Origin of the sequence: Enhygromyxa salina (assembly GCF_000737335.2) — a bacterium.
In the GTDB taxonomy this organism is placed as follows: Bacteria; Myxococcota_A; Polyangia; order Nannocystales; family Nannocystaceae; genus Plesiocystis; species Plesiocystis salina_C.
In genome coordinates, this window is sequence record NZ_JMCC02000040.1 from 1 (window position 1) to 111,070 (window position 111,070).

Annotated in this window: 93 protein-coding genes; 60 read left to right on the forward strand and 33 right to left on the reverse strand. The window is 67.6% G+C overall.

Features of this window, described 5'->3' with window-relative positions; all coding sequences use genetic code 11:
* A partial coding sequence (locus DB30_RS16285) for a ribonuclease H-like domain-containing protein (protein WP_205633000.1) occupies positions 1–966 on the reverse strand: 966 nt, incomplete at its 3' end.
* Between the two features lie 218 nt (positions 967–1,184).
* Complete coding sequence (locus DB30_RS16290) at positions 1,185–3,869, reverse strand: DEAD/DEAH box helicase (RefSeq protein WP_052549891.1); 2,685 nt, start codon at positions 3,867–3,869, stop codon at positions 1,185–1,187.
* 680 nt (positions 3,870–4,549) lie between these two features.
* Between DB30_RS16290 and DB30_RS16295 the strand changes: the two genes are divergently transcribed.
* Entirely contained in the window at positions 4,550–4,891 is a 342-nt protein-coding gene (locus tag DB30_RS16295) for a PilZ domain-containing protein (RefSeq protein ID WP_052549893.1), read from the forward strand.
* A 19-nt stretch (positions 4,892–4,910) separates the two neighbouring features.
* Here DB30_RS16295 and DB30_RS16300 read toward each other — a convergent pair whose 3' ends face one another.
* Both DB30_RS16300 and DB30_RS16305 read right to left on the reverse strand, forming a co-directional pair.
* Positions 4,911–6,776, reverse strand: a complete 1,866-nt coding sequence (locus tag DB30_RS16300; protein ID WP_052549895.1) for a hypothetical protein — start codon at positions 6,774–6,776, stop codon at positions 4,911–4,913.
* Between the two features lie 10 nt (positions 6,777–6,786).
* The gene (locus tag DB30_RS16305; protein WP_052549897.1) at positions 6,787–7,518 is read right to left on the reverse strand and encodes a lysophospholipid acyltransferase family protein; all 732 of its coding nucleotides are present in this window, start codon (positions 7,516–7,518) and stop codon (positions 6,787–6,789) included.
* Between the two features lie 137 nt (positions 7,519–7,655).
* On the opposite strand from DB30_RS16305, the gene DB30_RS16310 reads away from it, so the two are divergent.
* Positions 7,656–8,294: a DNA-3-methyladenine glycosylase I gene (locus DB30_RS16310; RefSeq protein ID WP_052549899.1), complete on the forward strand. Its 639-nt coding sequence runs from the start codon at positions 7,656–7,658 to the stop codon at positions 8,292–8,294.
* Positions 8,295–8,300: 6 nt separating this feature from the next.
* Here DB30_RS16310 and DB30_RS41480 read toward each other — a convergent pair whose 3' ends face one another.
* A complete protein-coding gene (locus DB30_RS41480; protein WP_205633001.1) occupies positions 8,301–8,864 on the reverse strand; it encodes a hypothetical protein in 564 nt (187 codons plus the stop codon).
* Between the two features lie 73 nt (positions 8,865–8,937).
* Between DB30_RS41480 and DB30_RS16325 the strand changes: the two genes are divergently transcribed.
* The 3 genes from DB30_RS16325 (at position 8,938) to DB30_RS16335 (ending at position 12,173) form a co-directional block, all read left to right on the forward strand.
* Complete coding sequence (locus DB30_RS16325) at positions 8,938–9,795, forward strand: hypothetical protein (protein ID WP_052549903.1); 858 nt, start codon at positions 8,938–8,940, stop codon at positions 9,793–9,795.
* 82 nt (positions 9,796–9,877) lie between these two features.
* The gene (locus tag DB30_RS16330) at positions 9,878–10,831 is read left to right on the forward strand and encodes a PLP-dependent cysteine synthase family protein (protein ID WP_052549905.1); all 954 of its coding nucleotides are present in this window, start codon (positions 9,878–9,880) and stop codon (positions 10,829–10,831) included.
* Between the two features lie 37 nt (positions 10,832–10,868).
* Positions 10,869–12,173, forward strand: a complete 1,305-nt coding sequence (locus tag DB30_RS16335) for a M23 family metallopeptidase (protein WP_146659197.1) — start codon at positions 10,869–10,871, stop codon at positions 12,171–12,173.
* Positions 12,174–12,282: 109 nt separating this feature from the next.
* On the opposite strand, the gene DB30_RS16340 is transcribed toward DB30_RS16335, so the two are convergent.
* Complete coding sequence (locus tag DB30_RS16340) at positions 12,283–13,170, reverse strand: universal stress protein (protein ID WP_165703800.1); 888 nt, start codon at positions 13,168–13,170, stop codon at positions 12,283–12,285.
* Positions 13,171–13,333: 163 nt separating this feature from the next.
* On the opposite strand from DB30_RS16340, the gene DB30_RS16345 reads away from it, so the two are divergent.
* Entirely contained in the window at positions 13,334–13,825 is a 492-nt protein-coding gene (locus DB30_RS16345; RefSeq protein ID WP_146659199.1) for a hypothetical protein, read from the forward strand.
* Between the two features lie 104 nt (positions 13,826–13,929).
* A complete protein-coding gene (locus DB30_RS16350; protein WP_052549912.1) occupies positions 13,930–14,373 on the forward strand; it encodes a hypothetical protein in 444 nt (147 codons plus the stop codon).
* Positions 14,374–14,412: 39 nt separating this feature from the next.
* Here the strand turns inward: DB30_RS16350 and DB30_RS16355 are convergent, their stop codons facing one another.
* From DB30_RS16355 to DB30_RS16370, 4 genes are all read right to left on the reverse strand, one after another.
* Positions 14,413–15,918, reverse strand: coding sequence for a trypsin-like serine protease (locus DB30_RS16355; protein ID WP_052549914.1), 1,506 nt, complete (start codon positions 15,916–15,918; stop codon positions 14,413–14,415).
* Positions 15,919–16,039: 121 nt separating this feature from the next.
* Positions 16,040–16,714, reverse strand: a complete 675-nt coding sequence (locus DB30_RS16360; protein ID WP_052549916.1) for a hypothetical protein — start codon at positions 16,712–16,714, stop codon at positions 16,040–16,042.
* 2 nt (positions 16,715–16,716) lie between these two features.
* Positions 16,717–17,550 (reverse strand): ABC transporter permease, encoded by an 834-nt coding sequence (locus DB30_RS16365; RefSeq protein WP_052549918.1) that lies wholly within the window; start codon positions 17,548–17,550, stop codon positions 16,717–16,719.
* Positions 17,547–18,536 (reverse strand): ABC transporter ATP-binding protein, encoded by a 990-nt coding sequence (locus DB30_RS16370; protein ID WP_052549920.1) that lies wholly within the window; start codon positions 18,534–18,536, stop codon positions 17,547–17,549. Before DB30_RS16370 ends, DB30_RS16365 begins: the two co-directional genes overlap by 4 nt.
* Before the next feature lie 86 nt (positions 18,537–18,622).
* Between DB30_RS16370 and DB30_RS16375 the strand changes: the two genes are divergently transcribed.
* From DB30_RS16375 to DB30_RS16395, 5 genes are all read left to right on the forward strand, one after another.
* On the forward strand, positions 18,623–19,039 hold the full coding sequence (locus DB30_RS16375) for a hypothetical protein (protein WP_052549922.1): 417 nt from the start codon (positions 18,623–18,625) through the stop codon (positions 19,037–19,039).
* On the forward strand, positions 19,026–19,532 hold the full coding sequence (locus DB30_RS16380) for a hypothetical protein (protein ID WP_052549924.1): 507 nt from the start codon (positions 19,026–19,028) through the stop codon (positions 19,530–19,532). The genes DB30_RS16375 and DB30_RS16380 overlap by 14 nt, the downstream gene beginning before the upstream one ends.
* A gap of 199 nt (positions 19,533–19,731) precedes the next feature.
* The gene (gene rpoZ, locus DB30_RS41485) at positions 19,732–20,289 is read left to right on the forward strand and encodes a DNA-directed RNA polymerase subunit omega (RefSeq protein WP_205633002.1); all 558 of its coding nucleotides are present in this window, start codon (positions 19,732–19,734) and stop codon (positions 20,287–20,289) included.
* 423 nt (positions 20,290–20,712) lie between these two features.
* Positions 20,713–22,641: a hybrid sensor histidine kinase/response regulator gene (locus DB30_RS16390; protein WP_052549927.1), complete on the forward strand. Its 1,929-nt coding sequence runs from the start codon at positions 20,713–20,715 to the stop codon at positions 22,639–22,641.
* Between the two features lie 190 nt (positions 22,642–22,831).
* Positions 22,832–23,482: an RNA polymerase sigma factor gene (locus tag DB30_RS16395; RefSeq protein ID WP_052549929.1), complete on the forward strand. Its 651-nt coding sequence runs from the start codon at positions 22,832–22,834 to the stop codon at positions 23,480–23,482.
* 22 nt (positions 23,483–23,504) lie between these two features.
* Here DB30_RS16395 and DB30_RS16400 read toward each other — a convergent pair whose 3' ends face one another.
* On the reverse strand, positions 23,505–23,840 hold the full coding sequence (locus DB30_RS16400) for a hypothetical protein (protein WP_052549931.1): 336 nt from the start codon (positions 23,838–23,840) through the stop codon (positions 23,505–23,507).
* A gap of 43 nt (positions 23,841–23,883) precedes the next feature.
* Positions 23,884–26,949: a serine/threonine-protein kinase gene (locus tag DB30_RS16405; RefSeq protein WP_052549933.1), complete on the reverse strand. Its 3,066-nt coding sequence runs from the start codon at positions 26,947–26,949 to the stop codon at positions 23,884–23,886.
* Positions 26,950–27,141: 192 nt separating this feature from the next.
* Between DB30_RS16405 and DB30_RS16410 the strand changes: the two genes are divergently transcribed.
* The 4 genes from DB30_RS16410 (at position 27,142) to DB30_RS16425 (ending at position 32,705) form a co-directional block, all read left to right on the forward strand.
* Positions 27,142–28,014, forward strand: a complete 873-nt coding sequence (locus DB30_RS16410) for a radical SAM protein (RefSeq protein ID WP_052549935.1) — start codon at positions 27,142–27,144, stop codon at positions 28,012–28,014.
* Between the two features lie 4 nt (positions 28,015–28,018).
* On the forward strand, positions 28,019–30,520 hold the full coding sequence (locus DB30_RS16415) for a DUF5916 domain-containing protein (protein WP_052549938.1): 2,502 nt from the start codon (positions 28,019–28,021) through the stop codon (positions 30,518–30,520).
* A 152-nt stretch (positions 30,521–30,672) separates the two neighbouring features.
* Positions 30,673–30,846: a hypothetical protein gene (locus DB30_RS16420; protein ID WP_153258339.1), complete on the forward strand. Its 174-nt coding sequence runs from the start codon at positions 30,673–30,675 to the stop codon at positions 30,844–30,846.
* 104 nt (positions 30,847–30,950) lie between these two features.
* The gene (locus tag DB30_RS16425) at positions 30,951–32,705 is read left to right on the forward strand and encodes a DUF2330 domain-containing protein (RefSeq protein WP_146659201.1); all 1,755 of its coding nucleotides are present in this window, start codon (positions 30,951–30,953) and stop codon (positions 32,703–32,705) included.
* 15 nt (positions 32,706–32,720) lie between these two features.
* Here the strand turns inward: DB30_RS16425 and DB30_RS16430 are convergent, their stop codons facing one another.
* Positions 32,721–33,056, reverse strand: a complete 336-nt coding sequence (locus tag DB30_RS16430) for a hypothetical protein (RefSeq protein ID WP_146659203.1) — start codon at positions 33,054–33,056, stop codon at positions 32,721–32,723.
* Positions 33,057–33,166: 110 nt separating this feature from the next.
* Between DB30_RS16430 and DB30_RS16435 the strand changes: the two genes are divergently transcribed.
* Genes DB30_RS16435 through DB30_RS16465 form a run of 7 tightly spaced genes read left to right on the forward strand, consistent with a single transcriptional unit; the run spans position 33,167 to position 38,741 of the window.
* A complete protein-coding gene (locus DB30_RS16435; RefSeq protein ID WP_052549944.1) occupies positions 33,167–34,123 on the forward strand; it encodes an oxidoreductase in 957 nt (318 codons plus the stop codon).
* Between the two features lie 45 nt (positions 34,124–34,168).
* On the forward strand, positions 34,169–34,345 hold the full coding sequence (locus tag DB30_RS16440; protein WP_146659205.1) for a zinc ribbon domain-containing protein: 177 nt from the start codon (positions 34,169–34,171) through the stop codon (positions 34,343–34,345).
* Positions 34,346–34,361: 16 nt separating this feature from the next.
* The gene (gene nth / locus DB30_RS16445) at positions 34,362–35,201 is read left to right on the forward strand and encodes an endonuclease III (protein WP_146659206.1); all 840 of its coding nucleotides are present in this window, start codon (positions 34,362–34,364) and stop codon (positions 35,199–35,201) included.
* A gap of 22 nt (positions 35,202–35,223) precedes the next feature.
* Positions 35,224–36,264: a hypothetical protein gene (locus tag DB30_RS16450; protein WP_052549946.1), complete on the forward strand. Its 1,041-nt coding sequence runs from the start codon at positions 35,224–35,226 to the stop codon at positions 36,262–36,264.
* A gap of 41 nt (positions 36,265–36,305) precedes the next feature.
* Positions 36,306–36,878, forward strand: coding sequence for an RNA polymerase sigma factor (locus tag DB30_RS16455; protein ID WP_146659208.1), 573 nt, complete (start codon positions 36,306–36,308; stop codon positions 36,876–36,878).
* On the forward strand, positions 36,875–37,675 hold the full coding sequence (locus DB30_RS16460) for a hypothetical protein (protein ID WP_052549950.1): 801 nt from the start codon (positions 36,875–36,877) through the stop codon (positions 37,673–37,675). The genes DB30_RS16455 and DB30_RS16460 overlap by 4 nt, the downstream gene beginning before the upstream one ends.
* Positions 37,676–37,691: 16 nt before the next feature.
* Positions 37,692–38,741, forward strand: a complete 1,050-nt coding sequence (locus DB30_RS16465; protein ID WP_146659210.1) for a choice-of-anchor L domain-containing protein — start codon at positions 37,692–37,694, stop codon at positions 38,739–38,741.
* 100 nt (positions 38,742–38,841) lie between these two features.
* Here DB30_RS16465 and DB30_RS16470 read toward each other — a convergent pair whose 3' ends face one another.
* Positions 38,842–39,123 (reverse strand): hypothetical protein, encoded by a 282-nt coding sequence (locus DB30_RS16470; RefSeq protein WP_146659212.1) that lies wholly within the window; start codon positions 39,121–39,123, stop codon positions 38,842–38,844.
* Between the two features lie 310 nt (positions 39,124–39,433).
* On the opposite strand from DB30_RS16470, the gene dusA reads away from it, so the two are divergent.
* Positions 39,434–40,495, forward strand: a complete 1,062-nt coding sequence (dusA, locus tag DB30_RS16475) for a tRNA dihydrouridine(20/20a) synthase DusA (protein WP_146659214.1) — start codon at positions 39,434–39,436, stop codon at positions 40,493–40,495.
* 301 nt (positions 40,496–40,796) lie between these two features.
* Here the strand turns inward: dusA and DB30_RS16480 are convergent, their stop codons facing one another.
* The gene (locus DB30_RS16480; protein WP_146659216.1) at positions 40,797–41,375 is read right to left on the reverse strand and encodes a hypothetical protein; all 579 of its coding nucleotides are present in this window, start codon (positions 41,373–41,375) and stop codon (positions 40,797–40,799) included.
* Positions 41,376–41,722: 347 nt separating this feature from the next.
* On the opposite strand from DB30_RS16480, the gene DB30_RS16485 reads away from it, so the two are divergent.
* From DB30_RS16485 to DB30_RS16505, 5 genes are all read left to right on the forward strand, one after another.
* A complete protein-coding gene (locus DB30_RS16485; RefSeq protein WP_052549958.1) occupies positions 41,723–42,913 on the forward strand; it encodes a thiolase family protein in 1,191 nt (396 codons plus the stop codon).
* A 293-nt stretch (positions 42,914–43,206) separates the two neighbouring features.
* Positions 43,207–44,748 carry a DUF4215 domain-containing protein gene (locus tag DB30_RS16490; RefSeq protein ID WP_165703801.1) on the forward strand — a complete coding sequence of 514 codons (1,542 nt, stop codon included), beginning with the start codon at positions 43,207–43,209 and terminating at the stop codon, positions 44,746–44,748.
* Positions 44,749–44,813: 65 nt separating this feature from the next.
* Positions 44,814–46,718, forward strand: coding sequence for a RecQ family ATP-dependent DNA helicase (locus DB30_RS16495; protein ID WP_165703802.1), 1,905 nt, complete (start codon positions 44,814–44,816; stop codon positions 46,716–46,718).
* Positions 46,719–46,765: 47 nt separating this feature from the next.
* Positions 46,766–47,752 carry a hypothetical protein gene (locus DB30_RS16500; RefSeq protein WP_052549963.1) on the forward strand — a complete coding sequence of 329 codons (987 nt, stop codon included), beginning with the start codon at positions 46,766–46,768 and terminating at the stop codon, positions 47,750–47,752.
* Positions 47,753–47,896: 144 nt separating this feature from the next.
* Positions 47,897–48,817 carry a M90 family metallopeptidase gene (locus DB30_RS16505; RefSeq protein ID WP_052549965.1) on the forward strand — a complete coding sequence of 307 codons (921 nt, stop codon included), beginning with the start codon at positions 47,897–47,899 and terminating at the stop codon, positions 48,815–48,817.
* A gap of 4 nt (positions 48,818–48,821) precedes the next feature.
* Here DB30_RS16505 and DB30_RS16510 read toward each other — a convergent pair whose 3' ends face one another.
* Both DB30_RS16510 and DB30_RS16515 read right to left on the reverse strand, forming a co-directional pair.
* On the reverse strand, positions 48,822–49,457 hold the full coding sequence (locus DB30_RS16510; protein WP_052549967.1) for a hypothetical protein: 636 nt from the start codon (positions 49,455–49,457) through the stop codon (positions 48,822–48,824).
* A gap of 64 nt (positions 49,458–49,521) precedes the next feature.
* Positions 49,522–50,700 carry a glycosyltransferase family protein gene (locus DB30_RS16515; RefSeq protein ID WP_146659220.1) on the reverse strand — a complete coding sequence of 393 codons (1,179 nt, stop codon included), beginning with the start codon at positions 50,698–50,700 and terminating at the stop codon, positions 49,522–49,524.
* Between the two features lie 679 nt (positions 50,701–51,379).
* Between DB30_RS16515 and DB30_RS16520 the strand changes: the two genes are divergently transcribed.
* Together DB30_RS16520 and DB30_RS16525 are read left to right on the forward strand one after the other, a co-directional pair.
* Positions 51,380–52,114, forward strand: a complete 735-nt coding sequence (locus DB30_RS16520; protein ID WP_146659222.1) for a hypothetical protein — start codon at positions 51,380–51,382, stop codon at positions 52,112–52,114.
* A gap of 14 nt (positions 52,115–52,128) precedes the next feature.
* Positions 52,129–52,758 (forward strand): hypothetical protein, encoded by a 630-nt coding sequence (locus DB30_RS16525; RefSeq protein WP_146659224.1) that lies wholly within the window; start codon positions 52,129–52,131, stop codon positions 52,756–52,758.
* A 164-nt stretch (positions 52,759–52,922) separates the two neighbouring features.
* On the opposite strand, the gene DB30_RS16530 is transcribed toward DB30_RS16525, so the two are convergent.
* The 3 genes from DB30_RS16530 to DB30_RS16540 are packed head-to-tail and all read right to left on the reverse strand — an operon-like array spanning position 52,923 to position 56,476.
* Positions 52,923–54,377 carry an SPFH domain-containing protein gene (locus tag DB30_RS16530; protein WP_146659226.1) on the reverse strand — a complete coding sequence of 485 codons (1,455 nt, stop codon included), beginning with the start codon at positions 54,375–54,377 and terminating at the stop codon, positions 52,923–52,925.
* A 13-nt stretch (positions 54,378–54,390) separates the two neighbouring features.
* Positions 54,391–55,470, reverse strand: a complete 1,080-nt coding sequence (locus DB30_RS16535) for an SPFH domain-containing protein (protein WP_052549975.1) — start codon at positions 55,468–55,470, stop codon at positions 54,391–54,393.
* 55 nt (positions 55,471–55,525) lie between these two features.
* Complete coding sequence (locus tag DB30_RS16540) at positions 55,526–56,476, reverse strand: prepilin peptidase (protein ID WP_052549977.1); 951 nt, start codon at positions 56,474–56,476, stop codon at positions 55,526–55,528.
* Positions 56,477–56,564: 88 nt separating this feature from the next.
* Here DB30_RS16540 and DB30_RS16545 point away from each other — a divergent pair, with 88 nt between their 5' ends.
* From DB30_RS16545 to DB30_RS16555, 3 genes are read left to right on the forward strand one after another with little or no spacing between them, the layout of a single operon-like run.
* The gene (locus DB30_RS16545) at positions 56,565–57,530 is read left to right on the forward strand and encodes a hypothetical protein (RefSeq protein ID WP_052549979.1); all 966 of its coding nucleotides are present in this window, start codon (positions 56,565–56,567) and stop codon (positions 57,528–57,530) included.
* Positions 57,531–57,552: 22 nt separating this feature from the next.
* Entirely contained in the window at positions 57,553–58,176 is a 624-nt protein-coding gene (rsfS, locus tag DB30_RS16550) for a ribosome silencing factor (RefSeq protein ID WP_165703803.1), read from the forward strand.
* A gap of 10 nt (positions 58,177–58,186) precedes the next feature.
* Positions 58,187–58,615, forward strand: coding sequence for a 23S rRNA (pseudouridine(1915)-N(3))-methyltransferase RlmH (locus DB30_RS16555; RefSeq protein WP_052549983.1), 429 nt, complete (start codon positions 58,187–58,189; stop codon positions 58,613–58,615).
* A gap of 209 nt (positions 58,616–58,824) precedes the next feature.
* Here DB30_RS16555 and DB30_RS16560 read toward each other — a convergent pair whose 3' ends face one another.
* Positions 58,825–59,487, reverse strand: a complete 663-nt coding sequence (locus tag DB30_RS16560) for a hypothetical protein (protein WP_146659234.1) — start codon at positions 59,485–59,487, stop codon at positions 58,825–58,827.
* Positions 59,488–59,570: 83 nt separating this feature from the next.
* Between DB30_RS16560 and DB30_RS16565 the strand changes: the two genes are divergently transcribed.
* Entirely contained in the window at positions 59,571–60,209 is a 639-nt protein-coding gene (locus DB30_RS16565; protein ID WP_165703804.1) for a ComF family protein, read from the forward strand.
* A gap of 48 nt (positions 60,210–60,257) precedes the next feature.
* Positions 60,258–61,004, forward strand: a complete 747-nt coding sequence (locus DB30_RS16570; protein WP_052549992.1) for a response regulator transcription factor — start codon at positions 60,258–60,260, stop codon at positions 61,002–61,004.
* On the opposite strand, the gene DB30_RS16575 is transcribed toward DB30_RS16570, so the two are convergent.
* Complete coding sequence (locus DB30_RS16575; protein ID WP_052549994.1) at positions 60,993–63,041, reverse strand: PAS domain-containing sensor histidine kinase; 2,049 nt, start codon at positions 63,039–63,041, stop codon at positions 60,993–60,995. The two genes, DB30_RS16570 and DB30_RS16575, sit on opposite strands and share 12 nt — an antisense overlap.
* Before the next feature lie 92 nt (positions 63,042–63,133).
* Between DB30_RS16575 and DB30_RS16580 the strand changes: the two genes are divergently transcribed.
* The 7 genes from DB30_RS16580 to DB30_RS16610 all read left to right on the forward strand — a co-directional run bounded on the left by DB30_RS16580 (position 63,134) and on the right by DB30_RS16610 (position 78,063).
* Positions 63,134–65,191, forward strand: coding sequence for a response regulator (locus tag DB30_RS16580; RefSeq protein WP_052549996.1), 2,058 nt, complete (start codon positions 63,134–63,136; stop codon positions 65,189–65,191).
* A gap of 316 nt (positions 65,192–65,507) precedes the next feature.
* Positions 65,508–71,387 carry a protein kinase domain-containing protein gene (locus DB30_RS16585; RefSeq protein ID WP_146659238.1) on the forward strand — a complete coding sequence of 1,960 codons (5,880 nt, stop codon included), beginning with the start codon at positions 65,508–65,510 and terminating at the stop codon, positions 71,385–71,387.
* 59 nt (positions 71,388–71,446) lie between these two features.
* A complete protein-coding gene (locus DB30_RS16590; protein ID WP_146659241.1) occupies positions 71,447–72,115 on the forward strand; it encodes a TetR/AcrR family transcriptional regulator in 669 nt (222 codons plus the stop codon).
* Positions 72,116–72,129: 14 nt separating this feature from the next.
* On the forward strand, positions 72,130–74,061 hold the full coding sequence (locus DB30_RS16595; RefSeq protein WP_052550002.1) for an acyl-CoA dehydrogenase family protein: 1,932 nt from the start codon (positions 72,130–72,132) through the stop codon (positions 74,059–74,061).
* 37 nt (positions 74,062–74,098) lie between these two features.
* Positions 74,099–75,055 carry a MaoC family dehydratase gene (locus DB30_RS16600; RefSeq protein WP_165703805.1) on the forward strand — a complete coding sequence of 319 codons (957 nt, stop codon included), beginning with the start codon at positions 74,099–74,101 and terminating at the stop codon, positions 75,053–75,055.
* Between the two features lie 156 nt (positions 75,056–75,211).
* Positions 75,212–76,678 (forward strand): 3-oxoacyl-ACP reductase, encoded by a 1,467-nt coding sequence (locus DB30_RS16605; RefSeq protein WP_052550006.1) that lies wholly within the window; start codon positions 75,212–75,214, stop codon positions 76,676–76,678.
* A 62-nt stretch (positions 76,679–76,740) separates the two neighbouring features.
* On the forward strand, positions 76,741–78,063 hold the full coding sequence (locus tag DB30_RS16610) for an acetyl-CoA C-acyltransferase (RefSeq protein ID WP_052550008.1): 1,323 nt from the start codon (positions 76,741–76,743) through the stop codon (positions 78,061–78,063).
* A gap of 185 nt (positions 78,064–78,248) precedes the next feature.
* Here the strand turns inward: DB30_RS16610 and DB30_RS16615 are convergent, their stop codons facing one another.
* Both DB30_RS16615 and deoC read right to left on the reverse strand, forming a co-directional pair.
* Positions 78,249–78,602: a hypothetical protein gene (locus DB30_RS16615; protein WP_146659245.1), complete on the reverse strand. Its 354-nt coding sequence runs from the start codon at positions 78,600–78,602 to the stop codon at positions 78,249–78,251.
* Between the two features lie 44 nt (positions 78,603–78,646).
* Positions 78,647–79,336, reverse strand: a complete 690-nt coding sequence (gene deoC, locus DB30_RS16620) for a deoxyribose-phosphate aldolase (RefSeq protein WP_052550012.1) — start codon at positions 79,334–79,336, stop codon at positions 78,647–78,649.
* A 319-nt stretch (positions 79,337–79,655) separates the two neighbouring features.
* Here deoC and DB30_RS16625 point away from each other — a divergent pair, with 319 nt between their 5' ends.
* Positions 79,656–80,402, forward strand: coding sequence for a hypothetical protein (locus tag DB30_RS16625; protein ID WP_052550015.1), 747 nt, complete (start codon positions 79,656–79,658; stop codon positions 80,400–80,402).
* Positions 80,403–80,492: 90 nt separating this feature from the next.
* Here the strand turns inward: DB30_RS16625 and DB30_RS16630 are convergent, their stop codons facing one another.
* Positions 80,493–82,622: a hypothetical protein gene (locus DB30_RS16630; protein ID WP_052550017.1), complete on the reverse strand. Its 2,130-nt coding sequence runs from the start codon at positions 82,620–82,622 to the stop codon at positions 80,493–80,495.
* A 115-nt stretch (positions 82,623–82,737) separates the two neighbouring features.
* Here DB30_RS16630 and DB30_RS16635 point away from each other — a divergent pair, with 115 nt between their 5' ends.
* Complete coding sequence (locus DB30_RS16635; protein WP_146659247.1) at positions 82,738–82,986, forward strand: PspC domain-containing protein; 249 nt, start codon at positions 82,738–82,740, stop codon at positions 82,984–82,986.
* Between the two features lie 164 nt (positions 82,987–83,150).
* Positions 83,151–83,753 (forward strand): hypothetical protein, encoded by a 603-nt coding sequence (locus tag DB30_RS16640; protein WP_146659249.1) that lies wholly within the window; start codon positions 83,151–83,153, stop codon positions 83,751–83,753.
* 20 nt (positions 83,754–83,773) lie between these two features.
* On the opposite strand, the gene DB30_RS16645 is transcribed toward DB30_RS16640, so the two are convergent.
* Positions 83,774–84,376, reverse strand: a complete 603-nt coding sequence (locus tag DB30_RS16645; RefSeq protein ID WP_146659251.1) for a hypothetical protein — start codon at positions 84,374–84,376, stop codon at positions 83,774–83,776.
* Positions 84,377–84,392: 16 nt separating this feature from the next.
* Positions 84,393–85,130, reverse strand: a complete 738-nt coding sequence (locus tag DB30_RS16650) for a molybdopterin-dependent oxidoreductase (protein ID WP_052550024.1) — start codon at positions 85,128–85,130, stop codon at positions 84,393–84,395.
* Positions 85,131–85,332: 202 nt separating this feature from the next.
* Between DB30_RS16650 and DB30_RS16655 the strand changes: the two genes are divergently transcribed.
* The 5 genes from DB30_RS16655 (at position 85,333) to DB30_RS16675 (ending at position 89,349) form a co-directional block, all read left to right on the forward strand.
* The gene (locus DB30_RS16655) at positions 85,333–86,355 is read left to right on the forward strand and encodes a class I fructose-bisphosphate aldolase (RefSeq protein WP_052550025.1); all 1,023 of its coding nucleotides are present in this window, start codon (positions 85,333–85,335) and stop codon (positions 86,353–86,355) included.
* Positions 86,356–86,769: 414 nt separating this feature from the next.
* A complete protein-coding gene (locus tag DB30_RS16660; protein ID WP_165703806.1) occupies positions 86,770–87,627 on the forward strand; it encodes a hypothetical protein in 858 nt (285 codons plus the stop codon).
* Positions 87,628–87,638: 11 nt separating this feature from the next.
* Positions 87,639–88,001: a hypothetical protein gene (locus DB30_RS16665; RefSeq protein ID WP_052550029.1), complete on the forward strand. Its 363-nt coding sequence runs from the start codon at positions 87,639–87,641 to the stop codon at positions 87,999–88,001.
* A 242-nt stretch (positions 88,002–88,243) separates the two neighbouring features.
* Positions 88,244–88,723: an SsrA-binding protein SmpB gene (gene smpB / locus DB30_RS16670; RefSeq protein WP_052550031.1), complete on the forward strand. Its 480-nt coding sequence runs from the start codon at positions 88,244–88,246 to the stop codon at positions 88,721–88,723.
* The gene (locus tag DB30_RS16675) at positions 88,720–89,349 is read left to right on the forward strand and encodes a hypothetical protein (RefSeq protein WP_146659254.1); all 630 of its coding nucleotides are present in this window, start codon (positions 88,720–88,722) and stop codon (positions 89,347–89,349) included. Before smpB ends, DB30_RS16675 begins: the two co-directional genes overlap by 4 nt.
* A 19-nt stretch (positions 89,350–89,368) precedes the next feature.
* Here DB30_RS16675 and rlmD read toward each other — a convergent pair whose 3' ends face one another.
* Together rlmD and DB30_RS16685 are read right to left on the reverse strand one after the other, a co-directional pair.
* Positions 89,369–90,727 (reverse strand): 23S rRNA (uracil(1939)-C(5))-methyltransferase RlmD, encoded by a 1,359-nt coding sequence (rlmD, locus tag DB30_RS16680; RefSeq protein WP_052550035.1) that lies wholly within the window; start codon positions 90,725–90,727, stop codon positions 89,369–89,371.
* Positions 90,728–90,841: 114 nt separating this feature from the next.
* Positions 90,842–91,444, reverse strand: coding sequence for a hypothetical protein (locus DB30_RS16685; RefSeq protein ID WP_205633003.1), 603 nt, complete (start codon positions 91,442–91,444; stop codon positions 90,842–90,844).
* A gap of 234 nt (positions 91,445–91,678) precedes the next feature.
* Here DB30_RS16685 and DB30_RS16690 point away from each other — a divergent pair, with 234 nt between their 5' ends.
* The 3 genes from DB30_RS16690 to DB30_RS16700 all read left to right on the forward strand — a co-directional run bounded on the left by DB30_RS16690 (position 91,679) and on the right by DB30_RS16700 (position 94,992).
* A complete protein-coding gene (locus tag DB30_RS16690; RefSeq protein WP_052550039.1) occupies positions 91,679–91,924 on the forward strand; it encodes a hypothetical protein in 246 nt (81 codons plus the stop codon).
* 239 nt (positions 91,925–92,163) lie between these two features.
* Complete coding sequence (locus DB30_RS16695) at positions 92,164–93,330, forward strand: pyridoxal phosphate-dependent aminotransferase (RefSeq protein WP_165703807.1); 1,167 nt, start codon at positions 92,164–92,166, stop codon at positions 93,328–93,330.
* A 15-nt stretch (positions 93,331–93,345) separates the two neighbouring features.
* Positions 93,346–94,992, forward strand: a complete 1,647-nt coding sequence (locus DB30_RS16700; RefSeq protein WP_052550042.1) for a glycerol-3-phosphate dehydrogenase/oxidase — start codon at positions 93,346–93,348, stop codon at positions 94,990–94,992.
* On the opposite strand, the gene DB30_RS16705 is transcribed toward DB30_RS16700, so the two are convergent.
* On the reverse strand, positions 94,957–95,604 hold the full coding sequence (locus DB30_RS16705; protein WP_165703798.1) for a hypothetical protein: 648 nt from the start codon (positions 95,602–95,604) through the stop codon (positions 94,957–94,959). The two genes, DB30_RS16700 and DB30_RS16705, sit on opposite strands and share 36 nt — an antisense overlap.
* A gap of 197 nt (positions 95,605–95,801) precedes the next feature.
* Here DB30_RS16705 and DB30_RS16710 point away from each other — a divergent pair, with 197 nt between their 5' ends.
* The 3 genes from DB30_RS16710 to DB30_RS16720 all read left to right on the forward strand — a co-directional run bounded on the left by DB30_RS16710 (position 95,802) and on the right by DB30_RS16720 (position 102,062).
* Positions 95,802–98,015: an RCC1 domain-containing protein gene (locus tag DB30_RS16710; RefSeq protein WP_052550046.1), complete on the forward strand. Its 2,214-nt coding sequence runs from the start codon at positions 95,802–95,804 to the stop codon at positions 98,013–98,015.
* Between the two features lie 65 nt (positions 98,016–98,080).
* Positions 98,081–100,198 carry a vWA domain-containing protein gene (locus tag DB30_RS16715; protein ID WP_052550048.1) on the forward strand — a complete coding sequence of 706 codons (2,118 nt, stop codon included), beginning with the start codon at positions 98,081–98,083 and terminating at the stop codon, positions 100,196–100,198.
* 52 nt (positions 100,199–100,250) lie between these two features.
* Positions 100,251–102,062, forward strand: a complete 1,812-nt coding sequence (locus DB30_RS16720; protein WP_240480254.1) for a DUF2330 domain-containing protein — start codon at positions 100,251–100,253, stop codon at positions 102,060–102,062.
* Here DB30_RS16720 and DB30_RS16725 read toward each other — a convergent pair.
* The 3 genes from DB30_RS16725 to DB30_RS16735 form a co-directional block, all read right to left on the reverse strand.
* Positions 102,055–103,719 (reverse strand): FG-GAP repeat domain-containing protein, encoded by a 1,665-nt coding sequence (locus tag DB30_RS16725; RefSeq protein WP_052550051.1) that lies wholly within the window; start codon positions 103,717–103,719, stop codon positions 102,055–102,057. The genes DB30_RS16720 and DB30_RS16725 overlap by 8 nt on opposite strands.
* 31 nt (positions 103,720–103,750) lie before the next feature.
* On the reverse strand, positions 103,751–104,200 hold the full coding sequence (locus DB30_RS16730) for an SRPBCC family protein (RefSeq protein WP_052550053.1): 450 nt from the start codon (positions 104,198–104,200) through the stop codon (positions 103,751–103,753).
* 81 nt (positions 104,201–104,281) lie between these two features.
* A complete protein-coding gene (locus tag DB30_RS16735; RefSeq protein ID WP_146659257.1) occupies positions 104,282–104,518 on the reverse strand; it encodes a hypothetical protein in 237 nt (78 codons plus the stop codon).
* 8 nt (positions 104,519–104,526) lie between these two features.
* On the opposite strand from DB30_RS16735, the gene hsdR reads away from it, so the two are divergent.
* From hsdR to DB30_RS16750, 3 genes are all read left to right on the forward strand, one after another.
* Positions 104,527–107,901, forward strand: a complete 3,375-nt coding sequence (gene hsdR, locus DB30_RS16740) for a type I restriction-modification system endonuclease (RefSeq protein WP_146659259.1) — start codon at positions 104,527–104,529, stop codon at positions 107,899–107,901.
* A 26-nt stretch (positions 107,902–107,927) separates the two neighbouring features.
* Positions 107,928–109,385, forward strand: a complete 1,458-nt coding sequence (locus tag DB30_RS16745; RefSeq protein ID WP_052550058.1) for a class I SAM-dependent DNA methyltransferase — start codon at positions 107,928–107,930, stop codon at positions 109,383–109,385.
* Positions 109,382–111,070, forward strand: a 1,689-nt coding sequence (locus tag DB30_RS16750; RefSeq protein ID WP_146659261.1) for a restriction endonuclease subunit S, incomplete at its 3' end; no start/stop codon positions are given. The genes DB30_RS16745 and DB30_RS16750, both read left to right, overlap by 4 nt.

Genomic DNA, 111,070 nt, shown 5'->3' on the forward strand with positions numbered 1-111,070 from the left:
CGAGCCGATCCGGCGCTCGAGATCCGCGAGCTCGAGCGCCGCCTCGCGCCAGCTGCTTGCCAGCGCCTGGCCTTGCTGCGCCCGCGTCAGGCCAGGCTCGACCCAGCGCGCGAGCGAGCGCCGGGCCTGTTCGTGGGCGCCGAGCTTGGCGAAGTGCCGGGCCGCGCGTCGGGCCCGCTCGAGGTCGTTGGGCTCGCGGATCATGCCCGCGAGCCAAGCCCCGAGCGCGGGCAAGCTGGCGAGATCGACCACGTTGTGATCGCGGACGGCCTGCAGCTGGCGCAGCGCGTGTGGATCACCGGGCGCCTGCAGCCACCGCCAGAACACCTCGGGGATCTCCGCCGAGTCGATGTCCCCGCGCCGCCGCACGCCCAAGAGATCACGCTCGAGGGTCCCGAGCCGACAGTCTGGGCCAAACCCGCCGTGGATCCGCCGGGCGGGATGCAAGAGATCGACGTGATCGACATGCGCGGCCGCGAGGACCCGATCACACAGGCCGTAGCGCCGGGCACGGAGCCGCAGCAACGGCAGATCAAAGCTCGCGCCGTTGAAGCTCACCAGCGGATCCGGGGACAAGTTGCGCAGCGTGGCCAGCACGTCGGCGAGCAGCGCTGACTCGCCGCCCAGGCGCGAGAGCGTCCACTGCGTGACGGTGAGGTTGCCCTCGCCATACCAAGCGATGCCGACCATGAACGGCAGCGCGACCCCGCCGAGCCCCGTGGTCTCCGTGTCGATGAACACGGGCCGGACGCCGCGGGTCGCCCCAAGACAGACCAGATCGCGCGCCAACGCGGACCCCGTGGGGAGCTCGAGCCGATCCAGGCAGCCGCCAAGCAGCGCGGGCCGACCCGTCGCCAGGCGCTGCGCAAACCCCCGCGGCACCACCCGGGTGGGCGCCGCGACGGGCAGCAGCACGTCGCGCCGCTCGAAGGGCGCGCCCGCGTCCATGGCCACGGGCTCGTTCACAGACCCTGAAACCGCGGGCGCCGTCACAGACCCTGAAACCGCGGGCGCCGTCACTGACCCTGAAACCGCGGGCGCCGTCACAGACCCTGAAACCGCGGGCGCCGTCACAGACCCTGAAACCGCGGGTGCGGCCCGCCCACTCGACGCGGACGAGGCCGTCGCGCGCGGATCGAGCCGCTCGAGCGCCCGGGCATGGGCGAGCCGCGTGAGCAGGTCCATCAGAGCCCGTCGATCATCGCTTCGATCGTGGCGATCAGATCTGCCCGCGCGTGCCTGCGCGCGACAGCTTCCGGGTGTTCGAGGTTGACGCGCTCGGCCTCGGTTGGGGTGGGGCCAAAGCTCCCCCCAGCATCGAGCGCGACCTCCGTGCCGATGCAGGTGGGACAGCCGTTCGCGCAGCCACACCCGCGCACCGCCGCGAGCACGCGCTCGAAGAAGGGCCGGCCCAGCGCGTGCGCCTGCGTCGAGAGGCCCGCGCCGCCTGGCAGATCATCGTAGAGATAGATTGTGGGGCGCCCACTCGCGAGCATCGAGGCCTCGGCCGGCGGCCGGCCAAACCCCACGGGCGCCCACGCGGTCACGCCGTCGGGACCGGGCAGGCCCGACGTGACGGCGTGGCACAGATCCTGGACCTCGCACATCAGGACCATCGCCGCGACGTGGCGAATCGCGTGCGCGGCAGCCAACGCCGCGTTGCTGCGCCGGTGGGGATCGCCCAGCCACGCGAGCAGCTGATCCGGGAAGCCCCAGTACGCCGCGATCGTGTGCAGCTCGAGATCGGGCAGCTTGACCGGCCCAAACCCAACGTTCTCGTGGGTTCGAAACCGCAGCTTCTTGAACCCGGGCACCGCGCGCACCACGTGGGCGTAGCCGGTGCCCGACGGGACCCGCCGCGGATCGCCCTGGCTCGCGCCGGACCCTTCGTCGCTGCGATCACCCTCGAGCATGCGCACCCGCAGGTTGCAGACCGCCTCTGTGTAGTAGGTGACCGCGGCCTCGTGCACGTAGGCCTTGCGCTCGTCCCAGTCGAGCCGGCGGACCTCGTAGGTCTTGCCCTCGAGCGGATAGATTGCGCCTGGGTGCAGGTACAGCGGGCCGTCTTCGAAGTCGACCTCTGCCAAAATCCGACCGTGCTCGGCCCGACCCGGGACGTCTTCGACGACCGTGAAATTTTCTTCGAGCGAGCCACGCAGATCGACCGCGTCGGCCGGGAACGCCGAGCCGATCGCGTAAAAGCGCAGCCCACCGTCGGCCTCTTGCTCGCGCAGCAGCGCCCCCCGCTCGCCCAGGTAGTCGAGCGCGCCTGCGAGCTCTTCGGTCGTGAGCCCGCCCCAGCTCGACCACCATGGCTGCTCGACCTCGCTCACCGAGCCGGGCGCCTGAAATCCAAACGGCAGCTCGTAGGCGGCGCAGCGCAGGTGCGGCACCAAGATCTCGGGGTTGAGCGCGTCGAGCCGGGCGTGCTCGGGTGGCTCGCCAAACAAGAACTCTGGCGCCGCACAGACGAACTGATCTAGCGGCCGCGACGAGAGCACCATGATCGTCAGTGATGGATCCTGGCGCCGACCGGCCCGCCCCGATCGCTGCCACGTCGCCGCGCGCGTGCCCGGGTAGCCCGCCAGCACCACCGCGTCGAGCCCACCAATGTCCATGCCGAGCTCGAGCGCGTTGGTGGAAGTGACGACCTTGGCCTCACCTTCGCGCAGGGCAGCCTCGATCTCGCGGCGATGCTCGGGCAAGTAGCCGCCGCGGTAGCCACGGATGGTTCGGCGCGCGCGAGCGACAGCGCCAGGATCGACGGGGCCCGCGTGCTCCGGCGGACGACGAAACTGGCTCGCCGGCTGGTTTTGCAACCGCGCCCACGGACCGATCGCCGTCTTTCCTTGGGGCCTGAACCCACCCGGACCCAGCGGTTGCTGGTTGACGCCGTTCGTGGGCTGCATGGGTGAGCGATCGCGCTCGTGCACGCCGCACTCGTCCTCGCGCAGGTAGCGAGTCAGCAGCTCGACCGCCTTGCGCGTGCGGCAAAACGCCAACGTCGTTAGATCGGCCGCACGCAGCCGGCCAAGCACCGCGCGCGTGCATTTGAGGTAGTCACGCCGGACCCCGGTGAGCGGATCGACGACCGCGGGGTTGACCACGACGAAGGTCCGCGGACCAACCGGCGCCGAGCTCTGATCAATGACCTCGAAGTCTTCGCGGGCGCACAGTGACGCCGCGAGCTCGCGCGGGTTGGCGATCGTCGCCGAGCAGGTGATCAGCTGCGGCCGCGACCCATGAAACGCACACACCCGCCACAGCCGCCGCAGCACGTTGGCAACGTGGCTGCCAAACACGCCGCGGTAAGTGTGCAGCTCGTCGATGACGACGTAGCGCAGCCCCGACAAGAACGCCGACCAGCGATCGTGATGGGGCAGCACGGCGCGATGCAGCATGTCGGGGTTGGTAGCGATCACGTGAGCGCGCGCACGGGCTGCACGCCGTTGATCGGGCGGCGTGTCGCCGTCGTAGGTGCCCGCACCCACGCACCCTTGCAGCGGCGTGTTGGGGCCGACCAGCTTGCGAAACGCTTCTACTTGGTCGCGCGCGAGCGCCTTGGTTGGAAACAAGAACAGCGCGCGCGCGGCTGGATCTGCGAGCGCAGCCTGTAAAACCGGAGCTTGGTAGCAGAGCGACTTGCCCGACGCGGTCGCGGTTGCGAGCACGAGATCCCGACCTGCATGGAGTGCATCGAGGCCGCGCTGTTGATGTGCGTAGGGTCGATCGACACCGATCGTCGCAAAGCACTGGCGCACGCGCGCGTCGATCCACGCTGGCCACTCGCCAGACACACCCGCGCGCGGCGGAGTGCGGCGCACCGTGACGAGATCGATGTCCTCGAGATCCGTGATCGACGCGACCACGTGATCGAGTCGAGCGCTGGCATGACCAACAGGAACGCGACCCAAAAGGTGAGCGGTCGACCTGTCGCCAGTGTTGGCGAAGGTCGACCGCTCGGGTACATCAGGCTTCCCCGCGCCGGCAGAAACACCCGAAATTGAAGGAGGATCCGGTGTTTCTGGAAGGAGGGTCCGTACGCGGGGAAAGCCTGATGGGTGCTCTAGCATCGAACGGAAAATCTCGCCTGCACTGAACGGGTGAGTTGACCTAACACTCGTTCAGTCATGCCGTCAAGCGCCCACGAACACGCTTTGATCAGCATTCGCCGATCGCTCGATCTGTCTCGGACCCATGCGCATACAACGCGCACGCGGGTCCGTGCCGAGCGCACTCGCCTGATCCAGACCGGCGTGCTGGCCGCGGCATCCTCCTAAGGTGTTGTGATCGCCTCGCTTTTCGATGGGGTGCCGATCTCGCTGAGGAGATCTCTCGACAGCTTGTCGACAAGTTTTCCACTGCGCTCGCGCTCGATCATCTCCGATCGCGACCCGATCGCGCGGCGAGATCTGTCATCGACCGAGCAAGGATTTCTCGAGCGCGCCCGAAGTGCAGAGTTGATCACGGGCTTCGCTGCCAAAGCTGACGACAGCCTCGAAAATTCCGAAAACTGTGGACGCTCGCGTGCGCCGCGTAGAGTAACGGCGTGGCTGATCTACGTGCGCAGCTGCGAGTGGCCGTGCACTATCGGCTGAGCTTGCGGCGAGCTGGTGTCGAGGGTCGAGGGACGACCGAGAACCTCAGTGAGCGTGGCGCGATGGTGTCGTTGGACATCGATCCGCCGCTCGCAGCCGGCGAGGAGATCGCGCTCGAGATCGAGCTACCAGGCTACGGGAGCTTGGTCGTGCCCTCGAAGGTGCGATGGGCGTCGACGGTGCTGCCGGGCATGACGGGCGTGGAGTTCACGCTGCCGGTCCCGCCCGTGCTGCTGGCACACATTGCCGAGCTGGTGAATTCGCGCCTCGACGAGGCCGAGGGCGTCGCCTAGAGAGGCGAACCTCGCCTCTCTAGCGCCCCCAAACCGGCTGCGCGCTCCAGTCTTCGGGCCACGCTTCACCGCGGTTGCCCGGGATATCGAGGCCCGCGCCGTCGCGGACAAAATTGTCGACGTCCGCGAACGCGCGCTCGCGGCTGTGTTTGCCAGCTCGCGCGCGCATCGGTTGGATCTGCCCGGCGTCGGCGATCGCCACGATCTCGTGGGGCGCCGCGCGCAGATCGACCAGCGCACCCTTGCGCGAGGCGTTGAGCAGCTGCTCTTCGTTGCCGATCGGGTCCGCGACGGTCTTGGCCTTGAAGGTCCACACCAGCAGCGCGGTTGGATCACGGCTCGCAAAGCCCGAGTTGTCGGCGAGCAGATCCGGCATCCCAAAGTGGGTCTTGCCGATGTCGTCTTGGTTGACGGGCCCGGCCATCATGCAGATCCCGGCGAGCAGGTCGCAGTCGTCGGGCAGATCGACCACCCCCATCAGCTCGGCGTACAGCGCACCGCGACAGGCCGAGGCGCCGACGGCCCGGATCGCCAGCTCCCAGTCCAGCCCCGCCGCCTCGACCTCGCGCCGCGACAGCCCAGCGATGTAGATGCGCTGCCCGGCCAGCGCGAACGCCTTGCGACCGCGCTCGGCGTTGCGCGACAGCGCCTTGGCCAGCGGAAAGTCCGCCCACTTGGGGATCTGCGCGACCACGCGGTCCGTGATCGTCTCGAGCTTCTGCTGGATCTTGCGCAGGCGCTGCTTGCCGCCCGGCGTGAGCACGTCGACCCGATCGAGCAGCAGCAGCTCCTTGGCGCCCTCGCGCTCGAACCCGGTCCAGCGCGCGAACGCGTTGTAGCCGGCGCGCCCAGCTTGGACGGTGAACGCCTCGGGCACGTCCATGTCCTGGCGCGCGCGATACTGCGGCGGGGCCTTGTCCTCGTAGTTGACCCCCGGCTGGATCCGCTCGCTGCGAAACGCGAGCAGGTTGGCGCCGAGCTTGCGCCACAGCCGCTTGGCCTGATCTTCAGGAAGCTCGTCGTCGAACCGGACTTGCTCGTGCTCGAGCGCGACACCGACTTGCACGACCATCGCGACTTGCCAGCCTTGCCGCCGATCCTCGCTGCCAAGCTTGCACATCCGCTCGAGCCGAGCGATCGCGCCGGCGTTTCGCTCGCGGTTGCGCCCGCAAAACGGGGCCTGGAAGATCTGCGCGCGGCGCCGACCCTGCGAGGCGATCACCACCGCGCGCTCGAGGGTGTCGGCCAAGATCCCCACGTGCAGCTGCTGGAGGTAGCCGATCGTGGGGATGTCGCTCTCGTGAAACAGCTGCTTGCGGATCGCCCGGATCGGCACGCTCAGCAGGCTGCGGACCGGCTTGTGACCGACGAAGGTCAGCAGCAGCGTGAACGGGGTCCGATACGGACGCGAGAGCACCACGTGGGTGTAGCAAGCGCCATCGAGCACCTTGCCCTCACCCGCGCCGTCGACACCCGTCATGCTGCGCAGGATCCCGGCGATCGTGTCGCTGTCGTCGGGCCCAAAGCTGACCTGTCGCTGGCCCCGGTAGTTGGTCGACTGCCGCGAGCTGAGCACACCCAGCGCCGACTCTTCGAACAGCTCTTGCTCGGGGACCCGCTCGACGGGACCGAACCCGGTGGGGGCCTGCAAGCACAGCAGCTTCAGGGCCCCGCGACCTTCGGCCTGGCTCATGCCCACGCGGCTGCGGTAGCCAACCGGCGAACCCGACTCGAGCGCGGTCGGCAGCGAGTAGCGCGTGCGCTTCTCCCCGGGCAGCGCGAAGCGAGCGTCCCGACGGGCGCGCTGCTCGGGCGGCGGCGGCTCGACCGTCACGAGCTCGAGGGGCTTGGGTTGCGTATCGGGTGCCGGCTCGGCCTCGGACATGCGGGGGAGACTACGACTTTCGCTCGAACTCGGCTCGGCGCGCGTCGTACGTCTCGTTGATCACCCGCTCGAGCTCATCGCAGGCCGCTGCGGCGCCGATCTGCTTGGGATCGATCGGCGGCAGGATGATCATGTGCAGCCGTTGCCCCTTGCGGATGCAGCGGGCCTCGCGGCTCAGGCCCTCGTAGGTGCCCAGCAACACGATCGGGAGCAGCTTGAGGCCCTGGTCGGTCAAGATCCGGATGCCGGCCCGGCGAAACGGCTGCAGGTTGCCGTCGGGGCTGCGCGTGCCCTCGGGGAAGATCAGCAGCGGCCACGGGCTGGACACCGCGGCGTCGCGGATCACCGAGCGCGCCGTCTGGCCCTTGCGACGATCGATCAGCACGCCACGGTTGCGCAGGTACGAGCCAAACACCGGCATCAAGGTCACCGCACGCTTGGCGATGAAGCTGACCGAGTTGGGAAACTCAGCCAGGATCAGCACCCAGTCGAGGTAGCTCAGGTGGTTGCTGGCGACCGCGTAGTTCTCGATGAACTTGGCGTGCTCTTGGCCCTCGACGGTGACGTGCATGTCGAGCACCGCGAGGATCCGCCGGCTCATCAGCCGCGCGATCCGTTGCTCGATCACGCCGCCGCGCCGGTCGATCATGTTCCCGGCGATCTTGAACCCGTGGAACCAGCTAATCAGAGCGAACAGGCGCACGCCTTGCCACAGGCGGCGGAATTCGTCGGCGATGCGCATCGTCGGTCGCTAGTGTTTCCCGCAAGCGCCGGGCGGTTGCAAGATCAGCCGAAGATGAGCGGTCCACGCAGGCCAAGTCCTCAGCTACACCCAGTTTTAGCCTGTTCGGCGGGGTCGTGGCCAGGCATGCTCGGATCGTGACCAAGCTCAGCCCGGGGTTGATCCAAGATGCGGACCAGCGTCGGTGCTGGTGGTGCGGCGAACACCCGGACTATCAGCACTACCACGACCACGAGTGGGGGTTCCCCGTCGACGACGATCACCGCCTGTTCGAGAAGCTGTGTCTCGAGGGCTTTCAGTCCGGGCTCAGCTGGCTGACGATCCTGCGCAAGCGCGAGAATTTTCGGCGCGCGTTCGCGGGCTTCGACTACGAGGCGATCGCACGCTGGCGCGCGAGCAGCCGCGTCGATCGCCTGCTCGAGGACGCCGGGATCGTTCGTCACAGGGGCAAGATCGAGGCCACGCTCAACAACGCCAAACAAGCCGTCGCGCTCGCTGACGAGTTTGGCTCGCTCGCCGCCTACTTTTGGCGGTGGGAGCCAGACGCCAAGGCCCGGCCCAAGCGGATGACCAAGGCTGCGCTCACCAAGTTGGGCCCGGCACCCGAGGCGGCCGCCATGGCCAAGGACCTCAAGCGCCGCGGCTTCGCGTTCTTTGGCCCGACCACCGCCTACGCGTTCATGCAGGCGATGGGGCTCGTCAACGATCACATCGAAGGCTGCACGACGCGCGATCGCGTTTTTCAGGCCCGCGAGCAATTCACCCGACCCGCCTGAGCGCGGTCAGGGCATGCCGCCTGCGCCGGGGCACTCCATCATGCAGCTCTGGTTGGTGCAGATGCGCAGCTGCCCAAGCGCGGGGATCTGCATGGGGTTGTCCACGCCGCACTCCATCGAGCACTCCATCCCGTTCATGCCCATGCCAAGGCAGCCCGAGAAGCAGCTGCAGGTTTCATCGGCTGCGCAGGCTTGGAGCTCGTCGCAACAATTCTCCGCCGTGCACTCTGCGCAGGGTGTGTCGCCGGCCGGCTCGCAGCTCATGTCGCCGTCGCCGTCGCCATCGCCGTCGCCCGTATCGCCGTCCCCGTCGCCGTCGCCCGTGTCGCCATCCCCGTCCCCGGTGTCGCCGTCGCCGTCGCCGTCGCCGTCGCCCGTGTCGCCGTCGCCGTCGCCTGGATCCCCGTCGCCGTCGCCCATGGCCTCAGACGCCTCGGAGCCCGTGTCTCCGGTCGTATCCGTGCCGCTGTCGCCGTCGTCGTTGGCCTCGCTGCCGCCACTATCACCGCAGGCGAACATCGCTGGAGTCAGCCCGATCGCCACCGCAAGAATCAAGTTCGTGTATCGCACCGAACGAGTCTCCCATATCCGCGCCGCCATCGGAAAATCCCAGCGTTGTCGACCCACGTAGTAAATTGCCCGAGTGGCACCCCTCAAACCGGCCGGATCGGGTCTGCGGCGGGCCCTGCCAACCCTGCTCGGCGTTGGGATCGCGCTGGGCGTGGTCCTGGCCTACGAGCTCGACCTCATCGAGCGAGAGCCGTCCACGAGCGAATGCCCCAGCGAGTGTCCGCCTGACGACCAACCTGACGCCTCGCGCCCCCGCAGTCCGTTGTTCGCGGGCGCCCGCCCCCACCCGAGCAGCCGCAAGGCCCAGCTCCACGCGCTCGCGGTCGAGGACCAGCTCGCGCTGCTCGAGGCCCAAAACCAAGTGCTGGCCGAGCGCGTCGTGACGGGCGAGCTCTCCTACTACAACCACAGCCAGGCGGAGCTCGAGGCCATGGCCCGCCACTGTGACGTGCGCATGGACTACCCCAAACGCCTCGAGCCGCAGGAGATCGAGGACCTCGCGCTCGAGCCCGAAGAGCAGCAAGCGTGGGAGCGCGCGCTGCAGGCCTTCGTTGAACAAGAGCGGGCCTACTACCTCGAGATCCTGCGCGAGCTCGAACCAGACACCCCGGGGATCGACGAGCTCCCGCTCGCGCAGATCCGTCGGCAGCTGACCAAGGTCGCCGGCCGGGCCCGCAGCGAAGCGGACGACTCGCTGCAGCGCCACGTCGCGCAAGAGCGCGCGGGTCTGCGCGAGGCCCCGGCCAACCCCGATCAACTCTCGGCCTGGAACCGCTACAATCGGCTGCGCTTCAACGCGGGCGATCGCTTCGCTGCGCTGCTGGGCGACGAGCTTGGCGACGCCCGCGTGCACGAGCTACGCAGCGTGTTCGAGGGCTGGCCCGGCGCCCACACCCGGCAGATGGGTTGCCCTGGCGAGCAGGCGCAATAGCAGAGGTTTTTCAGATTGGGCGAGGGCGTCTCGCCCGCTCGCGGACGCCTTCGTAGACTGGTTCACCGAGGGCAGCCAACTCATGCAGACGATTCTCGACACGATCGGTGACACCCCGCTCCTTCCGTTGCGCCACCTCGGCCGCGGACTCCCCCGCCCGATCCTGGTCAAGTGCGAACACCTCAACCCCGGCGGCAGCATTAAAGATCGACTGGCCAAGGCGATCGTCGACGACGCCGAGGCCCGCGGTGTCCTGCGCCCCGGCATGACCTTGATCGAGGCCACGGCCGGCAACACGGGCGTGGGTCTGGCCCTGGTCGCGGCAACGCGCGGCTACCAGCTCGTGTGCGTGATGCCGGAGAAGATGAGCGTCGACAAGCGGCGGGTGCTGAGCTCGCTCGGGGCCACAGTGATCATCGCCGCGAACGCGCCTCCGACCAGCCCGGACAACTTTCAGAACGTGGCCAAGGCGTTGGCCGCGGAGCACGGTTGGTTCTCGACCGACCAATTCCAAAACCCGGTCAATGTGCAGGTCCACGCGCGCACGACCGGGGCCGAGATCCTGCGGCAAGTTGGCGGCCCGATCGGGGCGTTTGTCGCCGGGGCCGGAACCGGGGGCACGATCAGCGGCGTGGGTCGGGCGCTCGCGCAGGCGTGGCCGGCAGTCCGCGTGGTGCTGGCCGATCCAATCGGCTCGGGGCTCGCGAGCTGGGTCGAGACCGGCGAGGTCGGCCCTGATGGGTCCTACGCGGTCGAGGGCATTGGATCGAGCCAGCCGCCCGCCAACCTGCACCGCGAGGTCATCCACGCGGCCGAGCGGATCAGCGATGAAGACAGCTTCGAGACCGCGCGGCGGCTGGTCGCCGAAGAGGGGCTGCTGGTCGGTGGCTCGGCCGGCACCAACGTCGCGGCCGCCTTGCGAGTCGCAGCGCGCGACGACATCGATGGCCCGGTGGTCACGGTGCTGCCCGACAGTTGGGATCGCTACTTCAGCACGGCATGGATGCAGGCTTGGGGTCGGCGATTACACGAATAATTCGAGCTATTTCTCGCGCCCGCGCACACTGATCCGCGTGGCGACTTGGCGTTTGTTGTGGATGCTCGTGCTTGGCTTGGCTTGTCTCGGGTGCGTCGAGCCCGGGTTCGAACCGTCGCTGGACGGCGCCAGCACCCAAGCAGAGCATGACTGGACCTCGGAGTCGGACTCCGACGACGGCGCGGACTCGGAGACTGGCGACGGCGAGCCCACCGAGCCCACCGAGCCAGCGCCGCTGCCCGATCCGCCCAGCTCACCCGATCCAGATCCCGAACAACCCAACCCCCAACCGTCGGGCTGCAAGTTCGACTTGGTCTGGCCAACCACGGGGACCGACGTCGCACAGACGATCGTTCACGACGCCTACGGTCCGCGCCTGCTCGACGGCAGCTACGACTGGCACGGCGGCATCGATCTGCCCGGCCACAGCGACGATGGTGGGTTTTTCGATCCAGTCCACGCCGTCGCCGACGGCAGCATCCACGCGATCGGAAACCGCCCAAGCCCGAATCAAGGCGCGCTGTCCAACTATGGCCCCTCGGCTGGCAACGTCATCATCCTCGAGCACGCGCCGGCGGATCTGCACCCTGGCGCGGACACCCTCTACAGCCTGTATCTGCATCTCGATACCATGAACCTCGAAGCGTTCGCGGCCCGCTTCGCCGACGACATCAACACGGTCGTGAACGTCGATCTGCGCGAATACTACTACCTCGGCGGATCAGGCACGACGGCGGAAAACCGCGGGCACAAGCGTCCTACCTTCAAATCCAGCGGCGCGCCGATCACCGCCTACCCACGCGTCCTTCGCCAAGATCCAATCGCCATCATCGGCGACAGCGGGGCCACCTACGAGCACCTTCACTTCGAGATCCGCGAGACCTCGCCGACTTCGGCCCACGCGCGCAACCCCTTCGCCTATCTGCCCCACCTCGACCAGACCCAGCACACCGCCAGCCTGAGCGTGGAAGGAGCGACCCTGCGCGCGCTCGTCGAGATCCCCCGCGCGGGCGGGGCGATGGGCTCGGTCACGGACCTCAGCCAGCAATTGGACATTGCCGATATCTCGCTGCAGCTGCGCGATCTAGACAACGAGGTGATCGACGAGCTGCGCGTGGTGTTGTCCGAGATCGGGCAGCTCGATGATCCAGATCAGCCCCTGCTCGATCTCGGGGGCGTCGCGCTCACCCTCAGCCCAAGCGACTTCGACAGCAGCAGCTCGAGCTGGCGCCTGGCCGTCGACTTCGTGGGGCTGGGCGCCATCGGGCTGATCCCGATCTTGGGAGACGTCTACGTCCTCGAGGTCACGGATCTGTGCGGCAACAAATTCACGACACGATGACTTCGCTGCCGAGCCGATCGCCGCGCTGCGCGAGCGCGACCGGATCGCCTGAGCCAGCGCGCCGCCGCAGGCGAGTCCGTCCACGCTTGCCGTCCGTTCACGGGCGGACTCACGGCACCACCGCGACCGGCACCGACGACAACGCCGCCGTCTCCGAGGCGACCGAGGGCACGATCACCCGGTGCACGAGCCCATGGTGACCCGAGCCCGTGACCAACAAGCAGGCGCCCCGCGCCGCGCCGTAGTCCGCCAGCGCCGGCAGCGTGGGCCCACGGACGACGGCGGTTCTCAGGTCCGCGCAGTGATGCCTGCGGACGAAGCTGGCCATGCGCCCCCGGCCTTGCTCGAGGACCTCATCGCAGAGCTGCTCCCAGCGCTCGGTCTGGATGAGCCCAGCGTAGCCAAGCTCATCGGGCATCTCGACGAAGTGCACCAGCTCGACCTCGCGCGCGATCGTCTGGGCGAGCGACCGCGCCCACACCAACGCACGGGCGGCGTCCTCGCTGAAGTCCACCGCCACGAGCACCGGCCCATCCCCAACTGCAGAGAACAACAGATCCGCCGGCACGACGATGACCGGCAGCGCGAGGCGCCGCAGCAACCGACGGGCGATCGAGCCCAGGCGCGTGACCGCAAACCGGGCCCCCGTCCCCGTGCGCCGACTGATGAGCAGCGCGGTGCTCGATCGCTCGCGCGCCGCGGCCTCGAGTTCGTCGAGCACGTCACCGCTGCGGACCTCTGGCCCGTGGAGCCGTGCGCCATGAGCGACCTCGTTGAGGATCTCTTTCCCCCGCTGCTTGAACGCCCCGAGGATGGTCTGCTGATCAGCGTGGCGACTCAGCTCGACCATCGCCGCGGGGTCGATCACGTGGACGGCTTGGACGTGCCCCGCAGGCTGCAGGGACGCCGCCCGACACAGCCACAGCGCATACTGGATCGCGCCCGTGGACTGCGGTCGCAAGTCGAGGCCAAGTGTCAGTTGAAACGGACCAGACATCATCACATTGTCCCGTGACTGTGCAGAGCACGTGAGCGCAGTCGTTGCGCGCGAACCAAGCGAGCACCCACGACTGACCCGGCGTGAATTTTTAGCCGGACTCGAGCCCCCAATGGTTTGCTACCGGTGCCCGATGTGGATGCGCGTTTGCATGTAAACGCGCATGCCCTCAACAAGCATCGCGGACATCCTCCATCGCACCATCGTGGACCTCGAGCAGCTGCGGGCTCAGTACGAGAAGCTCTCGCGGAAGCTCGAGTGCGCCGAGCCCGACGACCTTCGGGGTCGCGCGATCGTTCAATTTTTGACGCTGTTGATCCGCCGCGAGAATCACACGATCACGGCGCTGCGCGGCTACGTCGATTCCGCCTTCGATTCCGGCGTCGCTCACGCCGAGCTCGACGTCCACGTCCGACTTGGCGGAGGCTTCCCATTTCGCGCCGATGAGCTGCAAGTGCCAGAAGATCCGTCACTCGACGACCTGATCGGCGTCGCCGAGCGCAGCGACGAGCAGCTCGCCCAGCTCACCGAGCGCATCCAGATCTACACGGCCGCGCAGGGATTGCGGCAGGCGCTCGCAGCGATCGAAGCCATCGTCCGCGAGCGTCGAAGTCGGCTCGCGTCCGCGGTCCGCGAAGTCGACGAAGGCATGTAGACCCGACCCGACTTGATCGCGCAATTATCGTTCGGGCGGCTTCAATGTATCGATGGCACTGAAGCCGCGATTGACAGCACACGGAATTTGTCCAGGTTGATCGCATGTCCAAATCGGCAATCGCAATCGCAATCACCGCCGCTGCGCTCCTGGGTTCCGTCGCCGCTTGCGCCGACACCAAGGTCAAGCAGGATGCCAAAGACGTGCGGGACGAAAAGCAGGACGTCACCGAGGAGAAGCAGGAGACCAAAGAGGAGCAGTCCGAGCTCGCGGAGGAAAAGGCAGAGTTCGCCACCGAGCTGTCCGAGCGAGTCGCAAAGGCCGAGCAGCGGTTCGCTGAGCTCGAGCTTCGCGCCGCCAAGATCAGCGCGGGCGCGACCAACACCGCCGCCGCCGCCGAGATCGAGCAGGCAAAGTCGCTGGCCAAGGCGAAGATCGACGAGCTCCGCAGGGCCACGCCAGAGACCGTTGACGGCGCCCTCGAGGGTCTCGACAACGCCATGGACGCGTTCGACGAGAAGCTCGACGAGTACGACGACGCGATGTGAGCGCTCGAGCCCGGCCAGAGCCAGTTTCAGTCACGTCGATCAATCACGTCGGCGACGGAGGCCGAGCAGGCCCAGCAACGCGAGGGCCCCAAGCGCCCCGCCCTGCTGCTTGCCCGAGCCCGCTGGCGTCGCGCAGCTGCAGCCAACGCTGCCCTCGAAGCTCGTCCCGTAGCCCGAGTCACCCAGCCCAGAGTCGAGTCCAGAGTCGAGCCCAGAGTCGAGCCCGTCATCCCCCCCGGTGTCGGAGTCTCCGTCATCTTCGCCGCCACCGCCGTCGTCGCCCCCGGGGAGCGGCGGCGCTTCTTCGTCGACGCCGACCGCGACGACGTCCGGGCTCGACTCGTTCCCCACGAAGTCCGTAGCGATCGCCTCGATCAGGTAGCCGCCCGGTCCAAACACGAGGTTCCAGTCATACGGCGCGCTCGAGTCCGTGTTGCCCGGAAACTCTTGGCCGTTGATCTTCAAGCGCACGTCGGCCACGCCAAAGCCAGCGCCGTCATCTGCGCTGACCGAGATCGCCACATCGGCCTGGGTCTCGCCAGCGCCAACCATGAACACCGTGCCGGTCGCGGGCGAGGTGATGTCGACCGTGGGCGGATCGAGATCCTCGCCGGATCCAAACGCGTCGCCACACAGCGAGGAGAACCCGCTGATCGGGCCGTCGGAGCAGCCGCTGCTCCAGGTGCCCATGCCGTTGCCAGGATCGAGCGGGATCGCGCCGCACTCGGGGGTCGGCGCCCACTCCCCCTCGCTGTCGTGACACGGCGTGATGTCGATGCCGGAGTGCTCCTCGATCCACGGGATCGCCACGTGCATCAGCGCGAAGGTGCCCCCTTGGCCGCAGGTGCCACCGCCAGAGGTGATGCCGAACGCACGCCAGGAGTCGTCGCCGCCAAACTCGCTCTTGAGCTTGATGTAGACCGGCCCGCCCGAGTCACCCTGACACGCGTCCTTGCCGTCACCGCCGATCCACGCCTCGGTGTTGATCCCGTTGATCGTGGTGGTGACCTCGCGCTTGCTCCCGCTGCCGCCGTTGTCAGAGTTGCCGAAGCCAACGATCACGACCTCGCGCCCGGGGGCGAGCGCCGAGACGTCGCAGCCCCACGCGGGCGGGATGATCGGCACGTCGGTGACCGACTGGTTGAGCTTGCAGTACGCGTAGTCGGAGGGGCCGACGTTGCCGTTGTAGCTGGGGTTCGAGTAGCAGGTCGCGCTGACATTGCGTGCCCCACCGCCTTGGCCCTCGCCAAAGCTGATCGTCGCGTTCTTGCCCGAGGTGCTGTTGGGGCAGTGCGCGGCCGTGATCACGACGTCGGGGTGGACCAGCGTGCCCGAGCAGACCCAGCTGCCAAACGACACGTACACCGCCGTTGGCCAGCCGCAGGGCTTCGCCGCCGCGCCACCGTAGACCGCGGGCTCTTGGTCAACGCCGACTTCGACCTGGCTCGGTGGGTCAGCCGCGAACGATGAGCTGGGGACCAGCAGCCCGACACCAATGAGGGGGACCGCGACCAAGGGCAGACGACGCACCTGCAAGACTCGCATTTCGCTAACCTCGCATAAACCTAAGGAGGCGACAATAGGCACAAGAGAATCGACACAACGACGGAAAATGAGCGATCGAGCAATTACATCCAGGTGAATTGCTGCGATATGCGATACATCGCTACATCAGAAGAATCCAGGCGAGCAGCGACACGAGCGCCGCGCCTCCCCAGCGCAGCGCGGGGCGGGGATCGAGCCGGCCATTCGAGTCAATACCGAGCGCGAACAAGCCCACGCACGCGAACAGCCACGCGGCGAAGCACGCGGACGCGAGCAGGCTCCGCCAGCGTGGGACCAGATCTTGCTCGAGCTCGGCGGCCCACCGGGCGCGATCGGCTGCTTCGACAACCTGACCGCTCGCGTTGGCCTGGCGAACCATGAGCTGCACGATCGCCGCGTTGGCGGTCTCGAGCTGCTCGGGATCGACGACACGGATCGCGCGAGTGCCCACCAGCGCCCCGCGAAGCTCCCGCCAAGCCGCGAGCGCGAGCTCGTGCTCGTTGGCCGCGGTCGCCGCGAGCGCGAGCTCGCCCAGCTGCGCGCGGGCCTGGTCATCGTGTGTCGCGAGCGGCAGGCGCCAGCGAGCCGCGCGGCCAAGGTGGAGGAGCTGCGCCTCGACATCGCCGTTGCTCGCCGCGGCCTCCGCAAGCAACAGCTGCGCGCGGCCGTCGATCCACGCGCGCGCAATTAAGGGGCCAAGCACCAACACGACGGCGAGCGCGACCCACCCGATGCGCCGGCCCACGCGCCGCACACCCGCCCGCTCGCGGGCCCCCGGCTGCGTGGTGTTGCCCATACTCAGGTGAAGTCACGCCGCTGAAACAGCAGCACGGCGATCAGCAAGCACATCCCGCCATAGGCCGCCGCGTAGGCCGACGCGCTGCCGACGTAGGCCCAGCTGACGAAGCTCTCGTGGACGCTGACCACCGTCTCGTCAAAGTTGGCGCCGGACACGAAGAACATCCGAAAGTCGGGGAGCAGCTCCAAGACCACCCCGAGCACCGTGCCGCCCGCGCTGCCTTCGAGCTTGCCCGTGGCGAAGGCCTCGAGCTCTGCGGTGTTGCGGCCGATCACCCACAGCGACCCCGCGAACATCGCAGACAACCACGGCGAGCTGAAGCTCGAGAACAGCATCGCCACGGCCATGAGCAGCAGCAGCTCGAGCAAGATCAGAATTTCGGCGCGGACCATCAGCACGCCGTGTCGCCCGCCCTGCATCAGCAAGAACCCCGCGAGCACGGCGCTCATCAGCACGACCAGCGCAACCATGGTCACGACCAGCCCCAAGTACTTGCCAAGCAAGAATTCGTGGCGGTGCAGCGGCTTGGGGACGATCGCGTAGACGGTCTTGCGATCGAGCTCCTTGCTCAGCAGGTTCACGCCCAAGAACAGCGCAATCACCACGCCAAAGATGCTGATGCCCGCGAGCCCCAGATCTTTGATGATGCGGATCTCTTCGTGCAGCGACAGCTGCCCCAGGACCAGGGAAAACGCCATCAGCGCGACGGCGAACATCACGAGGATCGCCAGCACCTTGTTGCGCACGGCCTCGCGGAAGGTGTTGAGCGCGATCGCCCACATCCGCCCAAAGCCGGCGAGCACGCCGCGTGGGTGCTTGGGGGTGTCCGTCATGAGCGCTGCTCCTCTGGGCGTGAGCCCGAGTCACGCACGAACAGCTGCTCGAGGGTCTCGCGCTGGGGTGTCACGGAGCTGATCTCGCCGCCGCCCGCGATCACGGCGGCCACGAAGCGATCGAGCTGGGCCTGGGCCTGGGCGACGAACACTTGGCCCTCCGAGCTGCTGCTGTGCGGGCTGGCGGTCGGCTCGGACCCGGGCTCGGAACCAGGCTCGGACCCGTCAAACTGCTCGCGCAGCGCGGCTTGCAGCTGTTCGCTGCCTTGCCACAGCACGTCGATCCGCAGGACCTTGGGGCTGAGCAGCTCGCCGAGCGGGCCCACGTCGCGGAGCTTGCCCTTGACGATGATCCCGACCCGGTCGCAGAGCAGGTTGGCGTCGGCGAGGATGTGGGTCGAGAAGAACACGGTCTTGCCCTGCTCGCGCAGCTCGATGATCAGGTCGCGGACCTCGCGACGGCCGATCGGATCGAGCCCGCTCATCGGCTCGTCGAGGACCACCAGCTCGGGATCTCCGATCAGCGCCTGGGCCAACCCAACCCGCTGCAGCATGCCCTTCGAGTAGCTGCGCATCGCTCGGCTCTCGGCCATGGCCAGGCCCAGTCGCTCGAGCAGGCGCGAGGATCGCTTGTGTCGCTCGGCCCGATCGAGCCCGTAGATCCGGCCGATCATGTGCAGGTACTCGGTCGCCGACAGGTAGTCGTAGAAGTAGGGGTTCTCGGGTAGGTACCCGATCCGCCGCTTGGCCTCGATGTCCCCGACCGCGGCCCCGAGGATCGTTGCCTTGCCGGAGCTCGGGTAGATCAGGCCCATGAGCATTTTCATGGTCGTGGTCTTGCCCGCGCCGTTGGGGCCAAGGAACCCGAACACCTCGCCACGCTCGACGCGAAAGCTGATGCCGTCGACCGCCACCGTCCGCTTGCGCAAGAACCCACGCACGAACTCCTTGCGCAGGCCATCGACCTCTAGGACCGGTGCGGTCATGCGGCGCGCAGGATAGCGTGAACCGGGCGCTCAGTGCGAGCGAGCGAGCGCGCACTCTCCCGCGGCTGAAGTGCTATCCTGCGCCCGTGCTCACGCCCGTGCTCACACCTGTGCTCACGCCCGAGCTGGGCGCCGGTGCTGAAACCGCGCCGGTCCACCTCGAACACGAGCACGGGGTCGCCGCTGCGCGAGCGCGCTGCGACCTCGCCGAGCTGCAGACCTCCGCCGACGCAGCTCGTGGATTGCCCTCGTACGGCCACGACTGGGAGTCGGGCATCGAGCTTGGTGTCGACGTCATGATGCTCGTGCGCAACCTGACCCTGCCCCCGCACGAGCGCCTTCGCCAGGCGGACCAACACCAGCGCTTCATCGACGCCGTCCAGCGAACCACCGTCTGTGTTCAGCTGCGCGAGCAACTCGAGCGCGAGCGGCTGTGGGAGAAGATCGACGCCCTCGGCGGACCCGACCCGGCCTGGCCCGAGGCGCTGCGTGAGCGACGTTGACAGCGCCCGCCTGCTGCGGGCACTGGTCGACGCGGGTTTCGAGTTTATTGTGATCGGTGGCGCCGCGGCCCTCGCCCACGGAGCGCTCACACCAACCCGCGACCTCGACGTCGTCGCGCCGCTCACAGAGGCAAATCTCACCCGTCTGCTGGACGCGATCATGCCGCTTCGTCCGCACCACGCCACGCGCCCGGATCTTGGCGTCGTCTGGCAATCCGCCGCCGAACTCACCAAGTTTCGCCTCCTGCTGCTCGACACGGATATCGGACGGCTCGACGTGCTCGGCACAGTCGAACCGCTGGGCGGGTTCGAGGACATCGACGCGATCGAGATGGAGCTGCTGCCCGGCCAGCCCGTGCAGGTGCTGTCGCTCGACCAGCTGATCGAGGTCAAGGCGCACTTGCAGCGGCCAAAAGACAAGATCGTCGAGGCCGAGCTGCGCTCGATACGTGCCCGCCTCGTCGGAGTTGACTCGGAGCCAGACGATCGCTAGCGCGACCCGGGTCCGGACACTGATCTCGGTGCCCGTGAGGGCCCAGCCCGCGATCCCCCCGCCGTCAGACCCGCCACACAGGATCGACTAACCCCTAATACCGCTGTTTTCGGCCGCGCAGGGCCTGGCGCACATCCCGCCAGCGGTCATTCGGGCCAGTGGACATTTCCAAAAGTGCCCCCCATACTCCGCCCTCCTCATGGCACGCGTCACCGTCGAAGATTGCCTCGAACAGGTTCCAAATCGCTTTGCACTCACGGTGCTGGCGTCCCGTCGCGCGCGAGCGCTGAGCGAAGGCAAGGGCACCGCGCTCGTCAAGAGCAGCAACAAAGTCGGGGTCGTGGCCCTGCGCGAGATCGCCAAAGCTTCGGTGCGCTACGACGAAGACGTCGAGCAGACGATCCGGGACTTCATCGAGGAGCAGCGCGCCCAGCTGATGGCCGGCTCCAACACCGACGCAACCTTCATCGACGCGGCGACCTTCGGCAACGACGACGACGATGAGGATGAGGATGACGACGACGTCAAGGAGCTCGTCGGTGATCCCGACAAGCTCGAGGCTGACGACGACGACGACGACGACGACGAAGACGGCGACCCAGAGACGCCCGTGGCCGACGACGATGACGCCGAGATCGACGACGACGCTGACGGCGACGATCTCACCGATGACGCCGACGTGCCCGCGGTGTTGGACGAACTCGACGACGACGATGACGACGACGACGACGACGACGACAAGTCTGACGACGACTGAACGTCCGCGTCACCTTCACCTCATCTGGATCATCTCGCTCACCTGCGCGAGCGTGGGTGGAGCGCTCGGGTGCGCCGACAAGGCACCTCCCGCGCGCTTTCCCGATCCCTCGCCGCCGGCACTGGCCAAGCCGCTCGAGGTGACTGGGCCGTCTGACGGATCGAGCCCGAAAGACGGTCCAAGCCAAGCCTCGGTTCCGCCCGCGAGCGCGGACTGAGGTCAAACTGTCTTCAGCTCGGGCGAGGGCTCGCTGTTTTCAGCTCGGGCGAGGGCTTCTCGCCCGCTTGCGGACTGTTTTCAGCTCGGGCGAGGGCTTCTCGCCCGCTTGCGAGCACCTTCGTAGAGTTCAGCGCTCACTTGCTGAGGGGCGATGGGGTGTCCTGGGTTGCGCCCAAGTGTCCATCGTGGCCATATGCAACGCAGGTGGGCTCCGAGGTACCAGCAGCGGGCGATCGGTCCTGGCTCGCGCGGGTCCTCGAGAGGGCCAGTCAGTCGACCGCATGGTTCGTCACCGATGAGATCCGGGCGCTCGGGACCACCGCGACGACCCGTGCGATCGCGTTGGTGCTCGTCAGCCCGATCGCGATCGTCGCAACCTTGATACCCGCGCTGGCGCAGCCCCTCGATGGCAGCCCGACGCCGCTCACCCTCGCGATCGCTGTGCTGCTCTGCTCGATGTTCGCGCTGGCGCCCTTCGTGCTGCGCTGGACCAAGTCGCCCAACCTCGCGGGTGCGTGGATGCTGTTCGCCGCGGTGCTGGCCACGGTGGGTGTGGTCTACAAGCAACAGGGTCTGCACTCGGTCATCATCGTGTGGTTCTTGGCGGTGCCAGCCAGCGCGGGCCTGTTCCTTGGCGCCCGCTGGACGATCGGGTTCTCGTTGGTCTCGACGGTGTGTATCGCAGCGTTCTGGCTGATCGACGTGGTGCCGTGGCTGAGCTACGACCCCAGCCTCACAGCAGCCGAGGGCCCCGCCCTGATCGCGCTCAACCTGCTCTCCGCGCTGGCGATCATCAGCACCCTGAGCCTGTTTTCGGAGCACGCGGAGGCCCGACTCCAAGCCGAGCGCGACGACTTCGAGGCCCGGATCCGTCGCAGCCAGACGCTCGAGACCGTGGGCATGCTCGCTGGCGGCATCGCGCACGACTTCAACAACATCCTCGCGGGGATCCTTGGCCAGGCGAGCATGCTCGCGGTCGAAGCCAACGATCCATCGGCGCTCAGCCGGGCCAGCGCAACCCAGCGCATCGAGGCGATCGCCCATAGCTCGCGACGCGCCGCGATCCTCGTCGAGCAAATGCTGGCCTACGCGGGTCGCTCGCGAACCAGCACTGGCGCCATTGACCTGCCTGGTCTCGTCCGCGAGGTCGTGGGCCTGGTCAGGCCCGGGCTCGACAAGCAGACCGAGCTGATCCTGGACTTGGACCGACCCGCGCCGCGTGTCACTGGCGATCCCGTCCAGATCCAGCAGGTCGCCATGAACCTGGTCACCAACGCATCCGAGGCGCTCGAGGGCCGGCGAGGACGCGTATGGATCCTGACCCGGACCGTCGATGCGTCCGGGACCGAGCTCACCCGCGCGGCGACCCCCGACGACTTCGTGATGCTCGAGGTTCGTGACGAAGGCTGCGGGATCCCTGCCCACAAGCTCGAGCGCATCTTCGATCCCTTCTTCACGACCAAACCAACCGGGCACGGACTTGGCCTCGCCGCCGTGCTTGGGATCGTGCAGAGCCACGGCGGCGACATCGAGGTCGACAGCAGCGTCGGCGAGGGCACCCAGTTTCGCGTGCTGTTGCGCTGCCCCGACGCGAAGGCGCTCGCCGCCGCCGAAGATGAAGACGCGCCGCGTCCACGCATCCGGCTGCCGACCGCGACCGATCTCTCGCAGATGGTGGGTCCCCGCCGCCGTCGGCGCGCCCAGCCCCGCCCGGGCGGGCCGGCATGGGTCCTGATCGTCGACGATGAGCAGATGATCCGCGAGCTCGCCGGCGAGGTGCTCGAGGGCGCGGGCCAACAGGTGCTGCTGGGTTGCGACGGCGACGATGGTCTGCGCCTGTTCGAGGCCCACGCCGACGACATCGATCTGATCGTGCTCGATCGCACCATGCCTGGGCTCGACAGTCTCGAGCTGCTCGCACGGATCCGGACGCGGCGACCCGACGTGCCCGTGATCATCTCGAGCGGCTACGCGCAGGACGAAGGGTCGCTGCAGCTCAATGCGCTTGGGGTCGATGCGCTCCTGCAAAAGCCCTGGGCCCCCCGGGATCTCGTCCACCTCGTGGGTGAGCTCGGGCTCCAAACCGTGGGGCAATCCGACGCCCCGCGACCCACGCGGTCCACGCGCGACTGATCTCGCTTGGCCTCAATTTTCTCTAGGTCGACGCGAAGTTCGCGGGCTGACAACGCGCGAAAACGCGCATGATCAGCGCCGGGTGAACTGTTCATTTGGACTGCGCAGTAAACGCGACTCCCAATGTCATGCGCAGTCACTTGCGCGCGGCCCGTGATAGCTTCACGCGGTGTCGCGGGACTATCGGCGCATGACCGACCTCGAGCTGTTCGAAGCTTGGATCGCCAACGATCGGCGTGCGGCCGATGAGCTGTTCGAGCGGCATTTCTCACGGATCGACCGATTCTTCCGCAACAAGGTCGTCGAGGGGTCGGATGACTTGGTTCAAAAGACCTTCATGGCCTGCGTCGAGAACCACAAGCGCTTTCGCGGCGACTCGAGCTTTCGAACCTATCTGTTTGGGATCGCCCACAACGTCCTGCATGGGCACTATCGCTCGCGCAAGCGCGAGTCGGAGCGGCTCGAGTTCACCGAGATCAGCGCGCAGGACCTCGCGCCGGGGCCGAGCACAATGATCCGAGAGCGACGCGAGCATCAGCTGCTGCTCGAGTCGCTCCGACAGATCCCGCTCGATTACCAAGTGGTGCTCGAGCTGTACTACTGGGAGGAGCTGTCTGGCTCGGCGATCGCCAAGATCATCGAGCTGCGGGAAAATACGGTTCGCAGCCGGATCCGCGAGGGGAAGCGGCTGCTGAAGAAGAAGATGAAGGCCCTCGCGCGAAACCCCGAAGAGCTCCGAAGCACGCTCGAGGACCTCGAGCACTGGGTCCGCTCGATCCACGCAGGCGGCGAGCCGGCTGACGAGGACGAGCGCCAGGATGAGCACGAGACGTCCGACTGAATCTCAGACGGGGTCTCAGCGGTCAGGGAGGTGGCGGTGCGGTGCCGTCCTTCTTGATCTTGAACGATCCTGCATGCGTCTGAGAGGTCCCGTTTTGGGAGACCGTATACCTGAACTCATGGCTGTGCTCCTGACCGGGCTCAGGGAGCCCAAAGGTGCCGGTGCCACCGGTCGTCCAGACCACATCGTCGAGCGACCAGCCTTCTGGAGGCTGAATTGACACGGACACGCTGCTACCCGTGAAATTGGGCGTGATGAGGTCACCTTGCGGTGATCCCTCTTTGAGCCCGACCGCTCCGGTCGCGTCGACGATGCTGTTCAGGATGGGGGTTGGGTTATCGGTGAAGTTGTACGTCATCGGTTGCCACTCCCAAATTCGATGAAGTAGTTCGCGCGCTGGGTCAAGTGCCCTGCAATTCCTTCGCGCGCTCGCGCAGCGCGACAGCGTCAGGGAGGTCCAGCAACAAGCGCTCCGCTTCGACCGCAAGTGCCACCCGACGATCGTGGTCGCCGAGCACCCCCGAGGCCTGAGCTAGTCCGAGCCGCGCCTGTGCGGCGAGCATCGGATGGTCGGCGGCGGACGATACGTCGACCGCGCGTTCGAACGACGCGCGCGCGAGCTCTGGCTGGCCGAGTTCGAGGCGAAGCATCCCTAGACCGATCAGCGGCGTGGTCTGGTCGATGTTCGGCGGCTCTCCGTCCAACAGCTCGATCGCCAGATCGAACTCGGCGAGCGCTCGCTCATGCTGGCCAAGCTGCGCGAATGCATCACCAAGTCGACCGTGACGGTAGCCCAGATCCGCCGCGTCGCCGGGGCTCACCGCTTCGCTGTGCGCCAGTGCCCGCTCGAGCGAGTCCACCGCAGACGAAAACGCACCCCGCCGTAGCTGAACGCCAGCCAACGCGTCCAGCGCCCACGCGTGGTCCGGGTGGGTGGCGTCGAATATCTTCAGCGCGTCACCGATCAGCTGCTCCGCTTCTTCGTAGTGATCGCGCGCAAGGGCGACCTCGGCCAGTCCCAGGTGCGCGTGTCCGACGTTGGCACTCTCGGGTCCGTAGACCCGCGCGTACCCGGCTAGCACCTCATTGAAGTGGTTCTTGGCGCCTGCGTAGTCGCTCTGCTCGAGCTCGAGGATCGCGAGGTCCCGCGTCGCGTGCAAGATCGCAATATCGTCGGCGCCAAGCTGCTCACGCAGCTGCAGCGCGTCGGCCAGATCGGCGCGCGCCTGCTCGCCACGACCGATCGACGCAGCGACGGCAGCGCGCGCTTTGAGTGCCCAAACCAGCTTGTGCTGACTGCCCGCGAACCCGTCCCGCGCGAGCGCCACGACCTCATCGAATTCTGCGAGCGCGAGCTCGTGCCGTCCGTGCGCATCGAGGGCGCGCGCCTGCGCAAAGCCCAGCCCGTACCGATCGACCGGGCGATCCCCGAGTGAGCCCACTGCCGCGCGAGCGAGGGCGAACGCGAGGCTCGAGCTGGGATCCTCGTGCTCGGACAGCTGCGCGATCACGATCGCGGACCGCCAGCGCAGCTCGTCGAAGTTGCTGATCTCGGCCAGATACATGGCCTCGACGAACGCGCCGCGGGCCGCCGTGAGCTCGCGGGCCACCATGAACATGAACCCTCGCGAGAACGCGACTTCGGCGAGCAGCGGCCCGTAGTTCAGATCGGCCGCCCGCTGCTCGATGCTCGCCACCAGCTCATTCGACGCCAATATTTTCCCAGCCTGCGCGGAAGCCTGGGCCGACGCGATGTCCCTGCGAACCTGGGCGATCGCGGCCGCCGTGACCTGATCTTTGGGCACCGGCGTGTGGCGCTCGAGCAGCTCGACGGCCGCGCACATGTCGATGTCGCCAAGCCCCGCGACCAGCTCCGACGCGTGCAGCACCACCCCTTGGTCCGCCGCCGCGAACAGCTCGGCCACCGCCGCCAGCTCCCCCTCGCGCTGCTCGAGGCAGCTCATGCGCAGCTCGAGCTGTTGATCGGTCTGCGCCTGGTGGACGCGGCGTTGCTCGCACGCGTCGGTCCGCGCGGCGACCAGCGCATCCGCGTAGCTGTCGAGCGCCCGCGCGGTGTGCTCGAACACCTGCGTGGCGCCGTCGAGTTCCGTCGCCGAGAACGCTGCGCGCATGCTGGCTCGCTGCGTGTCCGACCAACTATCGTCAACCACGCTGCGGTCGTACTCGCAGACGGGGGCGGACGGCCCGAACCTCCCAAGCGCCACCGCGACGCCCACGCTCGCCATCAACCCCGCCGCGAGGGTGGTCCGCTTCCAGGCCCGCGCACGGTCCCGCCCAAGCTCGGCGAGCAGCGCGTCCATTGAAGCCCAGCGATTCGCGGGCTGCGGGGCGAGCCCACGGCACACCGCGTGACGCAGCCAACCTGGGACCCCCGAGTTCGGACCCGGGACGGTGAAGTCACCGTCGCGCACGCGCACCGAGTACTCGTGGCGGCTCCGCGCCTTGTAGGGCCGGTCGCCAAACAACGCCTCGTAGAGCACCAGGCAGAAGCTGAACTGATCGCTGAGCTCGGTCGCGCGCTCGCCCAGGTGCTGCTCGGGCGCCATGTAGGCCGGCGTCCCCAACACGGAGCCGGTGGCAGTGAGCAGCTGGTCGAACGCGCTGTTGCTGTTGCTGCTGCTGCTGCCCGAATCGTGGGTGAAGCCGCCGGTCTCCGAGTGGAGCCCTTCGCCGTGCTCACCCGTCTCGAACAGCTCGCCCACCTCCACGCGCGGGCTCGAGGGATCCTCGCTGCGGCCCTCGCTCGTGGCTGGCGTCGCCGCGCGGGCCAGCCCAAAGTCGAGCACCCGGGGCCGACCGTCATTGCCGACCAACAAGTTTGCTGGCTTGAAGTCACGGTGCACGAGGCCGGCGGCGTGAGCGGCAGCGAGCCCGCGACCAGCCTGGATCATCACGTCGAGGACCTCGCGCCACGTCCGCTCCTGCGCCTCGCGCCAGCGCAGCAAGGTCTGGCCCTCGACGTACTCCATCGCAACGTAGTCGTGCTCGCGCCACCGACCAATCTCGTGGACCTGCACGACGTTGGGGTGAGACAGCCGCGCGAGCGCCTGCGCCTCTCGCTGCATGCGGGCGCGGCCGCGCTCGTCCTTGGACAGGTCCGTGCGGAGCAGCTTGATGGCGACCCGCCGATTGAGCTGCTCGTCGAAGGCGGCGTAGACGACGCCCATCCCACCCTCGCCGAGCTTGCGCAGCACCGCGAAGCGATCAATGTGCGCGAGTTCGATGGTCAGCCCGTCGTTCGAGGGCTCCGTCGCGCCTTCGCGCTGATCCCTCGTCTCGTCGCCCCCCGTCTTGGGCCCGTTGTTCGGACCGGGTGGCGGCGACAGACTCTGGAGGAAGCGCGCCTTGATCATCTGCTTGCGCAGCTGATCGGCGCCATCGCCGCCGAACAGGCGCTCTTTGGCCAGCTTCGCGCGCTCGACCTCTGCTTGTGTCTGCCCCTCCATCCGCTTCACTCGCAGCGGTAGTGTCTGCCACGAGTGAATCAGTCACGAAAGATCGCGCAAGCCGCGAAAACTTCGTCATGCGCGCCTCCGTCAGGCTTTTGCGCGCAATCGAGCTGACCAATTCGCGCATACAGCGCACAGTCCGCTCCTCGCCCCTGGACCCCGGCGCCCAGTCGGGATAGCTCCGCGGGAGTGGTCGAGATCATCGAAGAGCACCGCGGCGCCGCGTGCCGGGCCAAGGGCGACGCAGAAGGCCCGGTGTTCAACCGGCGCTACGTCGTCCAGCTCGAGGACGGCGCCGCCGTCGAGAGCGTGCTCTATCGGGGCGACTCGCTGTGCGTGTCGTCGCAGGTCGGCTGCGCCGTCGGCTGCCCATTTTGCGCGTCGGGGGCCAACGGGCTGTCTCGCAACCTCGAGCTCGATGAGCTGATCGGCCAGGTCGAGGCGGTCGACGCCGCGATCGCGGATCAGGGCGCGGGCTTTGGCGTCAGGCGGGTGACCGTGTCTGGCGTCGGCGAGCCGCTTCACAACCCCGCGGTGCCAAAGTTCGTCAGCTGGTGTCGGGCCCGATCCACCCCGGCCAGCATCACGACCTCGGGCGGGCCGCTGCGGCGGCTTGGCGAGTGGCTGAGCGACGACGCGCCGCCCCACAACGGGATCAGCCTGTCGATCCACGCCGGCAACGAGTCAACCCGCGCGCGCACGGTCCCGCGCGGGCCCGCGCTCGATCCACTGTTCGAGCTGCTGCGCGAGCGCGTCCCTTCGATCTCGGGCGCGCGCCGACGCAAGCTCGCCCTCGCGTATCTGCTGCTCGCCGATCTCAACGACGACGACGACGAGCTCGACGCGTTCTTGCGCCGGGCCGAGCCGCTGGGCCTGAAGATCCATCTGTATAGCTACAACCCAGTCCCAACCTCGACCCAGAGCCGCACCAACGAAGCCCGCTACGAGGCGGCGTTCGAGCGCATGCGCGCCCGCGGTCTCGACGTGCGGCGCAGCTCTCAGGCGCGGATCGAGGACAACGGCGGCTGCGGGACGCTGGTCGCGTTGCGAGGGCGTCAATAGAAGCATGAGCCGGCTGGCTCGGGGGCGAGTCGTTGCGCTGTTGGTTGGGGTGTTGGCGCCGAGCTCGGCGCGTGCTGGCGAGGGTCGCCCCGACGAACGAGACACGCCGCAGGTCGAAGCGCGTCAGGAGCCTGGCGACGTCCCCGATCACGATCGTCGCGGCCTGCGGCTGCGCGCGGCCCCGATCGACGCCGACGCGATCACGATCGACGGCAAGCTCGACGAGCCGCAGTGGCGCTCGGTACCCGCGCTGCCCCAGCTGATCCAACAATCGCCAGCGTTCGGCGCGGCCGCGACCCACGCGACGACGGTCCGGGCCGCGTACGGGACCGACGGCCTGTACTTCGCGTTCGACTGCGACGAGCACCACGGCGAGGTGATCGCTCCGTTCTTTCAGCGCGACCAGATCGTCGCGTCGGACTACGTGCAGATCGAGATCGACTCGAACGCCGATCACACCAACGGCTACGTGTTCGGTGTCTCGCCTTCGGGCGCGATCTTCGACGGCCAGCTGTTCCGCGACACCTCGCAAGAGCTCCTGTGGGACGGCGTGTGGCGATCCGACGCCAAGCAGACCGCGACCGGCTGGACCGCCGAAGTGTTCGTGCCGTGGTCGACGCTGCGCTTCGAGCACGCAGCCTCACTGACGATCGGCCTGAACTTCACGCGGGTCATCAATGATCAGCAAGAGACAAATCGGCTCAGCTTCGCCCCGCAGGGCGAGCCGGCCCGGGTGTCCGAGGCGATCGCCTGGTACGGGATCGAGGACATCGACGGCGGCCTCAACCTCGAGCTGCAACCCTACGTCTCGGGTCGCTTCTTGCTGCAGCGCCCGCCCGACAGCCTGGATCAATCATGGCGCGCGCTGCCCAACGCGGGCTTCGATCTCAAGTACGGGATCACCGGTGACCTGACCCTCGACGTGGCCGTGAACCCAGACTTTGGCCAGGCCGAGGTCGACGCCGCGGTCCTCAACCTTGGGCCCTTCGAGGTGTTCTTCCCCGAGAAGCGCCGGTTCTTCCTCGAGTCCAAGGAGATCTTCGAGACCCGGTTTCCGCTGTTCTACTCGCGCCGGGTCGGCGCCGCGCCCCGGCCAGGTCGCGCGCAGACGACCGAGCGCGTCGTGTTTGGCGAGCAACAGCGCGGTGAGATCGTGGAGCTCGATCCGCTCAGCCGCGTGCTCGGGTCGATGCGCATGACCGGCCAGATCGCGCCCGGCTGGGTCATGGGTGTGCTGACGGCCGCGACCAGCCCAACCTTTGCGACCCAGCGCTTCACCGACGACCTCGAGCAGCGGGTGCCCGTCGATCCCTACTCGGGCTGGTCGGTCGTCCGCCTGCGTCGCCACTTTGATCCACAGACCTGGGTTGGCGGGATCGTGACCAACGTCGCCCGGCTCGGCGACGCACCCGAGGCGACCACGGGTGGGTTCGACTACAACATCAATTTGCGCAAGCGCTGGCTGCACGGCGCCCAGGTCATCGCGACCCACGACGGCGAGAAGTCGGGGATGGGCGGCAGCACCAGCTTGGTCCGCTCGGGTCGCCGAACCCAGTGGAGCGCCTCGGGCGAGTTCCTCACGCCCCACGCCAACTTCAGCGACCTCGGGTTCATGACCCGCAACAACTACGTGCGCGGCTCGAGCGGGATCGCCGTGTACAACGCCCAGCCGATCGGCGACGTGCGATCGCTGTCGGGCTCGCTCGATCTCACCGTCGCCTCCAGCTTCGCGGGGCAGATCACCGAGAAGCAGCTCTCGACCGACTGGACCCTCGAGACCCTGGGGCTGTGGCAGTTCCGCGCGTTCTTTGGCGGTCACCTGCCGCAGCTGGATCTGTTCGAGACCCGCGGCAACATCCCCTACGAAGTCCCGATCCACTGGTGGACCGGCGCGCGGGTCTCGACCCCACGCAACAAGCGAGTCAGCGCCAGCGTGGGGGCCAACTACGGCGAGCAAGCTGGCAGGCCTGGACCCGACGTGTTCTTGGATCTCGGGTTTCGCCCCGTCGACCGGCTACAGATCAATTTTTCGGGGAGCTGGAACGGCAGCTTCGACCGGCCCCGCTGGGTCGCCGAGCGCGAGCTCGACGAGGTCCCGATCTTCGCGCGCGCGCAGATCCACACGACCAACGCCGAGGTCCGCCTGACCTTGGCGATCACCCCCGAGCTCTCGCTGACCAGCTACAACCAGCTGTTCTACTCGGCCGCCCACCACACCGACTTTCTCGAGCTTCGGGCGCCGGATCTGCTGGTGCCGATCGCTCGAGATCCATGGTTTGGTGCGGTGGATCGCGGCCTGACCAGCCTGACCAGCAACTCGATCCTGCGCTGGGAGTACCTGCCGGGCAGCTTCGTGTTCGTGGCCTATACCCACCGCACCGCGCTGCCCGAGGGTGAGGGCGTGATCGAGTATCGATCGGCCAACGCGTTCACCAACTTGGTCGCAACGGGGGCCCGCCACGAGGACGTGCTGTTCATGAAGCTGGCCTACCTGTTCGGGTTTTGACCCGATCTCGCCCGATCCAAGCACGGCCAGAGCGCGGCGCCCCCGCACACCTGTCACCCGGGCGCATTTATTGGCTGGCGATCTTCACGCACCCTGATCGGAACGTCGCGGTCGCGGCACATACGTCTCGACACCTGCTGAGGAGCCGAACCATGAAGACCTCTCGCCGTAGCCCCCTCGCCCTCCTCTCGATCGCCCTTCTCATGGTCGTGAGCGCCGGCTTCGTCGATCAGAACACTGACCTCGGCCTGCAAAGCGACGCGGGCGCCCAGATCGCCAGGGCCGGGATCGAGGGCGAAGAAATCCCGGTGCCGTTCGCCGGCTAGGTTAAAGCCCTTGGCGCCCGCCGGTCACTCGGCGGGCGCGATCACGTTTGCTCCACGCCGCTCGATCAACCGGCTCTCCGCGGTTGGTTCATACTCACCTGACCATGCGCTTTGAACTTGCTCGCTCCCCTCGTTTGGCCGCCACCTTGACCGGCGCCGCGCTGGCCTTCGCCGCGCCGCTGCTGACCCCGACCACCGCCTTGGCCTGCGGCGGGACCTTTTGCGACAGCGGCCCAACCGCGATGCCCGTCGACCAGACCGGCGAGAACATCCTGTTCCACGTCAGCGACACCAGCGTCGAGGCCCACATCCAGATTCAATACAACCCCGACTCGGGGGCGGAGCAGTTCGCGTGGGTGATCCCGGTGATGGCGATCCCGGAGTTCGCGGTTGGCTCGCAATTGATGTTTGACGCCGTGCTCGCCGCCTCGGTGCCCAGCTACGGGCTCTCGGTCCAGACCGACTTTTGCGGGGACCCAGACGACCCCCAGAGCGCCGGCGAAGACGGAGCCCCGGACGGCGACGGGCTCAGCTCCGGGACCGGTGGCGACGACGAGGGCAACGGCGGCGGCCCCTCGATCGTGCTGCAGACCACGGTTGGCGCGTTCGATATCAGCGTGCTCGAGGGCGGCACGGTCCAGAGCGTCATGCAGTGGCTGGGCGACAACGGCTACCAGCAAGATCCCGCGGCCGAGCCGATCCTGGCCGAGTACCTGGCCAACGACTACCTGTTTGTCGCGCTGAAGCTCAACAACCAGGCGGGGGTCGACGAGATCCACCCGATCGTGATCCGCTATGACGGCGTTGAGCCGTGCGTGCCGATCCGCTTGACCCGGATCGCCGCGATCGACGACATGGAGATCCGCGCGTTCTTTCTGCAAGACGCCCGGGTGGTGCCAACGAACTATCGGCACGTGCTCGTCAATCCGCTGAAGCTCGATTGGGTCAACAACGGCAGCAACTACAAAGAAGTGATCTCGATGGCCGTTGACGCCCAAGAGGCCAACGGCAACGCGTTCGTGACCGAGTACGCGGGCACCAGCCAGAACATCCAGACCTGGATGATCTACCAGGACTGGGTCTCGGATCCGTTCTTGGACCTGGTCGACAGCCCGATCGGCGCGATCGAGGCGCTCGAGAACCAGGGCCTGATGCTGTGCGACACCGACTGGGACACAAAGTGCACATATATGCACCCGCTGCTCGAGTCGATCGTCACCGAGTTCATCCCGGCGCCCGAGGGCGTCGAAGCCAACCTGTTCTACGATTGTCTGTCCTGCTACGTGGACCAGATCGATCTGGCCGCGTGGGATGCCGCTGGGTTTGCCGCGCGTCTGGATGAGCGGGTGATCGCGCCAGCCAAGGCCGCGGTCGCGCTGATCGAGAACAACCCCTACCTGACGCGGCTGTACACTACAATCTCGCCAGCCGAGATGAACGAGGATCCGATCTTCCGGGTCAACACGACCCTGCCCGACGTCCCCAACATCAACTTTGCGACCCAGACCAACCATTGTGACGGCAGCGCGACCGTGCTGCTGCCCGATGGCCGCGAGGTGCTGTTCCCCGACTCCGGCAACATCGTGTGGCCCGACTTCGCCGACGAGATGCCGTGGGAAGAGGACATCGACCAGGAGAACATGGCCGACAACGCGCCGCTCCTGAACCTGGTCGACAACACGGATCGCATCAACGAGCTGCTCGCCGCGCACAACGCCAGCACGAAGGCCCAGATCACCGGGCTCGGCAACAGCGGGTGCGGGTGCGCGATCCAGACCGACGACGCCCCCGGCAAGATCGCGCTGGGGCTGGCGTGCCTGGGGCTGCTTGGCTTCGTGCGTCGGCGCCGTTGGGCCTGAACCCAAGGGTTGCTTTCAGGCGGCGATGCCGTGCGACGGTTCGTGCACGATGACCTGCGCGGGCACGGACCCGACGGGCACCAGTAGCTCGCCGTCCATCACGATCAGCTTGCGGCACTCATCACACGCGATATCTGCGTGGGCCCAGCGGTACGTCTCGGTGATGATCGACAGCCCCCCAAGAAAGAAGATGGGCAGCACCGGGATCACCACGGGACCCAGCAACGACGCGCCGAACACGTAGACCATCGCCAAGGTCCAGGCGCCCGCAAGGGCAGCGGCGCGCAACCAGCGAGGGGGCACCCGTGGCGCGGGTGCTTGGCAGTGAGGGCAGCGATTGGGGACGTTCATGGGTCCTCCTGTTCTGTTGCTAATAGCAATGGGCCGAGAGTGAGCGAGTGTCCAGCGCCACGCGCCCGCAGCAAGTGCGCCTTCGTGATCAGCGTGCTATCCAGCGCCGCATGTCCCCCCAGACAGCGTTGAAGTGGAAGGCCAACGACATGCCCGATCTCGCGGGCAAGCTGGCGATCGTGACCGGAGCCAACAGCGGGCTCGGACTCGAGACCACGCGGGCGCTGGCTGCCAAGGGCGCCAAGGTGATCCTCGCGTGCCGCGGGCAGGCCAAGGCCGAGACCGCGATCGCAGAGCTGACCGCCGGTGGGATCGACCGAAGCCTGCTCGAATTTCGTGCTTGTGATCTGTCGAGCTTGGCCTCGGTCCGCGAATTTTGCGGTGGATTCAGCCGGGACCATGGCCAGCTGGATCTGCTGATCAACAACGCTGGCGTGATGGCGCTGCCCTATCGCACGACCGAAGACGGGTTCGAGATGCAGATCGGCACCAACCACCTGGGCCACTTCGCGCTGACCGGGCTGTTGCTCGAGCCGCTGCTCGCGACGGCGGGGGCGCGGGTGGTGACGGTGTCCAGCATGGCGCATCGGATCAGCGGGATGAAGCTCGATGATCTGCAGTCGACGCGGCGCTACCAAAAGTGGGTCGCGTACGGGCGCAGCAAGCTCGCCAACTTGCTGTTCACCAACGAGCTGCAGCGGCGGCTCGAGGCCAGCGCCGCGGATCGCCAGGGTGTGATCGCCGTCGCGGCGCACCCCGGATACTCGAGCACGAACTTGGTCTTTGTCGGGGCGCAGATGACAGGGAACTCGGTGTTCGAGCGGATGAGCGCGCTCGGGAATCGAGTGATCGCCCAGAGCGCCTACATGGGCGCGCTGCCAACTCTGTACGCCGCGACGGTCGCCGACGTGAGCGGCGGCGACTACTACGGGCCAGGCGGGCCGCTGGAGATGACGGGGTATCCGCGGAAGGTGCGGGCGCAGGACCGGGCCTACGATCAGGCGAGCGCGCGCCGGCTGTGGGAGCTGTCGGCGGAGCTCACGGGGGTCTCGTACGCAGCGCTCTGACGCGCGCGCCCCCAGGAGAGCGCCCCATCAACTATGCTCCCGCGCATGGACGATGTCGTTGACGTCAGCTGCCCGTGGTGCGGCGAACAGCAAGAGCTCTGGGTCGATCCCGCGACCACCGGCCAGATGGTCCAAGACTGCGACGTGTGCTGCCGCCCGTGGCAGGTCCACGTGTCCCGCGACGAGCTCGGGCAGCTGCAGGTCCACGTCGAACGCTCGTGATCGTATAACTAGGCGCATGCCCGCGCACTCCGATCCCGCGTCCTTGCTGGCCGAAGTCAACGATCGCCTGGCGCTCGCGCTGCCCAAGGCGGTGTGCGAGCTCGACCACGATGATCCCTGGCAGCTGCTGATCGTCACGATCCTCAGCGCCCAAGCCCAGGACGCAGTCATCAACGAGATCCGCCCGGCCCTGTTCGAGCGCTGGCCAACGCCCGCCGCCCTGGCCGCCGCCCCGCAGGAAGAGGTCGAGGTCGTCGTCAAGCGCAGCGGCTACTTCCGCAACAAGGCCAAGGCGATTCGCGAGTGCGCGCAGGCGATCGTCGACCGCCACGCCGGCGAGGTCCCGCAGACCCACGACGAGTTGATCGCGCTGCCGGGTGCCTCGCACAAGACCGCGAACTTGGTGCTTGGCATCGCGTGGGGGATCGCCAGCGGGATCGTCGTGGACACCCACGTGGCCCGGGTCTCTGCGCGCCTGGGCGTGGTCAAAGCCGGCACCAAGCCAGACAAGGTCGAGGCGACGCTGACCAAGCTGGTCCCGCGCGAGCAGTGGATCGACGTCAGTCATCGGCTGATCTTGCACGGTCGTCACGTGTGCAAGTCCAAGCAGCCCGACTGCGGCAGCTGTGCGATCAACGAGCTGTGTGATGCCCGCGAGCGCGACCCGATCGACAGCTGGCAGACCCGAGCCGAGCGCGAGGGCCAGCTGTTCGCGGTGCGGGGTGATCGCGGGGCGATCGGCATGCCCGCGATCCCAGCGTCGGGGCCCAAACCCACGCCGAAGTCCAAGTCCCCCAAAAAGCGCGCAGCGGCCAATGTTCAGGCCAGCGCAGCGGAGGACGACAACGACTTTTGAGCGCCACCGGTGCCCGGCTCGGTTGGCGATCACGCTCGCCGCTGGCGTGATCGCGTGGGTCGCCAGCGCGAGCGCTCACGCCTCACCGCCCAGCTCGGATCCCGGCGTGGAGCCCACCCGCGCCCCGCAGATCAAGCCGACGCGAACCCTTGACGACGCGCTGAGCGTCGAGCCTGGGGTGACCTGTCTGAATCGAGCGACGCTGCTCGCAGATCTCCGCAGCTGGCGCGACCAAGACGAGGTTGATCCGCGCGTCACGATCCGCGTGCTCGGCTCGACCGAAGACCCGCACACGCTCGGCTTTACCCTGAAGGTTGGCGACGAGATCGCGGTGGATCGCAGCTTCGCGCCCGCGCCAGACAGCTGCACGGATCTGCACGCAGTCGTCGCGCTCGCCCTGGCGATCGCCCTCGACGACACGCTGGCCGGCTCGCTGGGGATCGTCGAAGCGCCGCCCCCCGTCGAACAGATCCAGGCCGGCGATGGCGACCTCCCGCTGCTCGAGCGCCACCCCAGGGGATCAGACGCGACCGCCCCAAGCCGCTCCGGCCCGGCGCTGGGGCTCACGGTCGCCCCCGCGGCGTTCATGGGCCTGACCCCCGCGCTCAGCGGCGGCGGCGAGCTGTTGTTCGACGTGCGCCCGCTCGCGCACTTCGACGTGCGGATCGGGGCCCTGGCCACGCACCTGCCCAACTTTGCCCTGGACCAAGGTCGCGTGGGGATCACGGTCGCGGCCGGGCGCTTGGATCTGTGCTGGGGCAGCACCCCAAGGGCGGTTCGCCTGCGCACTTGCGCGGCCGTGGCCGCGGGGGCGACGATCGCGGCCGGCCACGATTTCTCGACCAATTTCCGCCGCTCGATCCCGTGGCTGGCGGGGATCGCCGCGCTCGACGTGGCGATCCAGCTGGTTGGTCCGCTCGCCCTCGAGCTGCGGGTCGAGGGCGTGTTTCCGCTTCAGCGCACGCGTATCGACGTTCGCAGCGACACGGGCCAGCTGCTGGCCAGCCAGCGGCTCCCGGTCGCGGCGGCTGTGGTCGCGGTCGGGCCCCGCTTCGAGTTTTAATCCCGTGAAGGATCCCAGACCGAGCTGCATGAAGGCCATGGATGTCTAGCCGGCCCCCCAGGCACCACGACGCCGCCTCGCTGTTTCGCGAGCACGCTGGCTTCGTGGCCAATTTCCTGCACCGCTTGGGAGCCGGGCCCGTGGAAGTCGACGATCTCGTCCAAGAAGTGTTCCTCGTCGCCCACCGGCGCGGCGGCTTCATCGAAGACGGCCGCGCTCGACCCACCACCTGGCTAGCCGAGATCGCGATCCGCGTCGCCAGCGTGTCCCGCCGCAGCCGCCGGCGCTCCCGCGAGCAGCCGGATCAAGACACGGTCACCGACGCCAGCAGCCGCGAGGTGGATCCCGCCCGCGCCGCAGAGACAAACGAAGCCCTCGATCGGGTCCAAGCCGCGCTCGACAGCCTCGATCCCGATCGCCGCGCAATCTTCATCTTGTTCGAGCTCGAGGGCGAGCCGTGTCAGTCGATCGCGGGCGCCTTCGACATCCCAGTCGGCACCGTCTACTCGCGCCTGCACAAGGCTCGCAAGCAATTCAAAGAGGCCCACGCACGCATGGTCGAGAGAGAGCGTCGGCCCGTCCGCGCTTCTCCACGCACCCCGGTGATGACATGACCGACCCCGAATCCCTCGCGCCCACGCGGCTCCTCGATGACCCCTCGCTCAGCGGGATCTTGCGCGATGATCTGCAAGCGATGAGCGCCCAGGCGCCGCTGCCCTACGATGTCGACGCGGGTCTCGAGCGGTTCCAACAGACGATTCAGGCCGCGCCCGCCGGGCCGTCGGGCACCAGCGTGCTCGGGTGGGTCGTGATCGCGGCCGTGCTGATCAGCGGCGGCGTCGGGGCCGGTTGGCTCGCCAGTGGATCGGGCGCGCACGAAACGGGCGATCACGCGGGCGTGGTAGCGATCGCCGATGCCCACGAAGATCCAGTCGTGGCGGCACCGGCCGCAGCGGCTCCGTCCGCAGATCTGGCCGCAGCGGCTCCGTCCGCAGATCTGGCCGCAGATCCGGCCGCCACCAACCCGGCTGAGACAGCCAAGGCGCCAGTTCCAGCAGCCGCGTCTGAACCCGAGCCCGAGCCCGCGACCGCGCCCGAAGCCCACGAGCGGCCGGCCGCCAAGCCAGCGATCGCCCCCGAGCCCGCGCCATCGCTGGCCGACGAGGCCAAGCAGATCAACGCTGGCCGCAAGCTGCTCACCAGCGATCCCGCCCAGACCTTGGCGATCATGAAGGCCGCCGAGCAACAGTTTCCAAACGGCGCCATGATCCAAGAGCGCACCGGCTACACAATCCTCGCGCTGGTCGCCCTCAACCGCCGCCCAGAGGCCGAGCAAGTCGCCACGTCGTACCTGCAGCGCTGGCCCAACGGTCCGCTCGCACGCCGGGTCCGCGACGCGCTGGGCCAATAGCGACTAAGCTTCGGGCGTGCGTCGCAGCAGGCAGGTCAGGCAGGTCAGGGAAGGCGCGCTGACCTTGCTCGCCCTGCTCGCGACCAGCTGCGAGCTGTCAACGGTGGTCGGGGTGCGCGACCAAGCCAACAGCGAAGGCACGCCAACATCCGGCGACCCGCTCATGGATCTGCCGGCGCTCGACGTCCCTGATGGACAGTGCGCCCCCCCTGCCCTGCTCAGCTGCGACGCCAACAGCGACGATCCCCTGCAGGTCGTTGGCCTCGACTGTGTGGGCGGAACGCCAGCGGCTGGCGGCAGCTCGGGACCCGCGGGCGCGATCGCTGCGCACACGGGCCCGCTCGGCCCCTATGAAGTTCGCGAGGGCGAGAAATTCCTGATCATGTCGACCGGGCTCGCGGCCCACCTGTCGCTGAACCTGGCCGAGCTCGAGGCCGTGTGTCCCGCCAACGACTGGCCAAAGTGGTGCCCGAGCACCCAACACGGAGTGGGGCCATCGAACCTGCCCCCGCCGCTGAAGGTCGACCCGGTCGATGACACCTCGACCTGCGTCGACGACCCCAGCCTGATCGGCACCGGGGACTGCTCCAACAGCTTGTACGAGCAATGGTCGGCCTGCGGTGGCGGCTGCGAGGTCTGGGACTACGCCGAGCTCCGGGTCGGGCTCACGGTCCCCGAGCACACCTACGGCCTCGCGTTCGACTTCGCGTTCATGTCGGTCGAGTGGCCCGACTTCGTGGGCGGCGGCTTCAACGACATGTTCGTGGCCTGGCTCGAGTCCGAGAGCTGGACCGGCAACGCTGCGTTCGACGCCGCCGGCAACCCGATCACGGTCAACGCAGGCTTCACCGACTACACGAGCGACGAGCTCGACGGGTTCGGAATGGAAGGCCACGCGGGCACCCGATGGCTGACGACCGGGTTCGGCGTCACGCCTGGCGAGACCGTGCAGCTGGTCCTCGCGGTGTTCGATCTTACCGACGACGACTACGACTCGGTCGTGCTGCTCGACGGGTTTCGTTGGACCTGCGCGGGCGTACCACCGACGACGCAGCCGGTGCCGTGACACCGCGAACCAACGCAAAAGGGCCCGCGAACGGGCCCCTTTTACGGTGCAACTACAGTGCGAGTCGCCGTGCGACTGGCAGCGTAGAAGGCGACGAAGGCTACTCCTTCTTGTCGCCCTCTTCGCACTTGGCGAGGCCCTCGAGGGAGGTGGCCGCCATGACGCACTTGGCTTGCTTGTTGTACTCCATCGAGCCCTTCATCTCCTTCTCCTTCTCCGCCTCTTTGACGCAGTTGTCCTTGATCTTGGTGATCTCTTCCTCGGGCATCGCGTCGACTTGCTCGCCAAGCTCCTTCTTCATCAGATCAACGACATGCTGGCAGACGTCCGCGGGGGCGGGAGCGCATGCGCCAAGCATGGGAGCGAGAACGAGGAGGGCCATCAGGGTGCGGAACTTCTTCATTTCGGAAAACCTTGGGTCGGTGGGGGTGGTCGAGTCGGTGGTGTTGAACCGAGCGCGAGTCTATCGGTGTGCGTCCACAGATCCAACCCCCAAAGGGCCTGCGCCCGCGCAGCGAGCCCAACCGCTCGGTTCACGGGGCGATGCCGGCGCCAAAGGGGCGAGATCCCTAGATAGAGAATCCTTGCACTGCAAACATTTTGAATGAATTCATGCAGTTACATCTACGTTGCGCTTCAGATCAGTGTGGCTGGCCCAGCGCGCGCTCGTGCCCTAGGCTGCCCGGTCACCGATGCCGACTCGCGAACAGCAGCACGCCAACCGCAGCTCACGGGAGCTGATCCGCGGCGTGATCCGGCCGCTGAGCGTGGCTCCAATGATGGATCGAACCGACCGGCACTTTCGCCGACTGCTGCGTCTGATCAGCCGCCACACGCTGCTCTACACCGAGATGATCACGTGTCCGGCGATCCTCAACGGCGATCGTGATCACCTGCTTGGCTACGACGCCAACGCCGATCCGCTCGCGCTGCAGCTTGGTGGCGACGACCCCGAAGCGCTAGCTCGCTGCGCCGTAATTGCTGTCGAGCGTGGCTACGACGAGATCAACCTCAACGTCGGCTGCCCGTCAGATCGGGTCCAGAGCGGCAACTTTGGGGCCTGTCTGATGCGCGAGCCCGAGCGCGTGGCCGCCTGCGTGCTGGCCATGCGCGCGAGCGTGACCGTGCCCGTCACGGTCAAGCATCGGATCGGCGTCGATGAGCTCGATCGCTACGAAGACATGGCGCGCTTCGTAGCGATCGTCGCGGCTGCCGGCTGTGATCGGTTCACGATCCACGCTCGCAAGGCGTGGCTCAACGGGGTCTCGCCCAAGCACAACCGCACCGTCCCACCGCTGCGCTACCCCGAGGTCCACCAGCTCGCGCGGGCGTTCCCGCAGCTGGTCATCGAGATCAACGGAGGGTTCCGCACCCTCGCGCAGGTCCACGAGCAGCTCGAGCAGGTCGACGCCGTGATGATCGGACGCGCGGCTTGGGATGATCCATGGATGTTCGCGGCGGCCGACCGCGCGCTGTTTGGTGGGGCTGACCCCGACCCCACGCGACCCGAGGTGGTCGCCGCCTACCTCGAGCACGTCCAGGATTGGTTGGCGGTCCCGCGCGGACCAAAGCGCGGACGTCCAAGCCCCACGATCTTGCTGCGACCGCTGATGAACTTGTTCGCAGGTCGACCGGGCGCGCGGCGCTGGAAGCAGGCGCTAAACGGCAAGTGCCAGGCCCCGGTCGGGCTGGAAGAGCTGCACGCGCTCGCGCTCGAGCTAGACCCAAATCAAGCGCTGAATTGGAAAAGGTGAGTGATTTGGGGCTAGTACGAGCCGACAGGCGAGCGTTTGGGGTGAGCGAAGGGGGCTCCGCCGCCGAAGCGAGGGGCTTTCGAAAGCCCCCTTGAAGACATAGTAGGCCCGAGTCGAGCGCGCAGCGCTTGATTCGGGGCTAGGAGCCCGTGGTGCAACGCCTCACGCCGCCTCGCTTGGTCTTTCCGCCGAGCTCTTCGTCGCCGAAACTTCCAGTACCGGCATACTGCGAGCGCCGACCGACAACGGCAGGAGCGGCCCCAGATGTGCCTGGCGTCGTGAATTCAAACTGATTGGCGCTCTAGAGCTTGCAGCCCTCGATGTCCTTTAGGTTCTGCCCGGCCATGATGCACTCGGCCTCTTTGTTGAACTGCTCGGCGCCCTTGGCCTCGATCTGCGAGGCGGCCTCGGACACGCACTTGTCGCGGAGCTGCTTGAACTCGTCCGGGGTCATGTTGTTGGCCATCTCGCCAAGCTCGGTCCAGACCAGACCGAGCATGTGATCACACAGGGCCTCGAGCTTGGCGGTTGGCGAGGCCGCGGCCAGCAGCGAGCGCGGCTTGGCCAGGGCCTCTTCGCACTGCAGCACGGCCGTCGCGTCGCCAGCGAGGTCAACGCAGGTCGTGAAGGTCTGGTAGCGCGTGGACAGCTGGGACAGCGTCTCGACACACTCGCGCTGGACCACGTCGAGGGCCTCGACGTCGCTGTTGGTCTTGGCCGCGACGTCGCGCACGTGCTTGCACACGACCTCGGGCTTGGCGTTGTCGTTGGCCTTGCCGTTGGCATTGGCCTGAGGCGGGCTCGCCACGCACGCAACGCCTGAGAGCGACAAGATCGAGAGTGAGCAGAGCGTGAGCGCGGCGCGGTGCAGAGCAGCCATTCGCCAAATGCTACCGGGAAATGACCAGCACAGACAGTTCGCTGCTTTCGTCGACTGGTTCACCGTGGGCAGCGAAGACCGCGGGTCCCCTAGGAGCCCGTGGTGCAATGCATCGCGTCGCCTCGCGCCGGGATTTTCGTCGAGATTGAGGAGCCGAAACGCACCTGTACCGGGCGTACTGGAAGTTTCGGCGACGAAGAGCTCGGCGGAAAGACCAAGCGAGGCGGCGTGAGGCGTTGCACCACGGGCTCCTAGCGAGCTGGAGGTTCCTCGGCGTCGGAGGATCCGCACCTCGGCATGCGCCGTCGCCCAGACAGGTCTGGCGCGGCGTCGGCGATAATCTGCGCATGCGTTTTGACAAGGCGTTCCTGCCCGCTGGCGGCTACTGGTCCACTCCCTTCTCAAAGTGGGGCGGCAGCTTCGCCTCCCTTCATCCCCTGAAGTTCGCCGCCGAGGTCGCGCGCACAGCCCTCGCGGATCGCCAGGTCGATCCCAAAGAGCTCGCCGAGCTGGTCGTTGGCTGGACGATCCCCTCGCCCAATTGCTTTTACGCGGCCCCGTGGGTCGCAGGGATGATCGGCGCCGAGGGCCTGACCGGCGCGATCGTGTCACAAGCCTGCGCGACCTCGGCGGCGGCGCTGGCCCACGCGGCGGGCAAGCTCGAGTGCAACGACAACGAAGCCACGCTGGTGCTGCTGGCCGACAAGACCTCCAACGGCCCGCACCTCGTCTACCCCAACCCGCTCGCCCCGGGCAGCAAGCCCGACGCCGAAGATTGGGTGTGGGACTCGTTCTCGCGCGACCCGTGGGCAAAGAACTCGATGCTCGAGACCGCCGAGAACGTCGCGCGCGAGGCCGGCATCACCCGCGCGCAGCAAGACGCGCTGACCTTGCACCGCCACCACCAATACCAGCGGGCCAAGGACGAGGGGTTCTACAAGCGATACATGATCACGCCCGTGGAGGTGAACCCCAGCGGCCGCCGGGTCGTGGCCACGGTCGAGTATGACGAGGGCGTGTTCCCGACCTCCGCCGAAGGGCTGGCCAAGCTGCGCCCGGCCATGGGCGAGGCCGGCACGGTCACGTTTGGCAGCCAGACCCACCCGGCCGACGGCAACGCGGGCCTGTTGGTGTGTAGCCGCGAGCGGGCGGCCGCGTGGAGCCGCGACGGCGATCCGATCCAGCTGCTCAGCTATGCGCAGGCCCGGGTCGAGAAGGGCTACATGGCCAAGGCCGTCGTGCCTGCCGCCAAGCGGGCGCTGGCCGAGGCCGGGCTCGGGATCGGCGACATGGCCGTGATCAAGACCCACAACCCGTTTGCGGTCAACGATCTGTACTTCGCCAAGCACATGGAGATCGACGCGGAGTCGTTCAACAACTTCGGCAGCTCGCTGATCTTCGGGCACCCGCAGGGGCCAACCGGGGCCCGGTTGATCGCCGAGGGTATCGAAGAGGCGCGGATGCTCGGTGGCGGACATGTGCTGTTCGCTGGCTGTGCAGCGGGCGATACGGCGGCCGCCGTCGTGCTGAAGGTCTGAGTCTTGCTTGGGCGCGAGCCCGAAGAGATCCAGAAGAGATCTAAAAACGGCCGCTCAGCTACGCTGAGTGGCCGTTTGGACAATTGGCACTCGATATACCAACACCTCGTCACGGGGCGCTTGCGGCGGCATCTGTCTGACGATCGCACCCTCGCAGCTCGCCTGACTCCACAACCGGCATGGAGTTCAGCTGCGTGGGCCCGCAGCGACCCCGCCAAACTTTCGCGCGACGAACGGAGCAGTATCGCAAGGCTACACCTATTCGATCTCGAACTTCGCCAAGGAATTTGCTCGTGGCCGTCAAGCTCATCGATCCGCTCATCTGGTCTGTCACCCTCGCCGCCCTCGTGTTGGCCCCAGGGCTGGCCTTCGCCGGACCTCCGCAGCTCGCGTTTGACAGCTGGAATGGGGACAATAACGTGTCGTTCCGCCCCTCCGGCAAGTCGCCGGGCGCACGGGTCGTGGTTACAAACGAGACCCAGACCCTCGCCAGCATCGCGGTACGGGTTGATCTCACCATTGGCGGTGATGTGAAGTTTGTCGTCTTCACGCACCCAGGGCACGACCTCATCTATGTCAGCCCTCACAAGAATTTCGTGGACGACGGAATGAGCTGGAAGCAGTCGGATGTGTTCAACCTCGAGCTTCAGCCCGGTGAGTACGACATTGGGGCCATCTCGGTGCCAAGCGGCGACTGGCAATTCGACTATGCGCCCGCGTCAACCGGCAATTTTTCATCTGTCGTCAACAACCCGAATTTCACAAACTATCCATTTCCAGAAGTGGAGAACCACAAGAGCTCCGACGCCGCGATCCGGCTCTACGTGGTCAACCCGGTCTGCGGCGACGGGGTGGTTGAGGGCAGCGAGACCTGCGACGACGTCAACGTCAACAATAATGACGGCTGCCTCGACACCTGCGTGCAGGCCAGCTGCGGAGATGGGCACATCTGGCTCGGCAACGAGGACTGCGACGACGCCAACGACAACAACCACGACGCCTGCCTCAACACCTGCATGATCGCAACGTGCGGCGACGGCTACACCTGGGCTGGCGTCGAGCAGTGCGACGACGCCAACGACAACAACAACGACTCGTGCACCAACGCGTGCGCACAGGCTGCTTGCGGCGACGGCTACGTGGGTCCCGGCGAGAGCTGTGACGACGCCAACACCGACGACGACGACGGCTGCTCGAACGCGTGCGTCGCGGCCAGCTGCGGCGACGGCATTGTCCAGGGCGATGAAGGCTGCGACGACGCCAACATGATCCCCGACGACGAGTGCACCAACGCCTGCACGACCCCAACCTGTGGGGACGGCATCGTTCAGGCCGCCGAAGGCTGCGATGATGGCAATGGGATCAACGATGACGCATGCACCAACATGTGCGTCCCGGCGGCCTGCGGCGACGGCATCCTTCAATTCGACGAAGCTTGCGACGACGGCAACCGCGAGCCTGGCGACGACTGCACCAACGACTGCGCGTGGCCAGCGTGTGGCGACGGCATCATCCAAGCCGGTGAGGACTGCGACGACGCCAACAACGACGACAGCGACGCGTGCACCAACGCCTGCGCAGCGGCCAGCTGTGGCGATGGGATCGTTCAGCTCGACGAGGCCTGCGACGACGGCAACAACCAAGACGGCGACGGCTGCAGGTCCGACTGCACGCTCGAGGGTGACAACGGCCTCGGCGAAGAGACCGGTGACGGCCCGAGTCAACTCGGGGACGATGGCTGCGCCTGCAACACCGACGACAACCGCCGACGCAGCGCGCCGTTGCTGGTGTTCGGCCTTGGCTTGCTCGCGGTGCTCCGCCGTCGCTGCCGCTGAGCCGGGTCGTTTGACGCGGGTTCGGGCCGGGGTTCGGGCCGGGCGTTGGCGTGCTAGCGTTCGCCGTGACCAAGCCGCGGCAGCGCTCGAGCGGGCAGCAGCTCTCGATCTTCGCGGTGAGCGACGAGCGACCGGAACAGGCCAGCGCCGGGCCTGCGGATCCCGACCCACAGCTCGACGAGCCAACCCGAGTGCTGCGCGAGCTATTTGGCCACCCAGACTTTCGCCCGGGCCAGCGGCGCGCGATCGATGCCGTGCTCGCCGGACGCGACGCGGTGGTGCTGCTGCCCACGGGCAGCGGCAAATCCTTGTGCTTTCAGGTCCCGGCGATCGCCATGGCCCGCGCCGGGCGTGGCTGCACCGTGGTCATCTCTCCGCTGCTGGCGTTGATGCACGACCAGGTCCGGGCGCTGGGTGAGCTTGGGGTCACCGCCGCGGCGCTCAACAGCAACCTGAGCGCCGCCGAGCAGCGCCAGGTCGTGCGCGCGTTCGAGGCCGGCGAGCTCGAGCTGCTGTATGTCTCGCCCGAGCGCGCGGCCCAGCACCGGTTTCGCCTGAGCCTCGCGCGGGCCAAGGTCGCGCTGCTCGCAATCGACGAGGCGCACTGCGTCAGCCAGTGGGGCCACGACTTTCGCCCGGAGTACCTGCGCCTGCACGAGCTGCGACGACGCGTGACCTGCCCGGTGATCGCGTTGACGGCGACCGCGACCCGCCGGGTGCTCGATGAGCTCATCTTGGGTCTGCAGCTGGTCGATCCCGAGCGGGTCGAGGGTGGCCTGGCCCGACCCAACCTGGCGTTCGAGGTCCACGCGATCAAGACCGACGCCGCCCGCGTCGCCGCGCTCACGCAGGCGATCGCCGCCGTCGAGCGCGGCCGGGTGCTGGTGTACTGCTCGACCCGCAAGCAGACCCAGCGCGTGTGCAAGGCGCTGGTCCAGGCCAAGGTGGGCGCGGGCTACTACCACGCCGGCCGGACCAAGCTGGCCCGCGAGCGGGCCGAGGCCGCGTTCACGAGCGGCAAGAAGCGAGTCTTGGTGGCAACCAACGCGTTCGGGATGGGCGTCGATTTCCCCGATGTGCGGCTGTTGGTCCACTTCGCAACCCCGGGCAGCGTCGAGGCCTACTATCAAGAGGCCGGCCGGGCCGGGCGCGACGGGCTGGCCTCGCGCTGTGTGTTGTTCTTTGGCGCGTCGGATCTCATGACCCAGCGGCGCCTGGGGATCCCCAAGCGGTGCTCGGCGGCCCAGCGCGCGCGCGTGGAGTCGGCCCTCGAGGCGATGGTCGCCTACGTGCACACCGACGGCTGTCGGCAACAAGCGATGGGTGCGTACTTTGGCGTGACCCAGGCGGTCCAAGCGTGCGAGCGGTGTGACTGCTGCCGCGGACAGGCCACGCCGATCTTGTCCACGCCCAAGCCTGCGGCGAAGGTCGTGCCCGTGCCCGCGGGTCTCGAGGACGCGATCATGGCGTCGCTGACTGGGCTGCCCAAGCCCACGGGTCGGCTCAACCTCGCCCGGGCGCTGCGGGGATCTACGGCCAAGTCCGTCAAGGCGCTCGGCCTGCATCGGCTCGCGTGCTACGGCGCGCTCGCGGACCACAAAGAGGCCGAGGTGCTCGCGGGCTTGGACGCCCTGCTCGCTGCCGGACGGCTCGTGATCAAGGGTCGCAAGTACGAAAAATTATGGCTCGCCGGCGCCACCCCAGCGCGCTCGGCAAAGACCACCAAACAGGCAGGGAGCTCCCGCGGACGCAGCGAGCTGGCCCGGGAGCTCGAGAACTACCGGCGCCGAATGGCCCGCCGGCTCTCGTGCAAGCCCTACATGGTGTTCCATCGCAAGGTGATCGCCGCCGTGGATCGGCAGCGCCCGCAGACCCTCGAGGATCTCGCGCGGATCCCCGGCCTGGGCGCGGTGAAGATCGATCGCTTCGGCGAGGACATCCTCGACTTGATGCGTCGCGTGGAGGCCTGAGCGGTTGTGCGCCACCGCTCGGCAGATCCGTGCGGTACGATTGCCGCATGTCGCTCGAGTGCAAATGGATGACGCTGAGCCTCGCGGGGCTGATGCTGGGGTGCGCGAGCGGGTGCAGCGACGAGCTCGTGAACGCGGGCACTGCCAGCCACGCAGAGACGAGCGGTGACGGCGATGGTGATGGTGACGGCGATGGTGATGGTGACGGCGACGGCGATGGTGACGGCGACGGTGATGGCGACGGCGACGGTGATGGCGACGGCGATGGCGATCCAACCCTCGATGGAAAGCCTGATCTGCGGATCCGCTTCGCGACCAAGGACAACGGAACGATCCTGCAACAGTTCGCGTTGGGCACCCAGGTCCGCGTGTTTGGCCACACCTGGGGCTGCTTCGAGAACCCGATCGGATGCAGGAATCGTTGGTCGGTCATCCGCCGAGCGGACGACGACACCATGCTCGCGGCCCACTTCGAGAAGGACTTCGAGGTCACCAGCGAAGCGCTCGCGGTCATGGACGAGACGCTCGAGACCTGGCTGGCGCCGCTGACCCTCGACACCACGGATCAGGAGTACTGCGAGCCATACGACACCTTCTGCGACGATCGGCCTGACGCGTGGGCCCAGCACGCGACCCTCGATCTGATCCACCCCGTGCAGGGCATCGCCCGCTTCATCCATGGCTCGATCGGCTGGGCGGGTGGTGGCTACGCCGTGAGCGTGGATGGCTGGCAAAATGGTGAGGCGTCGTGTGTCTATTCGCTCTCGGGGCATGCGTTCTTGTTCAAGATGGACTGTGACGGAGACTGCCCCGCGCCGACCTTCATCGACTCATGCGTCGACCCCGTGACCACTGGATTCACCTCGTACAGCGTCGAGTTCATCGACGAGGACGAGGAGGGCTTGTTCTTGTATGCCGACGGGCTCTACGACGCGAACTGCACGGTGCTGGCCCACATGCAGAGCATGGGTGGCTCGACGCTGTACGACACCTTCGACCTCGACTGTGAGCTGACCCTCGCGCCCGAGTTTTGAGTCACTGGCCAGCGTGTCGCCAAGTGCCCGCACCTTCGCGGTCGAGCCTACGATCGGCACCAGCGCTCGCGACCGCGGCGGTGGGGTCGCCCGCGCTGCCCGCCCGCCGCTGTCGCGCCTCGCAGCCAGCGCTATGCTGGTGCCGTGCAAGTCTGGCCGTCCGCGAAGATCCGCGTGCACCTCGGCGTCGCGCTGAGCTTCGCGGCGCTCGGGTTGTTCGGCGCGGTCTTCTCGGCGTGGCCGTGGCCCGGTGCGCTGGTCGGCCTGGTGCTGGGCGCAGCTTGGTACCTGTGGATGGCGGGCACCTACCACAAGCGGCGCGCCCTCGTTGCCAACCCCTTCCCCACCCACTGGCGGCAGATCCTCGAGCGTCGCGTCGACTTCTATCGCCAGCTCCCGATCGACGGCGAGGCCCGCCAACGCTTTGAAGACGACGTCCGGATCTTCTTGGCCGAGCAGCACATCTACGGCGCCGGTCAGGGCCCGCAGCAGCTCGAGGTCGAGGACGAGACCCGCCTGCTGATCGCGTCGTCGGCCGCGATCTTGGGCCACGGCATGCCCAACTTCGAGTGGCCACGCATGCGCGACATCGTCGTGCACCCGCGCGCCTTCGACGAGGACTACGCCAGTGAAGACCACGCCGACATCGCCGGCATGGTCCACTACCAAGGACCGATCCTGTACTCGAAGCGCGACCTCGCCCTTGGGTTTCGCCGCCGCGACGGCCACAACGTCGGGCTTCACGAGCTCGCGCACGTGCTCGACATGGCCGACGGCCACGTCGACGGTGTCCCCGTTGGCGCGAGCTGGGCCAGCAGCGCCCCGTGGCTCGAGGTCGTCACCGATCGGCTCCGCAAGCTACGCTCGCACCGCTACAAGAAGACCCTGCGCGACTACGCGGGAACCAACGAGGCCGAGTTCTTCGCCGTCGCGGTCGAGACCTTCTTCGAGCGCCCCCACAAGCTGCGCGACGACGATCCCGAGCTCTATGCGATGCTGCGCGACTACTTTGGCCAGGACCCCGCGGCCACGCCCGCGCGCCGTGGACCCCGACAATTTCGCTAGAGCTCTACAGCTCTGGGCAAGGGATCGGCATCCGCATGTCCAGCTCGGGGAACTCGCCCGGCTGCGTGGTCGAGAAGCTCGCCGCGACCCACCACGCGCCGATGTCCGCGAGCGGGTTGCCAGCCTCGTCGGTCACCCGTGGAAACCCAGCTTGCGCGTAGTGCAGGTGAATGCCCGCCGGGATCCCCATCTCGCTGGCCAGCGCCAGGTTGTCACAGACGTAGTAGATGATCGGGTACGAGATCGACAGTCGCAGCTGCGAGGGATCGTCGCCGTGCTCGACCCGCGACACCACTGTGAACCCATGCCGCTGCCAGGGCCCCGACGCATCGCCCCCCGACCCCGGGAAGCCGCCACCAAAGTGGTGCGAGAGGTCGTAGTAGACCGTCAGGTCGAGCGCCTCGAGCGCGAAGGCGCTACCCAGCCGAAAGTGCGTGACCGGGTCGACGTCCACGACGCTCGCGATCGGCTCCGAGAAGGTCAGCACGAGCGTGCTCGGATCCTCGAACGCGGCCTCCACGAGCACCGGCGCCGTCTCGTCCCCGCCGCCGCAGCCAACCGCTGGCGCGATCACGCAGGTCCCAACCACGACCCGCTGCAGCCCCCCGGACATCCGCCACAGCATACGCTCTTCGGCCATGGCTCGCCGCGAGCCCTGCGAGGGACCGGGCAGCGCGAAGCCGCCTGTGAGGGGCTGAGTCGGCCTACACGCTCACGGTGCGGCCGCGGACGCGCTCGAGCACGTCCTCGATGCACTGCACCGCTTCGTCGTTTCCGCAGCTGAGCAGGTCATGCCGGCGCCCCGAGTGCTGCGAAGCCCGCTGCAAGAACCCGCGCAGATCTTCGGGCCCCGGGACGCGATGCATGATCGCTTCGCCCAGGTTCTCGCGCTTGAGATACAGCGCGTTGAGGGTCTGCTCGAAGATCCCGCCGTTGGGCATGACCAGCAGCGGCTTGCCCAGATACAGGGCTTCCGAGATCAGCGTGAACCCGGCGGTCGAGATCACCGCCTTGGCGCTGGCGAGGTCGACCAGGAAGCCGTCGATCTCTGGATCCTTGAACTCGATGTTGGGCATCGTGCGCGCAGCATCGGGGGGCGGCTGAAAATTGTAGGCGATGAAGCGGTGCTCGGAGAGCGCCTGCATGGCCTCGATCAGCCCGGTCACCCCGGTGGGATCGTTGTGATAGACGAGCACGTGATCGCCGGTCGACGGCTCGATCTCCCGAACTGCGGCGCGCAGGATCGGCGGGACCATGGTCGCGCCCTGCTCGTAGCGAAGCGGCGGATAAAAGAACGAGCTGAGCAGCACGTGCTCGGGCTGCTGGGGCATCACCGTGTTGATGACCAGGCGGGCAACCCACGCGTCCCAGGCGTAACGACGCGGGACCTCGTAGCGGGTGTGGGTGAGCATCTGCTGATGGTTGAAGCACATCAACGGCAGCCCCATGCGCTGGGCCGCGCGCACCGAGTAGCTCTCGAAGTCGGTGATCAGCAGGTTGGGGCGGAACGCTTCGAAGCGCTCGACGAGCCCGTCGACGACCCCGCGGGTCTCGATCGCCTTCTTGCCGACCTGCATCAGGCTGGTCCACAGCCGGATGTGGTTGTTGTGCATCAGGTGGCGAAGAACCGGCACCTCGATCACGTTGCGACCCTGGTCGGCGAGCAGCCCACCAGCGCCCCCGCCCGCACAAAACAAGAGCTCGTGGCCGCGAGCTTCGAGGGCTTCAGCCATGGCTGTGACCCGCGAGCTGTGGCCGCGGCCCTGCGAGGTCAAGGCGTAGACGATCCGTGCCACAGGGGGTTGGCGGTCGCGGAGCGTATCACGCGACTCCGCGCTGTCTTCGCTCGGCTCGAACTGGGGAAGTAGGGCAGCAGAGGTCACGGCGTTGACATTTCACGCGAGCGCGCGCTCAGCAGCAGGGTGGGTCGCACGCGGCTGGGGTCAGCCAGGCCGGCGGGGCGGGGAGCGTCAGACATGACCTGCGTGGTGATGGGCTTGGGCCGCATGCTCGACTCGCTCGAAGCGATCGCGGCCGGATCGCCGGCGCGCAAGTCCGACACAGTACCGAAGTTGGGGCCCATTGGAAGCGCAGGGCTCCGCAGCGGGACTCCCGCGTAGCGAGGCGCCAGTGCAAAGCGGCTGTTGACGGCACGGATCAGCTGTGGGGGGGCGCCTGCCCCGACTGAGCCAGGAGCGACGCTGGACCCCTGGATCGTGGTTTCTCGGGATTCGCACCCAGCTTGTGCCCAGCTGCGCGCCAGCTCTCGCCGCTGCGCGCCAGGACACTCCGAGATCTCTCCTGCGCCGGCCCGGGCCACGCACATGGTCCAAACCCGGCCGGCCAACCCAGGTAGACCCCCCGGGAGGGCCGGATCCGAACAGATAGAGGAGGTCGAGGCGTGCGGAGGCATCAGCGAGACTCGCCGCATGGTCCACGCTCGCCGCGATCGGAGCAAGCGGGCTGCCAAACCCGAGGGCCAGCACCCAAGAATCTCGCGCAAACCCACAGAAGCGAGAGGTCACGGCGTGGAAAACCGCCAACGTCACGTAGACTCCGGCCGTGAAGCGCGGCCGAGCTTGTGCCTGGGCAGTGGTGGTCTCGAGCCTGACGTCGGCGCTTGGGTGCCATCGTGTCGTCAGCGGCGTCGACCCCGGCTCGCTCGGCTACGGCTCCGAGCAGACCCCGCCGGCCACGGGCTACGACAGCGATCCGGTCCCACGCACAGCGCCGATGCCGTGGACTCCACCGGATCGCGCGGGCTCGGGTCAGCGCGGCCCCGACATCGGCATGATCGGCGCGGAGCTCGGCGCGCCCTCCTCGTCCGAACCAGTCGCGTACACCGAAGACATCATCCGCGTGTGCAAGCACCTCGGCGGTGAGGGGGCCAGCGCCGAAGCCGACGCAGCGTGCCGACGCCAGCACCGGGTCGCCCAAGTGTTTCGCCCGATCAGCGACTGGAAGACCCTCGCTGCGTGTCTGGTCGCGACAACGGACGTCGCTGGCGTCGAAGCTTGCAAGCTCGCGACCCCGCCCAGCGTGGCCCCGATCCCCGCTCATGCGCGCGAGTCCGCCGTGTGCATGCACGTGTTCGCGCTGGGCATCGTCGAGGAGCTTGGACCCGAGCCGATGCTCGACCCCGCCAGGCTCGAGGAGTTCGCCCCGCTGCTGGCCGCCTGCGTCGACACGCTGGTGAACGAGGAGCGAGACCAGCTCGGGCAGCGCGACTACGCAGCGATGCTGCAGTGCGTCGAGGCAGCCTCGACCACCGCGGCGGCCGAGCTGTGCGCCGCGTGAGCTACACTGCCCGAATGTGTCGACGCTGGGTCTTGATGCTGTCCGCCGTGTTCGTGCTCGCGTGCAAGCGCGAGCCCTCGCACCAGCCCAACGCGGACGCCCGCCCAAGCACCAGCCACTACGGCGAAGCTGCGTTCGCTACCAGCGTCCAGCCGATGCAGGTCTGCGAGCACCTCGCGCGCATGTTCGAGGCCGAGAACGGCCACCCCGAGGCCAAGGTCGACCCGCGCCTGCTCGCCGACTGCGACCACGAGCTTCGCATCGAAGCCGCGACCCGCGGCAGCGCCAACTGGAACGAGATCGCCACCTGCGTGCTGCAAGCCCAGACCGACGACGAGCTCGAAGCCTGCGACCAGCGCTACCCCATGCCCGGCAACGCGACCGCGCTGCCGGCCAGCACCGAGCGAGAGCAAGCCGCCTGCGACCACATGTTCGACATCGTCATGCAGGAGACCGCCGAAGAGCTCGGCACGGCACCACCCACGATCTCCGCGCAAGAGCGGCAGGACCTCACCGACGAGTGCGTCGAGCTGTTCATGGTCGAGCACCGACCCAACCTCGACGACGATAGCTACGCCAGGCTGCTGGGCTGCCTCACCCACGCCGAGACAGGCATCCAAATGCAGCAGTGCGAGGGTAACTAAGGGCTTGGATCCTCTTAGACCCCCACAGAGACCTTAGACCTCGCCGACTGCAGCCGCTAGCGCGTCTGGTCGCTTCGCTCCTCGGGGCCGTTTGTGCGCGGTCGTATGTGTGGCCCCCTGTAAGGGGGCTCGCGTGGCTTCGGCGGACGCTACAGGTGCGTCGCTCAGTCGCCCATGAAGGCGCGGGCGAAGTCGCGGAGCCGAAGCACCGACGGGATCCCGTCGCGGCTTTGAAACGTCAGCTCCTCGGCGAAGTGGATGTTCGCCGCCGCCTGCCAGGCGACGAACGCTCGGCCTGCCGGTGAGTCCAGCAGCTGGTTGACCCGCGCTTCGTAGTTGCCGTTGACCTCGGCGACCAGCGCCTGACCTTCGGCGTTCAAGCGCGCGGCCACGCCGTCGGCCTCGGCGCGGAGCCGTTGGTCGTAGGCCAAGGTCTCGGCCTGGATGTTCTTGATGCCCAGCAAGTAATTGTCGCCGTACTCGTCTGGCTCGCCGCCCAGCGCCTTGGCGGCCGCTGTCAGCAACGCAGTTTTTTGCGCGACGGTCAGCTCCTCGAGCTTGCGCCGCGCCGCGCCCGGCTCGAGATCGATGCTCTGGGCGGCGAGCTCCTCGAGCTCGGCCAGCTCCTCCGCGGTCAGGGCCGCGAGCGCCTCGTTCTCGGCGGCGTCCGCGTCCGGCGTGTCCGCGTCGGCGTCGGGCGCGTCTGCGTCTGCGTCTGCATCGGCTGCGTCTGCGTCGGCGTCTGCATCGGCCGCGTCTGCGTCTGCGTCGGCCGCGTCCGCATCTGCATCCGCGTCCGCGTCCGCGTCCGGCGGTTCCACCACCGCGCTCACCCGCACCTCGGGCTTCACCGCCAAGAACCCAACCTGGTACGCCCGATCAACCCGCGCGAGCCGGGCGACCCACTCCTGGGCCCGCGCCGAGGCCAACGCGAAGGTCCGTTGCTGATAGTTGTCGAGGGTCTGCTGAATGTCGGCGACCTCTTTGCGGGCCCCGTCGAGCAGCTTGTTCTGCGCGTTCAGCTGGATCTGCAGCAGCTGCTGCTCGTACTCGGGCCGGAAGAACACGGCACGCATCAAGATCGCGTTGGCCTCGACGTGCAGCGGCGCGAGCTCTTCGTTGAGCACCTCGAGCGCCCGCGCCGTGACTGCGTTGCGCCGATCCGTGTCGTAAAAATCGCTGCTCTGAAGATCCGCGAGGTGCTGGCGCAGCACGCCAACCGTGGTCTCGCGGGTCAGGCGTTGGAAGCGAAAGCTACCCTGGCCATCCTCGACATGGTTGCCGGCGGTGACGATCTCCCAGCCGGACCCGGGGGCGATCCGGTACGGCACCGAGATGTCGAGGGTGACGATGTTGTTGTCCTTGGTCCGGATCTCGAGCGAGTCACCCTCGAGAAAATCCAAGAACTGATAGGTGCTGGGCAGCTCGATGACCTTGTGCAACCCCGCCATCTCGAGCCGCCAGCCGGGCGCGAGATCCTTCTCGACCACGCCGCCAACGTTGCTGCGCCGGACCCCGACCTTCCCGAGCTCGACGTTGTGAACCAGCATCCCGCGCAGCAGCACCGCGGCGAGGAACGCGAGGACGAACCATTTACAGACTTTGCTCAGCTTTTCCATGGTCGTCGTTCCTTTATTGCTCGAGCACCACGCGTGAGGGGTTGGCGTCGTTGGCCCAGGGTTCGATGTGGATCGTCACGCCCTCGAGGCTGGCGCCGAGCCGCTGCATCACGCGCTCGACTGGCTGGGTCCGAAACGCTTCGACCTCGGCCTTCTTGCCCCGATAGTCGGCCTCGAGCTGGCCTTCGAGCTCCTCGGCTTTGCGGCGGGCCGCGACCAGCTTGGCCTGGCCTTCACCGATCTTGGCGATCTTGTAGGTGTCGGCCGCCTGGATCGCCTTCTCCCGATCGGCGACGGCCGTCGCCAGGTCGGACTCGAGCACGGCGCGGCGCTCCTGGATCTTCTTGTTCTCGTCGCGGTCGACCTCGGACAGGGTCCGCTGACGATCGGTCTCGGATCGCTCGAGGTTGGACTTGATGACCTCGAGCTCGTTGCGCAGCCGGTTGCGCTCTTCGATCAGGTGCTCGTAGTTGGCGTTGAACTTGGGTCGCGGCGTCACCATCTGGGTGACGATGATCCCGTGCGGCCGCAGGAACTCGTTGAGCCGCTCTTGGGCCCGGGCCGCGGCGCGGCCGTAGTTCGACGGATCCGACACGGTGATCGTGGACTCGCGGCCAAACTCGTCGCGCAGGATCGCGCGGGCGTAGGGCTTGATCCAGGCTCGGTACATGTACTCCAGGCCCGCGTCGCGGGTCACGGTCACGGCCTCGTCGCCGGTGATCTGGAAGATCAGCGTGGTGTCCTCGAAGTGGAAGTTGGCGCCATCGCTGGCCCGGACCGTCAGCTTCTCGACATGCAGATCGTCGACGCCCTGCTCGCCCTTCATCTGAAAGGTCTGGGGGCTGAGATCGAGCACGTGCAGCGAGTGGACGCCCAGCGGCATGCGGAACACCCAGCCTGGCTGGGTGATCGCGGAAGCCGATCCGGTGACGTTGTTGACGCGGACCGCGACCTCACCGGGCTCGATCGTCGTGAACGACATGAACATCATGACGAGCACGATCAGCCCGGAGGCCGCGACCCAGATCCACTGGGTGAAGTCGCCGGCTTGCTCGCGCAGCTGTTTTATTTTGTCGAACTCGATCTTGGCCATCGCCGGGAGGGTACCGCGCCCCCCGCGAAGCAGCAGTCGCTTCGCGCTGGCACAGTCAGGCGCCCATCATCCACGCGAACAACGCCTCGATCGGTCGGCGCAGCAGCACCCACTCGAGCCCGGCCAGCGCCAAGAACGGTCCGAACGGCACGCGCTGCCCCATGACCCCGGCGTCGGGGTCGGGCGTGCCGAGCTCGGGGTCGTCGCCGTGGACCTCTTCAAGCTCGGTGTTCGCGGGGTTGCGACCGGCGAGCAGCATGGGGATCGAGACCAACAGCCCCTGGACGGCGCCCGCGCCGAGCGTCCACGCGACCGCCTGCGGCCCGCAGAAGATGCCGATCATCAAGATCAGCTTCGCGTCGCCCAGACCGATCCCCTCTATCTCGCGGAATTTTAGGTAGTACCAGCGGATCCCGGCGATCAGCACCAGCCCACCGACGCCCGAAGCGATCGCGGGGATCGGCTCGACGCCGACCAACTCCGGCTGCCACAGCACCAGCGGGATCCCAAGCGCCGACATCCCCAGCACGACCTCGTTGGGGATGATCCACTGATCGAGGTCGGTGAAGGTCACGATGACCAGGGACAGACAGAAGAAGAACCAGATCTGCCAGGCGATGAGCCCCTCGATGCCACCGCCCTCGAGCAAGGGCGTGACCACGTAGAGCATGTACAGCGCGAAGCTGAGCAAGCCGGCGAGCAGCTCGACGAGCAGGTACCGGGCCGAGAACGGCTCGTCACACTTGCGGCAGCGCCCGCGCAGCAGCAGAAAGGACAGGATCGGGATGTTGTCGTACCAGGCGATCGGGGTCTCGCAGCCGGGGCAGCGCGAGCGCGGCCGGGCCACCGACAGGCCCAGCGGCAGCCGGTAGATCACCACATTGGCAAACGACCCCCACAGCGCCCCCCACACGAACGCCGCCAGGCGCAGCCACGGGCTCATCAGGATCTCGATCAGGGTCGGATCGACGGCGACCGGCAAGCTGGCGGGGACGGCTCCGAGCACGGTCAGCGACCTTAGCAGAAAATGCTTCTCTCACAGGGTCTGGACCGGCGCAGTCGCTTGCGGTGGCGAAGCGCTCTATCCTCCGCACGTGCGTCCCCGGTCGCAGCCGTTGCGAATCCTCGCCGCCGTCGTCGCGCTTGGCTGCAGCCACGGCTGTGGGGATCGGGACGCGCCGGACACCAAGCGGCTGTCCGGCGCGCGTGATCCGGGCGCCGAGGCCAGCGCCCGCCTCAACAGCTTCGCCGCGGTGCCCGACTGGAACAGCTTCGTCGGATTGCTCGCCCAGCCCCACGCGCTGGCCCGCGAGCTGCTCGGCCCGCACCTGCTGAGCTACCGCGCCGCGATCTCCACGGTCCCGGTCGGTCTAGACGATGCGGCGCCGCTCCCCGACGTGCCCGCAGGACGACCGATCTACGAGCGCTTCAGCGTCGTCGACGAGCTCGAGCTGCGCTGGGGTTCAACGCCCGGTGAGCCGCCGCTGCTCCACCTCGACCAACACAACGAGCACGAGCTCGGGCGCGCGCTGATCGTGATCGACGAGCGCGCGTGGTCGCAGATCGACGGCCGCGGCTGGCTCGAGCGACCGCTCGAGGATGAGCTGTGGCAGGTGTGGGCTGACGACGCCCAGACCGCGGTGCTCGACCTCGTCGAGCTCGCGGGCCCCAGCGTCGACCTTGGACAGATCGAGGCGATCGAGCACGAGGGCCGCCCGGCCCTGCGTGTGAGCCTGCGCGCTGGCGATCGGCCTCACCCTGAACGCACGGTCGAGGCCCTGGTCCCCTGGCGACGAGGCGCGAAGGTCACGCTTCACTCGGGATCGATCGTGCTGGATCGGGCTACTGGCCTGTGGCTCGCCGCGCAAGTGGAGCTGAGCTGGTCCTTCAATGACAGCGCGGGTCGTGAGCTGACGGGCAAAGCGCGGTTTGACGGGCGCGTCCAGGTCCTCGCCGAGCCCCCTGTCATCGCCCCGCCAGACCTCGCCCAGCCGGTCCCCGAGCGCGAGCGGCCCGAGCTGCTGCGCGAGCGCTTGCTCGATGGACTTGCCGGGCCCTGATCCGGCGGGCTATAGCGCACCGATGTCGGACGAGGGGACACCGAGGACATGGAGCCGCGGCGAACTGCCGCCAGCCCTCGAACGAGGCTTGGTGGCGGCCGTCGATCGGGGCGCCAAGGCGCCGGTGATCCTGCGCCTGACCGAGGTCGCCGGCTACACCGACTGGGCGCTGCTGATCTCCGCTCGATCCGAGCGGCAGGTCCGGGGCATCGTCGACGGGATCCTCGAGACGGTCCAAGACGGCACGACCAAGCTGATCGGCAGCGACGGCCTCGACCTGTATCTGTGGGCCCTGCTCGACTACGACGACTTCTTGATCCACGTGTTCTACCACCCGGTCCGTCGCCACTACGACCTCGAGAGTATGTGGAGCGACGCCCCCCGGGTCGAGCTGGGGCTCCCGGCCGAGACCATGGACGACAGCGACCTCGACGGCCTCGCCGCGCCGGATCCGATGCCCAGCTACCGCGGTGACCTGGCCTTCGGCGGCTTCGAAGACGAGTTCGTCGACGACGACGACGACGACGAGTCTGAAGAGGATCCCGAGTTCGTCGACGACGATCTGTTCGACGACGACCCCCCGGTGAGCCCCACCGCAGACTCGGAAGCCGCCGCCAACCCCGACGACGATCTGTTCGACACCTGAGCAGGTTGCGGTGCGGCTTCGGATCCTAGCCGTCGGCAAGCTCAAGCAGCCCGGCCTCGAGTCCCTCGTCAGCGACTACATCAAGCGCGCGCGCTCGCTCTTGCCGATCGAGCTGTGTCACCTACGCGACCTCGCCGCCCTACGCAGCCGAGCTCAACCCTCGCAGACCGGCCCCCGCGTCGTCCTAGACGAGCGGGGCGAACAGATCACCAGCGAGACCCTGGCCGCCTGGCTGAGCACCTGGCAGTCCACCGGAGCCCGCCAAGTCGACTTCCTCATCGGCGACGCCCACGGCTTCAACGACAACGATCGCCAGTCCGCAGCCCGCGTCATGGCCCTCTCGAAGATGACCCTCCCCCACCGCCTAGCCCAAGTCCTATTGGTCGAGCAGCTCTACCGAGCCGGCACAATCCTAGCCAACCACCCCTATCATCATTGACCCCCCGACGAGGTCCCCAAAGCCCCCGACGAGGACCGTCAAGCCCCCGACGAGGTCCCCCACCCCCCCGAGGATGTCCGCCGAAGCCACCCGAGCCCCCTTCCAGGGGGCCACACATGCGGATGCGAACAGCCAGCCCCGAGGAGCGAAGCGACCAGACGCGAAGCGGCTGCAGTCGGCAAAGTGCGAAGACCTATGTGGGGGTCATATCAAGCCGCGTTGCACCAATTGATGGTGGACGGGGCGACTTTGCCAGCCGAGACCTCCACACAAACCTCGACATCCGCCAGCTTGCGCCCGCCCCCTCGGATCTCGATCGAGAGGGTCAAGAAGCTCCCCTGGGGACGATCGCTGCGAAACCGCACCGTTGCGACCGAGTTGAGCGGCTCGCCAACCCCCACATGCCCGAGCGAGCGCAGCTTCCCAGCCGAGGTTGGCTCGAGCACACAACCGTCGAGCCCGCTCGCGTGCTCGAGCGCCTCGAGTGCGCGCGCGAGCACCAAATCCTGCGGAACCGGACTACCGGCGACCAACGGCCGCTCGAGGCGAGATCGGAAGCCAGGACGATCATCCCGGCCGCCGAGCACTTTGGCGCGCTCCCAAGCCGCCACATCGTGGGGCGTGATCTGGAACGCGGAGGAAAACAGGACTTCACCAACACCGAAACTCAATGGAGTACGCATGGGTATCGAACCTCCTCCCTTTTGTTCTGAACCCGCGGACGGCATTGCGCCACGCCGCGAGATCGGGGTTGGAGCAAGGGTCTGCGCGCACCAAATCGCCGCCAGAACCGCACCAGACGTCAAATAGAGCGATTCTGTGGGTTTTGAAGCGAGCCGCGTGTTCGCGACAATCATGAAATAGCCGCTCAATGTAGAGATCTCCTCGGAGATCTCCTCCCCGATATTCGTGCCAAACCCTGCAAATCCGCGCGTCCGGGGCCGACAAGCCCTGCGTGTGGACTCCAGTGTTTCCCCCGATCTGTCTCGGATGTGAGCGGCTGCTTCGTCACGACGACGCGCTCGCGCTGTGCTCTCGCTGTCACCCGCTGCAGGCCCGCCTGCCAGACTCGGTGGCCGAAGCCAACGGCATCCGAGCCCTGTGGTCCTACGACGGCCCGCTGAGCCGAGCCGTCGTGCGGCTCAAATTCAGCGGCGCGCTCGCGCTCGCCGGCCCGCTCGGGCGGCTCTTGGTCGCGGATCCCGGGGTGCTCGATGGCTGTGATCGAGTCGTCTCGGTGCCGCTGCACTGGCGGCGCCGGCTCGTCCGCGGCTTTGATCAGAGCGAAGAGCTGAGCCGCTGGGCTGTCCGACACGCGCGGCAAACCCTGCGCTCGCGCGCCCCGGTGCTCGCTCGGCGCGTGCTCGCCCGATCCCGCGCGACGCGACCTCAGACCCAGCTCGACGCGCCCGCGCGCGCCGCCAACGTCGAAGGCGCGTTCTTCGTCCGCCGCCCCGAGCAGGTTCGCGGTCGTCGAGTGCTGCTCATCGACGACGTGACCACGACCGGCGCGACCGCCCAGGCTTGCATGCACGCGCTGCGCGAGGCGGGGGTCGCCTCGGTCACGGCCTTGGCGCTGCTCCGCGCGCTCTAGAATTGGAACTTCGAGCAGCGCAGCAACGAACAGGATCCAGCTACCGCCATGCCACTCGATCTCCCCAGCTCCGGCCGCCGCCCAGCCGCCCCGTCCCTCTCGGTGGTCGCTGGCGCATCTGTCACCTCACTCGCCGACTACGCGCAGCCGCCATGGCCGGCGCCAGCGGCCCCCGTCGCAACTCCGGTTGGGATCCCAGTCGCGATCGTGAGCGCGGATCCGCGGATCGCTGCGAGCCTGCGCGCCAAGCTGAACGCGGCCGCCGGCGTGCGCTTGATCGAGGATCCTTCAGCCCGGGCCGGCATCATCGTCTGGGCGGCTCCACCCTCGGACCCGGGTGAGCTACCCGTGCTGCCCCTCGATCCCGCCCACCACGCCGGACACGAGCCGCCGGCCGTGATCGCCCTGATCTCGGACACCACCGACCCGCTCCCGCTGCTTGCTGCGGGGGTCCGCGGATTGCTCGACACCAACGTCGAGATCGGCCGGCTGCGCGCAGCGATCATCGCCGTGCAGCTGGGTCTGAGCGTGCTCGACGAAGACCCCGCCGACGCGATCGTCGCGGCCTGGTCCCCCTCGCGCCAGGCACCGGCGAACGATCACCTGACACCGCGTGAGCAGCAGGTGCTCGAGCACCTCGCCGAGGGCCTGTCAAACCGCGCGATCGGTCAGGCGCTCGGGATCTCCGCCCACACCGTCAAGTTCCACGTCGACGCGCTGCTCGACAAGCTCGGCGCCCGCTCGCGCACGCAGGTCGTGGTCAAGGCGATCCGCGCGGGCCTGCTACGTCTCTAGGTCGAGGTCCAGGCCCCACCCGTTGTCAACGCGAAGGTTGACGTGAAACCGGGTGTACTCGCCGGGCATGCTCTCGACCTCGAGCTCGCCGCGGTGCTCGCGAATGATCCCATGGCTGACCGACAGCCCCAGGCCGGTGCCCTCATTGCGGGCCTTGGTCGAAAAGAACGGGTCGAACACACGATCGATCGCATCGAGCGAGATGCCGCTGCCGTGATCTTCAACGGTCGTCCGCACCCACGGCTCGCCGTCTCGCTCCTGCACGCTGGCCTGGATCAAGATGCACTTGTTGTCGTCGGACTCTGGATAGCGGGCGTCTAGGGCGTCGCGGGCGTTGCCGATCAGGTTCATGAAGACCTGTTGGATCTGCTGGCTGCGACACTTGATCGGGGGGATGTCAGGCGGGATCTCGACGCGCACGTCGATCTGACTGCGGCGCAACACGGCGCGCATCAAGGTCAACGTCGACTCGATGACCTCACTGATCCGCGCGGGGCTGTGGTGCTCTTTCTCCTGCCGCGCGAACGCCAGCAGGTTGCGGACGATCGTCGCCACGCGCTCGGTCTCGGCGACGATCTCGCCCGCGAAGTCAGCGACCACCCCGCCCGGCTCCGCCCGGATCCGCACCAGGTCGGCGTAGTTCATGATGCTCTGGATCGGGTTGTTGATCTCGTGGGCGACACCGCTGGCCAGCGTGCCGATCGACTCGAGCTTTTGTTGCTGACGCAGCTGGGCCTCGAGGTTGGCGCGCTCGCGCTCGGCGGACTTGCGATCGCTGACGTCGGTGCCGATCAGCAAGAAGCCTCGGGCGCCGCCGTCGACGTAGGGCACCACGCGGTTGGACCACCACCGCTCGCGCTCGCCAGCCCCACCCGCAGGCAGGCTGATCTCGTAGCTCGACGGCGCGCCGGTTCGCAGCGCGTTCTCCATCGCGCGACGCAGCGCGCCCCCGGCCTCGGGGCTGAGGTGCGCAAACACGTGGGTGCCGTAGAGCTCCTCGGCCCGACGCTCGCCGACCGCTCGATTGGTCACCACGATCCGACCGTCGGCGTCGAGCTCCGTGATTCGATCTGGCACGTTCTCCCACAAGAACCGCCAGCGAGCTTCGGAGCGTCGCAGCGCGAGCTCCGCAACGCGGCGCTCGGTGACATCGGTGAGGATCATTGTGATAGCGACCACGCTACCCCCGCGCATGACCGGGGCGCCCTGGACTTCGTACCAGCGGGCGTCCCGCTCCTCCGCACCCTGCGCAATGATCCCGCGCAGCCGAAATTCATGGGCGCTCTTGCGCTCGACGATCTCGGTGATCGCGGCCTGCAGATCCGGACCGCTCTGCCCGCCCGCGAGCTCGAACACGCTCGACCCAATCAGCTCCCAGGGTTCGCGCCCATCAACGGGGACCTGGCGATTGACGAACAGGATCGTGCCCTCCAGATCGATCGTCACGATCACGTTGGGCGCATGCTCGACGAGCGAGAGAAACCGGGCCTCGACGTGGCCCAGCGCGTCTTCGGTCCGCTTTCGTTCGGTGATCAGCTCACCGCTGGCGTGGACCCGCCGACCGGTCCCCTCGCCGCGACCGTCGAGTCGCTGGCGGACCCACATGATCGACCCGTCGCGTCCCAGCAGGCGAAATTCGTGAACGGCTTGGTCGCGGCCCCCTGCGCTAGTCCCACGCATGACCGCCTCTACGATGCTCGCGTAGGCTTCGGTGTCGTCGAGGTGCAGCTTCGCATCCGCGGCGGACGCGAGCTCCCTGACGTAGGCGCTGTCGTGCCCGGTGGTGCGCGTGAAGCTGCGTGTCGTCCACGCGCGCACTTCGAGTCCGCTCTCGACAGTCCGCGCAGACCACCAGTAGCCCGACGTGAGCTGCGAGAACACGTCCAAGTCTTCGTGTGCCGTTTTTAACTCGGCGCGAGTTCGCGCCAGTTCCTCACGCAGCGCTTCCATGGCCGGGCCTGGCTCGGCGTCATCGGCCGCTCCTCGTTCCGGCTCGTCATCCATGAAGACCATCGTGTCGGCGACTTGGCCGGTCATGTTATACCCGCAGAGTAGGACTGAGAAAATCGATCAGTCCGCAGCGCGCCGCCTCGTCCCAGTCACCCGTCACCCGTCCCCCGTCGCCCACCATGGCCCGAATCCTCGTCGTAGACGACGAACGCAGCTTGCGTCGTACCTTTGCCTTGTTCCTTCGTGACGATGGCCACGAAGTAGAGACCGCGGAGGACGTCGATCAGGCGCTCGAAACGCTAGAAGCGGCCTGGGTGAAGGCGCAGGCCGAAGGCGGCGGTCACTTCGACGTCGTCGTCTCCGACATCATCCTGCCTCGCCGCAGCGGGGTCTCCCTGATGGAGGCCGTCGCCGAGCGGTGGCCAGACATCAAAGTAATTTTGGTGACGGGCGAGCCCACGGTCGAGACGGCGGCCAGCGCAGTGCGCTCAGGTGCCTACGACTACATCTCCAAGCCAGTCTCCAGCTCGAAGATCCGCAAGGTCGTCGGCTCGGCGGCCCGGGTCAAATCCCTCCAAGACGACAACAACCGGCTGCAAGCGGAGAACGACCAGCAGCGAGCCGAGCTCGCCAGGCTGGTCGAGGTCCGCACGGCAGAGGTGCGCGACACCAAAGAAGCGCTGGCCTCGACCGTGGAGCGGATCAGCCGGATCGCTTCAAACATCCCAGGCGTGCTCCTCCAATTCGAGCGCCAGTCAGACGGCGAATTCGAGTTCACGTTCATGGCCGACAGCGCCCAAGAGACGTTCGGGATCAACCCAACGGACGTGGTCGCGGACGCGCGGGCGTTCACGGACCGCGTGCACCCGGAAGACAGCGAAGACCTTCGTGAGTCGCTGGCCCGCTCCGCCGAGACCCTGAGCCTGTGGAGCTGGGAGGGACGCATCATCCTGCCATCGGGCGACGTCCGCTGGTTTCAGGCCCAGTCGCGGCCCGTGCGAAACGAGTCGGGCACGGTGGTCTGGGACGGGGTCATGCTCGACATGAGCGAGCGCAAGGATCTGCAGGCGCGCCTGATGCTCTCGGATCGCATGGCCTCGATCGGCACCCTCGCCGCCGGCGTGGCCCACGAGATCAACAACCCGCTCACCTACGTGCTCGCCAACCTGCACATCCTTGGCAAGCGCGCCGAAAAAGCGATCGGGATCGATCAGAGCGACGCGGCCCGCAGCCAGCTTTGCTCGCAAGATACGCTGCAGCTCCTACGAGAGACCGCAGAGGGTGCGCGTCGGGTTCGCGACATCGCCCGCGACCTGAAGACCTTCTCGCGCTCGAGCGACGAGGTCCAACCCGTCGACGTGCGCCAAGTGCTGGACTCCTCGCTGCGCATGGCGATCAACGAGATCCGCCACCGCGCTCGGCTCGAGCGCAACTACCTGGGTTCGCCGCTGGTGTTGGCGAACGCCTCGCGGCTTGGCCAGGTGTTTCTCAACCTGATCGTCAACGCCGCCCAGGCGATCCCCGAGGGCGCCGCCGACGACAACTTGATCAAACTAACGACCACGACCGGCGAAGATGGCCACGCCGAGGTCATCGTCGCCGACTCCGGCACCGGCATCGCCAAGCACCTGATCGAGCGGATCTTCGAGCCCTTCGTGACCATGAAGCCAGTCGGGGTCGGGACCGGCCTTGGGCTGTATATCTGCCGCGACATCATTCATCACATCGGCGGCGTGATTCAGGTCGACTCCGTGGTCGGCGAAGGCACCAGCTTCACGGTCAGGCTGCCCCCCGCCCCGGCCGACGCCGTGCTCAGCCCGCTCATGCCCGTGCCCGGGCGCAAGCGCCAAGAAGATCTGCCGCGCGCGCGAATCCTGGTCATCGACGACGAGCCCAACATTGGCCGGAGCTTCGTGCGCTCGCTGCCCGAGCACGAGATCACCGTGGTCGACAGCGGCCGCGAGGGCGTGCGTGCCCTCGATGACGGCGCCACCTTCGATCTGATCTTCTGCGATGTCATGATGCCCGACGTCACCGGTCGCGACGTCCACGAGCACATCACGGAGCACCACCCCGGCATGCTCGACAAGATCGTGTTCATGACCGGTGGCGCGTTTACCGAGCGCGCCGCAGAGTTCATCGCGCGCGTCAACGCCCCGCGCGTGGACAAGCCATTCGATGTGTCCACGATTCGAGCCGTGCTCCGTCAAAAGCTGGACCCGAACTATCAGGGTTGAGGCAGGGTTAGGGCAGGGCTGAAGCGGGGCTGAGGCAGTGACTCCGTGCGCCGTGTGTCCATCCGCGGTGCGCCCGAGTGTCATCTTCTCGCTTGTCGTTCCGAAACCACGCACTGGCACTGGCACCGAGTTGCCAGGGTCGGGGGCGAGCTCCCCCGACCCGCGGCCGGCCCAGCGACGGGCTCGATCCCTCACATCGCGCACAAATAGCCGTCCTGGCCAAGGTGCGAACCGAGCGACGCTCCCGATGCGCAAGTTCAAGCGCGGGGCGTCACGCTCTGGCAAAGTACATGCTGCCTGTGGAGGGGCCTAGTCAATGTCTGTGCCGGGCTTCGAACCGGGACCGCTGATCCACGCGGGATCGCGGTCTCGAATCCTCCGCGCGCGTCGGCAGCACGACGGCGTGTCGGTGGTGCTCAAGACCTTGGCGTCGAGCCGGCCGAGCTCACAGGCGATCGCTCGGCTCCGGCGTGAGTGGGAGATCGGGCAGGTCTTCTCGCACGCCAACGTCGTCCGCTTCCTCAGCTTCGAGACCAACGGGCACGCCGCCGCGATCGTCATGGAGGACTTCGAGGGTGTCTCGCTGGCCGAGCGAATCCCCGCGCGTGGGTTCAGCGTCGACCGGTTCTTGGACATCGCGGTCCAGCTCGCGCGGGGGCTCTCGGCGATCCATGCCGGCGGCGTCATCCACAAGGACGTCAAGCCTCGCAACATCCTGATCGACGCGGCGGGCGAGCAGCTGAAGTTCATCGACTTTGGCGTGTCCGCGCGGCTCGACGACGGCGAGCGCCTGACCGTGGCGCCCAACCGCCTCGAGGGCACGCTCGCCTATATTTCACCCGAGCAGACGGGGCGCATGAACCGGGCGCTGGATCACCGCGCGGATCTCTACTCGCTCGGCGTGACCTTGTACGAGCTGCTGTGCGGCCAGGTCCCATTCTCGGCCGCCGAGGCGCTGGAGCTGGTTCACTGCCACCTCGCGAAGCTGCCCGAGCCCCCGATCCACCTGCGCCCCGAGACCTCCGAGCAGCTCTCGCGGATCATCATGAAGCTGCTCGCCAAGGCCCCGGAGGACCGCTACCAGAGCAGCCGCGGGCTCTACCATGATCTGCTGCGCATTCGCGATCTGCTGAGCATGCGCGACGGGCTGCCCACGCGGGACCTTCAAGACGCCCCTGCTTCGCCCCGCGACCGCGACCCATCTCAGGCCCACGGGTCGGCCTCGCGCCGCTCGCCGATCCCCAATTTCGAGCTTGGCACCCACGATCGCCGGCCCGAGCTGCGGGTCCCCGAGCGGCTGTTTGGGCGAGATCGCGACCTCGAGGCGCTCGAGCGGTCATGGGCCAGGGCCCAGCGCGGGCGCCCGTCAATTGTGTTGGTCTCGGGCAGCTCGGGGGTTGGCAAGTCCGCGCTGATCAGCGCGTTCGAGAGCCGCCTGAGCGGGCGCGCGGGCGCGTTCATCAGCGGCAAATTTGGACAGCTCGGCAGTCGCGCGGCCTACGAGGCGTTCGCCACCGCGTTTCGCAGCCTGGCCGGGCGCATCCTTGGCGCGGGCATGGAAGAATTCGGTGATTGGCGCGCCCGGCTGTCCGAGGCGCTGGCGATCAACGGTCGGATCCTGCTCGACGTTGTCCCCGAGATGGAGCCGATCGTGGGCGCGCTGCCCCCGGTCGCGCCGCTTGGCCCCGAGGAGTCCCTGCAGCGCTTCAACCTGGTGTTTCGCCGGTTCGTCCGGGCCTGCGCCAGCGCGGGCCAGCCCCTGACGCTGTTCCTCGATGACCTCCAGTGGGCCGACCCGGGCAGCCTCGCGCTGCTCGAGCTGCTCGCCGCCGACGATGAACAGAGCCACCTGCTGCTGATCGCCTCGGTCCGCGATGACGAGCTCGACGCCGACCACCCGACCCGCCACTCGCTCGCCAACCTCCGCCTGTGCGGCGCCTCGGTCACCGAGCTGCCGCTGCGCTCGCTGGGCGTCGCCGAGGTCGAGACGCTGATCAGCGAAGCCCTGGGCCGCCCGCCCCCGCGTCCGCGCGAGCTGGCCGAGCTCGTGGTCGAGCGCACCGCTGGCAACCCGCTGTTCGTCCGCACCTTCTTGCAGATGGCGTGGGAAGAGAAGCTGCTCAGCGCCGACGAGCCAAGCCTCGAGCTGTCCAGCGACCTCGAGGCCCACGCTGGCGTGAGCTGGACCTGGGACGAGACCGGGCTGCGCCAGATGCAGGCCAGCGAGTCCGTCGGCGAGCTGCTCGCGCGGCGCCTGCTGCAGCTGCCGGACTCGACCCGCAACGTGCTGCGCACGGCGGCCTGCTTGGGCGGCTCGTTCACGCACGAGACCGTCGCCGCGATCAACGAGGTCCCGGCCACCGCGACGCTCGAGGACCTGCGGGCCGCGGCCCGGGCCGGGATGATCCTGCTGCGCGACGACGAGCGCTGGGACTTCGTCCACAACCGCGTGCGCGAGGCGGCCTACGACCTGTTGCCGCCCAACGAGCGCGCCGCGGCGCACCTGCGGATTGGCAACATGCTGCTGGCCAACACCCCCGACGACCGGCTCGCCGAGCGTGTGTTCAACATCGTCGATCACCTCGACAGCGGCCGCACGCTGATCACCACGCCCACCGAGCTCGCTCGCCTCACCGAGCTCGCCCGCCTCGCTGGCGAGCGCGCCCACAAGGCAACGGCCTACAAGACGGCCGCACGCTACCTGCGAACCGGCGTCGAGTGCTTGAGCCTCATTGACGAGCTAGGTGACGCCAGCGGGGCCAACGAAGGTCCTCGCGCGTGGCGGGACCACTACAAGCTCGCGCTCGCGCTGCACCGCGAACTCGCGATCGCCGAGTACCTGTGCGACGAGGTCGAGCCCTCGCGCTCGCGGATCACGACCGCGCTCGACCACGTCCACGATCCCGTCGATCGCGTCGAGCTCTTCGACCTTTTGGTGTTCCAGCAGACCATGGCCACGCAGTACGCCGAGGCCATCGCAACCGGACGTCGGGGGCTCGCGCTGCTCGGCATCAGCCTGCCCGCGAGCGACGAGGCGATCGATCAAGCGCTCGCGGCCGCGCTCGCCGAGTACCGCGAGCGCCTCGAGGAGCGACTGCGCGGAGGCTCCGTCGCCTCGCTGATCGAGCTGCCGTCGATGCCGCAACGAGACACCCGCGGGGCCGCGCGTCTGCTCGCAACGATGATCAGCGCGGCCTACAGCGACGACTATCGGCTGTTTCCGCTCGTGACCCTGCTGCTCGTCAACCTGACCCTCGCGCACGGCTCGCTGCCCGAGTCGGCGTTTGGCTATGCGCACCACGGGACCTTCGTCGGCGCCGTGCTCGGTGATCACGAGACCGCGTACGAGTGGGGCGCGCTCGCGCTCGCGCTCGCGCGCCGGTCCAACGACCTCGAGCAAGAGGCCCGCGCGTGCTACATCGTCGCCGGCTTCCTGTTGCCGTGGCGGGGCCCGATCGACGAGTGCGAGGCGCTCAACGACCGCGGTCAGCAGGCCGCGACCGAGTCCGGTCAGCTCCAGTTCGTCGGCTACATTCAATACCAGCGCCAGCTGTTGCACATGTTCGCCGGCACCCCGCTTGCGCGGATCGAGCTCGAGCTCGCGCGCACGCTGCCGCAGCTGACCGAGATCAACCACGTGTACGCGGCCAACGTCGTGCGTGGCGTGCAGCTCATCGTCGCCGCGCTGCTCGGTGAGCGCCTCGCAGGAGATGTCCGCGACCTCGCCACGCTCGAGCGCGAGTTCTTGGCCGAGTGTCGGCAGCGCCACAGCCACATCGCGCTGTGCGTCCACCAGATCTACAGCGCGCAGCTGCACTACCTCCACGGGGATCCGACCGCTGCGCTCGCGTGCATCACCGCCAGCAAGGAATTCCTGCCCTACGCGATCGGCCACGTCGCGCTCGCCGATCGCAATTTTTACCACTCGTTGGCGCTCGCGGCCTCGCTGCCCGATCTGCCCGAGGCCCGCCGCCGGCTGGCGCTCGCAACCATCGAGCACAACCAAGATCAGATGGCGCAGTGGGCCAAGAGCGCCCCGCAGAACTTCGAGCACAAGCACCTGCTGGTCGCCGCAGAGCTGGCCCGATTTGACGGCGACGTGCTCGCGGCCCTCGATCTGTACGAGCGGGCGATCGCCAGCGCCGTCACCCACGGCTTCATCCACGTCCATGCGCTGGCCAGCGAGCTCGCGGCCCGGATGTGGACGGCGCGCGGCAACTCGCGCCTGGCCCGGCCCTTCTTCGCTGCTGCGATCGCGAGCTACCGCGCCTGGGGTGCGCGACGAAAGCTGCGCCTGCTCCAGGCCGAGCAGCCAGCGCTCTACCGCGAGCTGACCGTCGACACCCGCCGCAGCAAGTTCACCGCGACCTCCGAGCCATGGGCCGGGACCGGCAGCTCGCAGGCGCTCGACCTCGCTACCGTGACCCGGGCCTCGCAAGCGATCTCCAGCGAGATCGATCTGGACCGCCTGCTCGCCCGCATGATGCAGATCATCCTGCTCAACGCGGGCGCCAACCGGGGCTTCTTGATCCTCGAGTCCGAAGACGACTTTCGGATCGAAGCCGCGGCCAGCAGCGAGATCGACGAGGTCGAGCTGAACTACAAGCGCCCGCTCGCCGACGCGGAGCTGGCCGTTGGGGTCGTCCGGCACGTGCTGCGCAGCGGCGAGAACGTGGTGCTCGAGGACGCCTACCGCCGCGGCCCCTTCACCAAGGATCCCCACGTGGTTCGGCGGCGGCTCAAGTCGGTGTTGTGCACGCCGATCCGCCACAAGGACGAGCTGGTCGGGGTCTTGTACCTGGAGAACGAGCTCACCGCGGCCGCGTTCACCGACTCGCGCACCGAGGTCCTGCAGATCCTGCTCTCGCAAGCCGCGATCTCGCTCGAGAACGCTCGCTACTACAACGAGCTCAAGACCCTCAACGCCGAGCTGCGAAGCCGCGCCGATGAGCTCGCCTCGTCCAAGACCCAGCTCGAGGCCGAGATCCTCGAGCGCGAGCGAAGCCAAGCCAAGCGGGTCGCGCTCGAGGCCCAGCTGCGGCAGTCACAGAAGATGGAGGCGATCGGGCAGCTCGCGGGCGGCGTGGCCCACGACTTCAACAACCTGCTCACGACGATCATCGGCTCGACCGATGTCCTCAGCGCGCGCGCGCGCGGCGATGTCGACAACCACAGCGGCGCCACCGAGGTCCGGGTGATCCGCGAGGCTGCCGAGCGCGGGGCCTCGCTCACGCGTCAGCTCCTGGCCTTCTCTCGCCGCCAGGTGTTGCAGCCCGAGGTCGTCGAGATCAACGCGCTGGTCGAGCGCAGCGGCTCGATCCTCGAGCGCCTGCTCGGCGCCGAGTACGAACTCAACGTCCGCTTGGCGACCCGGCTGGGTCGAGTCCGGGTCGACCCGGGACAGCTCGAGCAGGTGATCCTCAACCTCGTCATCAACGCCCGCGACGCGAGCGACCCCGGCGGCAAGGTCTGGCTCTCGACCCGCGCCGAGCACCTGACGCAGCGGCGCCAGGGCCAGCCTCACGACGTCCGCCCCGGCGACTGGATCGTGCTCGAGGTCAGCGACACCGGCGCGGGCATGAAGCCCGAGTCGATCGCCCACATCTTCGAGCCCTTCTTCACGACCAAGGGGGTCGGCAAGGGCACGGGCCTGGGCCTCTCGACCGTGCTGGGGATCGTGCAGCAGTCGGACGGGGCCGTGACCGTCACCACCAAGCTCGGCGTGGGCACGACCTTCGAGATCTGGCTGCCCCGGATCGACGCACCCGCGGATCGGGATCTCCGGCCCACCGAAACCGAGGATCCCGACCCGAGCTCGAGCACTGGCCGCGAGACCGTCCTCGTGGTCGAGGACGAGGCCCCGGTCCGCCGCACCGTCGAGCAGATCCTCTCGCTGCACGGCTACACGGTGTTCACGGCCGAAGACGGCGAGGCCTCGCTCGAGCTGTTTCACGCCCACGCGGGCACCATCGATCTGGTGCTCACCGACTTCGTGATGCCCCGGCTGGGCGGCCTCGACCTCGCCACCAAGCTGCGCGCGATCGAGCCGGGGATCAAAATCCTGTTCATGAGCGGGTTCACCGCCGGCCAGCTGGCGCACGACAAGATCGCCGCGCTGGGCGGCATCGAGCTGATCGAGAAGCCGTTTCGGGCGGCCGCGCTGGCCGAGCGCATCCGGCAACTACTGGACTCTTAGCTGGCCATTGAATCTGTGACTACCGAGTGGTAGGGAGAATCGCCCTGACCGGTAGTTACATGTCTACCTCCCGTAGCGCACGCGCGGATATCGCGCAACAGATCCTCGACCACGCCCGGCGCTTGTTCGCCGCCCATGGCTTTGACGGCGTCTCGCTCGCCGACATCTCGAAGCGGGTCGGGATCCGCAAGCCCTCGCTGCTGTACCACTACGGCACCAAGGACACCTTGCGCCAGGCGGTGCTCGAGCAGCTGCTCGCCCACTGGAATGACGTGCTGCCCAAGCTGCTGATGGCAGCAACGACCGGCTCGGAGCAGTTCGACGCCGTGCTGTCCAAGACCGTCGCGTTCTTCGCCGAGGATCACGATCGGGCCCGGCTGATCCTGCGCGAGCTGCTGGATCGGCCCACGCAAATGCAGCCGCTGATCGAGCTGCACGTGCGCCCGTGGGTCACGATCGTCTCCAACTACATTCGTCGCGGCCAAGAGCAAGGCCGCGTGCGCTTCGAGGCTGACCCGCAGTCCTACGTGGCCCACATGACGGTCCTGGTGATCGGCAGCCTCGCCACCTTCGAGACCTTGGTCGCGCTCGCGCCCGAGCACGAACCCCGCGAGCTGCTGCTCGAGCGCCACACCGCCGAGCTCCTGCGCATCGCCAAGACCAGCCTGTTTCGTCCGCGTCCTGCGGGCGGCGCGTCCCCAGCCACCGACTCCCCCCACCCCAGCTGAAAGCAGTCACGATCATGGCCAACTTCTTCGACGACAACGACGACCTGCGCTGGTACTTCGACCACGGCCTCGACTGGGATCCGATCGTGCGCCTGGCCGAGTGGAATTTTCAGGCCCAAGACGGCCCAACCAGCGTCGCCGAGGGCGTCGAGACCTACCGCGACTTCGCCAGCATGATCGGCGCGTTCGTGGCCGAAGAGGTCGCCCCCCACTGGGAGCAGCTCGACCGCGAGTCCCCCACCCTCGTCGACGGCGAGGTCGTGCCGGGTGAGCGCATGGGCCTGATCTTCGAGCGCATGAAGCAGCTCGACCTGCACTGGATGGCGCTCCCCCGCGAATTCGGCGGGATGAACAGCGCGCTGATCCTCTACATGATCAGCACCGAGATCCTGTCGCGCGGCGATCAGTCGGTCACGACCCACTTCGGGTTCCACGGCGGCATGGCCATGGCGATGCTGGTGTTCTCGATCCGCGAGGGCAGCTCGGCGTTCGACGCCGATCAGGGCTGCATCACCAGCACCCGCTTTCAAGACTGGATCGAAGAGATCGGCAGCGGCGAGAGCTGGGGCGCGATGGACATCACCGAGCCCGACGCCGGCTCCGACATGGCCGCGCTGCGCTGCGTGGGCGAGGTCGACGAGCACGGCAACTGGTTCGTCAGCGGTCAGAAGATCTTCATCACCTCGGGCCACGCGCGCTTCCACTTCGTGATCGCCCGGACCGAGCAGCCCGAGCTTGGCAGCGAAGACGACGCCTACGCCGGACTCGGCGGTCTGAGCTTCTTCTTGGTCCCCACCTACGAGGACACCCCCGAGGGCCGCAAGCGCTTCGCGACCGTCGACCGGCTCGAAGAGAAGATGGGTCACCACGCCTCGGCGACCTGCGCGATCAGCTTTGATCGCAGCCCCGCGCACCTGCTTGGTCAGCGCGGCGAGGGCTTCAAGTACATGCTCACGCTCATGAACAACGCCCGGATCGGCGTGGGCTTCGAGGCGATCGGCCTGATGGAGGCCGCCTATCGCAAGGCGCTGGCCTACGCCCGCGAGCGCCCGTCCATGGGCAAGACCATCGATCAACACGAGATGATCGCGGACCTGCTCGACGAGATGCGCACCGAGATCCAGGCGACCCGGGCGCTGGCCATGCACGCCGCTTGGCACGAAGAGATCGCAACCAAGCTCGAGCTTGCCCGCGACCACATGCCCGAGCTCGCCCCGGTCCCCGCCGACGAGATCGACGCCGAGATCCGCAGGCACAAGGCCGCGGCACGCCGGGCCACGCCCTTGCTCAAGTACTTCGCTGGCGAGCGCGCCGTCGAGCACGCCCGGCGCTGCGTCCAGATCCACGGCGGCAACGGCTACATCAAGGAATTCGGCGCGGAGAAGCTGCTGCGCGACGCGATGATCCTGCCGATCTACGAGGGCACCAGTCAGATCCAGTCGCTGATGGCGATGAAGGACACCCTGGCCGGGGTCATGAAGGACCCGCAAAAATTCGTGCGCGAGCAAGCCCAAGCCCGCTGGCGCGCGCTCTCGGCCCGCGATCCGCTCGAGCGTCGGGTCGCCAAGCTGCAGGTCATTGCCTACGACGCCACGCAATTGTTGCTGCGCAAGACCGCGACCGACAAGGTCCGCTCGCTGTCGGACAAGCCGATGTCACGCTGGAGCGAGGCGTTCTTGAAGGACTGGAACCCCAAGCGCGACTTCGCCTGGGCCATGCTCCACGCCGAGCGCTTCACCCGGATCCTCGCGGATGTACAGATCGCCGAGATCCTGCTCGCCCAGGCCAAGGCGCACGAGCAGCGGCGCGAGCTGTGTGAGCGCTGGCTCGATCGCGCCGAGCCCCGCGACCGCTTCTTGCTCGACGAGATCACCACCACCGGACGGCGGCTGCTCGCCGAGTTGGCCCGCAAGCGAACTGCAGACGAGCGCGCGGCCGCGGAGTGATCCACACCCAAAGCCACCCCATCACGAGCACATCGACATGGCGTTACCGACCAAGCACATCCGCAGCCAGGGATCCGTGATCGCGTCACTGGGGGCCACGGCGCTCACTGCCATTCGCCGATCCGTGACCGGCTCCAGCCCAGAGGGCCTGCCCGAGCTCCCAGGCCCCGAGCTCCACGCGACCTTGAGCCCACGCCCGCGCGAGCTGATCCGCGACTACGTGCGGTTTTGCGGGGGCGACCCCAGCAGCTACAAGCACACCGTGCCCCCGCACCTGTGGCCGCAGTGGGGCTTCCCGCTCGCGGCCAAGACCCTCGAGCAGATTCCGTATCCGCTGTTCAAGGTGCTCAACGGCGGCTGCCGCGTCGAGGTCAACGGGACCCTCGCCAACGACGAGCCCCTCGAGGTCAGCGCGCGACTGGTCAGCATCGACGAGAACGAGCGCCGCGCCGTGCTCGAGCAGCAGGTCGTGACCGGGACCGCCGCCAACCCCAGGGCGATCGTTGCGACCATGTACGCGATCGTGCCGCTCGGCGGCGGCGGCGGCCGGCGCTCCGGCCAAGCCAAGCCGCAGCCCGACCGGGTCCCGCTCGAGGCCGACGAGCTCGCCCGGTGGAAGCTCGCGCCCGACGCTGGGCTCGCGTTTGCGATGTTGACCGGTGACTTCAACCCGGTTCACTGGCTCGCCCCCTACGCCCGCGCGTTTGGGTTTCGCAACACGATCCTGCATGGCTTCGCGAGCATGGCCATGGCCTGGGAGCGGCTGGTCCGCTCGCGCTACGGCGGGTCGCCCACCGCGATCCACAGCTTCGACGTCAAGTTCACCAAGCCGCTGATCTTGCCGGCCAAGGTCGGCCTGTACTTGCAAAGCACCGATCCCGGCGACTCGAGCGGCGAGCCGGCCCCGGATCGCGTCTGGGTCGCGGCGGCCCCCGGCGCCTCCCCCTACCTCGCCGGCTCGGTCCGCGGCGCAAGGAGTTCGGCCCGATCCTGAGGCCCGATCCTGAGGCCCGGTCGCCGCAGCGCGACGCCTCGCAGCACCCCGAACCACCTTCGACTTCAGTCCTCGACCCCGGCCCGCAGCGACGCACGCGGGGCCGCGTCAGACACCACCGCGGGCACCCCAGCCCGCCGAAGAGACAACCCGATCATGAACGACATCCTGCTGCAACTCGGTAAGAACCCCCAGGCCCGTCGCCTGGTCAAGACCCTTGGCCTCCCGCTCCCGATCCCGCAGGCGCTGGCCCGGGCCAAGGGCCCGATGGAGGAGCGCCCGCTGCATGACTACGAGATCGCAGTTGGCGGCTACGCGGGCGCAGGCGAGTCCGCGCTGATCGAAGTCTTGGCCAAGACGTTGACCCAAGCCGGCGCCACGCCGCTGGTCGTCGGCGACGCCCACATTCCACCGGCCTTCCTCGCCCACGGCGACGCCTGGGGCCGCCCGCCGCGGGGCCTGCTGCTCGACGCGCTGCCCGACAAGCTGCGGCTCGACGCGATGGTCTTCGACGCCACGCAGATCACCGACGCCGCCGGCCTGCGCAGCCTCTACGAGTTCTTCCACCCGCTGGTTCGCAGCCTGCGTAAGTGCGGCCGCGTGGTCCTGCTCGCGCGGCCGCCAGGCTTGGCGCGCAGCCCCGAGGTCGCGGGGGCCCAAGCCGCAATCGAGGGGTTTTGTCGCTCGCTCGGCAAAGAGCTCGGCAAGGCCGGCACCACCGCAAACGTATTGTTTGTAGAGGAGTCCGCCGAGCCGCTGGTCCCCGGCCCGCTGCGCTTCTTGCTGTCCAAGCGCAGCGCGTTCATCTCGGGTCAGCCGCTGCACGTGAGCACGCGAACGCTCGACGACGAGGGCCTCGCCGCGTTCGAGCCAGCGTTCGTGCGCTCGCTCGAGGGCAAGGTCGCGCTGGTCACCGGGGCCGCGCGCGGGATCGGCCGGGCCACCGCCAAGCTGCTCGCCGACGAGGGCGCCCACGTGGTCTGCCTCGATCGCCCGGCGGATGACGAGCTGCTCAGCGCGATCGCCCTGGAGATCGGCGGCACACCGCTGCTCGCCGACGTCAGCGATCCCGAGACCCCGGCCCTGATCGCCAAGACCCTGCGCGAGGATCATGGCGGCGTCGACATCGTCGTTCACAACGCTGGCATCACCCGCGACAAGACCCTCGCGCGGATGTCTCCAGAGCACTGGGATCAGGTGTTCTCGATCAACCTGAACGCGATCGCCCGGATCACCGACGCGCTGATCGCCGACGACGGCCCGCTGCTCGACGACGGCCGCGTGATCGTGCTCAGCTCGATCGCCGGGGTCGCGGGCAACCTGGGCCAGACCAACTACGCCGCGACCAAGGCCGGCGTGATCGGCTACGTCCGCCGGCTCGCCGACGAGCTCGACGGCCGCGGCGTCACCGTCAACGCGATCGCGCCCGGCTTCATCGAGACCCGCCTGACCGCCGCGATCCCCGTGATGATCCGCGAGGTCGGCCGCCGCCTGTCCAGCCTGGGCCAGGGCGGGCTGCCACGCGACATCGGCGACGCGATCACCTTCTTGGCCACGCCCGGCAGCCAGGGCCTCACGGGCAACGTCCTGCGCGTCTGCGGTCAGTCCTTCGTCGGATCCTGACCGTCACCATCGCCCCCCACACCCGCGCCTCCCACCACCCGCGCCCCATCCAGATTTTCGCCATGCCAGTCAGCAAGCAAGACCAACCCAAGCAGCGCGCCGTGATCGTCTCCGGCGTGCGCACCCCCTTCGTCAAGGCCTTCGCCGAGTACCTGCCGCTCGACACCATCGCGCTCGGAGGCGCGGCCGTCTCGGCCCTGCTCAAGCGCACCGAGCTGCCCCGCCGCGAGCTCGACTCGATCGTGTGGGGCGGCGTGATCCTGCCCAGCGCGGCCCCCAACGTTGGCCGCGAGATCGCCCTGGATCTGGGCTTGCCGCCCTCGGTCGAAGCGATGACCTGCACCCGCGCATGCGCCAGCGGGCTGCAGGCGATCACCCTCGCGGTCGCGGCGATCGAGCGCGGCGAGGCCGACGTGGTCATCGCTGGCGGCTCGGACTCGACCTCGAACGCCGAGCTCAAGATCCCCCAGAAGCTCGTCCGCGCCCTCGGCCCCATGATGATGGGTCCGAACAAGGGCAAGGCGACCCCCCGCGACATGCTTGGGGTGCTCAGCCAGCTCATGCCGATCACCGAGATCATGCCCAGGATCCCGCGGATCGTCGAGCGCACGACCGGCGAGCTGATGGGCGAGAGCGCCGAGAAGATGGCGGTCCGCAACGAGATCAGCCGCCAAGCCCAAGACGAGTTCGCGGCCCGCAGCCACCACCGCGCGGCCGAGGCGATCGCCTCGGGTCGGTTCCGCGACGAGATCGCGCCGGTCGAGACCCCCAGTGGCAAGTGGGTCCACCAAGACACGATCGTGCGCGGCGACACCAGCGTAGAGAAGCTCGCCAAGCTGCGTCCGGTGTTCAGCAAGACCGGCAGCCTGACCGCCGGCAACTCGAGCTCACTGACCGACGGCGCCGCCGCGGTGCTGCTGATGAGCGAGGCCAAGGCCAAGGCGCTCGGCTATACGCCGCTCGCCCGGTTCGCGTCGTGGTCCTACGTCGGCTGTGACCCCGCCGATCAGCTGTTGATGGGCCCTGCCCTCGCAATGCCGCAGGCGCTGGCGCGGGCCGGCTACGAGCTCAGCGACATGGAGCTCGTCGACATGCACGAGGCCTTCGCGGCCCAGGTGCTCAGCGTGCTCAGCATGCTCGCCAGCACCAACTTCGCCAACGCCCGGCTCGGCCGCGACAAGGCCGTTGGCGAGATCGACCCGGCGATCCTCAACGTCCACGGCGGCTCGGTCGCCCTCGGTCACCCGTTCGGCGCCACCGGGGCCCGCATGGTCACGACCGTCGCCAACGAGCTGCACTCGACCGGCAAGGCGTTCGCGCTGCTGGGCGTGTGTGCGGCCGGCGGCCTCGGAGCCGCAGCAGTCCTCGAGAACGCCGGGCTGTAGCCCCGAATCAAGCGCTGCGCGCTCGACTCGGGCCTACTATGTCTTCAAGGGGGCTTTCGAAAGCCCCTCGCTTCGGCGGCGGAGCCCCCTTCGCTCACCCCAAACGCTCGCCTGTCGGCTCGTACTAGCCCCAAATCATTCACCTTTTCCAATTCAGCGCTTGATTTGGGTCTAGACGACCCGCCCTATCGGCCCGAGCGCAGCAACGTGGTCATTCGTTGCTTGTGGGCGGTCTCTGCCCACACGCGATCGCGGCCGCGTCCGCGCAAGCGCAGTCGCTTGAGCCGCCGGTTCTCGAACCCAAACACGATCAACGAGCGCAGCGCGTCCTCGCTGGACTCGACCCGCACGTCATCGCGCAGCGAGGCCCACTGCGCCTCCGACAGATTGCGCTTGAACTCGGTCAGCAGCCGCGCGCACTCCCACTCGGTGAACCCGACCTCGGCTCGCTCGCACATGCGTCGAAGCAGCGCGCGCTCACGGTCCGAGCTGCACTTGGGCGGCCGCTCGGAGCGGTCTGCTGGGGGACGCGGGGCCACGGGTGCCCATGCTCGCACAAACCAACACCGGGCGCCCGCGACAGCTATGCAGGCTGCGCGGCGCCCCACTCCGCGAGGATCCGCAGCGAGGCGCTGGCCCCGAGCCGCGAGGCCCCAGCCTCGATCATGCGCCGAGCCGTCGCCGCGTCGCGGATCCCCCCCGACGCCTTGACGCCGATCGTCTCGCCAACCGTCCGCCGCATCACTCGCACCGCTTCGAGGGTCGCCCCACCCGGGCCAAACCCCGTCGAGGTCTTCACGAAGCTCGCTCCACCCGCGACCGCGAGCTCGCACGCCCGGGCGATCATCGCCTGCTCGTCGAGCAGCGCGATCTCCAAGATGACCTTCACGACCCGGCCCTGCCCCGCGTCCACGACCGCGGCGATGTCATCGCGGACCTGCTGCTCGCGCCCATCTAGCAACCAGCCCACGTTCATGACCATGTCGAGCTCGTCCGCCCCGTCGTCGACAGCGACACGCGCCTCCGCGGCCTTGCCCGCGGTCGCGTTGGCGCCCAGCGGAAACCCGATCACCGTGCACACCCGCACCTCACTCCCGTCGAGCTGCTGCTTGGCCCGCGCGGCCCAGCACGGGTTGACGCAGACCGAGAACAACCCGTGGGTCCGCGCTTGTGCGCAGAGCTGATCGATCGCGGCAGCCGTCGCGGTGGGGGCCAACAGCGTGTGATCGATCAGGCGGGCGAGCTCGGCGGCGGCGCGCGGGACGTCGGACATGGGCGAGCTGTCGCATCACCACAGGCCCCATGCAAGCGCAGTTGCAGAACGCAACGTCTCAGCTCGCCACACAATTTTTCGTGGACCCTCCCAAAGCAGGAACGGGAGCAAGAGCAAAAAGTCAGACGAGATCGGCGATCTTTCGATCGCAAGCAGCTCAGGAACATCGAACGATCACAATTCAGAACCACCCACCAACAGCGCGCGAAGCCGAGCCCCGCCCGCGCGGGCGTGGCCCGAGTCACCAGCCGTCCGCGAGTCGAGCCATCATCCAATTCACGTTTGAATCATCGTCATTGGATGGTAATCGAATGACGCGATGTCCTCACGCAAGCCCGGCTCCGTCACTGCGCTCTCCCGCTCCCAAAAATCGCTGGTCAAGCTGGCCCTCACTGGCGCGCTCGCGGGATCGCTGCTGAGCATCGGCGGATGTCACTGGCTGCTGTGGGATGTCGAGCACGGCGAGGACGTGTTCGAGTGGTGCGACGAGGAGTACGAGTCCTGCCTCGAGAACGCCAACACCGACCAGGAAAAGCAGTGGTGCGAGGACGACGTCAAGTACTGCTACGAGTCGTGCGAGGGCGGCTGGGACGACGACGACAACGGCGACGACGGCGAAGACGAGAACACCACCACCGGCGAGGACGAGGGCACCACCGACGGGGGCGATACGGGCGAAGATCCTGGCGTGTGCATCGATCTGTTTGGCAACTGCATCGACAGCGCCAAGACCCTGCAGGATGTCGAAGCCTGCGAAGCCCTCTACGATCAGTGCATTGATCCCGGCGAGTGTCCCGAGTGCGGTGGCTGCCCGGCCAACGAGCTCCAGGCGTGTCTGGGCGACTACGCCGACTGCGCCGAGCTGGCCGACACCCCCGAGAAGGTCGAGCTGTGCGAGGGCGGCTTCGACGCGTGCACGGCCGGCTTCGCCGACGCGTGCCAAGTCGATCAGAACCCCAACCTCGACGCGTGCCTCGACCAGCACCAGCTGTGCATCGCGTGTGCAGACGGCGAGCTGCAGGTCCAAGCCTGCCAAGACGTGTTCGACTCCTGCATGGCGAGCTGAGCTGAAACCAGCTCGCTGCCCTCGGTGAACCAGCCCGGGAATGTCGTCCGCAAGCGGGCGAGAAGCCCTCGCCCGAGCTGAAGCCAGCCACTATTTGGCTTTGGCGGCCCCCGCGTCGAGATCGAGCCGGCGGATCTGATACAGCTCTTCGCGCAGCGAGGAGAGCCGGTTTTGGATGTCCTCGTACTCGGCCCAGTCAGCCCCCTGATCCTCGAACATCAGAAGCCACCGCAGCGGGAGCGCGAGCGGGGTCGAGCTCGAGGCCATCCGCCACTGCGCGTGGACACCTAGGCCGTCCGTGAGCCGATCGATCTGCATGCCCGCGTCGCCGAGATCCGCGGCGAACTCGAGGCCGCGCTCGAATTCCCGCGTCGCCTGCCGACGCTGGTAGGTGTTGAGCTCGCCAACGACCTTCTCTAGCTCCTTGAACTTGCGCTTGAACTCGCGCGAGCGCGGGACCTTGGCGGCCTGCTCGGGGCTGAGCGTGGCGTGGCTGTCGAGGTCGTAGAGCATCGACTCGCCGTCCTGCTCCCACGGGGCGTGGGCGTTGACCAGCGCCAGCCAGATCCAGCGCTGATAGAACCGCAGCGAAGGCGTTGGCGAGGGTCCGCGCAGCGGATGCTTGGGATCCGCGAGCGGCTCGGCCTGCGAGCCCGGACGCGCGTCGCGGATCCGGGCCGCGAACTTGGTGTCGGTGCTCGCGATCAGTCGATCACCGACGATCGAGAGCTGAACCTCGCGCCACTCGGGCGGCCGCAGCACCCAGCCATCGCCGCGCTTGGCCCGGCTCAGCACCCCACCCATCGCCCCCGAGGCGATCGCAGCGTCCAGCAACCGCCGCATCACGTCGGGCTTGGACAGCTGCAGATAGGCCGCGAGCCCGAGGCTCTTGGGGACCTCCGCGAGCCGCTTGGCGTCGGGCTGCTTGGTCTGCGTCAGCACCACCCCGCCGGCGCCGGTCAACGCGGGGACCAGCTCGCCGAGCACGTCGAAGCCCAGCTCCGCGCGCGCCTTGGCGTTGATCGAGGCCAGCGACTCCCCGTCGGCCTTGGCCAGCTGCTCGAGCAGCTGCACGAACACCTGCATGTTCGCGCGCCCGTCAAACGCCATCAGCGGGGGCTCGTCGAGGGCGCGGAACAACGGCGACTCCGCCTCGACGGGCGCGAACAGATCGCGCAGCAGGCTCGCGCCGGGGATCAGCACGCGCCCGTGCGCATCGATACCGTCGCTGTGCAGATCGGCTGCGAACACCGCCGCGCCGATCGGGCTGAACAAGCTCTTGGTCAGCTCGCGCCGATGCAGCTGGGCCACCGCCCGCTCCTGCTCCCACTTTCGCTCCTCTTCGAGGCGCTGCTCGAGCTCGCGCAAGGTCGCCGCCGACTGGCCCGACGCGCGAGCGCGATCGAGCTCCTCTTGGGCATACCGGGTCCCATAGTCGTTGTCGTCCTCGTCACGCTGGATCTGCTGGCGCAGCTCGTTGGGTGCGACAAAAATGAGCCCGTCGTCAGCGCTGACGATCTGCTCGCGCGCCCACGAGAACGACTTGGTCCGGCCCAGGGCCTCACGCGGATCCATGGTTGCGATCGTCGCGGCGTAGTCCCGTGGCGCCCGCTGGGGTTTGTCGACGAAGACCACGCAGGCGACGCCCTCGCGCAACACCACGCTGAGCTCCTCACCAAACCGATACACGTGGGCCGGGCCGATCTCGGCGGACGCGAGGTCCTCGCCGCGCCCGACCATGTCCGCCAAGCGCTCGATGAAGCGCTCGAACGCAGGCTGATCCGAGAGCGTCGCGTAGCCAAAGAAACCCTCGGCTTCGACATCGAGCAGGCCGAAGCCCATGGCGCCGTGAACGTCGAGCCCGACTTGCTGCCACTGGGTTGCGTCGAGCAGATCCACCCCGATCTGCGAGCTCAGCTGGCCGCGCGCGGCTTGAAACTGCGGATACTCGGCAAGCGGCGTCAGCAAGCCCAGGATCGCCTCGGGATCGATCGCCTCGGCGAGCAGCGGCACCTCGGCGGGCAACAGATCCGTCGGCGCCTCGACCGGCAGCGGCTCGGGCCGCTCGCTCACCTCGCCCTGTTTGGGCGCGTCCTCCTTGGTGTCTGTGGGCTGATCGAAGGGCAACTTGCTGGACGGCGTGCGGCAGGCGACGAGCCCGAGCGCGAGCGTGAGCAGCAACGGTCCAGAGGTGAGAGCGGGGCGCTTGGCGAGAGGCATCCGGCCGCGATTCTACCGGGCCCCGCGGCGTTGGGCCCGGCGGGGCTGGACATTGCCGGGAATGAACTCACGCTTGCGCGGCTGGGCCCCCAACTCGAGGCCAGCGAGAGCAGCAATGACCGAAAAACTCTACCGATCCAACAACGAGCGAATGATCCTGGGCGTGTGCGGCGGCATCGCCGAGCGCATGGGATGGGACCCCACGCTGGTCCGCCTCGCCTTCGTCCTGCTGTTCTTCACCGGCCCTGGGTTGATCGCGTATCTCGTCGGCGCGATCGTGATCCCACGCGCGCCACAACTCGGAGCGGGTGAACAGCTGCGCGCGATTCAGCGGTCGGGGTCGCGGTCGTTGGCTCGACGCTGACGCGTCACCCAGGGCCACCACCCCCGCGTGCACGATCCTTCACGCGAAGGTTGCGCGATTTTGCGTCCAATCATCGTAACTACCTGAGATCATGCAGTTACATGATGCGCATTTCGTTGCGCGTATCTTCTGGACGACAGTTGCAGATAGTGTACAGTGGAGCCGTGAGCACTCTTAAACTCGCGTGCGCCCTGTCACTAGGATCTTTGGTTGTACTCGTTGGTGGGTTTGCCGTTGGCTCCGAGGTGTGGGCTGGCGGTCTGCATGACCGTGACCTCCCGGTCCCTGCGGTCGTCAATCAAGACACGCTCGAACACGCGCGCGCCTTCGATGGCGATTTTGTGTTCGACGGCGGCCAAAAACAGCGAGATGGCGTCACGGCAGCGATCGAGACCTCGGTCGCCGCGCTCAACCCCATGGTCCGCAAGCTCGGGCGTCAGCGCTTGCAACAGAGCAACCCGATCCTGAAAAACCTCTCGATCCGCGTCGACGACGAGTCGGTGGCGATCTTGTTCGACGGGGACGGACACCGGGCCAAGCTGGACGGCACGCCTCACAAGACCGAGTCCGCGCACGGCGACAAGGTCAAGGTCAGCCATCGCATGCGCGGGACCAAGCTGGTGGAGCTGCTCGACGGGGTCGGCGGCGACCGCCACAACGAGTTCAAGCTCAGCGCCGACGGCAGCCGCCTGACCATCAAGGTCAAGATCATCTCGTCGCAGCTCCCGGTGCCGGTCGAGTACGACCTCACCTACAAGCGCAAGTGAGCGCCCCGCTAGAGTCGGGACTAAGGGCCGCCGGACAGCACCACGTACCCAATCGGGATCGCGGCGCCCGCCAGCACCAAGATCCAGCCGCGCCCCGCCATGCCCTTCTTGCCCGGCAGCATCAGCATCCCCGAGCTGGCTAGAAACAACAGCAACAGCGCGTAGCCATCGGCGACCACTGTCCAGGCTTGCTTGCCGCGGTTGAGGTGCAGCCAGTTGGCCAGGCGCAGCAGCGGACGCTGGTGCTGGCCGCGATCGAGGATCGTCATCTTCGCGCCGTCGACGAACAGCGATCGGTCTTCCAGCTGGATCTCGAGCTCTTGCTCGTACAAGAACACGTCGCTTGGTTGCTCCTCGATCCCAAGCTGCGCGAGCACCATCCGCGCGGCCTCCTGTTCGTCTTCGGGCAGCGGCGCTGCGAGCACATGCGTGGTTTCGAACTGGGTGTAGTTGGGATCCCAATCCTCGATATGGTTCACCGCCAGCCCCGAGCACGCGTAGACAAAGGTCAGCCCCACGACGAGGTAGCCAAGATCTCGATGCAGTGAGCGCAGCCGGGGGCGCCAGCGTACGGGTTTGCGCTCGCGCGCGGGTTGATCTGCGGGGCGTGTCTCGTCGGCCATGGGTCTGGCCATCATCTCATCCGTAGCGTTGTTCCAGCCACGGATCGGCGCGGTTGTGATAGCCGCGGACCTCCCAGAAGCCAGGCTCGTCACGCTCGACGAAGCGAACGCCCTCGAGCCACTTCGCGCTCTTCCAAAAGTAGAGGTGCGGGATCAGGGCGCGCGCGGGCGCGCCATTTTGGCTGGCCAGGGACTCGCCTTCGTAGCGATGGGCCACGAGCGAGTCATCGGCGAGCGCATCATCTAGCGGAACGTTGGCCGTATACCCGTGCGCGGCCTCGAGGATCACATGGCGGGCCGTGGGCCGGACCTGGGCGCGGGCGGCCAGCTCGGCCAAGCGCACACCTTGCCAGCGGGCACCGAGCCGCGACCACCCCGTGACACAGTGAACATCGAGATCGAGCTCCACCTGGGGCAGCGACAAGAGCTCGGTGAAGTCGATCTCGAACGGCGCATCGACGGCGCCATGAACCCGCAGACGAAACGCCGACTTGCGGATGTCGCCGCGGCTCCCCCCCATTGGCTTGAGCTGCTCGATGACCTTTTGCCCGGGCGGCAGTCGGGCGCGGCCGTCCGGCAACCGCTCGCGCCGCGCGGCCTTGGTCTGCTCGTCCGGGGCCAAGAAGTAGTAGCCACCGAGCGCCGCGATCGTGGTCCCAGCTGCGGCCAGCTTGATGAAGCGCCGCCGATCTTCCCGGCGTTGGGCCGCCTGGGTCTGCTCGTCGAGGAGTCCGCTTCGCCTGGTCGCGCTCATGATCGATCGACCCTACTCCACGGGGCTACGGCCGCGCGGAGCCACCGGTTACGCGTTGCACCGTCCGCCCCAGCCCTCCACGGGCGCGATCGAGCCATCACGCACGCGGGCCCACCCAGCACAATCCGCGCTCTTGACTTCGCCGCGGCTGCCAGCGACTGTCCAAACCGATTCCGCGATGAGCGGGGCGAGAGCGACGATCATGAATCAGGACACGCTGACCAGCACTGCACGCGAACTCGTAGCCCCGGCCAAGGGCATCTTGGCCGCCGACGAGAGCTTCTCGACGATCGGCAAGCGGCTCGCGTCGATCGGGGTCGAGAACACCGAGGAGAACCGCCGCAGCTATCGGGACTTGCTGTTCTCCACCCCCGGGGTCGAGGCCTACATCTCGGGCGTGATCATGTTCGAAGAGACCCTTGGCCAGCGCACCAGTGAAGGCAAGCTGTTCACCGAAGCGCTGACCGAGCGCGGGATCATCCCCGGCATCAAGGTTGACCTGGGCGCCAAGCCGCTCGCGCTGCACAACAACGAGCTGGTCACCTCGGGCCTCGACGGCCTGCGTGAGCGGCTGGTTGGCTTCCGTGAGCAAGGCGCCCGCTTCGCCAAGTGGCGCGCCGTGATTACGATCGGCGACGGCATCCCCAGCGAGGCGTGCATTGTCGCCAACGCCCACGCGCTGGCCCACTACGCCGCGCTCTGCCAAGAGGCCGAGATCGTCCCGATCGTCGAGCCAGAGGTCCTGATGGACGGCGGCCACGACATCGATCGCTGCGAACAGGTCACCTCTCGCACCCTCGGCGAGGTCTTCACCGCGCTGCGGCGTCACGACGTGCTGCTCGAGGGAATCTTGCTCAAGCCAAACATGGTCATCTCGGGCACTGAGTCCGCGAGCCAGGCCAGCATCAGCGAGGTCGCAGAACGAACCATGCGGTGCCTGCTGCGCAACGTGCCCGCCGCCGTGCCCGGCATCGTGTTCTTGTCTGGTGGCCAGGACGACGTGCTTGCGACCGCGCACCTCAACGCGATGAACGGTCTGCACGTGGACACCCCGTGGGAGCTGAGCTTCTCGTACGGCCGCGCGCTGCAGCAGGGCGCGCTCAAGGCATGGGGTGGCAAGCCGGAGCAATTCGCCGCTGGCCAAAAGGCGTTCTTCCAGCGCGCAAAGGCCAATTCCGCGGCCTGCTCGGGCCGCTGGGATCAGGGCCTGGAAAAGACCGCCTAGGCTGCTTCAGCTCACTCTTGCTTGCTCGCGGCTCCGCACAGCACACAAGCGCCCGTTTCATCGGCGCGCAACAGCCAGCCACAGCCGGCGCACGGGCGTCCATCCACGACCGGCTGGGGCTGCCCGTGGGTGGATTCAACACCCACGCCATAGTGCTCGAACAGCGCGCCAAAGCTGGACTTCGCCGCCTTCGCGGTCGACCGGGGCGCGAGCGGACTCGACCCCGCTAACCGCGACTGAACTCGAGGTGGAGCAAGGCGACGCGCCCGCGGTGCCTGATCCGGCATCGTGGAACTGTAGCACCTGAACCCCCGAGCCCCCGCTTCGATTGGCGTGCGACTGGCAATGGCTCCATGTGCGCCGTCGTCCCACATCTGCGTTACACTGCGCGACCCCCCCCCCACGAGGTCTCTCATGAAACAAGTCGTTCTCAAGTCGATATTGGTGGTCCTGCCGCTCGCCCTCGCGATTCCGGCGATCGCCGCTCCCCCCACAGTCGAAGCCGAGGTCGCCGTCGAGGTCAGCGATGAAGAGGCCCTCGATGACGACATCTTGATGGTCATCGACCTCCCGATCGCCGCCGACGAAGCCCGCGACGCTGGGCTCGAAGAGGCCGAGATCACCGAGGCCCTCGACGCCGCCGAGCAATCCGCGGTGTCCGCCGCGATCATCACCGAGGCCCTCGACGACGAAGCCGAGCACTTCCGCGGCAAGGGCAAGCGCAAAGCGTTTGGCCTGTGGGTCAAGGTGCAGATCGCCGAGGGCGTGCGGGGCAAGGAGCTTGCTGCGCTGATCCGTGATCGCAAGGAAGACTTCGCCGAGTTGACCGACGAAGAGAAGGCCGAACTCGACACAAAGATCAAAGAGCTGGCGATCAAGCATCACGCACATCGCAAGGCGTTGCACGCCAAGCGCAAGCAGCTACACGAAGAGGGTAAAGAGCTCCGCTTCGAAGGTAAGGAGCGCCACGACAAGATGGTCGCAAAGGCCGAGGAGCGGCACGCAGAGGCCAAGGCCATCTGGAAACAAGCCAAGAAGGCCAACAAGATGGCCAAGCACGGCGAGAAGATGGACGAGCACGCCGAGAAGATGGACGAGCACGCCGACAAGATGGACGAGAGGCTCGAGAAGCGCGAAGAGAGGCTCGAGAAGCGCGAAGAGATGCTCGAGAAGCGCGACGAGAAGCTCGAGAAGCGCGACGAGAAGCTCGAGAAACGCGACGAGAAGCTGCAAAAGCACGGCGGCAAGCCCGGCAAGCAAGGTCCCAAGTGAGGAACGGAGCCATGACCATGCGCACGATCATCACCACCGCCATGATGGGCCTCGCCCTCACGCTTGGCGCCTGTGACAAGGCCGAGCCGGCCAAGGCCGACAAGCAAGCCAAGGCCGATCCGGGTGCCAAGCCCGCCGACGCCGACAAGCTCGCCAACGCCGACAAGCCCGACGACGCCGTTGACGCGCCCGCGCTCGACCCCAAGGTCGAGAAGGCCGTCAACGTCGCCAACATGATCGCCAACGATCCAGCCGCGGCGGACAAGATCCTCGATGAGGCCGGCCTCGACCGCGACAGCTTCGAGGCGATGCTCTACGAGATCGCCCGCGATCCAGATCTGTCCAAGAGCTACGCGATCGCCCGCGAAGTCTGAGCCCGGGTCCGACGCGGGGTGTTTCACTTCGCGGCGCGGAGCAACTCACAGCCCGGTGGTCGCCGGACACGTCTGCCCACATGGCGACGTGCTCCGGCGTCTCCAATTCTAGTACCCTGCCGCCATCGCGGCCGGCGCAGTGCCGCCAGCGCGCGCGCCCGCAACGGGGGTCCGCCCACAAATTCTTGCGTTTGTGCGGTTGGGGGGTGACGACCGGCGCGGGCTTGCATAGGTTGCTGCCCTTGGCCCGCACCAAGAAAAAGCGCCAGCTCGGCGATGAGACGATCGAGGACAACCGCAAGGCGCGGCACGAGTTCGAGATCCACGAAGAGCTCGAGGCCGGCATCATGCTCCACGGCAGCGAGGTCAAGTCGATCCGTGATCATCGGGTGAGCCTCAAAGAGGCGTTCTGCCAGTTCCGCGGCGACGAGCTGTTCTTGATGCAGGCCCACGTGGCCGAGTTCGTCCAGGCCCACGCCCGCAACCACCCGCCGTTGCGGCCCCGTAAGATCCTGCTGCATCGGCGCGAGCTCGACCATCTGCGCGACGCCGTCAAGCTGCAGGGCCTGACGATCATCCCGCTGGCGATGTACCTCAAGGGCCGCAACATCAAGGTGTTGATCGGGCTCGCGCGCGGCAAGAAAGTCCACGACAAGCGGGCTTCAATCAAAGAGCGCGAGCAAAAACTAGAGATGCAACGAGCGGTGCGCGAGCGGTGGTGAGCGAGGAGCAGCGACAAGCCGCGCTCACCGAGCTCGACGCGCTGCTCTCACTCGCCACCACTGGGCCGCTCGATGCGGCGGCGTGCCAACGCGTGCTCGAGCTGAGCGTGCTGGTGCCAGGTCGCATGCGGCGGATCGTCAATGCGCTGGGCCAGCAGCGGGACGCGGCCGCCGTCGATGTGCTGCTGGCGCTCCCAACCGGCACACCGGGGGTCGTCGAGGCGGTGTTCGCCGCGATCCGCCACGGCGTCGCCCGCGAGCGTCCCGATCGCGTGGTCTACCCACGCATGCTCGCGCTCGAGTTTCGCAGCTCGAACGCGCGGCGCTTCCCGCTGCTGCTCGAGCGCGCGGTCGCAGCGTTTGGCGACGATCTCGAGCGCATCCGCGTCGAGGGCCGGCTTCGCTATCGCCTCGCGCTGATCGAGCAGGACCCAGCGGCGCCGCAGCTGCTCGCCCGCGTCGCGCCGCTCGAGCTCGACATCGAGAGCCTGCACCGCGACCTCGCGCGGCTGCGTGGGGTCCGCTTGTGGCTCAACGGCTGGCGCTTCGACGATCACAGCAACCTGCCGCCGCCCAGCCGCGCGCCGCTACTGCGCGCGTGGTTCGAGTCGCTGCGCAGCGCGTGAACCCTGCATGCCCCACGCTTCAGCGCTCGAACACGGCGATCGACTCGACGTGGGCGGTGTGCGGGAACATGTCCATCACGCCCGCGGCGAGCAGCCGGTAGCCGTGGCGCGAGATCAAGCTGGCCGCGTCGCGGGCCAGGGTCTCGGGCGAGCACGCCACATACACGACGCGCTTGGCCGCGATCGCCTCGAAGTGCTCGACGATCCCGGCGGCGCCGGAACGCGGCGGATCCAGGAGCACGCGATCGAAGGGGCCGGTCGGCCACTCGAGCGCCGCGGGCTCTTGGTACAGGTCGCGCTGCTCGAAGCTCAGGTTGGTCATGCCGTTGGCCGCGGCGTTGGCCCGCGCCCGCTCGATCAGCGCGGCGTCGCCCTCGATCCCGACCACGTGCCCGGCGTGGCGGGCGATCGGCAGGCTGAAATTGCCGAGCCCGCAAAATAGGTCGAGCACGCGGTGACCTGGCTCGAGCTCGAGGAGCTCCACGGCCCGGCTGATCATCGCGCGGTTGAGCGGCGCGTTGACCTGCACGAAGTCGGTTGGACGAAAGCCGATCTTCACGTCGAACTCGGGCAGCGAGTAGTGCAGCAGATCCCCGCGCGCGGGGTCCAGCGGCGCGACGGTGTCGAGCCCGCCGGGCTGCAAGAACACCCTGACGCCACGCTCTGCCTCGAACGCGCGCAGTCGCTCGAGGTCGGCTTCGCTCGGGGGATCCAACACCCGAAACACCAGCGCGAGCTCGTCGTCGCCGACCGACACTTCGATCTGTGGGGTCCGGGACGCCACGCTCAGCGACTCGATCAACACAGCGAGCGCGGGGATCAAGCTGTCGGGATCGTTCCCCTGCGCAGGATTCGCCGGACTCGCGAGCACCTCGCAGCCAGAGAGATCAGCCACGAAGCGGCGATCTTTCTCGCGGAAGCCGACCAACACCTTGCCCTTCTTGGGGACCAGCTTCGCGCCCAACCTCGCGCGCCTGCGGTAGCCAAACGCCGGTCCACGCAGCGCCGGCAGCACGCGCTCGGGCGTGACGCCGTGCTCGGCGAAGTCGGCGAGCAGCAGCGCCTGCTTGAAGGCGATCTGCGCGTCGTGATCCATGTGCATCAGCGAGCAGCCTCCGCACAGGCCGTAGTGACGGCAGCGAGCCTCGACGCGCGTGGCAGCGGGCTCGAACACCTGAACGGTGCGAGCTGCGTCGTTTTGGCCTTCGCGCTCGGCTCGGAGCAGCTCGACCGACTCACCCGGCAGCGCTCCATCGACGCGGGCCTCTCGCGGCCGCCCGCCTTCACCGGCTGGCAGGATCGCGCGACCGCGGCGATCGAGCTCACCCACGACCCCGCGCTCGGGCTCCCACTTCTTGCGTCGACGACCGCGGGCCATGGGCGCGGGGTCTACACCGCATCAGCGGCCAAGCCCAGCCCGCTGATGACGCCCCGCGACGAGCGGCCGCCCACGAGTAGGCGAGAAGCCTCGCCCACCCGCAACGCAGCGCGCTCAGAGGTTGTCGAAGTCGCTGCCAGGGGCCTTGGGCGTCGGCTTGGGCTTGGGCTTGGGCTTGTTGCGGACCCGCGGCTTGGGCTTGGACTTGGCGGCCAGCTCTTCGGCTTTTAGCTGGGCGGTGAGCCGCTGCGCTTCGACTCGGGCGTAGGCGGCCTGGACCTCGGCTCGCTCGGCGGCCATCGCCTGGGCCTGGGCCTGCTCGACCGCGAGCCGGTGCGCTGCAGCGGCCTGGGCCTGCTCTTGTTGCTGCGCGGCGGTGTCTTCGGCGACGATCGGCGCCTCATCGTTGACTTCACCGCCACCACCCCCAAACGTGACGAGCGCCGCTACGGCGACTGCCGTGAGCGACGCTGCGATGATACCGACGATCTTGACGGTGGAGTTGGAGGTGGGCGCCGGGGGGATCACGCCGGCTGCCGCGGCCGCCGCGGTGGCCATTTCGTGGGTCGAGTCCACCCGCACCGCCGGCTTCGGCTCGATGTCGGGGACCAACGCGACCGCCGACTGGCTGGGCGGGGTCATGGCCAGCTCGTCGACGAGTTGGCCGAGAAGGTCATCAAATTCCGATTCAGCTTGTTTTGGGGCTCGAGAACTCATGGCAACACTCCAAACGGTAAGGGTCCTCATCAGATCTACACTCATTTCGCGGCGTGTCGAACGCCCGCGATCCTGCAACTCGATCCGCCAGCGGACACAAAGTTGGCCACCCGTGCCATTTGCACTGGACCCAGCGGCGAAATTGCAACTTGACCGCGAGCACTGCGAACACACGCTTTGCCAGCCGCCGCCATGAACACCACAGCTCCACAATCACGACACTCGCAGCGCCCCATGAAGCTCAGCTTGCTCGCGCTGCTGATGATCCCCCTGCTATTGATCCTCAATGTGCCCGTGCTCGCGGCGGTGGTCCCGAGCGCCCTGCTGACGGTCGCCTCGGTCGTGTCGTTTGGCGCGGCGGCCCACGAGCAACGCTCGCTGCCTCCAGCCGCGCAGGTGCTTGGTCCACAACACGTCCACGACCTGCAGCGGCTCGCGGCGGCGACCCCGATCGAAGCGCGGACGAAGCGGGTTGGGTAGCAGCTCCACGCGGACGGCGGCCCCGCTCTCAGGTTGAATTTCCGCGCGGGTGAATGGTCTTCACGCGGGCGCCAAGTGTGTGAGCGCTTGCTCGCCCGCTGCGGCCAAGCCTTCACAGCCATCGTTCAGGGCCTTCCACGGGCTGTTTGGGGCCATCGCTGAACGCCGGGTCTGGGGCGGTTTAGCGCGGGCCGGCAAAGTGCTTTCATGCCTGCGCCAGAGCCATGATGTTCAGCCCGATGCAAGACCGTGCGTCCGCGCCAGTCGGCGTGACCCTGCCCCTCAACCTGGGGCTCAACGACGGGACCTATGCCCCCCAGCGGTGCATCGATCTGCTCCGTCGCTACACCGAGCGCACCGACTTTCGCAACTACTCGTCACCCGACAACGCCCCCCTGCGAGAGGCGATCGCGGCGGCCGATCAGGTCAGCCCCGAGCACGTGTTCTTGCACAACGGCACCGGGCCGATCCTCAAGTTAGCGATCCCCTATCTGCTCAAGCAGCGCGTGCTCGACTCGCCGCGGCGGGTGCTCCGCCACGTCGTCAAGCGCGACGGCTTCCCGATCATCACGCCGCGCTTCACCTACTCGAAGGTGCCCAAGAAGGCGGCCGAGGGCGGGATGCACGTCGACATGTTGGCGCTCGATCCCGGCGACGACTTCCGGTTTGACGTGTCTCGGCTCGAGCGTCGGCTCGAGCGTGGCGCTGGCCTGGTCTACATCGTCAACCCCAACAACCCGACCGGCAACGTGCTCGTGCAACGCAACGAGCTGGTCCCGCTGCTCGAGCGCTACCCAGAGTCCAGGTTTTGGATCGACGAGGCCTACGTTCAGTACGTCGACCCCAACACCCACGACTACTTTGCCAGCCTGGTCCCGCGCTACCCCAACTTGCTGGTCAGCCGGACCTTCTCGTTCGCCTACGGGCTCGCGGCCGTGCGGATCGGCTACCTGCTCGCCAAGCCCAGCTTTGTCACCGATCTCGAGCGGCAGCTGACCGACTACCGGCTCGGCACCCTGCAAGAAGAGCTGGGTGTCGCGGCACTCGAGGACGCCGAGCACCTGCCCTTCATCCGGGAGCAAGCTCGGGTCGGCCGCGAGCAGCTCTACGCTGGATTGTCGCGGATCCCGGGGTTGCAGACCTTTCCGTCGCAGGCCAACTTTGTCTTGGGTCGCTTCACCGATGGTCGGCGCGGCGCCGAACTCAAAGCCAAGCTCCACCAGCGCGGGGTAGCGATCAAGGTGTTCGAGCCGGCCAACGGCCAGTCCTACGACGCCTACTTCCGCCTCACGCTCGGGCTCCCAGCAGAGAACGAATTCTTGCTCGCGCAGATCGCCGAAGTCCTCGGGTCCAAAGCCTCAGTTCACGCGAGCCTCCCCCGCCCCACGTCCGCGCCGTCTCGCTGACGCACAGCGTAGTTGATGAGCAACGCCACCATCTCCACTCTCGAGCGAAGCGCTGCGCTGCAGTCCCTTGCCCGTGACAGCTTCGATCTGATCGTGATCGGCGGCGGGATCACGGGCGCCGGCATCGCCCGTGACGCCGCCCGCCGCGGTCTGAGCGTCGCCCTGCTCGAGGCCGCTGACTTTGCGTCGGGCACCTCCAGCCGCTCGTCCAAGCTGATCCACGGCGGCCTGCGCTACCTCGAGCGCGGCGAGATCAACTTGGTCCGCAAGACCGCGCTCGAGCGCAAAGAGATCTATCGGGCAGCGCCACACCTGTGTGAACCACGCTGGATGGTGATGCCGATGTCGGGCCGGACCAAGCTGTACAGCTTGCGGCTCGCGGTCACCACCTATGAGCGCCTGGGTGCCGTGGATCGCAAAGACAGCCACCGGGCCTGGACCGGGGCCAAGCTGGCCGAGAAAGAGCCGGTCCTCGATCGCAAGCTGCACCCGCACGCGCTCGCCTACCGCGAGTACCTGACCGACGACGCGCGCCTGGTGCTCGCCAACCTGCGCTCGGCGGCGGCGGCCGGCGCCACGCTGCTCAACCATGCCCGGGTCGTGGGGCTGATCCGCAGCGGGGACCGGGCGATCGGCGTAGAGGCCCACTGCGAGCTCAGCGATCAGAGCTTCAGCGTCCGCGGTCGCGTGATCGTCAACGCCGCCGGGCCGTGGGTCGAGTCAATCTTGTCGCTCGAGAACCCCGAGGCCGCGCCGCTGCTGCACCTGAGCAAGGGCATCCACATCTCGATCCCGGCGACCAAGCTGCCGGTTCGCAACCTGCTCGTGCTCGACACGCCGGACAAGCGTCGGATCTTTGCGATCCGGCGCGGCGACGTTGTCTATATCGGCACCACCGACACCACCTACGAGCACGGCGCCCAGGTCTGGCCCAAGATCGAGCGCAAGGACGTCGAGTACTTGCTCGAGCCGCTCCCGCGCTATTTTAGCTGCGGGCCGCTGGGGCTGGGCGATGTCGTCGGTGCCTGGGCTGGGCTGCGGCCACTGATCGCCGACCCCACCCAAAAGAATCCCTCGGAGTTGTCGCGCCGCGATGAGCTGCTGCAAGGGCCGCTCGGGGTCCTCTCGGTCGCCGGCGGCAAGCTCACGGGGTACCGCGGGATGGCGCGGCGGGTGCTGGACTCGGTCGCCGAGCGGCTGGGCCAGGCGCTGCCAGAACCAACCGAAGAGCCGCCGCTGCCGGGTGGCGACTTTGACGGCGATCTGGGCAGCTTGGCCAAGCAACTCTCGACCCACTACGAGCTCGACAAGCCAACGGCCGCTCGGCTCGCCCGCTTGTTTGGGACCGAGGCCGAGCAAGTCCTGGCCCTTGGCCACGCGCCGATCCACGCGGGCTCGAGCTGTGTCGTGGGCGAGGTCCGCTGGGCAGTCGAGCAAGAGGGCGCGGCCAAGCTCGAGGATCTGCTGTATCGGCGCACGCGGCTGCCGCTCTACGGGCTGGATCCGCGGGCGGCGATCGAGCCGCTCGCAGACCGCATGGCCGAGGTCCTGGGCTGGGACGCCGCGCGTCGGCAGGCCGAGGTCGACCACGTGAATGGGCGCCTCGATGAAGACCTGGGATTTGGGCTAGGCGCCAACGAAGTCGCGCCGCTCGACGCCTAGCTTGCGCATCTTGCTCTGCAAGGTGCTGGGCTTGAGCCCAAGCAGCTTCGCGGCGCCGGCTTCGCCGTAGATGCGTCCGCGAGATGCGTGCAGGGCGCGGGATATGCACGTGCGCATCGCGGTCTCGACGGTGTTCACTGATATTTCGGTGCTCTCTTCAGGAGCAGCACCCACCGATATTTCAGTCTTCTCGTCGCGAGGCTGCTCCGGAGCACCACTGCTATTTCGGTGAGCCGAGCGACAAAGCCGCGCCGCGGCGTCCAGCTGGCCCAAGCGATCGCAGTGGCCCGCGAGCGCGCTCACCATTATTTCGGTGGACTCCAGTTCGTCACAGATCACCGAAATCTCGGTGTCAAACGCGACCAAGAGCAGCCCATGCGGCCCGACAGGGACCGCGAGACGCGCGGCGACCGGGGTGACAGCGACCCGCGCTGGCTCGAGCTCGTCGCACCAAGTTGCCCGCTGCACCCACTTATTCGCCAAGAATCGGGCTGATCGCCGACTGATCCACGGTCGGTCCACGCCGGGTGCGTGGGCCGCCACGCGCACGGATCCGCCATCCCGATCGAGCGTCGCCACCTCGACCTCCACCAGGGGTAGGTGCCCCGCCAACGCCGCACTCAACCTCGGGCCCACGGTTCGAAGGTTGCTGCTCACGGAAAACACCACCGATATGTCGTTGAGCATCGAGGCCATATCGAGCATGGATCCAGCGTAGCCTCTGCATTCCAGTCCAGCGATATTTCGGTGAATCGTCGTGTCGCTCCCCGCCCCTTCCCCCGCTGCGCGCCCGCGATAGCATCGAGCTCATGTTGGCACGGCGCACGCTGGTGTTCGCGCTTGGTAGCGCGGCGATCGCGTGCACCCCGCGGACGAGCGCGACCCTCGATCCCGCGGCATCCACGAACACGCCCGAGCTCGCAGCCCCGGAGACGGCCGAGACAGCCGCGACCCCCAAGGGCACGTCACGCTGGATCGACATCTCGGTCGAGTCGGAGTTTGGCTGCGCGGTCGAGCGGACCGGCTCGGTGTTCTGCTGGGGCCGCGACCCGGCGGCCGACATGGGGCTGCGCGAGATCCCCGAGCAAGCGCCGAGCACCCCCCAGCTCTACGGCGCCCGCAACTGGGGCCCGGCCTCACGCCTCGAGCTGGTCCACGACGCGCGCCGAATCTCCACCGCCAGCTCGCGCGCCTGCGTGATCGTTGAAGGCGGCCGCGTGCGCTGCTGGGGCTCGGTCCGCTGGGGCTCCCAGCACGTCTATGACGTGCCCGGCATCACCCACGCCGTCGACCTCGAGATCAGCGACAGCGAGTCGTGTGCTGCGCTCGCTGGTGGCCAGCTGTGGTGCTGGAGCGCCGAAGGCTACGGTGTCCCCCGGCCCCGGCTCGACGGCGCCATTGCGATGGCGGTCAGCGACAACCTCGCGTGTGGCCTCACGGGCCAGGGCGACGTGGTCTGTTGGGGCCAGGCGGTCAAAGACTGGCACCGCTACGAGCGACAGTTCGCCCAGCAGCCAACCCAGAGCGCACAACCCCTGGCGCCCCTGATCGTGCCCGACCCCGCCGTGGACGAGCTCCCCGATGTCGTGGAGGTCGGCCGGTTCCGCGGCGCGGTTGGGATCGCGCTGTCGAACTGGAACAACCTGTGCGTGGTCCGGGCCGACGCCAAGCTGGCCTGCAGCTCGAACGACGTGGTCTCGCTGATGCGCGAGCAAGACCTGGGCATGCGCGCGCTCGACGGGGCCGCTGGGGTCGCCGCGGTCAGCACCACCCGCACCCACGCATGTGCCCGCACCCTCGATGATCGTGCGCTGTGCTGGGGGCGAAACGTGTACGGGCAGCTTGGAGATGGCGGCGCGACCACGCGCGAGTCCGCGGCGCCGGTCGCTGGACTCGAGGGCGTGCTGGACATCTCGGTCGCCGAGAACTTCAGCTGCGCGCTCACCCGGGACGATCAAATCGCGTGCTGGGGCTTCGACCTTGGCGAGGGGCTGGGCCACGAAGCGCTCTCTGCCCACACGCTCGAGGATCTGCGCGCCACGTCGATCGCCGCGAGCGGACACACCAGCTGTGCGGTGGACAACCAGGGCGCGCTGCGCTGCTGGGGCAGCGACATGCTCGAGCAGGTTGGCATCGTCAACGCGACGACCCCCGTTGCGATCACCCTGCCCAGCAGCGGTGAAGTGCTGGGCTTCAACACCGGCTGGGAGGGGTGCTTCTTGCTGTCAGGCGGCGCGCTGGAGTGCGGCAGCTGGAGCGCGTTCGGCAGCGCGGCGGGGTTCTCAACGAACAACTCCATGACCAACGTCAGCGCGTTTGCAGCCGGCGCGCCACCGTTTTGCACGATCGAAGGTCACGGTCGCAACGCCGCGCTGCGCTGCGGACAGAGCTTCAACCAGCTCCAGACCGATCGCCAGATCAAGGCGCCCACCGCAATCTCGAGCACACACATGCGTGGCTGTGTCGTGCACGGCGGCGGCCGGGTCAGCTGCTTTGCGGAGCTCTACTTTTGGGACGGCAAGTCGCCGCCGCCGCGCGAGTTCACCCGACTCGAGGCCATCACCGACGCGGTCGCCGTCTCGAGCTCGTCCGCCCACGACTGCGCGCTGCAGCGCTCGGGCCAGGTCAGCTGCTGGGTCGGACACACCGAGACCGAGTGGAGCGCCGACGGGCAGACGGCCAAGGCCAACCACTACCGGCCAACCCAAGCCAAGGATCTGGGCCTCGAACGGGTCACGCAGCTGGTCGCCGGCACCCAGCACCACTGCGCCCTGAGCTCACGGGCAACGCCATCGAGCTCGCCCGTGGTCCGCTGCTGGGCGGACAACCCCTACGGCGAAGACACGGTGTGGCGACCCGTGCCCGAGCTTGGCGACGTCGTCGAGCTCGCGGCGGGCACCGATCACACCTGCGCGCGAACCAGCGCCGGGCGGGTGACCTGCTGGGGCGACGATATCTGGGGTCAGCTCGGCCGGGTGCCAGCGCGCGTGCACTTATCACCCACGACGATGCAAATTCAGTGAGGCCAACATCGCAATAGGGTGATCGCCTCTGGACAGGCGAGGTCCCGACTCGATAGCGTGAATCGATGCGCAAGCTGTTGGGTGACAATTGGCGGCGACTTGGGTTGCAGCTCGCGTTGCTGACCGGCATCGGCCTCGCGTTTGCGGTGGGCTCACGCGGGCAGTCGGCCAGCGCGGGCGGCATGGACGAGTGTCCGGCCGAGGGCGAGTGCTCGATTAAAAAGCCCAACGTGATGCTGATCGTCGACTACTCGACCTCCATGAACCTCGAGTGGGATCAGATCAACCAGCTGTCCCGCTGGGAGGTCGCGGTCGCGGCGATCACCAACATCACGGCGCCCGGCAGCTACCTGAGCCAGACCACCCACCTCGCGTTGCTGCGCTTTGGTCACGATCCCGATCCGATCGCGCCCGGAACGGTGATCTCCAACGAGGCCTCGGGTCTCGTCGACGGCGTCGCGCTGGATGTCGCTTGGGATGACGACAACGGCGAGTACCTCGAGTGCAACGGGCAGGTGATCGGCGAGGCGCTTGCGGCCACGCCTGCGCCCATGATGGGCAGCCCGTTTGGGATCGGCACGTGGACCAAGGGGGCCCTCGACGCGACCGCGAGCGAGATCGCGGCGACCAAGTCCGATCACGCTCAGGACGAGCTCGAGCCGGCGCGGGCGTATGTCAACGTAGTGGTGACCGACAGCGCGTGGACGGGCGTCGACGGATCGCAGCCGCTGATCCCCGCCAACCAAGACCCGGCGATCAGCGCGGCGGCGATGTTCGACCAGCAAGGGATCCGCACCTACGTGATCGCGCTGGCCGACGATCCGCAGGCCGAGGTCGCCGCCGATCAGCTCGCGGCCGCTGGCGGGACCGCCGAGGCTCTTCACGCGAGCTCGCCCGCGCAGCTCGACGAGGCCTTCAACGCCGTCGTGGACGCGGTGAACGACTCGCTCGAAGGGCCGCAGTGCGCCGATGGCCCGCCGCGCGTGATGATCTTGCTGGATGGCTCGTCGGCGATGCTCAACCTCGGCGAAGGGCCGAACGCGACCCCGGCAAGCCCGGGCACGGGGCGCTGGGATCAAGCTCGCGACGCCCTCGCGGGGGAGCCCTCGCTGTTCGGTTACGACACGCCGTTCGGGGAGGTCGAGGACGTCGCGCAGCTCGGGCTGGCCAGCTTTGGAGAGCCCGACGAGGCCAAGATCCTGGTTCAGTATGCCGCCTGCGCCCACGATAATTTTTGGTTCGCCCTGGACCCGCAGACCTCGTGCGAGCAGCCGGGCTGCGAGGATCCGTGGGCCGGTCCGCCGATCACCTGGACCTTCAAAGACGGCACCGAAGATCCGCCAGGCTTCGACACGCCCACCCAGAGCCACATGCCGCAGTGCGCGGGCCAAGACGGCGAGGCGTGTCAGGGTTCGGGTCGGTCGCTCCACACCGGACTCCAGCTGCTCGCGGCCAACCATGCCAGCTACCACGAGGCCGCCCAGGATCCGATGGCGCCGTATCCCACCACGCCGCAGACGCAGTACCTCAACGTCGTGATCCTTGGCGGCCGGTATGACGGGCACTCGACCGACGCGCAGATCCAGGCGCCGCTGCAGGCGATGGCCAACGATGGGATCACGACCCGCGTGATCGGGTTTGGCGTCGACGAGAATGACCCGGTCATGCTCGCGCAGCTGCAGGCGATCGCCGACTGGGGATCGGCGGGGACCAAGCCGCACTTGGTCGGCAGCAGCCAGTTCGAGCTCGAGGTCGCGCTGGCGACGGTGTTCGACCAGATTCCGTTTGATCCTTGCTGTGCGTTCAACGACTGCGGTGGGATCCCCAAATTCACGACGAGCGAGCCGGATCCGGTCCCGCAGGAAGAGTCGAGCGAAGGCGACGGCGACGGCGACGGCGATGGCGACCCAGGTGGGGACGGCGATGGCGACCCAGGCGGAGATGGCGACGGCGACCCAGGCGGAGATGGCGACGGCGACTCGGACAGCGGAGAGGCGGACACCCTCGCTGGCGAGGGTGAGTCCGGTGACGGTGGGTACGGTGAGACCGGGACCGGCGACGACGCGAGCGTGCTGTCGGGCCGCGGCTGTGCGTGCGCGGCCTCGCCCGGCGGCGAGGGTCGACTTGGCGGGTTCTGGGGGCTGCTCGGGTTGTTGGCGTGTCGCCGTTGGCGGCGACGCTGAGCGCGAGCGTGCGGCCGCCATCCGGCAACGCATTTCGACTATGATCCCGAGCATGCTGTCCCTGCGCTCGTCGATTGCCCTGACTTCGTTGGTATCGCTCGCCCTGTTGGCGGCGCCACGCACCGCGCAGGCCTGCGGCGGGACCTTCTGCGACAACCTGCCCAACCCGATGCCCGTCGACCAACGCGGCGAGGACATCCTGTTCGTGATCGACGGACCCACGATCGAGGTTCACGTCCGCATCGAGTACACGGGCGAGGCCGAGCGCTTCGCCTGGGTGCTGCCGATCCAGGGGATCCCAGAGGTCACGGTTGGCTCCGATCCGCTGTTCACCGCCATGAGCTCAGCAACCGCGCCGCGCAGGGAGGTCGAGCGCGAGTACGACTGCAACGAGGACCGACCAGGGTGGGGGCAAGACAGCGGCGGCACGGGTGACGATGGCGGGGGCTGTGGGCCCGGTGGGTGCCTGGACCTCGAGAGCGATCCTGGGCCGCCCGAGGTCGTGTATGAGGCCGTGGTCGGGGCTTTCGAGGTCGTGGTCTTGCAAGGCGGCACGGCGATCGAGGTCATCGATTTCCTGACCGCCAACAACTACGCGCAGGACCCCGCGGCCGAGCCGATCCTGCAGGAGTACCTAGATGAGGGCTTCTTGTTCGCGGCCGTGAAGCTCACGGCCGGGGCCGAGGTCGACGAGATTCACCCGCTGACGTTCAGGTTCCAGGGCGACGAGCCGTGCGTACCGATCAGGCTCACGCGCATCGCCGCCAAAGACGACATGGGGATCCGCGCGTACTTCTTGGCCCAAGATCGCTGGGCGCCAAGCAACTACGAGCACGTGGTCCTCAACCCGCTCTACTACGATTGGAGCCTGCCCGCGTCATTCAAAGGGCCCACCACAGACGGCTATCTCGAGCACCTGAGCGTTGCCGTGGACGAGGCTGGTGGTCACGCGTTCGTGACCGAGTACGCGGACCCGAGCTCCAGCGTGTTGACCGGCAGCATCTACCGCGAGACGTGGGACGAGACGGCGTTCGTTGGTGTCGATCCAATCGCCGCGATCGACATCATTGGCGACCAGGGGCTCAACACACACCCGCTGATTCGCTCGCTGCTGGCCGAGTTCATCCCCGTACCGGATGGCCTGAGCGCCAACGAATTTTGGAACAACATCGCCAGGTACGCGAACCAGATTGATCAAGACGCGTGGAACGCCGACGCGTTCGCGACCGCGCTGGTCGAGCGGATCATCGACCCGGGCCTGCACGCCGTCGACCTGCTCGACACCTGGCCGCAGCTGACCCGACTGCACACCACGATCTCGCCAAGCGAGATGACGCTGGATCCAACCTTTCACGCCAACGTGGATCTGCCGGCCGTCTCGGACACGTGGGTCACGACCACCAACCAGGTGCTGTGCGGCGGGGATCAGTTGTTTCACGTGAACGTTGAAGATGTCGACACGCCCGTGTGTGTGCCCGAGGGGTCGGTCTATCCCGCCAGCGCGCCGCATCCGGCGTGGCAGGAGATGCCGGCTGCGCTGCGGATCGAGCAGATCCCAATGATGGGGCCGCCGCAGCTGGTGCAGGACAACGCGGAGCTGATCGCGAGTGTGTATGCGGGCTACCAGAGCGAGGTCGAGTGCGTGACGGATGAGAGCGTGGGGGACGATGGGGGCAGTGAGGAAGCGGATGGCGGTAACGCTGAGGGCGGCTCCGAGGACAGCGGCTACAACCTGCCCTACGACACGACCTGCGGGTGCTCGACGCCGGGGGGGTCGGCGCCCTTGGGGATTGGGCTGGGGTTGTTGGTGCTTGGGCTGATCGGTCCCTGGCGTCGGCGCGAGCGCCAGGATCTTTTTAGTTAGGCACGTACCCCGTGCGCAGCGGGTTCCCACGCCCCGTCCCCCACACCACGCAGTTGTCCGAGGCCCCGGGCAAGTCCCAGATCTGCACGCCCCCCTCGCCCGCTCCTAGCGAGTCCTTGAGCGAGATCACCAACTCGAGCCCCCCGTCCCCATCGAGATCCGCCACCGAGGGCGCAGCCATCGAGCCGCGATTGGACAGCTCGATCTCATGCAGCAAGTTGCCGCCAGCGTCGAGCACGATCAGGTGCGTCGCCGCGTCGGGCATGCGTGGCTCACCGCTCGCATAGGTGCTGAACACGATCTCCGGCGAGCCATCACCGTTGAGGTCAACGATCAACGCCTCACTCGCCCCCACGAAGGGATTGACCGAACCATAGGCATACGTCCACATCACCTCGCCGGTCGAGCGAAACGCCCACAGCCGCCCGTCGTAGGTTGGCAGCACGATCTCGAGCCCCGGCTCCCCGTCCAGATCCCCAACCGCGGGCGCAGGGTAATTCGGCACGATGTTGTGGCCCAGATCCGTGTCGTAGGCCAGCGGCGCCCCCGCGTCCTTGGGCCACTCCCAACCAGCCGGCCGGGTCATGTCGGCGTTGAGCACCCACACGCTCACGCCCTGATTGTCGGTTGATTCGCTGTGTTCGTGGTCCCCGCCAAGCACCACCTCATAGTCGCCATCTGCGTCGATGTCCGCGATCACGGGCGGCGAATAGGTGAACTCCGAGCGATCGCCCGTGCCCCAGCCCTGCATCGCCAGCGCGAGGTCATGGTAGGCCTCGACGCCGGTCACCCAGCTATCCATGAAGTCGGGGTGGGTCGTGAAATTCGTGCCGTCACCCGACCACACGCCAAAGCCGATCGCGTCGTAGGTCGAGACCACGTCGAGGACCCCGTCGCCGTCGAGATCCCCCGCGCCAATGTTCTGGTTGAAGCCGCCATAGTCGATGCAATCGCCGGCCGGCGCCGTGCAATCGCCAACCTGTGGCCAGCCCGCCGCGGTGCTGCCGTCGAGCTCGAACACGTTGGTTGCCGGACCGGTGGCCTGCTTGTTGATCAGGATCTCGTGGGCCCCGTCGCCGTCGACGTCCGCGACCGCGATGCTGCGGACTTCCGCGTCGCCATAGGCCGCCGGCCAACCCGGCAGCAGCTCACCGGTGTGATCGTAGACGGCAACGTTGTAGCCGCTCGCGTCGGGGCTCGCGGCCACCGCGATCTCGGCGTCGCCGTCTTGATCAAAGTCTCCCACGCAGGCCGAAGACCACATCCGAACCTCACCGTGCTCGGGCGAATTGGACGCGCTGTAGCTCCACGCCGCCTGCCACAGGGGCGCCCCGGCGTGATCGTAGACGTAGAGCACCGAGTGGCGGGCCGCCACGATGTCGAGCAGGCCGTCGCCGTTGACGTCGACCAGCGCGGGCGAGGCCAGCCAGTTTTCGTCCCAGCTGCCGGGCAAGGTCGCGCGCAACACGGGCGCTTGAACCTCGCCGGAGCTGCCGGCAGCGGCGGGATTGCACGAGGGCGGCGGCGGCTCGATCGGCCCGCTGGTCTCGGACGCGCCGGTCTCCCCGGCCTCGCCGGCCTCGCCGGCCTCGCCGGATTCGCCGGATTCGGAGCTGCTGGGGTTGGTGCAGGCGCTGCAAACGAGCGCCGCGAACATGACTGTAGGAAGCCGGGAGGAGGTCATTGCATCAACGATCCGAGCTGGCCCGACGGGCCATTTCATGCAGCATCGCACGAAACGCATGATCGAAGTCAGCCCCCAGCTTGGGCTCGAACAGCCGACCCAGGCCGGGGATCCGCACCTCGAATTCACTGACCCAGATCACCCGCGTGCCCTGCCCCTCCGCGGCCAAGCTCACCCGACCCAGCAGGTGGCGGATCAGCGGCGGGCGGACCTTGACGATCCGATACTCCATCAGGGTTGGGCGCTCGAACGCGACGATGTCCTCCCACAGAACCACCGCGCCCAGCCGGACCCGTCGCTGGGCGCCCGCGCCGTTGCGCTCTTGGTCGCCGCAGCGGGTCAGCGTGGAGGTGGAGACGCCGTCGTAGCTGGCGTAGCTCTCGTGATCGACAAGGCGCTCGAACAGCGCGTCGATCGGGGCGGGCAGCAGCTCGTTGACCTCGACCCGGACCATGCGCCCACGATAGCCGGCAAGTCGGTACACTGCCCAGCAGGCGCTCGGCCTTCACGACGCCTCCCCCATGTTGCAGCTAGCCTAAAGCGCGAGCTCGTCGGCGCTTGGCAGGTCGAAGCTCCCGCGCGCCGCCAGCCGCTCCCGCGCCTGCTCGAGCGCCGCGATCGACACCGGCACCGACGGACTCTTGCGATCCCGCGCGAGATACTCCCGCGCCTTGGCCCACCCCGCGTACCCGGCCGTCAGCGAGAACGAGACCGCCCGATCGGCCGGTCGGCACTTTTGTTCAGTTGTCCAGCAACGCGCCTCCCCAGACACTGGCAATGATGACCTTTAAATCAGTCAACTTTGCATTCCTCGCGAAGCATAGCGAACTGATGGTCAAGACCGCGGCCCTAGCCGAGCAACACTTCGCGAACGACCCCTCCGGCGCGCTCACCAAGCTTCGCCGCTTTGGCGAGCTCATCGCCGAGGGCGCCGCGGCGACCGTGGGTATCCACAAGAAGACAAAAGAGCCCCAGGCCAAGCTCATCGAGCGCCTCGTCAATGAGGCGCTGTTCGGTCCAGAGATCGAGCAAATGTTCACGGAGCTGCGCCAGGCGGGCAACGCCGCCGTGCACGAGGACGCGGGCACCCAGCGCGAGGCTCTGCACCACCTCAAGACCGCCCACACCCTCGCGCTGTGGTTCCACCGCTCCTTTCATGACGCGAACTTCGAGGGCGCCCCCTTCGTGCCCCCGCCAACGCCCGAGCATGCCCACGCCGCCCTCGAGCAACGGCTCGAGCAGCTGCGCGCCGAGCTGGCGGAGCAGCGGGCTCTCCTGCGGCAGACCAAGCTCAACGCCAAACAACAGGCAGACCTGCGCGCCGCGGCCGAACAAGAAGCCAAGCAGGCCTACGCCGAGGCGGCCACGGCCCTCGAGCTTGGACAAGAGAGCGCGGAGCTGCTCGCGGCAGAGCGCGCAGCCTTTGAAGCGCTGCTCGCCAAGCTGCAAGCGGCGGCCGAGGCCCAGACCAAGGAGCAACGCGCCGCGCGGATCGACTTGGCCCGCAAGGCGGCGGGTCGCGTCGAGCTGACGGAGGCCGAGACCCGCGAGCGCATCGACCTGCAGCTGCGCGCGGCCGGCTGGGAGGTCGACTCCGAAGTGCTGCGCCACGGCAAGGGTGCGCGCCCCGAGAAGGGCCACAAGCGAGCGATCTCCGAGTGGCCGACACGCTCGGGCCCGGCCGACTACGTGCTGTTTGACGGCCTGCGCCCCGTGGGCATCGTCGAGGTCAAGCGCGAGTCCAAGGACGTGCGCGGCTGCCTCGAGCAGGCCAAGCGCTACAGCCGTGACTTCGAGTTTGGCGACGACATCGAGGCCGCGGGCGGGCCGTGGGGCGCGTACAAAGTCCCCTTCTTGTTCGCTACCAATGGCCGCCCTTTCGTGCGCCAGTTCCTGGCCGCCTCGGGGATCTGGCACCTCGACGCCCGCGTGCCCACCAACCAGCGCCGCGCCCTCGAGGGCTGGATGAGCCCCGAGGGCCTCGCCAAGCTGCTCAACCAGGACCTCGAGGCCGCCAACGCCAAGCTCACCAGCGAGAGCCTCGACTACCTGCCCTTGCGCCCCTACCAGCGCGAGGCGATCGCCGCGGTCGAGGACAAGATCGCCGCGGGCCAGCGCGAGCTGCTGCTGGCCATGGCCACGGGCACGGGCAAGACCCGCACCTGCATCTGCCTGACCTACCGCCTGATCAAGGCCGGCCGCTTCAACCGCGTGCTGTTCTTGGTCGATCGCACCAGCCTGGGCATACAGGCCATGCAGGCGTTCGAGAACTTGAAGCTCGAGCAGCAGCGCAGCTTCACGGACATCTACGACGTCAAGGAGCTCGGCGAGGGCGACCCCGAGAGCGACACCCGCCTGCAGATCGCCACGATCCAGGCCATGGTCAGCCGCCTCGACGCCGACGACGTCCACACCCCCGTCGACCAGTACGACTGCATCATCGTCGATGAGTGCCACCGCGGCTACAACCTAGACCGCGAGATGTCCGAGGGGGAGCTCGCGTATCGCTCGGAGCAGGAGTACGTCTCGAAGTATCGCCGGGTCCTCGACCACTTCGACGCCGTGAAGATCGGCCTCACCGCCACGCCGGCCCTGCACACCACCCAGATCTTCGGCGACCCGGTCTACACCTATAGCTATCGCCGCGCGGTGATCGAGGGCTACCTGGTCGACCACGAGCCCCCCACGCGCATCACCACGCGGCTGTCCCAGACCGGCGTCAGCTGGGCGTTCGGCGAGGAGATGCAGATCTACCGCACGGACACGAAGGCGGTCGATCTCATCCACGCCCCCGACGACGTGCAGATCGACGCGGCGGGCTTCAACAAGCAGGCGCTCGTCCCGGCGTTCAACCGGGCTGTATGTCGCGCGCTGGCCGAGCAGATCGACCCCTCGCTGCCTGGCAAGACCCTGATCTTCTGCGTCAAGGACTCGCACGCCGACGACGTCGTCGGGATGCTGCTCGAGGCGTTCACGGACCGCTACGGGCCCACCGACAACGACGCCGTGGTCAAGATCACCGGCGCCGTCGACAAGCCCGCCTCGATCATTGCTCGGTTCAAGAACGAGCAAAACCCGCGGGTGGCCGTGACCGTGGATCTGCTGACGACCGGCATCGACGTGCCCGAGCTCGTCAACCTCGTGTTCCTGCGTCGGGTCCGGAGCCGCATCCTCTACGACCAGATGATCGGCCGGGGCACCCGCCTGTGCCCCGACATTGGCAAGCACTACTTTCGCATCTTCGACGCCGTCGACATCTACAGCTCGCTCTACGAGCACACCGACATGAAGCCGGTGGTCAGCGACGTCAAGACCAGCTTCGCCACGCTGCTCGAGGGTCTGGAAGTGGTGCGGACCCTGGCCGAGCGCCAGCGGATCTGCGAAGAGCTGATCGCCAAGCTGCAGCGCAAGCACCGGGCGCTGCACGGGACCAAGCGCGAGCAGTTTAGCGAGCTCAGCGGCACCGACCTCGAGCCGCTCATCGCCCAGCTGCGCAACGCCGGGCCCGACGAGATCCTGGCCTGGTGGCACGAGCGCCCGGCCCTCGCCGACTGGCTCGACGCGCTGGTGGCCGAGGGCAAGGTGCTGCCGATCTCGACCGAGGAAGACGAGGTCGTGGCGATCACCCGGGGCTACGGCGGCAAGCAGCCCGCGGACTACCTCGAGTCCTTTGGTGCCTACATCCGCGACAACCTCAACGAGATCCCCGCGCTCTTGGTTGTCACCCAGCGACCGCGGGATCTGACCCGGGCCCAGCTCGTCGAGCTGCGCCTGCTCCTGGCCCAGGCCGGCTACACCGAGGCCAACCTCGAGGGCGCGTGGCGCGACAGCACCAACCAGGAGATGGCCGCGTCGATCATCGGGTTCATCCGCGGGCAGGCCCTGGGATCGCCGCTGGTGCCCTACCCCCGGCGCGTGCAGGCGGCGCTGGATCGGATCCTTGCCAGCCGCGACTGGACGGGTCCGCAGCGCAAGTGGCTCGCGCGGATCGGCAAGCAGCTGGTCGAGCAGAAGGTGGTGGATCGCGCCGTGATTGACCAGGACGAGGCCTTCAGCCAGGCGGGCGGCTTCACGCGCCTCGACAAGACCTTTGGCGGCGAGCTCGAGGATCTGCTGCGCGAGCTCAACGAGGCGGTCTGGTCCGACGCAGGGTGAGCGGTTAAGGTCCTGCTCGCGCCCGCATGAATACGACCGAAATCGTCGCCCGCCTGTGGAACCTGTGCAACGTCCTGCGGGACGACGGGATCACCTACCACGAGTACGTCACCGAGCTCACCTTCCTGCTCTTCCTCAAGATGGAGGCAGAGACGGCGCAGGAGGCCAAGCCCACCCTGATCCCCGAAGGCTGGCGCTGGTCTGACCTCGCCGCCCGCGATGGGATTGGGCAGCTCAATTTTTATCGGACCTTGCTGGTGAACCTGAGCCAGCCCGAGTTCAAGGACGAGGACGGCGCGCTGCGCAAGGTGCCCGAGCTGGTCACGGCGATCTTCGCCAACGCGAGCACGGCCCTGCGCCAGCCCAAGAACCTGACCAAGCTGGTTGAGAACATTGACAGCCTGGACTGGTACTCCGCCCGCTCGGAGGGGCTTGGGGATCTCTACGAGGGGCTGCTCGAGAAGAACGCCGGGGAGACCAAGTCTGGGGCCGGGCAGTACTTCACGCCGCGGGCGTTGATTGACTGCATTGTCGAGCTGGTGCAGCCGCAGGCGGGGGAGCGCGTGCAGGACCCCGCTGCGGGCACCGGGGGGTTCTTGGTTGCGGCCGATCGCTACATCAAGCAGCGGACCGACGACCTGTTTGACCTTGGGCCGAAGGAGCAGCGCTTTCAGGTCCGCGAGGCGATCTATGGCATGGAGCTGGTGCCCGATACCCATCGGCTGTTGCTGATGAACTTGATGCTGCATGGGATCGAGGGCCGCGTGGAGCTGGGGGATACGCTCTCGCCCACCGGGGCGGCGCTGGGGCGGGCGGATCTGATGTTGAGCAACCCGCCGTTTGGCACCAAGAAGGGCGGCGGCGGGCCCTCGCGGGATGACTTCACGTTTAGCACCAGCAACAAGCAGCTGGCGTTCTTGCAGCATATCTATCGTGGGCTGAAGCCTGGGGGGCGCGCGGCCGTGGTGCTGCCGGATAATGTGCTGTTCGAGGATAACGTGGGGCAGCAGATCCGCGGGGACCTGATGGACAAGTGCAGGTTGCACACGATCTTGCGGCTGCCTACGGGGATCTTTTATGCGCAGGGGGTGAAGACCAACGTGTTGTTCTTCGAGCGCGGGCAGACGGACAAGGGGAACACGGAGGCGGTCTGGGTCTACGATCTGCGCACGAATATGCCGAGCTTTGGGAAGCGGACGCCGTTTGGGCGGGAGCATCTGTTGCCGTTCATGGAGGCGTATGGGGGCCAGGCGGATGGGCGCGCGAAGCGGGTCGACGGTGGGGAGGAGGGGCGGTTTCGGTGCTTTGAGCGGGAGGTGATTCGGCGGCGGGGGGATAACTTGGATCTGTCTTGGCTGCGGGATGAGAATACGGAGCGGGCGGAGGACCTGCCGCCGCCCGAGGAGATTGCGGGGGAGATCTTGGAGCATTTGCGGACGGCGATGGGGGAGATGGAGGCGTTGATGAAGGTGCTGGAAGGATGAGCGGTCGCGCAGCCACCCTCAATATCATTCCTGGCCAGTACGCACTCAGCGTGGGAGATACCGGCGCTGAGGCTCCTCCAGGTTGGTGTTGGACGCCTCTGGTCGACATCGCACGACTCGAGAGTGGCCATACTCCGAGTCGTAGCCACCCTGAATGGTGGGGAGGACATGTACCATGGATCGGCATCAAGGACGCCAGGATCCATCACGGAATGACGATCTTGACGACTCTGGAGTGCACGAACGATGCAGGGCTAGCGAACTCTGCGGCGAGGATTCTCCCCGAAGGGACGGTGTGTCTGAGTCGGACCGCATCCGTTGGTTATGTAGTGGTAATGGGGAGGGACATGGCAACGAGCCAGGATTTTGTAAACTGGATCTGCGCCGAAGGTCTAAACCCGGAGTGGTTAAAACATCTATTTATCGCCGAGAACCAATCCCTTCACTCATTCTCAAAGGGGACGACACATAGCACCATTTACTTCCCCGAAGTAAAAGCCTTTCACATATGTCTGCCTCCCCTCAACGAGCAGCGCCGCATCGTCGCCAAGATCGAGGCCCTCCAGACCCACAGCGACGCCGCGAAGCAGGCCCTCGACGCGATCGGCCCGCTGCTCGAGCGCTTCCGCCAGTCCGTGCTCGCGGCCGCGTTTCGCGGCGACCTGACAGCATCCTGGCGCGAGCAAAACCCCGACGTCGAGCCCGCGAGCGCGCTGCTCGAGCGCATCCGGGTCGAGCGCAAGGCTCGCTTCATCGCGGCCGCCGGGGACAAGGCCCGGGCTACGGCCGAGGCCAAAGCCCGCGCGGCCGGGAAGGCGTGGACGGAGGCGGACGCGGCGACGGTGGTCGAGAAGGCGCGGGCGAAGGCGGAGGCGAAGTATGTCGAGCCGGAGCCGGTGGATACGGCGGGGTTGCCGGAGTTGCCGCGGGGGTGGTGCTGGGCACGAGCCGAGGAGGTGTCCGATTTCATCACGAAGGGGACTACGCCAGATTCGACATCTATGACTCAGGAGCACGGCGATATCCCATACATAAAAGTGTACAACCTGACAATGAATGGGGCCCTGGACTTCTCTATCGACCCAACCTACATCGACAAAGAGACCCACGCTGGCCCCCTCAGCCGGTCAGGCTGCAAACCGGGAGACGTGCTGATGAACATTGTGGGACCTCCTCTAGGCAAAGTCTCCATTGTACCGACAGCCTACGCAGAGTGGAACATTAACCAGGCGATTGTCAGGTATCGACCTCTGGGAGGACTGTGCTCCAAATACCTGTCGCTGACACTTCTCTCGGACTCTACTTTGGTGTGGGCACAGCGCCGGGCAAAGGCTACTTCGGGGCAACTCAACCTGACCCTGGAGATTTGCCGGAGTCTTCCTGTCCCCATTGCGCCGTCACCAGAACAGAAAGAGCTTGTTAGTGCAGTCAATCGATGCCTGAATTTGAACGATGCACTTAATCAAGGAGCAGCGATGATGGAACAGATGGTTCGGCTAAACCAATCCATCCTAGCCAAAGCCTTCCGCGGCGAGCTCGTCCCCCAGGATCCCAACGACGAGCCCGCCAGCGTCCTGCTCGAGCGCATCCGCGCCGAGCGAGCCGCCGCCCCGACCAAGAAAAACAAAAAATCCCCCCGCCCCCGCAAGCCCAAAACCAGCGCCCACCCCCCGTCTCCCCAACCC

Bases quoted from the DNA above. Each gene is read 5' to 3' on its own strand.
- DB30_RS16300 (WP_052549895.1), bottom strand. From the start codon at position 6,776: ATGTCCGAGGCCGAGCCGGCACCCGATACGCAACCCAAGCCCCTCGAG.
- DB30_RS16305 (WP_052549897.1), bottom strand. From the start codon at position 7,518: ATGCGCATCGCCGACGAATTCCGCCGCCTGTGGCAAGGCGTGCGCCTG.
- DB30_RS16330 (WP_052549905.1), top strand. From the start codon at position 9,878: ATGCAGACGATTCTCGACACGATCGGTGACACCCCGCTCCTTCCGTTG.
- DB30_RS16340 (WP_165703800.1), bottom strand. From the start codon at position 13,170: ATGTCTGGTCCGTTTCAACTGACACTTGGCCTCGACTTGCGACCGCAG.
- DB30_RS16345 (WP_146659199.1), top strand. From the start codon at position 13,334: ATGCCCTCAACAAGCATCGCGGACATCCTCCATCGCACCATCGTGGAC.
- DB30_RS16350 (WP_052549912.1), top strand. From the start codon at position 13,930: ATGTCCAAATCGGCAATCGCAATCGCAATCACCGCCGCTGCGCTCCTG.
- DB30_RS16355 (WP_052549914.1), bottom strand. From the start codon at position 15,918: ATGCGAGTCTTGCAGGTGCGTCGTCTGCCCTTGGTCGCGGTCCCCCTC.
- DB30_RS16360 (WP_052549916.1), bottom strand. From the start codon at position 16,714: ATGGGCAACACCACGCAGCCGGGGGCCCGCGAGCGGGCGGGTGTGCGG.
- DB30_RS16365 (WP_052549918.1), bottom strand. From the start codon at position 17,550: ATGACGGACACCCCCAAGCACCCACGCGGCGTGCTCGCCGGCTTTGGG.
- DB30_RS16370 (WP_052549920.1), bottom strand. From the start codon at position 18,536: ATGACCGCACCGGTCCTAGAGGTCGATGGCCTGCGCAAGGAGTTCGTG.
- rpoZ (WP_205633002.1), top strand. From the start codon at position 19,732: ATGGCACGCGTCACCGTCGAAGATTGCCTCGAACAGGTTCCAAATCGC.
- DB30_RS16395 (WP_052549929.1), top strand. From the start codon at position 22,832: ATGACCGACCTCGAGCTGTTCGAAGCTTGGATCGCCAACGATCGGCGT.
- DB30_RS16400 (WP_052549931.1), bottom strand. From the start codon at position 23,840: ATGACGTACAACTTCACCGATAACCCAACCCCCATCCTGAACAGCATC.
- DB30_RS16405 (WP_052549933.1), bottom strand. From the start codon at position 26,949: ATGGAGGGGCAGACACAAGCAGAGGTCGAGCGCGCGAAGCTGGCCAAA.
- DB30_RS16415 (WP_052549938.1), top strand. From the start codon at position 28,019: ATGAGCCGGCTGGCTCGGGGGCGAGTCGTTGCGCTGTTGGTTGGGGTG.
- DB30_RS16420 (WP_153258339.1), top strand. From the start codon at position 30,673: ATGAAGACCTCTCGCCGTAGCCCCCTCGCCCTCCTCTCGATCGCCCTT.
- DB30_RS16425 (WP_146659201.1), top strand. From the start codon at position 30,951: ATGCGCTTTGAACTTGCTCGCTCCCCTCGTTTGGCCGCCACCTTGACC.
- DB30_RS16430 (WP_146659203.1), bottom strand. From the start codon at position 33,056: ATGAACGTCCCCAATCGCTGCCCTCACTGCCAAGCACCCGCGCCACGG.
- DB30_RS16435 (WP_052549944.1), top strand. From the start codon at position 33,167: ATGTCCCCCCAGACAGCGTTGAAGTGGAAGGCCAACGACATGCCCGAT.
- DB30_RS16440 (WP_146659205.1), top strand. From the start codon at position 34,169: ATGGACGATGTCGTTGACGTCAGCTGCCCGTGGTGCGGCGAACAGCAA.
- nth (WP_146659206.1), top strand. From the start codon at position 34,362: ATGCCCGCGCACTCCGATCCCGCGTCCTTGCTGGCCGAAGTCAACGAT.
- DB30_RS16455 (WP_146659208.1), top strand. From the start codon at position 36,306: ATGTCTAGCCGGCCCCCCAGGCACCACGACGCCGCCTCGCTGTTTCGC.
- DB30_RS16460 (WP_052549950.1), top strand. From the start codon at position 36,875: ATGACCGACCCCGAATCCCTCGCGCCCACGCGGCTCCTCGATGACCCC.
- DB30_RS16470 (WP_146659212.1), bottom strand. From the start codon at position 39,123: ATGGCCCTCCTCGTTCTCGCTCCCATGCTTGGCGCATGCGCTCCCGCC.
- dusA (WP_146659214.1), top strand. From the start codon at position 39,434: ATGCCGACTCGCGAACAGCAGCACGCCAACCGCAGCTCACGGGAGCTG.
- DB30_RS16480 (WP_146659216.1), bottom strand. From the start codon at position 41,375: ATGGCTGCTCTGCACCGCGCCGCGCTCACGCTCTGCTCACTCTCGATC.
- DB30_RS16485 (WP_052549958.1), top strand. From the start codon at position 41,723: ATGCGTTTTGACAAGGCGTTCCTGCCCGCTGGCGGCTACTGGTCCACT.
- DB30_RS16500 (WP_052549963.1), top strand. From the start codon at position 46,766: ATGTCGCTCGAGTGCAAATGGATGACGCTGAGCCTCGCGGGGCTGATG.
- DB30_RS16510 (WP_052549967.1), bottom strand. From the start codon at position 49,457: ATGGCCGAAGAGCGTATGCTGTGGCGGATGTCCGGGGGGCTGCAGCGG.
- DB30_RS16525 (WP_146659224.1), top strand. From the start codon at position 52,129: ATGTGTCGACGCTGGGTCTTGATGCTGTCCGCCGTGTTCGTGCTCGCG.
- DB30_RS16530 (WP_146659226.1), bottom strand. From the start codon at position 54,377: ATGGAAAAGCTGAGCAAAGTCTGTAAATGGTTCGTCCTCGCGTTCCTC.
- DB30_RS16535 (WP_052549975.1), bottom strand. From the start codon at position 55,470: ATGGCCAAGATCGAGTTCGACAAAATAAAACAGCTGCGCGAGCAAGCC.
- rsfS (WP_165703803.1), top strand. From the start codon at position 57,553: ATGTCGGACGAGGGGACACCGAGGACATGGAGCCGCGGCGAACTGCCG.
- DB30_RS16570 (WP_052549992.1), top strand. From the start codon at position 60,258: ATGCCACTCGATCTCCCCAGCTCCGGCCGCCGCCCAGCCGCCCCGTCC.
- DB30_RS16575 (WP_052549994.1), bottom strand. From the start codon at position 63,041: ATGACCGGCCAAGTCGCCGACACGATGGTCTTCATGGATGACGAGCCG.
- DB30_RS16580 (WP_052549996.1), top strand. From the start codon at position 63,134: ATGGCCCGAATCCTCGTCGTAGACGACGAACGCAGCTTGCGTCGTACC.
- DB30_RS16585 (WP_146659238.1), top strand. From the start codon at position 65,508: ATGTCTGTGCCGGGCTTCGAACCGGGACCGCTGATCCACGCGGGATCG.
- DB30_RS16590 (WP_146659241.1), top strand. From the start codon at position 71,447: ATGTCTACCTCCCGTAGCGCACGCGCGGATATCGCGCAACAGATCCTC.
- DB30_RS16595 (WP_052550002.1), top strand. From the start codon at position 72,130: ATGGCCAACTTCTTCGACGACAACGACGACCTGCGCTGGTACTTCGAC.
- DB30_RS16600 (WP_165703805.1), top strand. From the start codon at position 74,099: ATGGCGTTACCGACCAAGCACATCCGCAGCCAGGGATCCGTGATCGCG.
- DB30_RS16605 (WP_052550006.1), top strand. From the start codon at position 75,212: ATGAACGACATCCTGCTGCAACTCGGTAAGAACCCCCAGGCCCGTCGC.
- DB30_RS16610 (WP_052550008.1), top strand. From the start codon at position 76,741: ATGCCAGTCAGCAAGCAAGACCAACCCAAGCAGCGCGCCGTGATCGTC.
- deoC (WP_052550012.1), bottom strand. From the start codon at position 79,336: ATGTCCGACGTCCCGCGCGCCGCCGCCGAGCTCGCCCGCCTGATCGAT.
- DB30_RS16625 (WP_052550015.1), top strand. From the start codon at position 79,656: ATGTCCTCACGCAAGCCCGGCTCCGTCACTGCGCTCTCCCGCTCCCAA.
- DB30_RS16630 (WP_052550017.1), bottom strand. From the start codon at position 82,622: ATGCCTCTCGCCAAGCGCCCCGCTCTCACCTCTGGACCGTTGCTGCTC.
- DB30_RS16635 (WP_146659247.1), top strand. From the start codon at position 82,738: ATGACCGAAAAACTCTACCGATCCAACAACGAGCGAATGATCCTGGGC.
- DB30_RS16645 (WP_146659251.1), bottom strand. From the start codon at position 84,376: ATGGCCGACGAGACACGCCCCGCAGATCAACCCGCGCGCGAGCGCAAA.
- DB30_RS16650 (WP_052550024.1), bottom strand. From the start codon at position 85,130: ATGAGCGCGACCAGGCGAAGCGGACTCCTCGACGAGCAGACCCAGGCG.
- DB30_RS16655 (WP_052550025.1), top strand. From the start codon at position 85,333: ATGAATCAGGACACGCTGACCAGCACTGCACGCGAACTCGTAGCCCCG.
- DB30_RS16660 (WP_165703806.1), top strand. From the start codon at position 86,770: ATGAAACAAGTCGTTCTCAAGTCGATATTGGTGGTCCTGCCGCTCGCC.
- DB30_RS16665 (WP_052550029.1), top strand. From the start codon at position 87,639: ATGACCATGCGCACGATCATCACCACCGCCATGATGGGCCTCGCCCTC.
- rlmD (WP_052550035.1), bottom strand. From the start codon at position 90,727: ATGGCCCGCGGTCGTCGACGCAAGAAGTGGGAGCCCGAGCGCGGGGTC.
- DB30_RS16685 (WP_205633003.1), bottom strand. From the start codon at position 91,444: ATGAGTTCTCGAGCCCCAAAACAAGCTGAATCGGAATTTGATGACCTT.
- DB30_RS16690 (WP_052550039.1), top strand. From the start codon at position 91,679: ATGAAGCTCAGCTTGCTCGCGCTGCTGATGATCCCCCTGCTATTGATC.
- DB30_RS16695 (WP_165703807.1), top strand. From the start codon at position 92,164: ATGCAAGACCGTGCGTCCGCGCCAGTCGGCGTGACCCTGCCCCTCAAC.
- DB30_RS16700 (WP_052550042.1), top strand. From the start codon at position 93,346: ATGAGCAACGCCACCATCTCCACTCTCGAGCGAAGCGCTGCGCTGCAG.
- DB30_RS16710 (WP_052550046.1), top strand. From the start codon at position 95,802: ATGTTGGCACGGCGCACGCTGGTGTTCGCGCTTGGTAGCGCGGCGATC.
- DB30_RS16715 (WP_052550048.1), top strand. From the start codon at position 98,081: ATGCGCAAGCTGTTGGGTGACAATTGGCGGCGACTTGGGTTGCAGCTC.
- DB30_RS16720 (WP_240480254.1), top strand. From the start codon at position 100,251: ATGCTGTCCCTGCGCTCGTCGATTGCCCTGACTTCGTTGGTATCGCTC.
- DB30_RS16725 (WP_052550051.1), bottom strand. From the start codon at position 103,719: ATGTTCGCGGCGCTCGTTTGCAGCGCCTGCACCAACCCCAGCAGCTCC.
- DB30_RS16730 (WP_052550053.1), bottom strand. From the start codon at position 104,200: ATGGTCCGGGTCGAGGTCAACGAGCTGCTGCCCGCCCCGATCGACGCG.
- hsdR (WP_146659259.1), top strand. From the start codon at position 104,527: ATGACCTTTAAATCAGTCAACTTTGCATTCCTCGCGAAGCATAGCGAA.
- DB30_RS16745 (WP_052550058.1), top strand. From the start codon at position 107,928: ATGAATACGACCGAAATCGTCGCCCGCCTGTGGAACCTGTGCAACGTC.